Origin of the sequence: Paenibacillus arenosi (assembly GCF_014841135.1) — a bacterium.
GTDB classification, from domain to species: Bacteria; Bacillota; Bacilli; order Paenibacillales; family Paenibacillaceae; genus Paenibacillus_B; species Paenibacillus_B arenosi.
In genome coordinates, this window is sequence record NZ_JACYTN010000003.1 from 1 (window position 1) to 115343 (window position 115343).

Annotated in this window: 98 protein-coding genes, 3 pseudogenes and 1 riboswitch (1 of these 102 running past the window's edge); of the genes and pseudogenes, 67 read left to right on the forward strand and 34 right to left on the reverse strand. The window is 42.1% G+C overall.

Features of this window, described 5'->3' with window-relative positions:
- From IFO66_RS23710 to IFO66_RS06080, 15 genes and pseudogenes are all read left to right on the forward strand, one after another.
- A pseudogene (locus IFO66_RS23710) lies at positions 1-235 on the forward strand (group II intron reverse transcriptase/maturase); the annotation flags it as partial.
- Positions 236-374: 139 nt separating this feature from the next.
- Positions 375-794, forward strand: a complete 420-nt coding sequence (locus tag IFO66_RS06015; protein WP_192024288.1) for a CBS domain-containing protein — start codon at positions 375-377, stop codon at positions 792-794.
- Positions 795-851: 57 nt separating this feature from the next.
- The gene (locus IFO66_RS06020; protein WP_028594543.1) at positions 852-1154 is read left to right on the forward strand and encodes a MazG-like family protein; all 303 of its coding nucleotides are present in this window, start codon (positions 852-854) and stop codon (positions 1152-1154) included.
- Positions 1155-1159: 5 nt separating this feature from the next.
- A complete protein-coding gene (locus IFO66_RS06025) occupies positions 1160-2080 on the forward strand; it encodes a DUF2232 domain-containing protein (protein WP_192024289.1) in 921 nt (306 codons plus the stop codon).
- An 11-nt stretch (positions 2081-2091) separates the two neighbouring features.
- The gene (locus tag IFO66_RS06030; protein ID WP_192024290.1) at positions 2092-4062 is read left to right on the forward strand and encodes a DHH family phosphoesterase; all 1971 of its coding nucleotides are present in this window, start codon (positions 2092-2094) and stop codon (positions 4060-4062) included.
- On the forward strand, positions 4059-4502 hold the full coding sequence (gene rplI / locus IFO66_RS06035) for a 50S ribosomal protein L9 (protein ID WP_192024291.1): 444 nt from the start codon (positions 4059-4061) through the stop codon (positions 4500-4502). The genes IFO66_RS06030 and rplI overlap by 4 nt, the downstream gene beginning before the upstream one ends.
- Position 4503: 1 nt before the next feature.
- Positions 4504-5859, forward strand: coding sequence for a replicative DNA helicase (gene dnaB / locus IFO66_RS06040; RefSeq protein WP_192024292.1), 1356 nt, complete (start codon positions 4504-4506; stop codon positions 5857-5859).
- Between the two features lie 293 nt (positions 5860-6152).
- Positions 6153-7436 carry an adenylosuccinate synthase gene (locus IFO66_RS06045; RefSeq protein ID WP_192024293.1) on the forward strand — a complete coding sequence of 428 codons (1284 nt, stop codon included), beginning with the start codon at positions 6153-6155 and terminating at the stop codon, positions 7434-7436.
- A gap of 241 nt (positions 7437-7677) precedes the next feature.
- Positions 7678-8448, forward strand: a complete 771-nt coding sequence (locus tag IFO66_RS06050; protein WP_192024294.1) for a spore coat protein — start codon at positions 7678-7680, stop codon at positions 8446-8448.
- Between the two features lie 375 nt (positions 8449-8823).
- On the forward strand, positions 8824-10359 hold the full coding sequence (locus IFO66_RS06055; protein ID WP_225445546.1) for a peptidoglycan DD-metalloendopeptidase family protein: 1536 nt from the start codon (positions 8824-8826) through the stop codon (positions 10357-10359).
- A gap of 229 nt (positions 10360-10588) precedes the next feature.
- Positions 10589-11314: a response regulator YycF gene (gene yycF / locus IFO66_RS06060; protein ID WP_192024295.1), complete on the forward strand. Its 726-nt coding sequence runs from the start codon at positions 10589-10591 to the stop codon at positions 11312-11314.
- Positions 11314-13242, forward strand: coding sequence for a cell wall metabolism sensor histidine kinase WalK (gene walK, locus IFO66_RS06065; RefSeq protein ID WP_192024296.1), 1929 nt, complete (start codon positions 11314-11316; stop codon positions 13240-13242). Before yycF ends, walK begins: the two co-directional genes overlap by 1 nt.
- Before the next feature lies 1 nt (position 13243).
- Positions 13244-14566 (forward strand): two-component system activity regulator YycH, encoded by a 1323-nt coding sequence (locus IFO66_RS06070; RefSeq protein ID WP_192024297.1) that lies wholly within the window; start codon positions 13244-13246, stop codon positions 14564-14566.
- Positions 14567-14595: 29 nt separating this feature from the next.
- Positions 14596-15342: a two-component system regulatory protein YycI gene (gene yycI, locus IFO66_RS06075; protein WP_192024298.1), complete on the forward strand. Its 747-nt coding sequence runs from the start codon at positions 14596-14598 to the stop codon at positions 15340-15342.
- Complete coding sequence (locus tag IFO66_RS06080; protein ID WP_192024299.1) at positions 15339-16160, forward strand: MBL fold metallo-hydrolase; 822 nt, start codon at positions 15339-15341, stop codon at positions 16158-16160. Before yycI ends, IFO66_RS06080 begins: the two co-directional genes overlap by 4 nt.
- Here the strand turns inward: IFO66_RS06080 and IFO66_RS06085 are convergent.
- Positions 16147-16398, reverse strand: coding sequence for a hypothetical protein (locus tag IFO66_RS06085; RefSeq protein WP_420488651.1), 252 nt, complete (start codon positions 16396-16398; stop codon positions 16147-16149). The two genes, IFO66_RS06080 and IFO66_RS06085, sit on opposite strands and share 14 nt — an antisense overlap.
- Before the next feature lie 257 nt (positions 16399-16655).
- Between IFO66_RS06085 and IFO66_RS06090 the strand changes: the two genes are divergently transcribed.
- From IFO66_RS06090 to IFO66_RS06115, 7 genes are all read left to right on the forward strand, one after another.
- Positions 16656-17918, forward strand: a complete 1263-nt coding sequence (locus IFO66_RS06090) for a S1C family serine protease (protein WP_192024647.1) — start codon at positions 16656-16658, stop codon at positions 17916-17918.
- A gap of 157 nt (positions 17919-18075) precedes the next feature.
- Positions 18076-18246 (forward strand): CxxH/CxxC protein, encoded by a 171-nt coding sequence (locus tag IFO66_RS06095; protein ID WP_084509106.1) that lies wholly within the window; start codon positions 18076-18078, stop codon positions 18244-18246.
- A gap of 465 nt (positions 18247-18711) precedes the next feature.
- On the forward strand, positions 18712-19881 hold the full coding sequence (locus IFO66_RS06100) for a MalY/PatB family protein (RefSeq protein ID WP_192024300.1): 1170 nt from the start codon (positions 18712-18714) through the stop codon (positions 19879-19881).
- A gap of 135 nt (positions 19882-20016) precedes the next feature.
- A complete protein-coding gene (gene rlmH, locus IFO66_RS06105; RefSeq protein WP_028594558.1) occupies positions 20017-20496 on the forward strand; it encodes a 23S rRNA (pseudouridine(1915)-N(3))-methyltransferase RlmH in 480 nt (159 codons plus the stop codon).
- Between the two features lie 134 nt (positions 20497-20630).
- Positions 20631-21149 (forward strand): DNA damage-inducible protein D, encoded by a 519-nt coding sequence (dinD, locus tag IFO66_RS23715; RefSeq protein WP_337912574.1) that lies wholly within the window; start codon positions 20631-20633, stop codon positions 21147-21149.
- Positions 21115-21465 carry a hypothetical protein gene (locus tag IFO66_RS23720; protein ID WP_225445547.1) on the forward strand — a complete coding sequence of 117 codons (351 nt, stop codon included), beginning with the start codon at positions 21115-21117 and terminating at the stop codon, positions 21463-21465. The genes dinD and IFO66_RS23720 overlap by 35 nt, the downstream gene beginning before the upstream one ends.
- 460 nt (positions 21466-21925) lie before the next feature.
- Positions 21926-22131, forward strand: a riboswitch (cobalamin riboswitch).
- Positions 22132-22293: 162 nt separating this feature from the next.
- Positions 22294-23235 carry a LysR family transcriptional regulator gene (locus IFO66_RS06115; protein WP_192024301.1) on the forward strand — a complete coding sequence of 314 codons (942 nt, stop codon included), beginning with the start codon at positions 22294-22296 and terminating at the stop codon, positions 23233-23235.
- Positions 23236-23255: 20 nt separating this feature from the next.
- Here IFO66_RS06115 and metE read toward each other — a convergent pair whose 3' ends face one another.
- On the reverse strand, positions 23256-25526 hold the full coding sequence (gene metE, locus IFO66_RS06120; RefSeq protein ID WP_192024302.1) for a 5-methyltetrahydropteroyltriglutamate--homocysteine S-methyltransferase: 2271 nt from the start codon (positions 25524-25526) through the stop codon (positions 23256-23258).
- Positions 25527-25824: 298 nt separating this feature from the next.
- Here metE and IFO66_RS06125 point away from each other — a divergent pair, with 298 nt between their 5' ends.
- Complete coding sequence (locus IFO66_RS06125) at positions 25825-27564, forward strand: ABC-F family ATP-binding cassette domain-containing protein (RefSeq protein ID WP_192024303.1); 1740 nt, start codon at positions 25825-25827, stop codon at positions 27562-27564.
- Positions 27565-27737: 173 nt separating this feature from the next.
- Here IFO66_RS06125 and IFO66_RS06130 read toward each other — a convergent pair whose 3' ends face one another.
- Positions 27738-29096, reverse strand: a complete 1359-nt coding sequence (locus IFO66_RS06130) for an MFS transporter (RefSeq protein ID WP_192024304.1) — start codon at positions 29094-29096, stop codon at positions 27738-27740.
- A 258-nt stretch (positions 29097-29354) separates the two neighbouring features.
- On the opposite strand from IFO66_RS06130, the gene IFO66_RS06135 reads away from it, so the two are divergent.
- Together IFO66_RS06135 and IFO66_RS24195 are read left to right on the forward strand one after the other, a co-directional pair.
- Complete coding sequence (locus IFO66_RS06135; protein ID WP_337912575.1) at positions 29355-29825, forward strand: HAD family hydrolase; 471 nt, start codon at positions 29355-29357, stop codon at positions 29823-29825.
- 59 nt (positions 29826-29884) lie between these two features.
- Positions 29885-31099 (forward strand): annotated as a pseudogene (locus tag IFO66_RS24195) (hypothetical protein).
- Between the two features lie 11 nt (positions 31100-31110).
- On the opposite strand, the gene phnX reads toward IFO66_RS24195, so the two are convergent.
- The 8 genes from phnX to IFO66_RS06175 all read right to left on the reverse strand — a co-directional run bounded on the left by phnX (position 31111) and on the right by IFO66_RS06175 (position 38529).
- Positions 31111-31932: a phosphonoacetaldehyde hydrolase gene (gene phnX, locus IFO66_RS06145; RefSeq protein WP_192024306.1), complete on the reverse strand. Its 822-nt coding sequence runs from the start codon at positions 31930-31932 to the stop codon at positions 31111-31113.
- Positions 31932-33029, reverse strand: coding sequence for a 2-aminoethylphosphonate--pyruvate transaminase (gene phnW, locus IFO66_RS06150; protein ID WP_192024307.1), 1098 nt, complete (start codon positions 33027-33029; stop codon positions 31932-31934). Before phnW ends, phnX begins: the two co-directional genes overlap by 1 nt.
- A 12-nt stretch (positions 33030-33041) precedes the next feature.
- On the reverse strand, positions 33042-34040 hold the full coding sequence (locus IFO66_RS23735; protein ID WP_225445550.1) for an extracellular solute-binding protein: 999 nt from the start codon (positions 34038-34040) through the stop codon (positions 33042-33044).
- A 30-nt stretch (positions 34041-34070) separates the two neighbouring features.
- On the reverse strand, positions 34071-35687 hold the full coding sequence (locus IFO66_RS23740) for an ABC transporter permease (RefSeq protein ID WP_225445551.1): 1617 nt from the start codon (positions 35685-35687) through the stop codon (positions 34071-34073).
- Positions 35680-36432 carry an ATP-binding cassette domain-containing protein gene (locus tag IFO66_RS06160; RefSeq protein ID WP_192024648.1) on the reverse strand — a complete coding sequence of 251 codons (753 nt, stop codon included), beginning with the start codon at positions 36430-36432 and terminating at the stop codon, positions 35680-35682. The genes IFO66_RS23740 and IFO66_RS06160 overlap by 8 nt, the downstream gene beginning before the upstream one ends.
- A 339-nt stretch (positions 36433-36771) precedes the next feature.
- Positions 36772-37104, reverse strand: a complete 333-nt coding sequence (locus tag IFO66_RS06165; protein WP_192024308.1) for a DUF1904 family protein — start codon at positions 37102-37104, stop codon at positions 36772-36774.
- Positions 37105-37651: 547 nt separating this feature from the next.
- Positions 37652-37933 (reverse strand): helix-turn-helix domain-containing protein, encoded by a 282-nt coding sequence (locus IFO66_RS06170; RefSeq protein ID WP_192024309.1) that lies wholly within the window; start codon positions 37931-37933, stop codon positions 37652-37654.
- Between the two features lie 230 nt (positions 37934-38163).
- Positions 38164-38529: a type II toxin-antitoxin system RelE/ParE family toxin gene (locus tag IFO66_RS06175; protein ID WP_192024310.1), complete on the reverse strand. Its 366-nt coding sequence runs from the start codon at positions 38527-38529 to the stop codon at positions 38164-38166.
- Positions 38530-38864: 335 nt separating this feature from the next.
- Here IFO66_RS06175 and IFO66_RS06180 point away from each other — a divergent pair, with 335 nt between their 5' ends.
- The 4 genes from IFO66_RS06180 (at position 38865) to IFO66_RS06195 (ending at position 43789) form a co-directional block, all read left to right on the forward strand.
- On the forward strand, positions 38865-40907 hold the full coding sequence (locus tag IFO66_RS06180) for a methyl-accepting chemotaxis protein (RefSeq protein ID WP_192024311.1): 2043 nt from the start codon (positions 38865-38867) through the stop codon (positions 40905-40907).
- A 385-nt stretch (positions 40908-41292) separates the two neighbouring features.
- Complete coding sequence (locus IFO66_RS06185; RefSeq protein WP_192024312.1) at positions 41293-41781, forward strand: helix-turn-helix domain-containing protein; 489 nt, start codon at positions 41293-41295, stop codon at positions 41779-41781.
- Positions 41782-41810: 29 nt separating this feature from the next.
- Positions 41811-42686, forward strand: coding sequence for an alpha/beta fold hydrolase (locus tag IFO66_RS06190; RefSeq protein WP_337912576.1), 876 nt, complete (start codon positions 41811-41813; stop codon positions 42684-42686).
- A gap of 221 nt (positions 42687-42907) precedes the next feature.
- Positions 42908-43789 (forward strand): hypothetical protein, encoded by an 882-nt coding sequence (locus IFO66_RS06195; RefSeq protein WP_192024313.1) that lies wholly within the window; start codon positions 42908-42910, stop codon positions 43787-43789.
- Here IFO66_RS06195 and IFO66_RS06200 read toward each other — a convergent pair.
- On the reverse strand, positions 43778-44755 hold the full coding sequence (locus IFO66_RS06200; protein ID WP_192024314.1) for an oxidoreductase: 978 nt from the start codon (positions 44753-44755) through the stop codon (positions 43778-43780). The two genes, IFO66_RS06195 and IFO66_RS06200, sit on opposite strands and share 12 nt — an antisense overlap.
- Before the next feature lie 147 nt (positions 44756-44902).
- Here IFO66_RS06200 and IFO66_RS06205 point away from each other — a divergent pair, with 147 nt between their 5' ends.
- The 11 genes from IFO66_RS06205 to IFO66_RS06255 all read left to right on the forward strand — a co-directional run bounded on the left by IFO66_RS06205 (position 44903) and on the right by IFO66_RS06255 (position 55429).
- Positions 44903-45337: an Lrp/AsnC family transcriptional regulator gene (locus tag IFO66_RS06205; RefSeq protein ID WP_192024315.1), complete on the forward strand. Its 435-nt coding sequence runs from the start codon at positions 44903-44905 to the stop codon at positions 45335-45337.
- 156 nt (positions 45338-45493) lie between these two features.
- On the forward strand, positions 45494-46675 hold the full coding sequence (locus IFO66_RS06210; protein ID WP_192024316.1) for a serine hydrolase domain-containing protein: 1182 nt from the start codon (positions 45494-45496) through the stop codon (positions 46673-46675).
- A gap of 32 nt (positions 46676-46707) precedes the next feature.
- Positions 46708-47247, forward strand: a complete 540-nt coding sequence (locus IFO66_RS06215; protein WP_192024317.1) for a LytTR family DNA-binding domain-containing protein — start codon at positions 46708-46710, stop codon at positions 47245-47247.
- Between the two features lie 11 nt (positions 47248-47258).
- Positions 47259-47690 carry a hypothetical protein gene (locus tag IFO66_RS06220; protein WP_192024318.1) on the forward strand — a complete coding sequence of 144 codons (432 nt, stop codon included), beginning with the start codon at positions 47259-47261 and terminating at the stop codon, positions 47688-47690.
- Between the two features lie 242 nt (positions 47691-47932).
- Positions 47933-48589, forward strand: coding sequence for a response regulator transcription factor (locus tag IFO66_RS06225; protein ID WP_192024319.1), 657 nt, complete (start codon positions 47933-47935; stop codon positions 48587-48589).
- A gap of 4 nt (positions 48590-48593) precedes the next feature.
- Complete coding sequence (locus IFO66_RS06230) at positions 48594-50033, forward strand: sensor histidine kinase (protein ID WP_192024320.1); 1440 nt, start codon at positions 48594-48596, stop codon at positions 50031-50033.
- Positions 50030-50809, forward strand: a complete 780-nt coding sequence (locus tag IFO66_RS06235) for a hypothetical protein (RefSeq protein WP_192024321.1) — start codon at positions 50030-50032, stop codon at positions 50807-50809. Before IFO66_RS06230 ends, IFO66_RS06235 begins: the two co-directional genes overlap by 4 nt.
- Positions 50810-51047: 238 nt before the next feature.
- The gene (locus IFO66_RS06240) at positions 51048-52472 is read left to right on the forward strand and encodes an ABC transporter substrate-binding protein (RefSeq protein ID WP_192024322.1); all 1425 of its coding nucleotides are present in this window, start codon (positions 51048-51050) and stop codon (positions 52470-52472) included.
- A 14-nt stretch (positions 52473-52486) separates the two neighbouring features.
- Positions 52487-53380 carry a carbohydrate ABC transporter permease gene (locus IFO66_RS06245; protein WP_192024323.1) on the forward strand — a complete coding sequence of 298 codons (894 nt, stop codon included), beginning with the start codon at positions 52487-52489 and terminating at the stop codon, positions 53378-53380.
- A gap of 7 nt (positions 53381-53387) precedes the next feature.
- Positions 53388-54269 (forward strand): carbohydrate ABC transporter permease, encoded by an 882-nt coding sequence (locus IFO66_RS06250; RefSeq protein WP_192024324.1) that lies wholly within the window; start codon positions 53388-53390, stop codon positions 54267-54269.
- Between the two features lie 20 nt (positions 54270-54289).
- A complete protein-coding gene (locus IFO66_RS06255; protein WP_192024325.1) occupies positions 54290-55429 on the forward strand; it encodes an efflux RND transporter periplasmic adaptor subunit in 1140 nt (379 codons plus the stop codon).
- 197 nt (positions 55430-55626) lie between these two features.
- Here IFO66_RS06255 and IFO66_RS06260 read toward each other — a convergent pair whose 3' ends face one another.
- The 5 genes from IFO66_RS06260 to IFO66_RS06280 all read right to left on the reverse strand — a co-directional run bounded on the left by IFO66_RS06260 (position 55627) and on the right by IFO66_RS06280 (position 64614).
- Entirely contained in the window at positions 55627-56721 is a 1095-nt protein-coding gene (locus IFO66_RS06260) for a DUF418 domain-containing protein (protein ID WP_192024650.1), read from the reverse strand.
- Between the two features lie 324 nt (positions 56722-57045).
- Positions 57046-59397 (reverse strand): M13-type metalloendopeptidase, encoded by a 2352-nt coding sequence (locus IFO66_RS06265; protein ID WP_192024326.1) that lies wholly within the window; start codon positions 59395-59397, stop codon positions 57046-57048.
- A 578-nt stretch (positions 59398-59975) separates the two neighbouring features.
- Positions 59976-62330: a M13-type metalloendopeptidase gene (locus tag IFO66_RS06270; protein WP_192024327.1), complete on the reverse strand. Its 2355-nt coding sequence runs from the start codon at positions 62328-62330 to the stop codon at positions 59976-59978.
- 240 nt (positions 62331-62570) lie between these two features.
- Positions 62571-63587, reverse strand: a complete 1017-nt coding sequence (locus IFO66_RS06275; RefSeq protein WP_225445579.1) for an agmatine deiminase family protein — start codon at positions 63585-63587, stop codon at positions 62571-62573.
- 202 nt (positions 63588-63789) lie between these two features.
- A complete protein-coding gene (locus tag IFO66_RS06280; protein WP_192024329.1) occupies positions 63790-64614 on the reverse strand; it encodes a MerR family transcriptional regulator in 825 nt (274 codons plus the stop codon).
- Between the two features lie 630 nt (positions 64615-65244).
- Between IFO66_RS06280 and catA the strand changes: the two genes are divergently transcribed.
- Entirely contained in the window at positions 65245-65928 is a 684-nt protein-coding gene (gene catA, locus IFO66_RS06285) for a type A chloramphenicol O-acetyltransferase (RefSeq protein WP_192024330.1), read from the forward strand.
- A 73-nt stretch (positions 65929-66001) separates the two neighbouring features.
- Here the strand turns inward: catA and IFO66_RS06290 are convergent, their stop codons facing one another.
- The 4 genes from IFO66_RS06290 to IFO66_RS06305 all read right to left on the reverse strand — a co-directional run bounded on the left by IFO66_RS06290 (position 66002) and on the right by IFO66_RS06305 (position 69492).
- On the reverse strand, positions 66002-66445 hold the full coding sequence (locus IFO66_RS06290) for a hypothetical protein (RefSeq protein WP_192024331.1): 444 nt from the start codon (positions 66443-66445) through the stop codon (positions 66002-66004).
- A gap of 221 nt (positions 66446-66666) precedes the next feature.
- The gene (locus IFO66_RS06295; protein ID WP_192024332.1) at positions 66667-67218 is read right to left on the reverse strand and encodes a dihydrofolate reductase family protein; all 552 of its coding nucleotides are present in this window, start codon (positions 67216-67218) and stop codon (positions 66667-66669) included.
- A gap of 276 nt (positions 67219-67494) precedes the next feature.
- A complete protein-coding gene (locus IFO66_RS06300) occupies positions 67495-68703 on the reverse strand; it encodes a spr1629 family repressor/antitoxin (protein WP_192024333.1) in 1209 nt (402 codons plus the stop codon).
- 30 nt (positions 68704-68733) lie between these two features.
- Positions 68734-69492: a spr1630 family ClpXP-sensitive toxin gene (locus IFO66_RS06305; RefSeq protein ID WP_192024334.1), complete on the reverse strand. Its 759-nt coding sequence runs from the start codon at positions 69490-69492 to the stop codon at positions 68734-68736.
- A 270-nt stretch (positions 69493-69762) separates the two neighbouring features.
- On the opposite strand from IFO66_RS06305, the gene IFO66_RS06310 reads away from it, so the two are divergent.
- Positions 69763-70512, forward strand: a complete 750-nt coding sequence (locus IFO66_RS06310) for a hypothetical protein (protein ID WP_192024335.1) — start codon at positions 69763-69765, stop codon at positions 70510-70512.
- Positions 70513-70580: 68 nt separating this feature from the next.
- On the opposite strand, the gene IFO66_RS06315 is transcribed toward IFO66_RS06310, so the two are convergent.
- Positions 70581-71588 (reverse strand): DUF4303 domain-containing protein, encoded by a 1008-nt coding sequence (locus IFO66_RS06315; RefSeq protein WP_192024336.1) that lies wholly within the window; start codon positions 71586-71588, stop codon positions 70581-70583.
- Between the two features lie 236 nt (positions 71589-71824).
- Here IFO66_RS06315 and IFO66_RS06320 point away from each other — a divergent pair, with 236 nt between their 5' ends.
- Positions 71825-72904: an ankyrin repeat domain-containing protein gene (locus IFO66_RS06320; RefSeq protein ID WP_192024337.1), complete on the forward strand. Its 1080-nt coding sequence runs from the start codon at positions 71825-71827 to the stop codon at positions 72902-72904.
- A gap of 136 nt (positions 72905-73040) precedes the next feature.
- Here IFO66_RS06320 and IFO66_RS06325 read toward each other — a convergent pair whose 3' ends face one another.
- Positions 73041-73913, reverse strand: a complete 873-nt coding sequence (locus tag IFO66_RS06325) for an AraC family transcriptional regulator (protein WP_192024338.1) — start codon at positions 73911-73913, stop codon at positions 73041-73043.
- Between the two features lie 300 nt (positions 73914-74213).
- On the opposite strand from IFO66_RS06325, the gene IFO66_RS06330 reads away from it, so the two are divergent.
- On the forward strand, positions 74214-75476 hold the full coding sequence (locus tag IFO66_RS06330; RefSeq protein WP_192024339.1) for a glycosyltransferase family 2 protein: 1263 nt from the start codon (positions 74214-74216) through the stop codon (positions 75474-75476).
- Between the two features lie 39 nt (positions 75477-75515).
- Here IFO66_RS06330 and IFO66_RS06335 read toward each other — a convergent pair whose 3' ends face one another.
- Complete coding sequence (locus IFO66_RS06335) at positions 75516-76439, reverse strand: hypothetical protein (RefSeq protein ID WP_192024340.1); 924 nt, start codon at positions 76437-76439, stop codon at positions 75516-75518.
- 615 nt (positions 76440-77054) lie between these two features.
- Here IFO66_RS06335 and IFO66_RS06340 point away from each other — a divergent pair.
- Positions 77055-78959: an endonuclease MutS2 gene (locus IFO66_RS06340; protein ID WP_192024341.1), complete on the forward strand. Its 1905-nt coding sequence runs from the start codon at positions 77055-77057 to the stop codon at positions 78957-78959.
- A gap of 81 nt (positions 78960-79040) precedes the next feature.
- The gene (locus IFO66_RS06345; RefSeq protein ID WP_192024342.1) at positions 79041-79805 is read left to right on the forward strand and encodes an SDR family oxidoreductase; all 765 of its coding nucleotides are present in this window, start codon (positions 79041-79043) and stop codon (positions 79803-79805) included.
- A gap of 153 nt (positions 79806-79958) precedes the next feature.
- Here IFO66_RS06345 and IFO66_RS06350 read toward each other — a convergent pair whose 3' ends face one another.
- Positions 79959-80888: a DNA-3-methyladenine glycosylase family protein gene (locus IFO66_RS06350; RefSeq protein ID WP_192024343.1), complete on the reverse strand. Its 930-nt coding sequence runs from the start codon at positions 80886-80888 to the stop codon at positions 79959-79961.
- A 146-nt stretch (positions 80889-81034) separates the two neighbouring features.
- Between IFO66_RS06350 and IFO66_RS06355 the strand changes: the two genes are divergently transcribed.
- From IFO66_RS06355 to IFO66_RS06365, 3 genes are all read left to right on the forward strand, one after another.
- Positions 81035-81643 carry a bifunctional transcriptional activator/DNA repair enzyme AdaA gene (locus IFO66_RS06355; protein WP_192024344.1) on the forward strand — a complete coding sequence of 203 codons (609 nt, stop codon included), beginning with the start codon at positions 81035-81037 and terminating at the stop codon, positions 81641-81643.
- Positions 81627-82142 (forward strand): methylated-DNA--[protein]-cysteine S-methyltransferase, encoded by a 516-nt coding sequence (locus tag IFO66_RS06360; protein ID WP_192024345.1) that lies wholly within the window; start codon positions 81627-81629, stop codon positions 82140-82142. The genes IFO66_RS06355 and IFO66_RS06360 overlap by 17 nt, the downstream gene beginning before the upstream one ends.
- A gap of 146 nt (positions 82143-82288) precedes the next feature.
- Positions 82289-83839 (forward strand): SAM-dependent methyltransferase, encoded by a 1551-nt coding sequence (locus IFO66_RS06365; protein WP_192024346.1) that lies wholly within the window; start codon positions 82289-82291, stop codon positions 83837-83839.
- Between the two features lie 113 nt (positions 83840-83952).
- Here IFO66_RS06365 and IFO66_RS06370 read toward each other — a convergent pair whose 3' ends face one another.
- On the reverse strand, positions 83953-85521 hold the full coding sequence (locus IFO66_RS06370) for an L-lactate permease (RefSeq protein WP_192024347.1): 1569 nt from the start codon (positions 85519-85521) through the stop codon (positions 83953-83955).
- Between the two features lie 275 nt (positions 85522-85796).
- Between IFO66_RS06370 and IFO66_RS06375 the strand changes: the two genes are divergently transcribed.
- From IFO66_RS06375 to IFO66_RS06390, 4 genes are all read left to right on the forward strand, one after another.
- A complete protein-coding gene (locus IFO66_RS06375; protein ID WP_192024348.1) occupies positions 85797-86801 on the forward strand; it encodes a LacI family DNA-binding transcriptional regulator in 1005 nt (334 codons plus the stop codon).
- 123 nt (positions 86802-86924) lie between these two features.
- A complete protein-coding gene (locus IFO66_RS06380) occupies positions 86925-88586 on the forward strand; it encodes a glycoside hydrolase family 13 protein (RefSeq protein WP_192024349.1) in 1662 nt (553 codons plus the stop codon).
- 221 nt (positions 88587-88807) lie between these two features.
- A complete protein-coding gene (locus IFO66_RS06385; protein WP_192024350.1) occupies positions 88808-89359 on the forward strand; it encodes a GNAT family N-acetyltransferase in 552 nt (183 codons plus the stop codon).
- Positions 89360-89650: 291 nt separating this feature from the next.
- Positions 89651-92017 carry a fibronectin type III domain-containing protein gene (locus IFO66_RS06390; protein WP_337912585.1) on the forward strand — a complete coding sequence of 789 codons (2367 nt, stop codon included), beginning with the start codon at positions 89651-89653 and terminating at the stop codon, positions 92015-92017.
- Between the two features lie 496 nt (positions 92018-92513).
- On the opposite strand, the gene IFO66_RS06395 is transcribed toward IFO66_RS06390, so the two are convergent.
- The 5 genes from IFO66_RS06395 to IFO66_RS06415 form a co-directional block, all read right to left on the reverse strand.
- Entirely contained in the window at positions 92514-93641 is a 1128-nt protein-coding gene (locus tag IFO66_RS06395) for an LCP family protein (RefSeq protein WP_192024351.1), read from the reverse strand.
- 251 nt (positions 93642-93892) lie between these two features.
- Positions 93893-94459: an NADPH-dependent FMN reductase gene (locus tag IFO66_RS06400; protein ID WP_192024352.1), complete on the reverse strand. Its 567-nt coding sequence runs from the start codon at positions 94457-94459 to the stop codon at positions 93893-93895.
- Positions 94460-94471: 12 nt separating this feature from the next.
- Positions 94472-95530, reverse strand: a complete 1059-nt coding sequence (locus IFO66_RS06405; protein ID WP_192024353.1) for an LLM class flavin-dependent oxidoreductase — start codon at positions 95528-95530, stop codon at positions 94472-94474.
- 44 nt (positions 95531-95574) lie between these two features.
- Complete coding sequence (locus IFO66_RS06410) at positions 95575-96516, reverse strand: ring-cleaving dioxygenase (RefSeq protein WP_192024354.1); 942 nt, start codon at positions 96514-96516, stop codon at positions 95575-95577.
- Between the two features lie 57 nt (positions 96517-96573).
- The gene (locus IFO66_RS06415) at positions 96574-97017 is read right to left on the reverse strand and encodes a MarR family winged helix-turn-helix transcriptional regulator (RefSeq protein ID WP_192024355.1); all 444 of its coding nucleotides are present in this window, start codon (positions 97015-97017) and stop codon (positions 96574-96576) included.
- A gap of 204 nt (positions 97018-97221) precedes the next feature.
- Here IFO66_RS06415 and IFO66_RS06420 point away from each other — a divergent pair, with 204 nt between their 5' ends.
- The 6 genes from IFO66_RS06420 to IFO66_RS06445 all read left to right on the forward strand — a co-directional run bounded on the left by IFO66_RS06420 (position 97222) and on the right by IFO66_RS06445 (position 102021).
- A complete protein-coding gene (locus IFO66_RS06420) occupies positions 97222-97515 on the forward strand; it encodes an alpha/beta-type small acid-soluble spore protein (RefSeq protein ID WP_192024356.1) in 294 nt (97 codons plus the stop codon).
- Between the two features lie 437 nt (positions 97516-97952).
- Positions 97953-98696, forward strand: a complete 744-nt coding sequence (locus IFO66_RS06425) for a metal ABC transporter ATP-binding protein (protein ID WP_192024357.1) — start codon at positions 97953-97955, stop codon at positions 98694-98696.
- Positions 98696-99553 (forward strand): metal ABC transporter permease, encoded by an 858-nt coding sequence (locus IFO66_RS06430; protein ID WP_144992775.1) that lies wholly within the window; start codon positions 98696-98698, stop codon positions 99551-99553. Before IFO66_RS06425 ends, IFO66_RS06430 begins: the two co-directional genes overlap by 1 nt.
- An 18-nt stretch (positions 99554-99571) precedes the next feature.
- Positions 99572-100516: a metal ABC transporter substrate-binding protein gene (locus IFO66_RS06435; protein ID WP_192024358.1), complete on the forward strand. Its 945-nt coding sequence runs from the start codon at positions 99572-99574 to the stop codon at positions 100514-100516.
- A 281-nt stretch (positions 100517-100797) separates the two neighbouring features.
- On the forward strand, positions 100798-101244 hold the full coding sequence (locus tag IFO66_RS06440; RefSeq protein ID WP_192024359.1) for an Rrf2 family transcriptional regulator: 447 nt from the start codon (positions 100798-100800) through the stop codon (positions 101242-101244).
- A gap of 135 nt (positions 101245-101379) precedes the next feature.
- A complete protein-coding gene (locus IFO66_RS06445; protein ID WP_192024360.1) occupies positions 101380-102021 on the forward strand; it encodes an NAD(P)-dependent oxidoreductase in 642 nt (213 codons plus the stop codon).
- Between the two features lie 63 nt (positions 102022-102084).
- Here IFO66_RS06445 and IFO66_RS06450 read toward each other — a convergent pair whose 3' ends face one another.
- From IFO66_RS06450 to IFO66_RS06460, 3 genes and pseudogenes are all read right to left on the reverse strand, one after another.
- Positions 102085-102978: a GNAT family N-acetyltransferase gene (locus tag IFO66_RS06450; protein WP_192024361.1), complete on the reverse strand. Its 894-nt coding sequence runs from the start codon at positions 102976-102978 to the stop codon at positions 102085-102087.
- Between the two features lie 16 nt (positions 102979-102994).
- Positions 102995-103462: pseudogene (locus IFO66_RS06455) on the reverse strand (DUF1349 domain-containing protein); the annotation flags it as partial.
- 276 nt (positions 103463-103738) lie between these two features.
- Positions 103739-105577 (reverse strand): DNA/RNA non-specific endonuclease, encoded by a 1839-nt coding sequence (locus tag IFO66_RS06460; RefSeq protein ID WP_225445552.1) that lies wholly within the window; start codon positions 105575-105577, stop codon positions 103739-103741.
- Between the two features lie 182 nt (positions 105578-105759).
- On the opposite strand from IFO66_RS06460, the gene IFO66_RS06465 reads away from it, so the two are divergent.
- The 8 genes from IFO66_RS06465 to IFO66_RS06500 form a co-directional block, all read left to right on the forward strand.
- Complete coding sequence (locus IFO66_RS06465) at positions 105760-106728, forward strand: trypsin-like serine peptidase (protein WP_192024362.1); 969 nt, start codon at positions 105760-105762, stop codon at positions 106726-106728.
- Positions 106729-106952: 224 nt separating this feature from the next.
- Positions 106953-107546: a sigma-70 family RNA polymerase sigma factor gene (locus tag IFO66_RS06470; RefSeq protein WP_192024363.1), complete on the forward strand. Its 594-nt coding sequence runs from the start codon at positions 106953-106955 to the stop codon at positions 107544-107546.
- A complete protein-coding gene (locus tag IFO66_RS06475; RefSeq protein ID WP_192024364.1) occupies positions 107503-108468 on the forward strand; it encodes a hypothetical protein in 966 nt (321 codons plus the stop codon). The genes IFO66_RS06470 and IFO66_RS06475 overlap by 44 nt, the downstream gene beginning before the upstream one ends.
- Positions 108469-108593: 125 nt before the next feature.
- Positions 108594-110012, forward strand: coding sequence for an ABC transporter substrate-binding protein (locus IFO66_RS06480; RefSeq protein WP_192024365.1), 1419 nt, complete (start codon positions 108594-108596; stop codon positions 110010-110012).
- 218 nt (positions 110013-110230) lie between these two features.
- Positions 110231-111166, forward strand: coding sequence for a DapH/DapD/GlmU-related protein (locus IFO66_RS24055; protein ID WP_273015111.1), 936 nt, complete (start codon positions 110231-110233; stop codon positions 111164-111166).
- A gap of 135 nt (positions 111167-111301) precedes the next feature.
- Positions 111302-113830, forward strand: coding sequence for a hypothetical protein (locus IFO66_RS06490; RefSeq protein ID WP_192024366.1), 2529 nt, complete (start codon positions 111302-111304; stop codon positions 113828-113830).
- A 13-nt stretch (positions 113831-113843) separates the two neighbouring features.
- Positions 113844-114563: an IspD/TarI family cytidylyltransferase gene (locus tag IFO66_RS06495; RefSeq protein ID WP_192024367.1), complete on the forward strand. Its 720-nt coding sequence runs from the start codon at positions 113844-113846 to the stop codon at positions 114561-114563.
- 10 nt (positions 114564-114573) lie between these two features.
- Positions 114574-115343 carry the 5' portion of an NAD-dependent epimerase/dehydratase family protein gene (locus tag IFO66_RS06500; RefSeq protein ID WP_337912596.1) on the forward strand. Its footprint extends 271 nt past the window's final position, so 770 of the gene's 1041 nt are visible here — the first part of the coding sequence; it begins with the start codon at positions 114574-114576; the stop codon falls past the right edge of the window.

Genomic DNA, 115343 nt, shown 5'->3' on the forward strand with positions numbered 1-115343 from the left:
CCAATGGATTCGTCGACGATTGCGGATGTGTTTATGGAAGCAATGGAAACGTGTACGCACCCGAATACGAGAGCTTCGAGCACTTGGTGTTCCTGAATGGGTGTGCCGAATGATGGCAAACTCAAGGCGTGGAGCGTGGGAAATGTCTCGAAACACAAATAACGCCCTACCGACTTCTTACTGGGAAGCGAAAGGGCTGAGAAGTTTAGTTACTCGTTATGTAGAACTTTGTTAACCTTTTGGAACCGCCGTATGCGGACCCGCATGTACGGTGGTGTGAGAGGACGGGGGCTAGGCGCCCCCTCCTACTCGATTTTCTATCCTAGAATGTGTTAATTTAAAGATATGGAAAGTTTGAGGAGGAGACTGAACGGATGAACATCGCATTTTTCTTACTGCCCAAGCATGAGGTTGTATGCGTAAGCAACCAATCTACACTAAGGCAGACGCTGGAGCGAATGGAATATCATCGCTACACGTCAGTTCCGATTATTAATGATGAAGGGGAATATGTAGGTACGGTCACAGAGGGCGATTTGTTGTGGCATATGAAAAATTCAAATGGGGACATTACATTTGAAACGGCTTCCCTTTTTCTACTCAGTGAAGTTCCACTTAATAAGAAAATTAAAGCAGTGCGTATAGATTCGAACATGGAAGATTTGGTTAAGTTGGCAAAGGTACAGAACTTTGTTCCGGTCGTTGATGATAGGCAGAGATTCATTGGTATTGTTCGTCGTAGTCAAATTATTGAATATTGTGAGCAGTTCATGACGAAAGCTATGGATGCCTAATAATTAATGATATAATGGAATGTAATGCTCGTATTGAAGGGGTGTGAATTTGTAACGATGCCCAAGGATATGGATGTGGCCAAACGGCTCAAAGTCATTGAGTGGCTTAAGACAGAAGTGATGGATTATACGGCACGCCTATTCAAGTCGTTGTGGGAAGGAAGCACGACGAAAGTGTTGGACAGTCTGGCAAGTCTTATCGTGAGCAGTTACATCCTAGGTCGTCGAGTTGGTATTTCTTATAAGGATCTCGACAACAGCATCTTAGACAAATTGCATCAATTCAAAAAAGAAGGTCATCAGTTGGAAGACTGGTATCAGGATATTTCAAAGTTGGAAGAACATTTACGCAAGAGGTGAACATCTTGAACAACCGCTGGACGGCGATCGGATGGGTAGTTGCTGCACTGGTGCTGCTGCTATCATTCGGGACGCTGATGCAACCAATTACGATGAGCTTTGTTGCTATACCGTTTGTTGTATTATTTACGACGTTATCAACGGCAGCATTTATGGCATGTATAGCGGCAGTGCTGCTCATCGTGTTTTTACTGTTACAGCCCATTGGCTCTATTGTCGTACTTATATCACTGTATTTTATTATCCCTGCTATCGTTATGGGCTATTTATTCAAGCGCCAGCGGTCGGGGTGGTCGGTATTTGTAGGCGGCACATTAGCTTTTCTGATTCAATCTTTATTAGCATTAGGGCTAACAAGCTACTTGTTCCAAGTCGATATTACAACGTACTTACATGAGTATCTTACACAGTATCAGAAGCTGGCTGCTGATATGGGTGTTGTTATGCCGAATATGCCTTCTGTTGATGAACAGGTTGCATACATTAGTATGAGACTCCCGTCCTTGCTGATAGCAGGTGCGGTCTATATGGGCTCCATTACGTATGCAATTAGTCGCAGACTACTGACAGCACAAGGTGTTTCGGTACAGCGTATGAAGCCAGTTAAGTATTGGATGCTGCCGAAGTCATTGTTATGGTATTACTTAGTTGCCATGATTCTTGAGCTGGTTATCGTGAAAGAAGCTGGTTCATTCCTTACTTTAGTCATTGTTAACTTGTATGAAATTTTGCAAGTAGCCTTTATTGTACAAGGTGTATCTTTCTTGTTCTTCTACGCCGATTTCAAAGGTTGGAAACGAGCATTGCCTGTAACATTAACGATATTTGTTGTCCTTTTCCCGCCGTTTCAATATATTTGCCGACTTGTCGGCATTATAGATATGGCGTTTCCACTGCGCCAAGCAGTCTCTAGACCAAAGCAATAGGGTGAGCATCGATGCCGAAAATATGGTTTCAACGCTGGTTCGCAAGGCATAACAGCTGGTCCATGCTTTATGTACTTGTATTAACTCTCGTTGTCGCTTATTACAATTGGATAATTGGATTTCTAGGATTTATCGGCTTTGCCGCACTGCTTCTTATCACGTTGGCTGCTGAACGCAATTTCCGGGCGGAGATGGAGGCATATTTATCTACACTTGGATTGCGTGTGAAGCGGGCCGTTGATGATGCGGTAACTGAGCTGCCTTATGGCATTGTGCTGTATAGTGATCAGCGGGTAATTGAATGGAGCAACCGATATGTAGAAGTGTTGAAAGGTTTGAAAGGTGAAGGTAGTCTCGTCGGAGAACGTCTCGAAGAGGTATTTCCGAAGTTAAATCTTCACAAAGATAAACATTTGCCGATCGAGCTTGAAATGGGTGGGCGATTGCTTCAAGTACAGGTTGTCGCAGAAGAGCGTCTTATTTACTTCACAGACATATCTGAAATGGCGGCGCTTCGTGCTCGTTATGAAGGCGAACGGATGGCTGTTGGCATCGTTGTGCTGGATAACTTGGAAGAGTCTATGCAAGGTTTAGATGATCAACAGCGGGCAGGTTTGTTAGCCAAGGTGGTTGCGCATCTTACAGAATGGGCCGCGGAGAACGGCATTCTGATGAAGCGTTTGTCTTCTGAGCGTCAGTTCATGGTGATGGACGTACAGACGCTGAAGGCACTTGAACAGACGCGTTTCGTTGTACTAGACGAAGTGCGGGAACTGACGATGGAGAGCAAGCTGCCAGTGACGCTGAGCATGGGCTTTGCTGCGGGGCTAGAATCCATCGTAGAACTTGGACAGTTAGCGCAATCGAGCTTGGACATTGCGCTGGGCCGCGGCGGCGACCAAGTAGCTGTGCGGGTCGGCCAGCGGCTGTCCTTCTACGGCGGGAAGTCCAACGCCGTAGAGAAGCGGACGCGCGTGCGTGCGCGCGTCATTGCACATGCGCTGCGCGATTTCATTCGCCAGAGCGATGCGGTGTTTATTATGGGACACCGCAATCCCGACACCGATTCGGTCGGGTCAGCGATTGGCGTGTTGAACGCGTGCCGCATGATGGAAACGGAAGCTTACATCGTGCTGGAGGAGAGCAATCCTTCAATTGACCGCTTAGTAGCGGAATTGAAGAAGGATGAGCTGCTGTGGTCGCGTTTCATTTCTAAGCAAGAGGCGTTGGAGATGGCGACGGATGATAGCTTAGTCATCGTCGTTGATACTCATAAAGCTTCTATGGTAGAAGAGCCAAGGTTGCTGCAAGCAACGGATCGAATTGTTATTATTGATCACCATCGCAGAGGCGAGGAGTTTATCTCTGATGCCGTGCTGGTTTATTTGGAGCCGTATGCATCTTCAACAGCAGAGCTAGTAACGGAGTTGTTGCAGTATATTCATAATCGACTCCATCTTAGTGTATTGGAATCAACAGCGTTGTTAGCTGGTATTACGGTAGATACGAAGCATTTCTCACTTCGTACCGGTTCACGAACGTTCGATGCGGCTAGCTTCTTGCGCCGCCACGGCGCAGATACAGCGCTCATTCAGCGTATGCTGAAGGAAGACCTGAAAGAGTATATTGAAAAGGCAGAAGTTATTCGCCATGCGGAAATGTACTATGATCATATTGCGATCGCAGTAACGGAACCTGGCCGCAAATTTTCTCAGTTGCTGATCGCACAAGTAGCTGATACGCTGTTAAATATGACAGGTGTATTGGCATCGTTCGTTATTAGTGAGCGTCCAGATGGCTATATTGCTATAAGCGCTCGCTCGCTTGGCCAAATGAATGTGCAAGTAGTAATGGAACGACTTGGTGGGGGCGGACATCTGACGAATGCGGCCGTACAATTGCAATGTACCTTGGATGAAGCAGAGAAACAGCTCAAACAGGTACTAGCAGAAATCGAAGCAGAAGAGGGGTTGTTCGAATGAAGGTCATATTGCTGCAAGACGTCAAAGGACAAGGAAAAAAGGGACAAGTAAAGGAAGTATCTGAAGGGTACGCGTTGAACTTTCTTATTCCGCGAGGTTTAGGTCGTCCAGCGACAGATGGCAATCTGAAGACGCTCGAACAGCAGCAGAAATCGGAAGATAAGCGCAAAGAGCAAGAGAAGTTAGATGCTGAGGCGCTTGCAGCGAAGCTGGGAGAGATGACAGTAGTCGTTAAGACGAAAGCCGGTGAAGGTGGTCGTCTATTTGGAGCTATTACATCTAAACAAATTGCGGAAGCGATGCAAAAGATGAACGTGAAAATAGACAAACGCAAAATCGAATTAGCAGAACCGATTCGCTCACTGGGATACAGCAATGTTACGGTGAAGCTGCATCCTGAAGTGCGTGGAACGTTGAAGGTTCATGTAACGGAGGAGTAAGATGAACGACTTTCAAGTCGATCGAGTTCCACCGCAGCATGCTGAAGCTGAGCAGGCCGTGCTCGGTGCAATCTTGTTGCAATCAGAGGCATTAATTACATCTATGGAGCGGGTGCAGGCTGAAGACTTCTATCAGCCTGCCCATCAAATTATATATGAGGCGATGATCGAGCTGGGCGAAGAAGGTCAGCCGATCGATATCGTCACGTTGGCTGCGAAGCTTCAGTCAAAGAATCAGCTAGATGACATCGGGAATGTATCCTATTTGTCACAGCTGGCTAATGCAGTTCCAACAGCTGCGAATGTGGATTACTACGCGCAAATTATTGAAGAGAAGTCGATGCTCCGTCGTCTTATTCGCACAGCAACACAGATTGCTAGTGAAGGGTATACAGGCGAGGACAATATTGGCGCACTCTTAAGCGATGCAGAACGTCGCATTCTAGAAATATCGAATCGTCGCTCTTCCAGCGGCTTCATTGCGATTAAGGATGTACTTATGGAAGTCTTTGATCGAGTGGAAATGCTATCGGAACAGGCGGAAGGTACGACAGGGATTCCATCTGGATTTACGGATTTGGACAAAATGACGTCCGGATTCCAACGCAGTGACTTGATTATTGTAGCGGCTCGTCCATCCGTTGGTAAGACCGCGTTCGCACTGAATGTAGCGCAGAACGTCGGAGTTCGTGCCAAGGAGACTGTCGCTATTTTTAGTCTAGAGATGTCCGCCGCACAGCTTGTGCAACGTATGATCTGTGCGGAGTCTAATGTAGACGCGACTCGCTTGCGCAGCGGTAAGCTGGAAGATGATGATTGGGAGAAGCTGACGATGTCGATTGCTTCGTTATCCGAAGCACAAATCTTCATCGACGATACACCAGGGATAACGGTTGCGGATATTCGCGCTAAGTGCCGTCGTTTGAAGAAAGAACATGGCCTTGGCATGATTCTCATTGATTACTTGCAGCTTATTTCAGGTCGCGGTAAGGCAGGCGAGAATCGTCAGCAGGAAGTATCCGAGATTTCCCGTACCCTTAAAATGATTGCCCGTGAGTTGGAAGTTCCCGTTATTGCACTATCTCAGCTTAGTCGTGGGGTAGAGCAGCGGCAGGATAAGCGGCCAATGATGTCTGACCTTCGTGAATCTGGTTCCATCGAGCAGGATGCCGATATCGTTGCGTTCCTGTATCGTGACGATTACTACGATAAAGAATCCGAGAAGAAGAACATCATCGAGATCATTATCGCGAAACAGCGTAATGGGCCCGTTGGTACGGTTGAATTGGTGTTTCTCAAAAATTTCAATAAATTCGTAAGCTACGAGCGGAATCAAGCTGATCCTTATGCGGGATAATAAAGCTGATAAATGCCGCTTAAGCTTCAGTTGGTTGAAAGACCGCTGTTCGTTCCTATACAAAGGCATTTGCTTTTTGTATAGAATGGCAGCGGTCTTCTTGTCTCATTTGACAATATTGGACAATATTCCGAACAATGATCATCGTTAAATGTTTATTGTTCGCTTTTACGTTGACTTTGTTCGCTCAGACTGCTACACTTGGATTGCTGACTTTGATCGATAACAAGCTATCATCATGGATCGAAGCAGCGAATATTGGTGTGTGAAACACCCGATGGGGGTATGGTTTTATGTCCACAGTTGTTGTTGTAGGAACCCAATGGGGCGATGAAGGTAAAGGAAAAATTACAGACTTTCTCGCGGAAAGCGCAGATGTTGTTGCGCGCTACCAAGGTGGTAACAACGCGGGCCACACAATACTTATCGATAACAAGAAATACAAGTTGCACTTGATTCCGTCCGGTATTTTCTACGGCGATAAGTTGTGCGTCATCGGTAATGGTATGGTTATCAATCCGAAGGCATTAATTGAAGAGATTACTTACATTCATGATAATGGATTTACAACGGATAATCTTCGCATCAGCGATCGTGCTCATATCATCTTGCCATACCATATGGTTCAGGATGAGCTGGAAGAAGAGCGCAAAGGTCCTAACAAGATTGGTACGACACGTAAAGGTATCGGTCCTGCTTACATGGACAAGGCTGCGCGTATCGGTATTCGTATTACTGATTTGCTTGATGAGGAAGAGTTCACGAAGAAATTCCGTCATATGGCAAATGAGAAAAACGAGTTGATCAAGATGTACGGCGGTGAGCCGCTGGATATCGAAGCTACATTGAAAGAGTATTTGGAATATGCTGAATTCATTCGTCCTTACGTAACAGATACTTCTGTTGCATTGAACGATGCAATTGACACAGGCAAGAAAGTACTCTTCGAAGGCGCACAAGGCGTTATGTTGGATATCGACCAAGGTACGTATCCGTATGTTACATCCTCCAACCCAACTGCGGGCGGCGTGTGTATCGGTTCGGGCGTAGGTCCTTCCAAGATTCAAGAAGTTATTGGTGTTGCGAAAGCATACACAACTCGTGTTGGTGACGGCCCATTCCCAACGGAATTGGATGATGAAGTTGGTCACTATATCCGTGAAGCGGGTCATGAGTACGGTACGACAACAGGTCGTCCTCGTCGTGTAGGCTGGTTCGATACGGTTGTTGTTCGTCACGCGCGTCGCGTGAGCGGTATTACAGGGTTGTCCTTGAACTCTTTGGACGTTCTGTCTGGTCTTAAGACAGTTAAGATTTGTACAGCTTACAAGTACCGTGGTGAGATCATCGAGCATTACCCTGCGAACTTGAAAACACTTGGCGAATGTGAAGCGATTTATGAAGAAATGCCAGGTTGGTCTGAAGATATTACACAGTGCAAGTCTCTTGATGAATTGCCAGAGACGACTCGTAACTATGTGAAACGTGTATCTGAGCTTACAGGTATTCCGATCTCGATCTTCTCCGTTGGCCGTAACCGTGAGCAAACGAACCAAGTTCGTAACATTTATCGCTAATTGAATCTTTATCATTAATTGTTCGTTCTAGGGCGTTCTATTCTTACTGTAATTGCAGTGAGAATAGGCGCCTTTTTGATTGCGTATGGCGCATAAATGCTAGTTTGATGGGTGATACTAAGAAGTATTGCCTAATCTAGTCAGCACATCAGTATTAGTTGTTGTGACATCAAGATCTTCTTCCGAATGCAGCTGACAGTGGCATTGTGAGCGTGAAGGATACGGAAGGAGACAGGATCATATGCGATTTTTCATTCGCTGGCTAAGGATGTTGGCGGCATTTATCGTTATTAGTGTCATTACAAGTTTATTGACTATTGGGACAACCGCACTGGTTGTTGATCAGTATTTGCAGACGACAATTCAACAGTTTCAACTGCCCATTGAAAAAAAGCCATTAACGGCCATGTCACTGTGGAGCAGTTTATGGAATGGGGCCAAGCTTGAACAGCCCATTGGCGACATAGAAACACGTGAGAATGCTCAATCAAACGAGCAGCCCCCTAATCGGGCAAAGGCGCAACAAGGGATTATGCGAGAGCAGCAGCTTCCAGGCGGCCGTAGTGGGAATGAAGCAGAGGCACCTAATACATCAGGTGCAGGTGCGCAGAACGGATCAACCTCTGATGCTGATGCCGCTATGCCTGTCTGGGGTGGGAGCATGAATGAATCTGCTGAATCAGGAAATCGTGTATTAGTTACGCCTGAAGCTATCGTTGAGGGTAAGGATAAACTGACGGAGCAGACGAAGGAGAAGCTGTTCAGTACGTTAATGAAGAAGCTTCCTGCTGATGATTGGCAGCGTATATCCACGCTGATGGAAGAGGGATTAACAGCAACTGAGCTTATAGAAATGGAACAAATATTAGCAAAGCATTTGAATGATGAAGAGTATAAACAAATGCGGGAGATTTTGACCGGCAGCAGCAAGCAAACGCAGCAAGCGCAGGCTAATGAGGGTAGTACGAATAATAGTAGTACAAATAGTAGAGAAGATACTGAGCTGCAGTAGCTTCTCTAGCTGCACTAGCTTAGAGTTTAGCTGGATTTACAATTACGATAAAATAAATGAGAGAATAGTAATTGTACTTTGGTATCGTATCGAAAGTGTTGATTGCATGCATAGTATGCAAGAAAAATGGGCCTCCATCTATATATAGATGGAGGTTATTTTTGATCTTGGTGCAGGATATGGAAGAAGATAGTGGATATTTGGTGAACGTATCGTGTTACGAACTGCTGTCGGTTGCATCTCAACTTTGACCTATGTTACATTGTAAAAGGTGACAATTCGTTAACTATTTGCTAGTAGACAACATGTTATATTCGAACGCATTGTACGATAAAGATTCGGTCCATATTTTGAAGGAATAGTAAGGAGCTAAGCATGAAACCATCAAACAATCATTCTCAGCATGAGGGGACAACAGAAAACGTCGATGTTCAACAACCCCATACTGGCTGGAAGCGATGGGCGACTGCACTGAGCAACAAGATGAAAGAGCAAGCATTGCTAGCGCGACTGCAACAATCTCGCAAGCAGGTAGTAATGACGATTAGTGGTGCAGCCATCGTTGGAGCAGCTATTTGGGGAGGTACATCTTATGTACAAGCGAACCGACTACCTTACCTTCATGTATATAGCGACAATCAATATATAGGGACGGTTGCTAGTCAATCGGACTTGAATAGCTACTATGATACGTATTTGAATAATATTCAAGCCAAACATCCTGATGCGATCATGAAGCTCGATACGAGCAGCATTCGTACAGAAGAGCACATTGCATATAAGCCAGAAGTTACAACAAGTGAAACACTTGGAAAATTGGACAAGCATCTTACGACTTACGCAGCAGGTGTTCAATTGAAAGTGAACAGCAAGCCTGTTGGTATTGTGAAAGATTACGATACAGCCGAACGAATTTTGGCACAGGTAAAAGGCAAGTATGAGGTTGGGCTTAATGAAGTTAAGCCTGTAACTGCCTTAACTTCATCTTCGGAGAAGACAACGAAGGCGATGTCTCGCCTAGAGTCGGTTAGTCTCCGTGAGCGTGTCAGCATGCACGAAATTAAGACAGAGCCGGGAAAAATGCTTAATGAGAAAGCAGCATTGTCTCTGTTAACGACAGGAACTGCTCAGCCCAGAAGCTATACGGTTAAGAAAGGCGATACGCTATCTTCTATTGCTAAAGCAAACGATGTCTCAATGGAATCGATTTATCGTAACAACCCAAATGTAGGAGAAGGCTTCCTTGAGGTTGGAGAGCAAGTAAACTTGATGGAACCAGATCCGCTGCTTACTGTGAAGACGGTAGAGGCGTACAGCGAGTATATCGTTACAGAACCGCAAGTCATTACGAGAGAAAACCCGGAAATGGCTGCTGGTGAGACGAAGGTCATTCGTGAAGGTACGGAAGGCTTAAAACGTATGTCGTATCGTCTTATCAAGGACAATGGCATGATGACCAAAGAAGAATGGCAAGGTCAGGAGATTATTAAGCCATCTGTTCCTAAAATTGTAGTTAAAGGTACAAAAGTCGTATCAGGAGAAGGAACGGGCAACTTTATTAATCCGGTCAATTCACCTGTATTAACGAGTGGCTTTGGCCAACGTTGGGGCCGATTGCACAAAGGCATTGATGTCGTATCAGGTGACCATACGATTATGGCTTCTGATGAAGGCCGAGTATCATTTGCTGGTGTAAAAAACGGCTACGGCAACGTGATCATGGTTGATCACGGTAATGGTTACGTTACGATGTATGCCCACTTGGACTCCATTAGCGTTGAATCCGGCGATATCGTTGAGCAAGGTCAAGCTATCGGTGTTATGGGGAATACGGGTAATTCTACAGGAACACATTTGCACTTTGAGATCCTGAAAGATGGCGAACCGCAAAACCCACTTAAATATTTATAATCACGTATGCAGTGAATTGAATCATGAAATTTGACTGCTTTCGTATAACAAATGCAGGGGCTGTTCTATGTCATGGAGGTGACAAGGACAGCCCCTATTTGATTTAAGTAGGTCGAGAAGAAGTATATAGATTGCTCTTAAACGTCCAACGTTTGCTATCGGGGGAATAAAGGAAGTATGCTACAATAGACGAATAAGATTCGATGGAATTTAAAGTGAGGTGGAGTTCATGTACGGCAAAATATTAGTCGTGGATGATGAACAGCCGATTGCGGATATTTTGAAATTCAACTTAGAAAAAGAGGGCTACGAAGTCGTCTGCGCTTTCGATGGCAACCAAGCAGTAGAGCTGGCATTGTCGGAGAAGCCAGATCTTATTTTGCTTGATCTAATGCTACCTGGTAAAGACGGTATGGATGTTTGCCGTGAAGTGCGCCAGCATCGTCATATGCCGATCATTATGCTGACTGCGAAGGATACGGAGCTGGACAAAGTATTAGGTCTTGAATTGGGTGCTGATGATTATGTGACGAAACCATTCAGTACACGTGAACTACTCGCGCGGGTAAAGGCACATTTACGTCGCCAGAAGGCAGATCCAGCCGCTGAAGCAGCAGGTGTAGATGAGCAGGACAAGCAGGGAATTCGTTTGCATGAGCTGTTAATCGATACCGATATGTATCTTGTATATAAAAATAAGAAAGCACTTGATCTCACACATCGTGAGTATGAATTGCTGTACTATTTAGTGAAAAATAATGGCAAGGTCATGACGCGTGAGCATTTATTGCAAGCGGTATGGGGCTATGAATACTTCGGAGATGTTCGCACGGTAGATGTAACGATACGTCGACTGCGTGAGAAAATCGAAGATGACCCTAGCAAGCCTGAATATATTATTACGCGCCGTGGTCTTGGTTATATGATGCGTAATCCGAATAACGGAGGACTGTAATGGTTGCATGGGTGAGTCGTTTCTTTCGTACGATTCAGGCAAAGCTGATTATTATCTATGTGCTGCTTATTCTTATTGCGATGCAGTTGATCGGCGTCTATTTCATCAGTACGATGAAGGATTTGTTTACGACGAATTTTACAGACGATCTCAATAAGACAGCGAGTATCGTACAACTTCTCGCAGCTCCTAAGCTGGAAGAGAACGAGGGAACGCCCGATCAGAAATTGCGGGATGAACTCAATAATATTTTGCAGACGTTATTTACGATGAATGGTGTAGAGATACAGGTGCTCGATGATACAGGTCGAGTGTTGGCGACCTCTGTACAAGCTCATCGCGGCTATATCGGTCGTAAAAATACGGAAACCGTCGTCAGCCGCTCCTTACAAGGGATACCCGAGAATGAAGAGGCTATTATCGACGAGCATAATGTTCGGAAAAAGGTTATGGCGAAGCCGATAATAGCCAACTCTGTTGATGGCGGAGTGGTTGGCGCCGTGTATATCGTTGCTTCTATGGAAGATTTATATGAAACGATCGACTCGATCAATCAAATCTTTTTATCTGGAATGATCATTGCGCTTGGTCTAACGGCTGCTCTGGGCATTATACTTGCCCATACGATTACACAGCCGATTACCGAAGTGACTAGACAGGCAGCCAAAGTAGCTGAAGGGAACTTTGAAGGAACTGTTCCGGTGCTTGGAAATGATGAAATTGGCCATTTGAGCGAGGCTTTCAATCATATGACAAGGCGTCTTCAAGAAGCGCTGAGTGTAAATGAAGAGGAAAATGAGAAGCTAGCATCAATCTTGACGAATATGAGTGACGGCGTAATTGCTACGGATGAGCAAGGTAGGGTCATTCTTATGAACCGAGGAGCTAGCGAGCTTCTTGGGATGAAGGAAAGCGATGCAGAGGGCAAAGATATTGCCAAGATGCTGAACATCTCATTAGATGTGTTACAGAAGCAGATCGATGGGCAAGTGAACTGGATGCTACTGCCCTACAGCTCATATTTGGATGAAGGTACCGCAGCTAATGAACATGAATCGATACTGCGCGTAACATTTAGTCCTATTCATCGTCGTGGTGAAGGGACAACAGGTACCATCTTCGTTCTGCGAGATGTAACGGAGCAGGAGAAGTTGGATCAGTCACGTCGTGAATTTGTAGCCAATGTATCTCATGAGCTTAGAACACCACTAACGACGATTAAGAGCTACACAGAGGCACTGGATGATGGTGCATTGGATGAGCCAGAGCTAGCAGGACGATTCGTTGGCGTTATTCGCAATGAAACAGAGCGAATGATTCGTCTAGTAACCGATTTGCTGCACTTATCACGCTTGGATTCGAAGCAGGCTAGCTTGCGTATGCAGCTAACGGATGTGTCGGAACTTCTGGATGAAGCAATGGATCGATTCTCTTTCCAATTCCGTAAGAAGCGGATCGATGCTCGTCTAGAAATAGAGTCTGGCATTGAATCCCTTGTTATGGATCGTGATCAAATCGACCAGGTATTGGACAATGTATTGTCCAATGCAGTTAAATACACGCCTGAGCATGGAACAATTCGCTTGCGAGCGGCTTGGATAGAGGATAGCAGTATGGTGGCTGTAACCATAGAAGATAACGGTATGGGTATCCCGAAGAAGGATATTGCGCGCATTTTTGATCGTTTTTATCGTGTGGACAAAGCTCGTTCGCGCAGTATGGGCGGTACAGGATTAGGCTTATCGATTGCCCGGGAAATTATAAGGGTACACGGTGGAACGATTACGATTGACTCGGAATGGGAGCAAGGTACGCAAGTTACGTTTACACTCCCAGCTGTTATTCACACCAAAGAAGATGTTGCCGGCCATGTAGAGGACAAGGACAATCTGTCTCAGCCTAAAATGATTGAAGAAGGAAGTGATTAGGGTGAAGGAGCAAGCAAAGTCGATTGTGCTGGCAGTGCTTATTGTAACAAGCCTGGCGCAGAGCTTCTTCCTGACCTATAACATGCCGAACTTCAATGCAGTTATGAAGCGGGAGAATGAATATATGCCGGTACGGCCTCTTGGCCAGGAGCTAAAGGTAGAAAATTTGATTTATCCTAATCAAATTATTCTTCATTTAGGGAATGACAAGCACGCGATGTTGTATCCGGACGTACCGTTTTACAATATTGTGCTGAATCGATTAAAAGGTAGATCGTTCGAGGCTTTCCAGGTGAAATCTGCGGAAACTATTGATTGGAAGCAGATTCGTCGCGAGTATGAGGGGATTGAGTTGCAATTTGAATCCGCTATACCTGCGAAGCTGCTAGAAAAAGTTATTCCTATTAATGAAGATGATTCTGCGTTCATGAATGAAAACATTCGTGAAATATGGATATATGCATTAGAAGATATGAATCAGGTGCGGGTGCTTTTCGTGACAGACAATAATGGACGTGTCTATGAGTCTACGAGAGCAGACTTAACCGTACAGGATGTAAAGGTACAAGTTGAGTTTGGAAGAGGTGTGCCAGCCTTTAAGCGTGTAGATGACGCATTTTATATCCCTGTTGAGCCGTATGAGATGACGCAGCTCGTTATGCCTTATCAAATATTTACGCCGGAGGAGATGCAGAACAGTTTATTTTTCGATCCGACGCTAACGAAAATAATTACCGAAGCGAACGGTTCTGTCATTTACACGGACAGTAAACGAGGATTGCAAGTAAATCAAGAGCATCATTGGGTAACCTATTCCGATCCAAGTGCACCGGCAGAAGGACAAAGTGATGCGACAAGCGATGTATTAAAAGCCATTTCCTTTGTGAATCAGCATGGAGGATGGAATGGTACGTATCGATTGTCCTTAATTAAGGATGGAACAGAGAACGATCAATCGAATCCCATGCTTCAATCGCTTCATGGTAAGCACAGTCGAGTGCGATTCCAACAATATTGGGGTTCTTATCCGATTATTATGAATTCGGCACTTAAGTTCGGCTACGTACAGGTTACTTTGCAAAATGGAATGGTTACGACGTATGATCGTTCGCTTATTAAGTTAGGTGGCCATGCGACGCAAAGAGAGCTACGCAAGCTTCCTGCGGGCGACGCATTGTTAAAGAAGCTCAAGCAAATGGAGCGTTACTCAGAAATTACAGACGTACAACCAGTATATAAACCTGTCCTGATAGAAGAGGGAATGAAGCTCACCCCTGCTTGGCAAGTTACGTATCAGGATGGAACAACGGATTGGGTTATATAAATGAGCTCGAAATGAAAGGAGGAGCAGTTATGGATTGGGGTCGCGCTAAGAGCATATTAATTTATGCCTTTCTAGCCTTAAATATCGTGCTCGGTTATCAGCTCTGGCAGGATATACGCGATCGGATGCACTCTGATAAGGACTGGAGGTCTCTATCAGCGGAGACGATTCGTACGATGGAGGAGAAGCAGATTCAGATTAAGGGACCCATTCCTTCTGAGACTCCTTCATTGCGAGAAATTACGTATCGTTACAAGGTGAAGCAGGATCAACCTGTACCTTTAATAAATGAAGAGCTTGGTAAAGTGGTGTTTTCTCACTCCGAGACCATAGCTGCTCTAGAGGATGAAATTCCGCATATTGAAGAGTACTGGTATGACGATTCCTATCGTGATAATATGTTCGTGCTGCATCAGATGATGCCGACGGGATATCCTATATTCGATGTACGCTTGGATTTATTTTATGATAATCAGAAGATTACAGAATATCGTCAGCAATATATGGAGTTAGTAGAATCGGATGAAGCCCCGGCTCAGACGGTTCTGCCTGCCTCCAAGGCATTGGGTAAGTTAATCGAAGACCATTTGCCTTCAGGTTCTGTTATTAAGAGTATTAAGCTGGGCTATCACGGCCAACAGTTTGATACCGATATTCAAGTAGCTGCACCTGTATGGCGTGTGGTGCTAGAGAATGGAAATGATATTTTTTATGTGAGTGCCAATAATGCAGCTGTTGAGCATTATCAGGTGGATAAGAAGGAGAAGGAAGCATGAGCTTACGATTTACGGTGTTGTCGAGCGGCTCTACGGGCAATTGTACAGTCGTGAAGACAGACGATGCGACGCTCATGATCGATGTCGGTTTGAGCTGCAAACGAACAGACGAGCTGCTGCATGAGCAGGGCTTGTCTGGTTCAAGTATTGACGGTATTCTCGTTACACATGAGCATTCCGATCATGTTAAGGGATTGGGTGCATTCGCTCGTAAATATGATGTGCCTGTATACGCGAATGAGAAGACCTGGGAGGCATTGCAGAAGCATGTCGGCAAGTTGGCAGAGGAAAAGCGAATTGTGATGGATACGGGCGAAGCGAAAGACTTTGGCGATCTTCGTGTCGAATCGATTGGCATTTCCCATGATGCGGCCGAGCCGGTGGCTTACAATTTCTACGAAGGCGAAACCAAGCTGAGCGTAGCGACCGATCTCGGTTATATGTCGGACAAAGTTCGCGATGCGATCTCAGATGCAGATGTACTTGTGTTGGAGTCGAATCATGATATTCAGATGTTACGCATGGGACGTTATCCATGGAATATTAAGCAGCGAATTCTCGGCGATAAGGGACACTTGTCCAATGAAGCGGCTGGTGAGGCAATGAGTGAAGTGGTGACAGGCAATACGCGCAGAGTGTATCTAGCCCATTTAAGCCGTGAGCATAATCAGAAAGATATTGCCCGCATGACGGTACAGGATGTTATGGAGAGCAATGGGCATTTTTATAAAGAATCAGAGCTTCAAGTACTTGATACGCACTATGATCGGCCAACGGCATGGGATCATGTACGTGAGAAGTCTATCATTCGTCTGTAAGTTCGAGAAATTGATCGAGCTCTAATGCTTTGCGCGAGATATCGTCCTGTTCTACGATGCCCTTTTCAACGAGTAGTTCCATTAAGGTAGAGAGGGCAAGGGTGAGGCGGTAATTGTCTTGCTTCAGATCAGCGATCTGGGCGATTAGATCAATATTGGACCACATCGCTGATTGAGCATCGGCATTGGAATGAAATTGATGGTGATCACGATAATCGGAATAAGTTCGGAATGACATGTTTACAACCTCCTATTAATATAAATTTGATATAGGTGTTACATGGATGGGTAGCTACGGAATAAACCGTATTCATAGAACTTGGCTATGTTGAAATCAAGCTATTGGTGCTGTCTAGCAATTCTATTGATATAAATGTTATGTAAGAGAATTAAAATCTATGATTATTCATAGCATGATAATAGAAGCAATTGCATTAAATATAGTATTGACCATATAAGCAGTTCGTAATCATGGTTACAGGGGAGTTGGAGCGGATGGGTTTGTTCGATGATGATTTCTATTCGTCAAAGGTATCGCGCAGGAGCAGGTTCAGTGGTAATCGTAAGCAGCATGCGGAAACATGGAACTGGAAACGTGCAAGTCGGTCACATCGGCACACCAGTTTATCCACGCTGCAGGTTGCGATTGTTAGCTCAATAACGAGCGCAGCCTTTGTTATTTTGATGTATTCATGGCTCATTCATGCTCAAGCTCCAACAACTGTAGTCGCTGCAGCAGAACCATCTATAGATACGATTGCGAATGCTTATGATGATTTGCTTGTGCAGGCAGCAGATAAGGCTAGCCCGACGATCGTTAGCATCCTAAACAAGCAGAAGGCGATCGAGGAAGAGGAAAGCAAGCAAGGGCTGGATGATATTAGCTTGGGATCGGGCATTATTTTTGAGAAAAAAGATAACGACGCATATATCCTTACAAATGAGCATGTAGTAAGCGGGGCTGAACAATTGGAAATTGTATTATCTAATGGACAGCGCAAGCATGCAGAGGTTGTGGGTAAAGATAAAATATCGGACTTGGCTGTGCTCAAGATCGATGGTGCTGGCGTAAATCAAATTGCGGAATTTGGCGATTCGCGCAGTTTGCGTCGGGGTGAAACGGTTATTGCGATTGGCAATCCGTTCGGACTCGGTGGTTCGCTTACTTCGGGCATTATTAGCTATACGAATCGAATGATTCCTATTTCTTTAAATGGGGATGGTGTCTACGATTGGGAACAAACCGTCATCCAAACAGATGCAGCAATTAATGAGGGAAATAGCGGCGGTGCGCTAATTGATCTGCATGGACGTGTCATTGGTATTAATACGATGAAAATCGCTTCTACGGGAGCGGAAGGACTCGGTTTTGCGATTCCAATGCACGAGGTAGGGAAAGTTGTCGATCAGCTTATGAAAAAGGGTAAGGTGATTCGCCCTTATTTAGGTGTGTACACGGTTGATCTCGAAAATGAGTATGCTCCCATTACAGATGAACAGCGTAGTGATTTGAAGCTGCCGAAGTCAGTTACATCAGGTGTTATCGTCTTAGAGGCCTCTGGACCTGCCCAAGAGGCAGGGTTCAAGTTGAATGATGTCATTGTGAAATTCGACAAGCAGGATATTTCTACGACGTTGGAATTAAGAAGGTATTTGTATGAGCATAAGCAGGTTGGCGACACCATGGAGATTACGTATTACCGGGACGGCAAGCAAATGAAGATCACTGTTACGTTAGGAGATCGTCCTAATTCGTAATTGGTCGGGAATGTAGGTTTGTTAGCTGATCGGTGTTGAGTTATGTAAGTTTGCTTGTGTTTCTTATTGTATTTGGATTGTGGCTTGAAACGAAACAGAGCTTGGAGTACATTAGAGATAAGACAAACAGCTGGTTAGGCAAGAAAGAGGGAACTTCATGTATGTAGTATGCAAAGAGCATGTAGAACTAGCAATTGATAAGTTCGTTGATGAATTTGAAGATGCACCGGATATTGTAGACTTGGATGAGCAGCAATTCAGTGATTGGGAGCGCCCAATTCGTTGTTGTATGAATTGTGAGGAAGAGGCACAATTCCTGGTCGTATAGCGAAGGATGTTAGTTGCATAGTTGCGGGCATCGAGATTGCTTTTTAAGGTGATCGTGTCAGAAGTAAGATGAAGATGCCTACTGTATGAGATGTGTATAACTGCAACGTATGAAGAACAAGCAAGGGGAAAGCAGGCGGGAGTCTGTGAATACCCTTGTTTTTTGCTTGTTATGGGGACAGTATCATGAATAATGGGGATAACTAAGATGTTAGGTGAGATGATAAAGGTTATCCACATGTGGACAAGCGATTTTGAAGAGAAATGTAGGGCAGCTAACAATGCTTATGATGGGGATAATTCCGATGCAGGATGTGAATAGGTGATATTTGTCCTAGAGCCGCTTGGTTATTTTTTATTGAAAGTGCTGTTGATACTTTTTTAACGCGCCTACTAAATAGCATGTTATACTTTGGTAAAATAAGTTCAATTCATTTACATAGATTTAGGACGAGGTGGAGACTTCATGTACGAATTTGACCGAGTAATTGACCGCACTCATACAGATGCATCAAAAGTTATTCCGCAGTCAGCGGCACATCAAGACTGTATTCCTCTTTGGGTTGCAGATATGGACTTCGTGGCTGCTCCTGCGATTCAAGAGGCAATTGTGAAACGGCTTCAAACGCCGATATATGGATATACCGAGCGTTCGGATCGTTATTATAATGCGGTAATCGGATGGATGGACAAGCGTCATAACTGGCAGATTAAGAAGGATTGGATCGTGACGATTCCAGGGGTTGTGCCTTCTATGGCTGTTACGATGAGAACTTGGGTGAAGCCAGGCGAGAAAGCAATCATTATGCCGCCGCTATATCCTCCATTTGCGAGTATGATTGCTTCCAATGGCGGTACAGTCGTGACAAGTCCACTCGTGCTGCAAAATGGACACTATGAGATCGACTTCTATGACTTTGAGCAGAAGGCGAAGGACCCTGCGGTAAAAATATTCTTCCTCTGTAATCCGCATAACCCGGGTGGTCGTGTATGGTCGCGTGAGGAACTACAGCGGATAGCGGATATTTGTCTCGCGAACGATGTTCTCATTTTCTCTGATGATATTCATCATGACATCGTGTTCCCAGGGCATACCTATACGCCGATTGCTTCCTTGTCTCCAGAAGTTGCGGATATTACGATTACAGCTACGTCTGCGGGTAAGTCGTTTAATATTGCTGGCTTTAAGGCAGCAAATATTATGATATCGAACGCGAAGCTGCGCAACGCGTTCAGCAGAACAGTACAAGCATTGGGTATCAATGATCTGGATGTGATGCCAATTGAGGCAACGATTGCTGCCTATACAGAAGGCGAAGCGTGGTTTGATGCGATGATGGCGTATATGCAAGGTAATAATAAGCTCATTGAGGAGTTTATTACAGCACGTATTCCTGAGGTTAAGGTGTTCGAGCAAGAAGGTACGTATTTGAAATGGCTAGATTTCCGTGAGCTTGGGCTGTCTCCTGTGGAGTTGAAGGACTTCTTGCAGTTAAAGGCGAAGGTATGGTTGAACCAAGGGATTTCGTTTGGTGATAATGGAGCGGGCTTTATGCGCTTGAATATGGCTTCGCCGCGTTCTATCATTCAAGAGGCGTTGGAGCGTATGGAGAAAGCTATTCAAGCGCGTCGTTAAGTTACTTTTTAAACATTTTTGCAAGGGAAGGGAGGGCTTAGGTCCTCTCTTTTATTATGAGTATGCATCGGGTACACTAGTGGTGGCAAGCAGGACGGGATAATAGATTAGAGCAAAAGAATGGAGTACTTATAGATGTTGATTCAATTGATCAGTGTAGGGAAATTAAAAGAAAAGTACTTGGTGCAAGGGATAGCGGAGTACAGTAAACGATTAGCTCCCTATGTGAAGTTTCAAGTGACGGAGCTATCGGACGAACAGGCACCAGAGAAGATGAGCGATGCCGAGGTTGAACAGGTAAAGGATCGCGAAGGTGAGCGTATTCTAGCACAGGTGAAGCCAGATGCTCATGTTGTGGCGTTAGCAATAAATGGACAGCTGTGGTCCAGTGAGGATCTAGCAGCTCATATTGATAAGCTTGGCACATATGGAACGAGCCATGTTGTGTTTATTATTGGTGGCTCTAATGGGCTATCTGACGCTGTTCTACGTCGTGCACAGACGAAGCTGTCATTTGGTCGGATGACGTTGCCGCATCAGTTGATGCGTTTAGTGCTGGTAGAGCAGATTTATCGTGCGGTGAAGATTAATCGTGGGGAACCGTATCATAAGTGAGTGAGGTTTTCTGCTCAATGTCATTAATATTCTAAAATAGATGAATAATTTCTCCTTTAGTAAACAGCGTGGTATGTAAATCTATACTGCGCTGTTTTATAATATATTTATAGGAATATAAAGGAGGATTATTTGTGGGTGACATTGAAAAATATGGTGAGTCCACTTTTGAACAATATAAAAATATTAATGATTATGAGCAGGAGTTTTGGTACGCAAGAGATATACAACAAATTTTACAATATAAAGAATGGCGAAATTTTTTAAAGGTAATAGAAAAAGCAAAGATAGCTTGCGAATTGAGTAATCAAAATGTTTTAGACCATTTTGTTGACGTCAACAAAATGGTTCAACTCGGTTCTGGAGCAGAACGTAAAATAGAGGATATAGTACTTTCAAGATATGCTTGTTACTTAGTTGTACAAAATGCAGATTCATCTAAAGAAGTTGTAGCATTAGGTCAGACCTATTTTGCAGTTCAAACAAGAAAGCAAGAGCTTCAGGAAGAGTTTGATTCATTAAGTGAAGATAAGAAACGTTTAGCAATTCGAAATGAATTAAAAGAACATAATAAATCTTTAGCTGAAGCTGCGCAAAATGCTGGTGTTGAAACGCCTGTTGATTATAATATTTTTTCAAAATTACGGATATAAAGGTTTATATGGTGGTTTAGGGCAAAAAGAAATTCATACTAAAAGAGGCTTGAAAAAGAGTCATAAGATTTTGGATCATATGGGAAGCACTGAGCTTGCAGCTAATTTATTCAGAGCAACTCAAACAGATGAAAAGTTACGAAGAGAAAATATTTCTTCAAAATTAGAAGCTAATAAAACACATTTTGATGTAGGTGCAAAAGTTAGAAAAACAATTGAAGAATTAGGCGGAACAATGCCGGAGGATTTACCTACGCCTTCAAAAAGTATTAAGCAGATTGAGAAGCAACAACTTAAAGAACTAGATAATAAGTAGGGATTGAGCTTAGAGAAATTTTTAAAATTAAGATTTAGAAAGGGCACCTTTAATGGATATTAGAAATATTCAAGATATGAGGGAGCTTTTATTAGATTTAGAACGACGAGTAAAAATCGTTAGAAGTGCAAGAATAGAAGCTGCAAAGAGATATAGAAGCCAAGATGCCTACCCGATATTTGGGTTGTAAAACTTGCTTTTCTTTTTGAGAGAGCGATTATTTGCTGAGAAAAAAGTTCAAATATATGGTTAATCAACAGGCGTGATTACGATACAAGTTAGTAAATGGTGCTGCTATCAATGTAAATTGCCTCTATTGGGTTAGTAACTAGTCTATAAGCTTGGGTAAACTTGGAGCAATAGTTCTATTGACCAAGAGGCCAGCACCTCTTAGGTGGGTGGTAGTTCACTCTTCAATGTAATGTCGAGTAAGATGTAAATATAATAAAAATTCAACCTAATTGTATAAGCGAGAACAGGTGTCTGATCGGCGAGCATGCTTGTCGTTCTGACTTAAAAGGGAAGTTCGGTGCAATGCCGACGCGGTCCCGCCACTGTAACGGAGGAGCAGGCAGCTCAATCAGCCACTGATCTACATCGATCGGGAAGGTCGCTGCCGAGTGATGATTCCCAAGCCAGGAGACCTGCCAGTTCTTACAGCACTGCTGTACCTACGGGAGATAGGGAGGCGTTAGATGATCCATCATGATGTAAGATTATGAAGGCGTCTTTCCCTATGTATTTTTCAGAGGGAAGACGCCTTTTCTAGTTGTTAGAAGAAGGCTATCTAGAGAAACGACACTGGGGTTGTAGAAAAGGGGTATTCTAATGACCTTACAGCAATTGAAATATATTCTGACCATCGTTAGTTGCGGTTCCATAAGCGAAGCGGCAAAGAAGCTGTATATTTCTCAGCCGAGCTTGTCCAACGCGGTGAAAGAGATCGAGATGGAAGCTGGTATAGAGATTTTCCTTCGATCGTCCAAGGGAATCGTGCTATCAAGCGATGGAGCGGAGTTTTTATCTTACGCCAGGCAAGTCGTGGAGCAAGCGGAGCTGCTCGAGCAGCGGTACATGAATCGTAAACCTTCGAAGAAGCTGTTTTCGATCTCAACGCAGCATTACGCTTTCTCAGTCCAGGCTTTCGTCGGACTGCTGAAGGAGCTTAATGTGGATGAGTACGAGTGTACACTGCGCGAAACACGCACCTATGAGATTATCGAAGACGTACGGAATATGAAAAGTGAGCTCGGCATCATCTATATGAGCGAATTCAACCGAAAGGTGATTCAGAAAATATTAAAGGACAATGAGTTGCGATTTCATCCGTTATTCCAAGCGGAAGCGCACGTATTCATCAGTAAGGAGCATCCACTTGCATCCAAGTCGCTGCTGGACATCGAAGATTTGGATGACTTCCCGTGTTTGGCCTTTGAGCAAGGCGAATATAATTCCTTTTACTTTGCGGAGGAAATTCTCAGTACACGAACATACAAGAAAAAAATATTGGTCAGTGACCGCGCTACGCTATTCAACCTGCTGATCGGGCTTAACGGCTATACGATTAGCTCGGGCGTATTGAATAAGGATCTGAACGGGGAACAAATCAAATCTGTACGACTTCGTACGGATGAAAGCATTCAGGTTGGTTATATCGTGAATCAGAAGGCGAGTTTGAGTCAGTTGGCTACCGCCTATGTGATGAAGCTCAAAAACATCATTATGGATTTTGGCTACCCGATTATAAAACAAGAGGATGAACTCGACTGAGTCCATCCTCTTTTACATTATTACAACGTTGCTCTAACTTCTTTAGCTGCTTGTACAAGGTTTTTCAAGCTGGCCCACGTTTCCGTGACACCGCGTGTTTTAAGTCCGCAATCCGGGTTAACCCATAGCTTGGAGACTTCGATCTTGTCGAGCATGCGATCCAACCCTTGTTTAAGCTCATCCACGCTCGGAATTCGAGGCGAATGGATGTCATAGACGCCAGGACCGACTTCCGTACGGAAGCCGCATTCATTAAGAACGTCGATGAGGGCCAGATCCGAACGCGATGCTTCGAACGTAATGACATCGGCATCCATCGCATCGATATCGCGAATGATGTCGCTGAACTGGCTGTAGCACATATGGGTATGAATTTGCGTTTCGGCTTTAACACCACTGTGTACAAGTCTGAAGGCAGGAATTGCCCAGCTCAAGTATTCGCTTTGCCAGTCGGAATGGCGCAGTGGCAGCTTCTCTCTCAATGCAGCTTCGTCGATCTGGATAATTTCGATACCGTTCGCTTCCAGATCGAGTACTTCATCACGAATGGCAAGACCGATCTGAAGAGCGCTCTCCTTCAGGCTGATATCCTCACGAGGGAACGACCAGTTCAGAATCGTTACCGGACCTGTCAGCATACCTTTGACCAGTTTGTTGGTACGGCTCTTCGCGAACGCTGAGTATTCTACTGTCATCGGCTTGCTGCGGCTAATGTCGCCCCATACAACCGGCGGTTTTACGCAGCGTGTTCCGTAAGACTGAACCCAGGCGTTCTCTGTGAAAATAAAGCCATCCAAGCATTCGCCAAAGTATTCTACCATGTCATTGCGCTCGTATTCGCCGTGAACAATGACGTCAATTCCGATCTCTTCCTGTTGTGCGATACACTCCGCAATCCGGTCAAAGTTGAATTGCTTGTACTGTTCCTCAGTGATGTTGCCTTTCTTGAAGGCTGCGCGGTTTGCGCGGACTTCAGCCGTTTGCGGGAACGAGCCGATCGTCGTCGTAGGCAGCAGCGGTAGATTAAATTTAGCTTTCTGAATCGTTTCTCGCTCAGCAAACGCAGGCAATCTCGTGAAGTCGGCATCCGTCAGCGCAGCCACTCTCTTCTGTACCGAGTTGTCGTTCGTAAGGCGCGATGCGTTGAATAACTTCTCGTTCTCCGTATAAATAGCGGAGGCTTCTGGGCTCGCTTGCTCCAGAATCGATTTCAGATCAGCAAGTTCACGCAATTTCTCTTCCGCGAACGCGAAGTATTGCTTATTCGTCTCCGTCAGCTTCGTTTCATGCTTCAGTGAATAAGGAACGTGGAGCAGTGAGCAGGAAGTGCCTAGCACGACTTGGCTTGCATGCTTGCCAATCTCGCCAACGAGTGCAATCGTCTGTTTATATTGGTTCTTCCAGATGTTCTTACCGTTAAGTACGCCGGCGAACAGCACCTTGTCGCTTGCGAAGCCATGCTCACGCACGAGTTCCAAAGACTGCTTGCCTTCGACGAAGTCGATGCCAATTCCGTCAAACGGAAGTGCTTGGAGCGCCTGATAGCAGTCACGAACGTCTCCGAAATACGTTTGTGCAACAACTTTCACGCCGCCTTTAGCGGAGAGAATTCCGTTGTAAAGCTCCGTAAACAGCGAGATATCTTCCGCAGTCAAATCCGTTACCAATGCAGGCTCATCTAGTTGTAGCCATGCTGCACCAAGTGTGTTCAATTGGTTCAGGACAGCCGTATAAGCTTCGACAACTGCAGGCACGAAATCCTTAGCGTTTTTAGATCCAGTGAATCTTGCGAGCTTAAGCAGGGTAAATGCGCCAATTAGTACGGGTTTGGTTGTGATGCCGAGCTGTTTGGCTTCCGTAAATTCGTCGAACAACTTCGATCCAGCTACACGGATGCTTGTTGTATCGTCAATTTCGGGCACCATATAATGATAGTTTGTGTTGAACCATTTTTTCATCGCCAGTGCTTTCACGTCGCCTTTGTCGCCTTGATAGCCTCTCGCCATTGCGAAATACGTTTCCAGCGGGCTTAGGCCGAGTGCTTGGTATCTTTGCGGAACGATCCCAAGCAAGCAAGCGGTGTCGAGCAGTCCATCGTAAAAGGAAAAATCGTTGGATGGAATAAAGTCGACGCCATTTTCCTGCTGAAGCTTCCAGTTTGCCGATCTAAGCTGCGCCGCTGTTTGTTGCAGTTCTTCGACTGGAAGCACACCTTTGAAGTATTTTTCGGATGCGAATTTAAGCTCTCTAAGTCCGCCGACTCGCGGATAACCGATAATGGATGTTTTCAATTGTAGCAGCTCCTTACGTGATATGATTGGATAGATTATAAGGCGTGGAAGCGGATATCGGGAAACACAAAAAAACTATGCAAAGCTATAGTTTTTTTATATGGGCTAATTTCATGAAGGACTGCCATGAGGACAGGTAAGGAGGTAGCAAGAAATGTTGACCCCCAATGTATGGGATACAAAACGGATTGAAGTTGGTTGTAAACAGTGTTAATCTAAACAACGTTAAACGCTAATACTATACTCTACAATACAACTAAAAACAGTCACTATTTTAGTTATAAAGAAAGGTAATACGATGATAAAAGTTGAAAACTTATCCTTCTCATTTCCACAAAAAGAACTATATACAAACATTTCATTTACGCTTGAAGAGGGACAACATTGCGCCTTTATAGGAGCAAGTGGTAATGGGAAAAGTACATTAATCGATATACTGATGGATCCTGAAAAGCACATGTTCGAGGGCAAATTAGAAATAGAGCCGACGTGTACAATCGGGTACGTAAGTCAATTCCCTCAATTAGACGAAACGAAGGAAACAACCGTTTTTGAGTATATAGGGGAACCATTTATTAAGATACAAAATGAAATAACATCTATTTGTACCGAAATGGAAACATCAGCGGATATTGAGCCTTTACTCGAAAAGTATCAATTGGCTTTAGACGCATTTGATGCAATCGGCGGGGGAGATTTTGAAAGCAACATTAATAAGAAACTAAATCAAGCAAATCTTACGAAGCTTAAAGATCACAAGGTATCCGCCCTAAGTGGTGGAGAATTCAAACTTATTCAAGTGATAAAGGAAATGCTTAACAGTCCAGACGTCATCATTATGGACGAACCAGATGTATTTTTAGACTTTGAAAATTTAAATGCGCTTAAACACCTAATTAATTCCCATAAAGGAATCCTTCTAGTTGTTACGCACAACCGATATTTATTGAATCATTGTTTCAACAAAATGATTCACCTTGAAAACAAGGAAATCCAAGAGTTTGATGGGCGATATATCGAGTATAACTTCTCATTGCTTCAGACAAAAATAGAGCTACAAGAAATCGCAGTCGCTGAGCAAGAAGAAATTGAGAGATACGATGGCATTATCGATAATCTTAGAGCGATCGCAACGCATAATTCAGAAGCATCTAGAGGACGAGCGTTAAAAGCTAGAGTTAAGTTTCAAGAAAGATTGGAAGCGCGTAGAATTAAAGCGCCGTTTGTTGATATTAAGCAACCGAATATTAATTTTGATATTGAGAATGAAATGGAAGACACGGTGGTTGTAAAGGTCAATGATTATCGTGTTGCCTTTGACGAGTTGCTGTTAGACCATGTTAACTTTGAGATAAAGTCTACGGATAAAGTAGCCATTATTGGTGCAAACGGTACCGGGAAAACGACTTTACTGCGAGATATCTTTAAAAATATTCATGATTCCATTGAGATACATGCTGATGCAAAAGTGGCCTATTTATCTCAGATGCAAGGCGAAGTGCTAAATGATTCGAATACCATACTAGAAGAATTTATCGATGCCGGATTTAACACGTATGATGAGATTAGATCGTATATTTCGAACTATGGCTTTGAAGGAGAAATCGTTAATCAGAAGATAGGGTCTTTATCTGGTGGAGAAAAAAATATGCTTCAGTTGGCAAAAGTGTCTGCTAGTAAAGCCAATGTATTGCTGCTAGATGAACCGACAAGCCATTTAGACACGTATGCACAAATAGCACTAGAGAAAGCCATTGAGAGCTATAAAGGTGCGATTCTCATGATTTCTCATGATTTCTATTCGGTTGTAAATGGTATGGATTATGTGTTAATCATTGGCGATAAGACGATAAGAAAAATGAAAATGAAAAAATTCAAACAGATGATCTATGCGAGTCATTTTGATAAAGATTATTTAGAAATAGAACAAAATAAAAAGTCAGTTGAAATGAAAATAGAAATGGCTTTAAAAAATACTGATTTTGAACTTGCTAAAGTATTGGTGGATGAGCTAGAAGAGCTGATTAAGTTGCTTTAAATTTGATGATTAGGAAGAAGAAGCTTGAAGCCCGCAGTCTGCGTTCCTTGGGAACAGATGCTGGGTTTCGAGCTTCTTTTCGCTGATAAAAGGGTAGTAGATACGGAAACAGATCTCCGACCTCAATAGATTATAGCATCCCTCATTATTGTACATGTGGTAATGGTAATGGATTATTGGTTACAACTCGCCAAAGTTGGTTTCTTAGCTCCAACAAGACTTATAAGTAGTACTAGACTAGCTAGGGATACAACACCGCTTATCATAAATACGTTCTCAAAATCGTTATCGAATATAGTGAGGCATAATCCAGCAATTGTTGGCCCTAGCGTAGACCCTAGTGATCGGAACAAGCTGATATATCCAATCGCCGAACCTGTTTCCTTCACATCTACAACTTGAATAATTAGAATATTTAACGGTGCACCAATAACAATACCGATGCCAAATCCCATTAGTACAATTACAGGATAGAACAAGGCAAGTGTGTCTACTCCTGTACTTAGGCCGATTGCTGCCAGAAGTGTAATGAAAAAGCCTATAATGAGAACCTTCTTAGCTCCCAGTTTATCCACAAGTATTCCCCCGATTAGGGAGGCAATCATCGACGCGGCTGCGAGAGGAGCTACACTTATCCCTGCCCCCTCTTTATCGAGATTGAGAATGTTTTCTGCGAACAGAGGCATGAGGTTTGTTGCAGATGCCATTATAAAGCCAGAAATCATTGATGCTATAAGAAGAGTTAATGTATGCATCTTTGTAAAGTAAGTAATTTTCAAGATAGGGTCTGCATGCTTTCTTTCTACTTTTACTAGCAAGGGAACTAAAATGATGCCCAGAAAAACAATCCAAAAATTCATAATCGTAATCCCCAGCATGACTGCTAGAATAATTGTTGTTAGAACAAGGATCCCCATAATGTCGATTGGTTTCTTCACAATTTGCTGTTCCTGCTTCACCATGGAAATTAGAATCAAGATTATAAGGGAAATAGGAATGTTGATCCAGAACACCATTTGCCAGTCAAAATGAGACACAATTATACCGCCAATAACTGGTCCGAGGATGGTACCAACCCCGAAGATGACACCAATCAACCCCAAAATACGACCACGCATTTCAGTTGGGTAAGATGCAACAATTTGTGCACCTGTGATTGGGAAAATGCCTCCCGATCCTATTGCTTGAATGGCTCTACCGATCAGAAACACTGTAAAATTTGGAGCGATAGCGGCAATTAAGGAACCTATTGCAAACATTGTTATCCCGAACACAAACGTTTGTTTTCTACCGAAGCGATCTGATAATTTGCCGAGGAGAGGGATACTAACTGCGAATAATAGTGTATATACCGTAAAGCTCCAAACACCCCAAGATGTCTCCAATCCATAAGCTTCAATGATAGAGCTTAGTGCCGGACCCACAATCCCATGGTCCAGTGCACCCATAAATATACCAAGTAAAAATGTAAATGTAGTTGCTGCTCTGGGGAGTCCTTTTATAGATGTAGTAGTAGATTTTTGTAATTTCATGTTTTACACTCCTCTGTAATTAAAATCCACGCCCTTAATATACCCCCCCTCCCTATATTTAGTCAAGGGAAAATATACTAAAAAATTGTAGGAGGTTATGTGAGAAGGTTAGTTGCAACAAGACAGTGCTAAAAATTTCCGTTACGAACGGCCTGGTGAACCGTATCATAAGTAAGTGCAATTTTTTGATTGAGTAATAAGGAAACGCCATTGACTAATAGGGTAGATGTATCAACTAGAGATAAGGAGATGCTTGAAGTGGAAATTAATATACCCGGAAGAGGAATTATAAACATTAAAAATCTTGTACTAGACTATAACGGAACTATAGCCTGTGACGGTAAAGTTATTCCTTCAATAAAAGAAAAAATAGAGGCTATTCATAAAAAAGGCATACGAGTACATGTAGTAACGGCTGATACCCATGGTACTGCTAGAAATCAATGTGCTGACATGCCAATAGAAGTACAAATATTTGATCATTCAAATGCTGCACAATATAAAAAAGAAATTGTAGAAAAACTTGGAGCAGAACAATGCGCATGTATTGGAAATGGGTTTAATGATGGACAAATGTTTGAAGCTTGCAGCCTATCCATTATCGTGATCGGGGAAGAAGGTTGCTCCGCAAAATCTTTAATGAAAGCGGATATTGTATGTAAAAGCATTGAGGGAGCATTTGATCTGATATTGAAACCAAGTAGAATCATTGCAACGTTAAGGGGATAAATATTTTCAATAATAGCTAGCTTCCGAATGCACTGTCTGAACTAAAGATAGCAGAAAGGATGACAGAATTGCCAAATGATAACCAAGCTCAATCCTCGGCTTCTATTAGAGAAGCTGGTCGTTATCCCATCGACCTGACAGGCCCTCGTAGTCATATTCTAGTTACTCGGCCAGGTGTTGGTAGTTTATCCATTGGACCGTCACATTTGGGAAAGAAGGTAGACCTTCATGTTCCATCTGACGTCCGGATTAATTGGAGCGTGTTTGATGCCTTTGCCACGCCAGCGGGTTCACCCTGACCGCGATTTTTGTACTACACAGGCAGTGACACAGGTTTCTTCGAATGGGCTTATAAACGTCCCATTGAAGAGATGACGTGGGTTCCGATGCTGGTTGCAGATACGGTGGTGGATGGCAGTCAGTCCAGGCTTCATGGCTTGCATATCACGTTAGACTCATCCGTGGGTCGTCTGAGCTTGAAGCTCCCGGAGCGGCAGTGTCGCTTGAGCGTGTCTGGCGATCTATCACGCTTCTCAGCCACTGGTCATATGCCATCTTCTCTTATACTAGAACCACGTACCAGTCGACGTAGAGATGATACTCCATACATGCTACCTGAGCTGGGTGAGCTGCACCAGGTAACGTGCCTGACGTTACATAACAAACCATTGGGACAGCCCATCTCTCTGAAGTGTCTTAACCAGTTCCCCAACTTGAACTCATTGAGTTTGAAGGGGAATTTCTGTGATCTGGACTTGTTGGCTCGCCATGTCCAGTTAACGAATCTGGAGTTGCGCTTCATACCTGAATTGGGAGACTTGCCAACCTTGAACACTTGGCCAATACTTGATAGATTTATCGCTTACAATGTGGAAGAGAGCGCTGGGAAGCGCCTAAAACAGCAGATGAAAACCCGTGCTACAACCCGCCCGTGGACCGACTATGCTTCTGTGAGCCAATTGCGGAAGCCTGAGTGGTGGACGACCCAGTTCGGCCGCCCGTTCTCGTCGTGGCCTAAACGTCTAGCCAAGCTGGCTAATGAAGCTTACGACGCTGCACAGGAAACTTTGGCTCAAGCGCGCAGTTTGGCCGAAGCTGAGGCCGCCATTACTGCTTTCACCGTGCGCTTCAACACGCTTAAAGGTATTGAAACGACCGAACGAGATGACCTCGGTGAAGCGGTCTGGCAACTTAGTCAGTCTGACCACCAGCTTGGCCAGCCCATACCCGAGGAGCTGGCTCAACGTTGGTTCGATGCTGCGCGTGAATATTAATCAGATGAGAGCTATGTCAAGGAGCAGCCAGGTCTAAAGCCCTTCAATAATAAGCTGTTGATTTGCTCTATTAGTGCAGGTAGCTCACTCATCGTATGAATGGTAAAGTCTGCGCCGTGCTGAAGGAAAACTTCTTTTGTGTCTGCAATTATTTTTTCTTGTTCGGACGGCGCAAGGCTTTCGAATTGTTCTTGGTGAAGCCCCATTTCGGAGCTTCCAATTACAACACCGACAGACCATACACCTGCATTTACGCCTTCTTTAATATCGGATGTCGTATCGCCAACCTTTACGATGCCCCAAGCTGCGGACAGCTTCAACTGCTCCATGTTGCGATAGATCATGTAAGGGTACGGTCTTCCGCAGGAATGAGTATCATCTGGCGTAACATAACTATCGGGACTATATCCTTTTTGACGAGCATTCGAAACGACAACATCCATCATGGTGTTGGTATAGCCTGTTGTAGAACCAATTTTTAATCCTTGAGACCTCAGCTTGTCTACTGTTTCGATTACACCGGGAATGGGGTCTGTATATTGAGACAAACAGTCCATGAGAGCCGGTTCGAACTCGGCATAAAGCTTTTCCACATCTTGTTCTTCAAACGGACGTCCGTACTTATCTTCCCACAGTCCTGATAGCCTCGGCATGGAGAGCATTGCACGTATATGGTCGATCTTCAACATTCCCATGGGCGCTCTTGCTTCATCCATCGTAACGTCAATTCCGGCATTTTTAAAAATTGTGACAAACACATTGACGGGGGCGAAGCATCCGTAATCGACAGTCGTTCCCGCCCAATCTAAAATAACTCCTTCAACTTTGTTCATTATGCGATCACTCCCACTCCCATATATTCTTCAATAATTGTGCAAAGTTGCTCAATGTCCTCGTAATCAATTTCTCCAATATTACCGATTCGGAACGTATCCACGTCAGTTAATTTGCCAGGATAAATAACAAAGCCTCTTGCTTTTGTGTAAGCATAGAAATGCGGGAAGCTGAACGATTCATTCGGGAACAAAAAAGTAGTAATGATCGGCGATTGCTTGTCCGATGCAATATAAGCATGGATACCAAGCTGGGCAAGCCGCTCTCTAAGCAAGGCATTGTTGCCACGATAACGTATAAATCTTGCAGCAACGCCGCCTTCCTGCACTAATTCCTCCAAAGCTTTGGAGAAGGCCGCGACTACATGCGTCGGGGAAGTGAACCGCCATTTGCCGTCCTTGTCCATTCCCTGCCACTGATCATATAGGTCTAATGATAAGCTGCGTGCAATACCTTCGCAGGCTGTAAGCTTCTCTTTGTTAGCAATGACAAACCCGAAGCCCGGAACACCTTGAATACATTTGTTCGCGCTGCTAATCAAATAATCAATTCCAAGGCTGGGAACATCAATTTCGATACCGCCAAAGCTGCTCATGGCATCTATGATTAACGTTTTTCTATACGCAATGGAAAGCTTAGAAATCATATCGAGCGGGTTCAGTATCCCGGTTGTGGTCTCACAGTGAACCATAGCGATATGAGAAATACTTGGGTCGTTCTCCAAAATTGATCGTATGTCGCTTTCGTTAGGCTGCTCATCAAAGTTGACGCGGTATTCGGTGTGCTGTAGGCCGATGCAAGCGGCTATTTGCACGATGCGTTCACCATAAGCGCCGTTCGTTACGATAAGCAATTTATCCTCATCTCTAATCGTGGACGTAAGGACAGATTCTACAGTAAACGTACCGCTTCCCTGCATAAGTACTGTTGTATACTTAACGGGGTCTGCTCCTGCTAAATTCAGCAGTTGAGATCTAATCTGTTGAGTCATCGATTTGTATTCATCATCCCATGTGCATCGATCAAGCAGCATTTCCTCTTTTACAGTACGTGTTGTGGTCAAAGGTCCGGGTGTTAATAGTTTGTAGCTGTTCATCACGTAAACCCCCTAGTTACCTGATTTGGATGTATTGAAAAATTGCTGATGCTCTTGGAGCAGTTCTACTGTGAGCGGCTTCGCAAAACCTTTCGGGTATGCAGGCTTGTCGACCTGATCGATGGTTTCTCCTTTATATAAGGCAACTGGATAGTTAACGATCAAATCTTTTCTTGCACCTTTGAGGATGGCCTCTGCCATTTTCATCGCAAGATCGGTAGTTTCATTGTCCTTGTTCACCACAGCAATGGACTCTGTCAATGAAAAATTGCCTTCAATAGGATCCACAAAGTCGATGGGAATACCCGTTGCTCTAGCAGCAACTGCTTGATGGCGAAGGCCAAAACCAGCGGCAACTTCCCCAGCCTGTATTTTCTTGAGCGGACCGGATCCGGAGCTCTCCAGATGAGGGCCGGCATTGGTAATGAGATCATGCAAGATAGCCTTGCCCGATTCCTCCCCATATTCGGAAATGATGGCTTGAATCAGCAGCCATCCTGTGGAGGAGTGCATAATGTCCGGAATGGAGACGAGACCTTTGAATTCTGGTTTTGTTAAATCCGCGATGGATGTGGGACGTGGAAGCCCTTTTTGTTCTAATAGTTCCGTATTCACAAAGGTTGTACCGGTAATTGATAATATAGGCGCATAAAAAGAAGGATGCTTATCAATTGCGTCCGTTTCAAATGATAGTTGTTTAAACATATCGTGTTTATTTTGCGAGCTTTCAATAAAATAGGAGCTCATCGTAATTAAATCTGCTTCGATATTTTTACCTTCAGCGAGCAGTTTGCCACCCAGCTCTGAAGTTCCAAGCGAATGCAGTACATATTGACCTTCAAAGCCGCTATTCGTAAGTGATGTTTTCATCGCTTGAACGGCTTCTTCATCGCCGTTTGTATAGATAACTACTTTTTTGACGTCTGCCTCACTTTTGCCACAGCCTGTTGCAGCAATCGCTAGGCTTATCGTTAATAATGTGAGTAGTATACATTTCAACGTTTTTTTCATCGTAATTTGCTCCTTCGGATTAGGCATAAGTTAGTTCACAGTGCGCCGTTTTTGCAAATAATCGCATAAAAGCTTGATGATCAAATTTGTAAAAAAGATAAGCAAGGACATTACAAAAATCTCGTTAAATTTCCCAAAATGCTGGAGCTCCTTAATCTTGCTGGCTACAACGGACGTTTGAGCGGAGACCAGAAAAATAATGCCGCTGACCGTCACCATCGCGTTGATGAAAAAATAACTTGCCATTTCGATCACGGTAGAAGCCGAGTTGGGGAGAATAACCCGCCAAACGGTATTGAACCAGCTGTCACCGAGCAGTTCTCCGGTTGTTTCCCAAGATGGATTCATTCTAGACAGAGAGTTCTTGGCCATCAGGTACGGCGTTGTAAAGAAATGCATCATATTGCAAAGGACGAGAATTGCAAACGTTCCCTTTAGGCTGCTGCCGTTGAAAAGCAATAGGTACGAGATTCCGAGCACCATACCAGGCACCGTATTAGAAATCATTGAAACGATGTCTAGAGCAGACCTGCCCATTAGGGAAGTTCGTACATTTAGGATGGCTGCGCTATACGCGATCAGCGTTCCGAATAGGGCTGTCAGTAGCGCTACAAACAAGGAGTTTACATATACCCTCGTCAAGTCGCTCGATTGAAACGTGCTGATTACATGTTTTAACGTAAAAGTGAAATCATAAGGAAAGGCAGTTAGCCACGGTGCTAGGAACATCACAGCAAAGATGGACAACACCCCGAGAACGGTAACGATAGAGATGGTACCAAATGCTGCATCCCGGATACGATGACGGGGCAGCTCGGTATCCGCCAACTTGTCATAGTGAAAATTGAGCCGTTCGAGATGTTTAAGCAGCCAAATGCCAAACATCGCAGGAACTAGCATAAGGACGGCGATGACAGCACCTTGATTAAAGTCGGGAATAGAGCCAAGCATCACTTGATACAGCTGAGTCGCCACTACAGGGTAAGCTCCGCCTAACGAAGCAGGAATCCCGAAATCTGTAAAGCTGAGAATGAAGGAGAGCACGAAGGCTCCGCCTAGCGTCCCTATCAATGGACGAAGGATCGTGTTCGCAAAGCTGCGCAATGTCCCGTCGCCCATAAGTTTGGATACGATAATAAATTTTTTATCAATAGACTTAAAGGCGTTGTGAATTAGTAGAAATGCTGGCGGCAGTGTGTAGATGACATATCCGATCAGCAAACCGTTGAATCCATAAATATCGAATAGACTTCGTCCTGCAAGCTTCGTAAGCAATCCCTGATTCCCAAGCGAGTAAATAATCGCAAAGCCGTAGGTGATCGTCGGAAGCAGCATAGGAACGACAATGGCCGTTTTCAGCACGCTTTTCAGCGGTCTGTAAATATTGGTGCAGTGAATTGCATAGGCAAGCGTAAATCCCAGAATGGTAGATATGAAGGCCGCAGCAGCCGACACTTTCAAGCTGTTAAAGGACGCTTCTATCATATTCCGGTCCGACCATATCGACATGTAGTTGGCAACCGAAATCCCTTGTTCGTCCTCGAATGAACGAGCGAATAGAATCAGAAGCGGTAGAAACAGGAATGCTGTGAATAGTGAAAGAATGACTACAAAAATTACCCGCATTTCTGGTTTGACATTAGGCATACTGTTCTCCAAACAAGTTGTATATATTTTGTCTTTTGATGTGAAGCTGCTTAATAATAAATTGATCGACGAAGTCATTGCTAGGCTGATGCACAATTTCTTGGGGGGCACCAAATTGCGATATTTTCCCCTGATTAATAATAAGAATTTTGTCCGAAATCGTTAATGCTTCCTCTGGGTCATGCGTTACGATAATCGTCGTCAGCTTGAACTCCCGTGCAATGGACTGAATACGCTGCTTAATAGATTCTTTAATGACTCCATCTAGAGCGCTAAGTGGTTCGTCCAACAGCAAAATTTTCGGATTGGTGACGAGTGTTCGCGCCAATGCCACTCTTTGCTTCTGTCCGCCAGACAATTCCCCGATTTTTTTCTGTAGATGAGGTTTTAGTTCCAAAAATTCAATATATTCTTGAATCTGTTGAGGGCTCGCCGATTCTTTATTGTTGCGCTGACCATACACGATATTGTCATATGCGTTCAAATTCGGAAAAAGGGCATAATCCTGAAATACAATGTTGAAACCGCGTTTTCTCATAGGCACATGAGTCAAATCGGACTGATGAAATAGAATCTTTCCTTGATCCATTTGAGTCAACCCCAAAATGATGTTCAGCAGCGTAGTCTTTCCGCTTCCGCTTGGTCCTAGCAGCGATACAATTTCCCCTGTACCGATCTCGAAGCTAATATTATCGAGAACCGTTTTGCCATCAAAATGTTTGCTTATATTTTGTAATTTGAGAATATGACTCACCTCCTTGATCACAAGCCTAGTATAAAAGTGCTCTGTAAATTTTGTTCGAAGACTGAGTAAAACGTGCGTAAATTATGCTGTACTATTCATACCATTTGTAAATATTGCGAATGTTTCTGTGATATTATGGGTGAATTTATATAAAACCCTTATATTCAGGTGGTAATTTGGTAAGTGGTTGGTTGGGCTGGGAATATAGGCGGGTTTGCGAGAGCATTTTCAACTAATAGAATGGGGTGCCTGCTGAGAGGTTTTGTTTGTGAAAGGTAAAAACCCCTTCACCATTTTGGTAGAAGGGGCCATTTTCTATGACGGTATAAATTCCAACAGCTAGGACGTATAACGTCTTCCGTTCATATAAAAATTGTCCTCGCGTCCAACTCGGAAAGAAATCTCCAAATCCGGTATCCCGAGTGACCGGACATGTCTATCAATGGATTCGGCCATTTTATCACGAACTTCATCCCCACGTTCAAACCACCATACGTCAATGAAAGGGTACGAATCGGTATATTTTCCGTCAAATATAGCGGTCACGTGAAGGCACTCTAAGGTAAAATTATCTGTCCCACATTGGCATATTGCAGCCATCTCCTCCACCAGCGGTATGCTAATTGCACGTATACCCTCAGCTGGAATCCCTCTAAAAATTAATTGTGGCATGTAACATCCTCCTGTCGATATGACTTTAGCCTTTGTCCTTCTCTTATTGTATATGTACAAATCTGTGTGTGGCAATCGGAGACTTTGGGGGGACATGACCTTTTTGACCCATTCTGAAAATAAAAAGAAGACTCTTAGAAAAAAGGTTTTTGGTGCTAGGTCAGGATACTTTAACTTAAACTTCGTGAGAATTTTATCGGTCAGTCGCATAGCGCAGTTAAACGACGCCACCATCAATGTATTTGACGCTTCTGTTCTTAGAGAGTGTCTAAGGTTATGTGGAGCGAAGTTTAGGTAATGTTGTCTATTCTCCAGCAACAAAATATCAAGGTAACCATCATCACTCTACATAATAAACCTTTGAGACTCCTTTTCTATAAAAGGCACCCCTTATAGAGAGTAATTGGTTATTAACACCGGAATGTTTTCCCAATTTCTTCTATAAGGGGTGCTCTTCAGAGTGTAAGAAATATTTTCTTACCCGTATTTCGATACGACAACATGCTTAATATAACAATCCTAATATGATTAATCATCAAAGGTAAAATTAAGGTGTTGTGACTCTCTTTTGAAGCACAATCTCCAAATCCAGAGCATCCAAAATCTTAAGCAGAGTTTCAATATTATAATTTTCTCCGCTAGTCACCCGAATGATTTGAGGATGCTTCATTCCTACTTCATCCGCCAATTTTCTAATGGACAGGTTACGTTCTCCCAATTCATTTTTGATACAACGTGTAATCTCCATCTTAGGGATGGAAATCGAATAATATTCTCGGGGTACATCAATGAGATTTTGGAGATCGTGAACGATGATGTCTTTAGTCATAGTTGTCATCTCCTTTCAAACAAAAGTCGTGCTAATTCAGGTACCATTTTGAATAGAATAAACTCTTTTGCTAGATCTTTTTGATTTCAATTTCATACTAACCAATTCATCCTCCTTTATTTTGGGATTCTCAAAAATATTAATCTAAATAAATTTTCTGCCTTACTGTTCTTATTTTCGATACATTGGCTATTGGATTGTTTGGATCCAACCGTTGGAGAGAGAGGCTGTTACCAGCCCTCTCTCGCGGCGATCCGCGCAGCAGTATCCATGTCTTGTTTCCTGATAGCTTCGTCTTTTTTCAAGAAGAAATGAAGAATTGCGTATTCTGACCCCGCAACGTGTTTAAACAAAAACCGCCATTCCATCTTAGACTTTCCTTTAATCTTCAGTTCCCAGATCCCGTCACGCTTGGTGTTTGTGATTCTCTTGCCAAGATAGTTGTAATCCGTGCCGTAAGCATTCAAGTACGTGAAAGCCTCTACAATCTTGCGTTGGGCATTTTGGCAGATGTCTGGGTTCCGAGTCCACTTATCAAGGGCTTCCTCAGAGTAAACAAGGTTAGGAAATTGCTGGATTTGACGGTTTCCCATCATCACCAACTCCTCACCAATATTCGATTTATAAGTTCAAGTAAGCAGACTCATCTGCATACATATATGGTATCATATGTGTTACCAACATGTCAAACATAACCAATTAAATAATGTCTTCAACATAAAAACCACCATTTGGAGTTATTCAATCCACTATTAACCGACTTCTATTGTATTGGACTCAAGATATAACTACAAACTCCGTCAAATCTGAATCGGCCTAATTAACCATATTTATCCATTATAATAATTTTTACAATATACCGATTATATTAACATTACCCAATCGTATTGCACGGTTACTATTTTCAGTCAGAAAAGGTGTGAATACAGCTATGAATACAATCAAAGGTCAAATGCTCCGTCTATTATTACCCGTTATCATGGTTACGGTACTAGTTATGTCTGGGGTTTCTTATTTTAAAAGTAATTCAATGGTGACAACACAGGTTGATCAGACGATGAAAGCCAATTTAACCAGTGGAATAGAGACCATTAATCTATCTTTTCTAGCTCATGAAAAGACTCTACAAACGTTTTTAATGAGTGTTAACGATAACCCGAAGCTGACAAGAGAAGAATACTTGCGCAAAATGAAGAAAGTACTGTCAACGAATGATGAAACTTTTGGTGTAGGTGTCTTTTTTGCACCAAATAAGCTAGATCCACAGGTTGGAAGACGAGCTTATTATGTGACTCAAAAAGATGGTGTTATGTCTATCGATGATTCTTACAATCAAATTGATTACACAAAAGAATATTATTACACCGATGCAAAAGCGTTAAAAGAGGGAGAAATGACATGGACGGAGCCCTATATCGATTCCAATTCTGGTGTTTCGATGGTTACAACCATATCTCCACTCTATTATAAAAATGAATTTGTAGGTACGGTTACAGCAGATTTGAGTCTAGATGAGATTATGGATATGGTCTCTGGCATTAAAGTGGGCGACACAGGCTTACCATTGCTCTTGAGCAAACAGGGATTAATTCTCCATGATATTGTCCCAGAACATATTATGAAAATTAATATTAAAGACAGCCCACGGGAGTCGCTTAAGACACTTGGGGGAGAAATGCTGCAAAAGGAAAGCGGCCAATCCTTTATTAAGGGTGAAGGTGAATTTGGTGATGCTAAAGTATACTATGATACGGTTACAGCAGCAGGCTGGAAGCTAGCGTTCTTTATTTCCAATGATGAAATAGAAGCTCCTTCAAGAGACTTAGTAAGAACTCTCTCCGTAATAGGCGTTATCGCTATACTTATCGTTAGTTCAACTATATTTATGTACACCAAACGTCTAACAACTCGCTTACAACAACTGGAACAATTGAGTCGAGTAATGGGCGAGGGAGATTTTACTGGTGTCATTGAAGTATCAGGGAAAGATGAGTTAAGTAATATTGGGCATGCTTTCAACAAAATGTCGGAGACGTTAAGAGGAGTTGTGCGCGACATTGCTAGAGACGCAGAACAAGTTAGTGTTACGAGTCAGGAACTTAGTGCTACCTTTGAGGAAGTTACGGGTCAAATAGAACTGATTAACTCCTCTTCTGAAGAAATTGCGATGGGTTCACAAGATACAAGTGCAAGCAGTGAAGAAATAAGTGCATCGGTAGAAGAAGTAGCTGCTCATGTAGAAGTATTAGCGAAGACGGCACAAAATAGCAATGAGGAAGCAATGAAAATTAAAGAGAGAGCTGTTCACATTAGCCATACAGCAGAACAATCGATTAAGCATGCAAAAAGACTATATGAAGAGAAAGAAAAAGCGATACTTACAGCTATCGAAAATGGAAAGGTAGTTAATGAAGTGAAGATCATGGCAGACGCTATTGCTGCTATTGCTAGCCAAACCAATCTACTTTCCTTGAATGCAGCCATTGAGGCAGCAAGAGCTGGAGATAGTGGCAAAGGATTCGCTGTAGTTGCTCAGGAAGTAAGAAAACTAGCCGAGCAATCTGAGCGTACTGCCTTACAAATCCACGAAACGATTGAAAAGACACAGAAAGCTTTTCATGATCTAACTCATGACGCGAATGGAATATTGGAATTTATTAATAAGCAAGTCATGGCAGATTACGATCTTTTACAGGATACAGGTAGTCAGTACAATAAAGATGCTGATAATGTAAGGCTAATATCCGATGATATTGCAAACATGTCCGATAATGTTTCCCATACAATTAAAGAAATTACGGCTGCCATTGAAAATATGGCAAGTATTGCGCAAAGAACCTCAGAGAATACAGAAGAAATACAAGGCAGTATGTCCGATACAAGTGGCGGTATGAGACATATTGCGCAAACCGCACAGGATCAAGCTGAAGTAGCGCAATCTCTAAATGATGTAGTACAGCGATTTAAGGTGTAGAGGCTAATTCGTATGAATGAGTGCCATTCACAATTGTAGAAAAAGTAGGATAAAGCGTGTAGAGCTTGTACAGGTTAGGTACAGTTCTACACGCTTTTTCTTGTATGTCCAAGTATAGGTTGAGGAGAAAATTACGATTATTAATGCAGGAAACTAAATGTACATACGGATGCAAATGGTGATTATATCGATGCTAGAATTGAAATTTAGACTACGGAGTTAATACTAACGAAAAAACGTGTGGTTGATGGCCCAATGCAAAATAAAAGTGGAAATTAAGTTGTTTAAATAGCAATAAAGTTAAATAAAATACATTAAAGTGTATTTACAATATACATAATGTGCAATATAATGAGCGTATAAATCATATAAAGGATTGAATCAGATGGAAGAAAAATTTTATACCATTGACCAAATTGCAGAAATATTAGGAATGCACCATAAAACAATTAGAAAATTTATAACCGAAGGTAAGCTTAGAGCTACGAAAGTAGGGAAGCAGTGGCGAATATCGGGGCATGATTTGAGTATTTTCATGGAAAATAACAACGTTACTATTAGCAATAAAGTCGAAGCGGAAAACAAAAATATTGAATTCAGCACGGGTGACCTAGATACAAATAAAGGTCTGAATAAAGTAAATGTCTCTACTGTAGTAGATATCAATGAAGTAGACGCTGATCAATATAGAAAAATTTCAAACCTGTTATTAGCCGTAATGAATAGTAAGGATCCTAAGTTAAGCCATTCAACGATTCATATCAAACATTATCAACATGAGAATAATGTAAAAGTAATGCTATGGGGAGATCTTATCTTTACTAAAGAAATGCTGGATTATATATCTATCTTTACTCAAGGCAATGACATGTAAAGGGGATACAATAATAAGGAGATGTAATAGTGAATTCAGGTAGTAGTAAACGAAACAATAGTAAGGTTCAGGTTGCCTTTAAATCAGCAAAAGGAAAAAGAGAAGTTCTAAAATATTACGATTCATTAGTTAGTATGAGTTCAACGATACATGAAGAATTGTATATAGATACGGGTTATGGAAAAACATTTATTATAGCGAGTGGAAGAACTGATTTGCCACCACTTATTTTACTACATGGCAGTGGCATGAATTCAGTAATGTGGATCAATGAGATGGAGAAGTATGCTCAAAATTATAGAGTATATGCGGTAGATATGCCTGGTGAGCCAGGGAAGAGTAGTGAAATTCAACTTCCATTTACCGGTGATGACTTTACCAACTGGCTTCATGATGTTTTTGAGTGCCTATCTATTGAAAAGGCAAGTATAGTTGGAATTTCTCTAGGCGGATGGGTAGGAGCTAAATTTTCTATAACATATGCTCAAAAGGTAGACAAGCTGGTTCTTCTTTGCCCAGCAGGTATTGATCCTCTAAGAAAATCTTTTATGTTCAAATCACTCATGTACATGTTACTCGGAGAAAAAGGAATTGATAAGCTTTATTACAAAATTAATGGTGACAAGCTTATTCCAGCAGTTATGCTGCAGTATCAAAAGTTAATTGCAAGCCATTTTAATTTTAGAAAAGAAGTCATTCCCCTGTTCTCTGATGATGAAATTCTACAACTAACGATGCCTGTTGCCTTATTTGTAGGGGGAAAGGATGTTATGTTCCATTCTGAAAAGACGGCAAAACGTTTAGAAACGTTACTAAAACATGCAGAGATTAATCTTATTCCTGATGAAGGCCACTCCCTTGTTAATCATGGGGATGAAATAAGAAAGTTCCTCAATCAGCAGTAGAAGTTTACTAGTATTTTATCCATCTCAACTATTATCGAAACTTAGTCTATGATGAATGAGTTCTGGTTGTGAGGGAATTCCCTACTCCATAAGTTGGTTAACTAAGGAGCATGCCACGGCAGCTCCTTTCGTCATTTTATCGTATGACGAAGTAAGTTCATATACAGTCGACTTGTGCAGTATTGGAATTAACAATCTACTTGAGGAAGGAGTAATTTGGTATGTATAAAAGGAAAGTAGCTATGCTGAGAAAGCTCTATCATACATCAAATTCAATGTTTGACCCTCAGCATGGGGTGAGACTGTACAACGTTTGTTCACTCATAAAAGAAGAGAGAGAACTGGTGAAAAAAATGGACTGGATGGTCAATCGTCTGGAGATCATGTCCCACCATTCATGCCTTAAGCAGCTCATTCAGCTAAGGGAAGACAAGCGATTAAATCGAGAACGCATCATAGATGGATTTATTGCTGGAGTTGGTGGGAGCTACCCCCGTGGGATATCCTCGTTGACGAGCTACTACACCATGTTGAACATACCGGATCACGAATTTGTGGAGGCAGACCGTTACGCTGCATGCAAAATTTGCTCCTTTTCAAAAAGTCGAAAAGATGGTTATTGGGAAAATACTTCAGAGGTTCATTACGCCCTCTACTTAGGCAATACGTATGGTTTAAGTCTGAGGGGAGCACTCTTGGATTTAAAGGAATTAGTGGAGCAGCGTCCGGTCAAGCCGACGTCGAAAGATATTAAAGTGTTTCGAAGCTTATTGGACAGCTTGGAGCGTTCGGAGCCTGACGAGACGCCGGGTGAATTTGAGAAGCGGCTTACAGCAGAAAAAATTATGCCGAGAAATAAGTACGTGCGGCGGGGCATATTGAACTCACTAGCTGTCGTAGGAGCTATTCCCAATGCATGTATCAAAACGAATTTTGATACGTGGACGGACTATGAAGATATGGCGAGCCAAGAAGAAAAGCTTCCAAATACAAAAGGTAGATCGGATATGGAGATGCCGTGGGCGGGCTGGAACGGGCAGCTTAAAGTCAATTGGGACGTAGTCAATGAGCTGTTTGGGCAAGTAGAGTACTCACGGTATTAACATGCGTTCTGCGTAGTCCGGGTCCTCTAGGAGAGGACGGCCTATCGCGATTAGGTCGGCTAATTGATCCTCAAGTATACGGTTGGCAAGACTATGGGTATAAATTTCCCCGACCGCAATGACTGGAATTGTGAAATGTGGCTTAATTGCAGCCGCATGAGGAAGTTGATAAGCGGTGTATATGTCGCTTGGTTGAACCGGAGTTATTCCACCAGTAGAGACATGGATGGCGTTCAATTCGGCTTCAAGTGGTTGTAACATACGCACCCACTCTGTAGGAGTTAGTCCTTTTTTGCTGTAGTCGGTGGCAGAGATTCGAACGATAACCGGATAGTCTCTGCCCACTTCCTCTCTAACCTCACAAAGTACCTCTTTTAAAAACCTCGCCCTATGTTCAGCAGAACCTCCATAGGCATCTGTCCGCTTGTTGGATAGAGGCGACATAAATTGATGAATGAGAAAACCATGTGCCGCATGAATTTCAATCCCATCAAATCCTGCTTCTATACTTCGTTTTGCCGCTAATCGATATTCGTGGATAATGTGTTCAATACCCACAGGTGAAAGTGCTTTGGGTATGCCGTAATAATCATCATACGCAATCGCGCTTGGTGCGACTAACGAGTTCGTAACTTCAGGAGACGATTTCCTTCCACCATGAGATAACTGAATAAAGACCGGAGTTTGGTGTGCGTGAATCGCATCCGTAACTTTACGTAACGGTTCGATATGTTGATCTGAAAATATTCCGATATCGTTACCCCATAGCCTTCCGTTTGGAGAAATAGCGGTAGATTCTAAAATAATGAGTCCTACATGCTGTGCCCTTCTTCCGTAATGTTCAATATGATGGTTGGTGGCCAGCCCTTCGGAAGTACCCATGTACTGCTGTAATGGAGCCATAATCAGTCGGTTTTTCAAACGTAATCCGCCTAGCGCTATAGGTTCATTTAGCATAGATATCATTGTGCCATCTCCTCTTTAATCGATTTAGCGCTATTTTATTATGTATCGTACGCAAACTACATAGAATGATTAAGTAAATGAGCATAAGATTACTTAAATATCACTTTAAATAAGGTCATTATCCTTTTATATTGAGGTGTTCATTTTATGGATCACATCGATTACAAAATTCTTTCTTTATTGCATGAGAACGCCCGAGTTCCCATTTCCGAGATGAGTCGAAACATTGCCATGTCGCAGCCAGCTGTAACAGAAAGACTTCGGAAGCTGGAGGAGCAAGGGATCATTACAGGCTATCGTGCGCAGCTGTCTCCGCACAGACTTGGGAAGCATACGACCGCATTCGTTTTATTTAAAACAAGTAGCTGCAATGCTTTTGTTGCTTTCAGTGAAGAGTCTCCTGAGATCGTTGATCTTTATAGAATTAGTGGAGAGTATAACTTCTTGCTGAAAGTTTGCACTGAAACGACAGAGTCGTTGGCTCATTTTCTGGATTCCTGCCATGCATTCGGATTTTCAATGCCCTTAATTGTACTCTCAACAGCGTTTGAAAATAAAAGTTTAGTAGTAGATCATGCTTGATAAACGTTTCGTTCCATTAATTACACCTACAGCTCAATAAAAAGTCATCTTAATCCTTTATTTGGACCACTTGAATCAAAAGTGTTTCTGCCATACAGACCACCGAGTAGAGTAGTTTATGAAAATACATGAATGGAAAGGTGGTCCATCTCCCATATGAAAATAGCAATTAGAGTGCTGATCGGTTTCCTTATTATCGTTGTGGTTGGATTTGGCGTAATAATGATACTGAATAGGCCAATACCAGAAGAAGAAGTGACGAAAAAAATTGAAACCCATGTAACCGATATCGTAGAACAAAATAATTCTTTATCCAGCGTACTGCTGACCATTTACTCTAAAAAAACAGGTTATTTTGAACAATTTGCAGTGGGTACTAAAAGCCACTCTTCCGTTGAACCTGTTCACGTTGATAGTCAATATCATGCCGCCAGCATTGGTAAAACGATGTGTGCTGTTATCTTTGGCGTGTTAGTTCAAGAAGGAAAAGTTAGCTATGATGATAAAATTACTTCCTGGCTGGATGACAGTGTTCTTAAAGGCTTATTTGTAGTAGACGGGATAGACTATGCAAATCAAGTTACGATAAGGCAATTGCTCAGTCATACATCTGGAGTAGGTGATTATTTTGAAGGTCCTGTAAATAGCGGAAAGCCTATATTGGAAATGACATCAGCCAATCCGGAACTTTCCTTTACACCCAAACAATTGATTGCATTTACTAGGGAAAATCAGAATCCTGTAGGACGACCTGGACAACAATTTTATTATTCGGATACGGGGTATATTTTACTGGGTCTTATTTTGGAGCAGATTGAAAAACAATCTTATGCTGCTATTTTGGAGAAGAGGATATTTAAGCCCTTGGGTATGAACGATAGTTATTTACTATTTTATCAGGATAAACCGGCAGACATATTAGGATTTTATATCGATGGTGTTGACTATAGCGATAAACAGGCATTATCCGTTGATTGGGCAGGTGGAGGAGTTGTTACTACAATGGATGACCTGTTAACGTTCATGGTGGCATTAGAGGACGGGACTTTATTATCTGATGAAGTGTATAAACAGATGACTGATTTCACTCATGACTATGATAAAGGTATTTATTATGGAATGGGGATGATGTATTTTGACTTTAGTGAACTATCCTTTTTACTAGGCTCAATGTCCGATGTTTATGGTGGTGTTGGTGTTACAGGGTCATACGTATTATACGATAAGGAAAAGGAAACTTATTTCATTGCGAACTTTGGAACAGATGAATATAGGGAAAAAGGGATAGAAGAGCTTGTAAATATAAGGATGATTTATGATAGGATGATAGTTGAATAAATAGTTCGTACGTTGTCATTAGGAGACATACAATGGTTCAATTATTGTGTTCAAATAAAGTTTGTGAAAAGTTGAAACAGGAACTGTCCAAATATCAAATTGAAGTCGAGCAACATAGTGACTTGGTTCTTGTTGAAAAGGGATTTGAGCTACCGACTGAAAAGATTTGTATTGTATTCGATGCTATTGAATATATGGATGTCGTTAAGCTGTTGGTCTCTGGTATCCGAGAAGAGATGCATATGACGCATCGATTTACAGGGTTGAGCGACAATAAATTTGCTGTTATTGAACCACGGGATGTTCGATATGTAGAAGCGGGTCCTGATGGTATTATGGCCTATACCAAATCTAATAAGTACAGTATTAAAGAGACGCTGCAATATTATGAGAATGTGTGGGTTGTAAAAGGATTTATACGAATCAATAAGTCACAACTCGTTAATTTGCTTCACGTTAAAGAAATTATCCCTTGGTTCAACTCCAGATATGTATTAAGAATGGATAATGACAAGGAACTAGAAGTATCCAAGATGTTCTCAAAAAAGCTTAGAAACACACTCAAGTTATAGGAGCTCAATGTATGGACAATATCCATTTAGTAAATGTGGTAAAGTCATTTTTTCTTGGTTTGTTTATCGGTGTTATTTTGCAGTTTACCGGGTACTCAGATGTATCATTATCGAATACAGTATTGGTGGTGTTAGCTAGCGGAAGCATCGGCTTTATCGTTGGTTTACTAACAGAATGGCTAACTTCCATCCTACCTATAAGTATGGCGAGAGCTCGAACTTACTTTTTTATTAACAACTTGATTGCTTTAGTGGTCACTACCTTCATTATGGCATGTTCAATGATAATTGCAGATAGGAGTATGGTGCAAGCAACAGAGATTGCTTGGATACTGTGGATCGTACTTAGCATCATATGTATTGCCAATCTATTTGACTATATGATGTATCGACGAGCTCAGCATAAACTGAAAGCATTTAAGGCACTGATGAAAAATGAATGAGCATTTCCTCCTAAAAGTGTCAGGCTAGGATGTTATATAAATAACGTGAAATAGTTGATAGACAGGGAAAATCCTATACAAATAGGGTTCTTCCCTTTTTGGCGTGCCTAGCTTAGGTGATCATTTCATGTGCGCTCTATGTGGATTCACATACCTATTATTTGCCCTATCATGCTAGTATAGATGGTGTATCTGACCATCCGAATATGGTACACCCATCATTTGTGTTAGGAGATTCAGTGATGAACAAAAAAATATTGATCGTTGAAGATGATGTTCATATTTCTAAAATTATTAAAATGAATCTCAATATCGTAAACTACGATACGACAGAGGTCTATGATGGCTTGGCGGCTTTGGAACTGCTGCAGCGGGAGAAGTTTGATCTTATTTTGCTGGATGTTATGATTCCCAAACTGGACGGTTTTGCACTAATGGAGCGTATTAGACCTTATTGTATACCGGTTATTTTTTTGACGGCGAAGAACTCGGTTTATGATAAAGTGGACGGGCTAAGGCTGGGAGCAGATGATTACATGGTCAAGCCATTCGAAGCGATTGAACTGCTAGCTCGTATCGAAACGGTATTGCGTAGGTATGGCAAAGAAGAACGAATGCTTGGCTTCCAGTCGCTTCTCATTGATCTGGACAAGCGGGAGGTAACCAAGCAAGGAGAAGTCGTGGAGCTAACGCCAAAAGAATATGATTTGCTGGTCGTTCTCCTGAAAAATAAGAATATCGCCCTATCAAGAGAGCAGTTTATCGATAAAGTATGGGGTGATGACTATTATGGAGAAACAAGAACGGTTGATATGCATATTAAATCATTACGGAAAAAACTAGATTTGCAGGATCATATTAAAACTATTTATAAACTTGGCTACCGGTTGGAGGATTAAGAAGATGAAATTTTGGAAGAAAATTTACATCTTCTCGATTCTAGTCTTTGTCATTATTTTTAATGCTGCCTCTATTATGGTTATCGAGCGCAGCCACAATAGAATGCTGGAGCAGGAAATAGATAGTGCGCTAAGCCAATACATGAGTATTCATTCCAGTGTCAACGCGATTGTACCGATTGTTCGTATTTACGATTCAATCGATTATGAGAAAACAGTGTTAACGAGAATTGCTAATGAATTTGTTAGAACCAATAAGGAACAACGTGTGTATTTGGATATTAGGGATGAGACCAATCAGGCGGTCTTCAGTAATATTGATTTTCAGATGCCGGAGCAGCGTAAGGAACTGGATAAGCTAGGCGCGGATCAAATCAATTATATGTTGCGGGATATCGATGAGCGAACGATCCTGTTCACGTCGAATATGGTGGATGTTAGTCAAACGAGCTATCTATTTACCTATATGGTAGATGTCAGTTCCGTGTATCAGGACCGTGTGGATCAATATAAGTTCTTTGTAAAGGTGGATGTGGCGGCCTGTTTTCTGTATATGTTGATTATGTTTTTTGTAAGTAGAGGGCTGACGCGATCAATTGAGCGGCTGGGTCGTACAGCTCAGGTCATTGCGCAGGGAAATTTCTCTGAACGGGTCCAATTACAATCAAAGGACGAAATTGGCGTGCTAGCAGACAATTTTAACAATATGGCCGCTGTTGTGGAGGATAAGATCAATGAACTTGAGCGAATCAATCAAGAAAAACAGCGGTTTATTAATAATTTTACGCATGAATTAAAAACACCGCTCACTTCCATTATTGCCTATGCGAGTTTTATGAGGACTACCAAATACGATGAAGAAATGTTTTTAGATGGTCTCAACGTCATTTATTCAGAGGGTAAACGATTAGAGATGTTGTCATTGAAGTTGATGAACTTGATTGTGCTGCAAGAGGATGACTTCGAGTTGGAGCTGCACGATCTGGGAGCGGTTATAGCTGAAATCAAGCCTGCACTAGACATGCTGGCCAAAGAAAAGCAGATTGCAATTGTCACGGAGTGTGGACCTGGCGAGCTAAGATTGGAAAAGGATTTGATGAAAGTTCTAATCTTCAATCTGGTGGACAATGCAATTAAAGCTTCAGATAAACAGCAGACCATTACACTACAAATCGTATGGCAAGATGGGCAATGTGTGTTGGCAGTGATGGATCAGGGCATTGGGATTGCTAAGGAGCATCAGGATAAAATTTTCGAACCTTTTTACATGGTGGACAAATCGAGGACAAGAAGCGGAAAAGGGGCAGGTCTCGGTCTTGCAATATGTAAAAATGTAGCGAAGGTCCACAATGCGAACATCCGGGTAACCAGTAATGAGAATCATGGCACGAAGGTGGAAGTTGTATTCGCACCTACCTTTCCGAAAGGCGGGATGCAGGAATGAACAAGCTTAATTTGGTTGTGACATGCGTGTTGCTCATGATTCTCGGGACGGGTTGCCAAGGTGTGTTTGATACGATACCGAAAGAGACAGTTATGGTAAAACCAATTCATAGAACAAATGCGGCCAATGAGGCGAAATATGAGGGTGTCCTGTCTCAGGATACAGTGAAAACACTTAGTCTAAATGCGGTAAATAAATATTTCGATAAAAAACTAACGTTGAACGAGATTCAATTGGAGATGCAAATTATTGATCAAAACAAGTTTAAAGCTTTAATAAGTGAGGCGGAATATGGTCTCATTCCGATAGTCGAGCCAGCTCCAGCCTTGGAAGTGAAACGAGCAGAGGTTCCGAAACGAAAGCTGAACGATCAAACAGAACTGGCTTCGTATTCTGATGGTTTATTTTATACGACTCTGACCAAAATGAATGACCCTAATGAAATCTATGATATCGTGCTGAATGCAAGGGACGGCGATGTTGTTAAAGCCGCAAGGGCAGGAACGTTACGAGATTTATCCAGCACTAGTGAGGAAGACAATGAAAAGGTTATCGCTCTTGCAACAACGTTTATTCAGGAAAAAGGGAGCTATCCATTGTCCGAGCTATCGCTGAATGAGGATATGATCCGCTGGGGCAGTGTAGTGGAATTGTATTACATGAGCAAGGACGGCGATAAGTTAATGTACACGGTCTCAGTCGATTTGAGACGAAATGAAGTTGTCGGGTTCAGTAAGGACGTCATGGCACTGCTTAGTTACTATTCGAGGCTTTAAGCTAGACATAACCGCCTAACTGAACTCGTGTTGCAAGACCATGCAAGACCACATTTACAGTGTTACAGCAACACACGAAAGAACCTTCAGGGAACCATCTACTCCTGAAGGTTCTTTTTTTCAGTTTTTACAACTTCAATACAAGTCCATCTCATTCCTCATATATCTCCACCTTATACTGATGCTGTAACGCTACGGAATGTTCATGGAGAGAAGGATTATAGGAGGAAGAAAAACAATGAAAAAAGCGATGTTAATTCTGTTTATGTTTATCATGGTCATCGTTTCTGCTTGCAGCACCACTACTGACGGGAATGCAGGGGGAGCACAGACATCGAACGGAGGACAGACAACCTCCGATCAGGTAAACAACGGGACAAGTACTACATCACCTAAGGGTGAAACGTCTGGAACGAATAATAGCAAGGAGAAGAAAACCATTGTATTTTCCACCTATTTTCTTGACGATTTCTATGTAGAAGCCAAGAAAAGATATGAAGCGAAGCATCCTAATATCACCATTGATCTTCAATATATCGAACAAGCGAATGAAAACATCACAGCTGCAGATGCAGAAAAGTTTGTAAAAACAATGAATACAGCTATGTTATCTGGTAAAGGGCCTGATCTGATTCAGATGGATCAATTGCCATCCGGGGATTATATCAAAAAAGAATTGCTGGCCAACATAGGAAATATGATCGATAAGGACCCTACTTTTAAGAAAGAGCAGTACTTCAGTAATGTTTTAGATGGGATCAAGGTAAACGGCGGAATATACGGGATGCCGATGGGTTTCTTTATTTATGGTCTTATAGGCAATGAAACGGTAATTGAAAGAAGCGGAGTAAAGATCGACGATAGCAATTGGAATTGGAAACAGTTTACCGACACAGCCAAAGAAATCGTTAAGAAAACAGATGGAAATTATTTTGCATTAGGCGGAGTAACTCCTGAATACATGATAAAAAGTTTGGTTCATGATCAGTATGCGACGTTCGTAGATCTGAAGAGCAGGAAAGCTAATTTCGACTCTGCTGCCTTTATTGAATTACTTAAGGAAGTAAAGCTTATGCTTGATGAGAAGATGATAAGGGAAGATTATGATGGGGCCATTTTCTATAGCGAATTCATTAGTTCACCCGAATACTATATTCGTGATGTAAAGAAGAGTGAATTTTTTAGTGATCCTTACAAATACAAATCAAAGCTGTACTTAAAACCAAATGCAAGCGGGCAGGCGGCAGGAGGATTTTTCAGAACCTACCAAACGATCGGCATTAATGAGAGGTCTGCTGTAAAAGATGAAGCATGGGATTTCCTGAAATTTCTGTTATCTGATGAGATGCAAGATCAAGCAAGCGGTTTTTCATTAAACAAAGCTTCCTACAAGAAAATTGCTCAAGATGTATTGAAAAAGGGAAAAGTAATGTCTGATCAAGAAGTTGGGCCTTTGAAAGGCAAAGAGTACGAAGTTACTCAAAAGGATATCGATGAGATGGAGAGGTTAATTAGCAGCTTAAAATATTCAGTTGAGTTCAAGCCCTCAAAAATCGAAGAGATTCTATTGGGAGAATCCAAAGCCTATTTCACCGGACAGAAATCACCCGAAGCAGTGGCAGAGCTGATTCAGAATAGAGTGATGACTGTGTTGAATGAATAGGGAGTGGATTGAACATGACAGACAAGCGTTACTGGGATAAGCTGATCAGACTGCTGCGGAAGGAATGGGCTGTGGCAGCCCTCTTTCTAGCACCAAGCCTGATTGGCTTTGCCTTGTTTTATCTGATTCCGTTTGCTATGGGAGTTATTTATTCGTTTCAAGATCATACGGTTGACGGCTCATTTGTCGGCCTAGACAATTACAGGGCACTACAGAATAGTGATTCTTTTCACAAATCAGCATCGAATACGTTATTGTTTACCATTGTGAGTGTACCTCTCCTTATAGCTTTATCTTTGCTGTTTGCGCAGATCCTGAATCAAAAATTGTTTATTCGGAATTGGCTGCAGACCGCATTTGTATTGCCGCTTGTGGTACCCGTCGCATCTATTGTGATGGTGTGGCAAATCTTGTTCGATTGGAATGGCACATTCAATGCATGGCTGGAGTACTTGAATGTGGAGCGGGTCGATTGGATGAAATCGGAGTGGTCAATCGGTGTGCTAACCATACTCTACATATGGAAAAACATGGGGTACAACATTATTTTATTTTTGGCTGGTTTACAAAGTATTCCGAGGGACTACTATGAGACGGCGGATATCGAAGGGGCGGGTAGGTTTCATAAATGGTTACATATTACGCTTGTTTATTTAACTCCGACGATGTTTTTTGTCATTCTTATCTCCATTATTAATTCGTTCAAAGTGTTCCGTGAAACGTATTTGATCGCTGGCGAATATCCGCATGATCGGATTTATATGCTGCAGCACTACATGAACAACATGTTTATGGCGCTCGATGTTCAGAAGCTGACGGCTGCTGCCGTGGTAATGGTAGGATGTATTCTAATTTTTGTGACAGCCATGCTCACTATTGAACGTCGTTTTCGAAATTTTATGGAATAAGGTAGGGATGGTGAGTAAATTGGCTGTATTTCACAAGCTTGTACTGACGGTAATTATGGGCGGGCTAGCCTTGGTAATGCTTTTCCCTATAGTCGTCACATTTACGAACTCCTTTATGACGGAAGCCGAGATTAACTATAACTATCATCTCATTGGTGAAATGGTCGATATCGCCGCAGGGGAGGAAGAGCCATTTATTAATTTGAAACTGATCCCTGACTGGGTGTCCTTTAGTAGATATATGGAGGTGCTGTTGGATAAGCCAGTATTTCTCCACATGTTCTGGAACTCTGTGTTTATGGTTGTGCCGATTATTGTAGGGCAAGTGCTGGTCGCGTCATTGGCTGCGTATGCGTTTGCCAAGCTTCACTTTTGGGGGAGAGACAAACTGTTTTTCCTATATGTAATGACCATGCTAATGCCATTTCAAGTTACACTGGTACCCAATTATATTATTGCAGATAAGCTGGCGCTTATGAACACAACTTCCGCCATTATATTACCGGGGATATTCAGTGCCTTTGGTGTCTTTATGCTTAGACAATTTATGCTGCATATTCCGAATTCCTATATCGAAGCGGCCAAAATAGACGGTGCAGGACAACTGAGAATTTTTTATCAGATTGTGCTTCCGCTTGTTCAGCCTGGTGTCGCAGCGCTTGTCGTGCTGTTGTTTGTTGACAATTGGAATATGGTCGAGCAGCCGCTCATCTTTTTGGAGGACACATTCAAGCAGCCTTTATCTTTATATTTGTCGAGCATTATTGAAGGGGCAAGGGGTGCGGCTTTTGCTGCCTCTGCGTTGTATATGACTCCGATGGTATTGTTATTTTTATATGCGGAATCTTATTTTGTTGAAGGTATTCAATTATCGGGAATTAAAGGATAGTCCATTACGGGGGGATTGTAATGATAACTCAACCTGCCGATCAAACGTTAATGGGACGCAAACGGTACATTCGCATCCTGTTCGGCTTGTTTATCGGACTGTTGATCGGATTTACCCTGTTCAGTAATACGCTGAAGTCATTAACTTTGCCGAAAGTGGCATTAGCAACTGTGGAACGAGGTGAGCTTGTTCATACCTTTCAAGGCGGAGGTACGGTGAAATGGCGTAAGGAATCAGCCTTATCGGGTGCTGGAGGAGGAAAAGTGAAGCAGGTCAACGTCAAGGTGGGACAGCTCGTTAAGAAAGGGCAAGTGCTGGTAGTCTACGATACGAAGGCTATTGAAAATCAGATTCTGGATGAAAAGGCCACTCTTGATAAGTTAACTATTTCGACGAAAGAACAGGAGAATCGTTATATTGAGGCTTATCGCAGCGGAGATGAAATAAATATCCAAAAAGCTAGAGACCATTTAAAGGTTAGCTCTATCGATAAGGATGTTCTACAGCGTAAAATTGAAAAGCTGCAAGAGGATTTATCAGTAAATGGTGCACTGACAGCGGTATTCGACGGAGTTGTGACGAAAGTGGGAGCGGTGGAAGGGCTTGCTTCTACTGGAGAAGGACCTGATATTGTCCTTGCTAACCAGAGTCTTGGCTTTGCTGTTGAGTTTCTTGCTCCTGTGGATGCCATTGGTGTTCTAGAAAAAGGAGCTAAGCTGAATGTTCAATTGAAGGGCAGCCATGCTAGGCAAGTGGAGGGCCGTATTGAAGAAATTCAAGATGCAGAGCCTCTCACTTCATCAGGTGAAGATGCAGGTCAAACGATGTACACGGCGATGAAGCGTCTGACCGTTGCCATTCAGGATAATGCTTTGCAGGGAGGGGAGCAAGCTGTAGTCGAGCTAACCAAAACGATAGATGATGTAATTTTGGTAGACAATAAAGCAATTCATCATGAGGGAGATAAAAGGTATATATTTAGCTTCGAGGAGAGAAATGGACCTCTTGGCAATGCTTTTTACGCTCGGAAGCAATACATTACAATCGTAGATTCAAATGAAACGCAATCAGCTGTAACTGAGGGTTTGTTCAATCAGGAACAAATTATAGTTGAGAGCAGTGCTCCATTGCAGGAGGGAGATAAGATTCGAATCCATTAGTGTTGTCATAAAAAGCGCTGTCAGAAGAATCCGCAAAATATAGTCCATATGTTTCATTTTACCTAGTGTTTTCTGGTTGGGAAGTAGGTGAGCAAGAGTTTACTATAAGTTAAACTTGCTCACCTTAGTTTTTGTGAATCGACGATTTATTTTTAGTACAGCAGGAAAATATATTCCGTATTCCGTTATAGGATGGCTTATTTATTTCTGTACACCAATTTCCTCATTAGAGCTTCCAACGGTCCTACTTTATTCTTTTTCTCCAATACTGTGGCTAGTACAACGGAGAGAACCCAAATCCCCACTGCGATTAAGGCAGCAAGACCGTTTCCTATCTGTCCTCCTAGATTAAGCGCCACAGGGGATAAGAGGACGACAAGTAATGCCTCATTAAACACATAAAAAGTTAAGGAACGCTTGCCTACAGCCATTAAGGAAGAAGTGAGACGACCGGGCTCTTTTATTTTGGCTCCAATGATGCCAAACAGCATAGCATAAGCTAATCCTCCAGCAATTCCGGTAATGATGTGTAATCCGTTTACAAGTCCAGCAGTGAAATAACTTGGGTTCCACACATTTCCGATTAAGGATAAAGGAATTGCACCTAACAAAGAGACAATCAATCCCGCGATCGTTATGCGGCGCATCCTTCCTAAGTGTTGTTCAGGTTTCGTTAACAGTTCATATCTGGCGATCCAAATACCGAGTAGTACGGAAGGGAGAACTGGGAACATCATATGAATAAAAATAGGGATGAAAGGAGTGGTAATTAATTTGAGTACAGCAGTACTAAAATAGGTGTCTGTTGCCGAAACCTCTGGAGCGAAGCCATAACTCCCACTTTCCAGTATAGTAAAGCCCCAAAATAGTGGGGTAATAAGGACATAGAAGACGGTGATCCATATAAAGGTTCGAATCAGGGTTTTGTTTGTACGTGTTAAGACCCAACTAACTAACAGCCCAGCGACACCGTATGCCATAAGAATATCTTGGCCTCCGATGACTACGGCTAACAACATTCCGAATAGTATTAAATACCACGAACGACGTCGTATCGTCTTTACAGCTTTTTTCTCGCTTATTCCTTTAGCGAGTTGGCTTTTAAATGCTAGCACTAAACCATACCCGAACAAGACGGCAAACATGGCCCGTGCTCGATTATCAATTACGAACTGGCCAAAAAAGTTTACGGCCTGATCGAAGAATGTGATCCCTTCTACCCTGTGCATAATGCCAGGATCAGAAGCGTACAAATAAAGCGGTGCATGCGCGAGTGCGATTAACAGCAGCATGGCACCTCGTGCTAGATCCAATGAAACAGCACGTTTTTTGCCTGTGGTTGAGTTATTGTTTATTGGAACGGACAAGCTTATCTCCTCCCTTGTGATCAGCCAATACATTGCAGTTGTACCTATCATTTTTTGATCTTTTGTTTAAAAAATTGATCGAATGTTCAGTTTTATTTTATTGATCGTTAAGCGATTTGTCAATGAGGTAATGGTGACGGGATATATGGAGTCAAAAAATAAAAAGCCACTCCATGAGATTGGAGTGGCTTGCCTTTGTATACGGATACAGCTGCGATATCGATAGGAACGCTCTATCCTCTGTTTATTTTACCAGATCGAAACTCGATCTTCTGGAGTTACGTACATACCATCACCGGGCTTAATTCCATACGTATCGTAGAACTCTTGGAAGTTGACAACGGTGCGATTTACCCTAACTTTGTTAGCTGAATGTGTATCATTTTTGCTTAGAAGCGCTGCGAACTCCTTTGTGGTTGTGGATTTCCACAGCTTCGCGTTGCTTTCGAAGAACGCTTTATAATCTGGATTGCTCTTTTCAGATACCACTTGCAGGGCAGCTGCCATTCCACCTAGATCAGCGACATTTTCGCTTAGTGTAAGCAGACCGTCGTTCAATACACCTGGAACAATCTCGATTCCATTATAGAACTTGATTAGTTCTTCGTTTTTCTGTTTGAATTTCTTAAAGTCCTCGTCTGTCCACCAATTGTTCGCATTTCCACTTTCGTCGTATGCGGAACCTTTGTTATCGAATGCATGACTGATCTCGTGACCAATAACCATACCGATAGCGCCAAGATTGGCTTCAGGTTTCGCCTTTGTGTCATAGAATGGCGCTTGGAGGATTCCAGCTGGGAACGTAATTTCGTTGTTCAACGGATTGTAGAATGCATTTACGGTATACACGCTCGTTAACCATTGCGTTCTATCAACCGGTTTGTGCAGCGTTGCCTTCTTATTATCGCCGTATGCTTTGGTTACTGCGAAGGAATTAGAGAATAATGAACCGCCTTCACCGTATGATTTAATCGTTACTTTGTCTAAGGTTGTATCCCACTTATCTGGATAACCGATCTTAACCATCATCGTATCGAGTTTCTTAATTGCTTTCGCTTTTGTTGTTTCAGACATCCAATCAAGCGCTTTGATTCGTTTCTCATACGTAGCGATCAATTGATCAACCATTTGTTCAACATCTTTTTTAGCTTCTGGTGAAAAATGTTTCTCGATAAACATTTGCTCCAAATATCCGCTCATCGTGGATGTTGTAATAGCAGCTGCAATTTCCTTATCCGTTTTTTCTCCTGTAACGCCATAAATAGCTGCGAATTCATTTGCTGCGTCTCTGAAACCATCGGACAATAAGCCGCCTGTTGCTGTGAGCAAATGTACCTTGGAGTAAGCTTTTAGCGTTTCAAGATTAGCTCCAGTTAATAGCTCTGCACCTTTTTGCGCAAGTTTTACGTCAAATACGATTACTTTATCGGCAGTATCGACCTTCATTGATTTTAATGCTTGTTTGATATCGACTTCTTTATGCATGTCGTCGAATTTCTCGATGGTGTAAGGATTATAGTATTTATTCACGTCGCCTTGCTCATGGGGATCAAGTGAGACGGAAGCCAAGCTTTTCTCCATCTCATACACTTTCTCCGCACGAGCTTTGGCAGCAGCCTCTTTCTCGCCTGTCAGCATGAGCATTTTGGTCATATACTGGATATGAGCCTTTTTCACTTTTGCATCTTCGTTTACTAAGCTGTTTTTATCTAGTCCAGTGCTTAGTCCAGTAAAGTACAAAGCGTTCGCACTGCTGTTCTTAGCATCGCTCATAATGCCAAACTGGAATAGCGTGCTCATACCTAGTTCTTTCTCCAAGGTAAGATCGGCTTGAACAAGTTCGTCGAGCGTCTTAGCTTCATCAATAGCTTTTATATATTTTTGAATGGGTTCAATCCCTTGTTTATTTCTAGCTTCCGTATCCAGCGCTGTCGCATAGAAGTCTGCAAGCTTCTGTTCCTTTGTCCCTTTTGCGAATGATTTGCCGGAAAGATCATCTATTATTTTTGTGATTTTATCATCGTTTTGTTTTTGCAGCTCGGAGAATCCGCCACCCATAATTTCTCCTGCTGGGATGGTTGATTTATTTAGCCACTGCTTATTGATTGCTTCATAAAAGTCATCATTTACATGAGAGCCTTCAAGCGCCCACACTCTCGCGATAATCGTTTGGAACTCCGCAAGTGTAATCGTATCGTTTACGCCTAATGTACCATCAGCTTTGCCAGTTAGTACGCCTGCTTTAGTTAGCTTATCGATATCTTTTTTAGCCCAAGCTGGTACATCGGTAAACTGTACGCCAAATGTTCCTGTGCGCAAATCATTTCCTACAGGCTCCGGCAATTCACCGAATGCTCTGCTCAGCATGACTAGAGCTTCAACCTTCTTGACGGGCTGCTCTTCTTTTAGAGATCCATTTCCGTTGCCTTTAATAATAGCGTCTTTTTTAAGTCCCGTTTGGTAAGCATCAGCCGTCGTCAACAAGGTGTTAACGATCTCTCCTCTGGTTGCTGGCTTCGGCTGTTCAGCAGCATACACGGATACGCTGAATGAGAGGGCCATTGTCATGGCCATAAGTAAGGAAACGAACTTCTTTTTCATCGTCAGGCTCCTCCAAGGTGTAATTTATGTATAAATAAAGGAGAACAAACAGGAAAATTTCCCATTTATCTCTTTTCATTATAGCTGTTATCGACCAATTTGAAAATGTTGTAAGCCGTATGCCTAGGAAGACATTTAAGTGGATGATTACTGGTGTTATTCATTGAGCCGAGGTTAGCTAACGCGTTGGGATCTCTAGTCTGTTTATTCTTAGTATGTCATGTCGTAGGGAAAATTACGTGCCGTTACTTGTTATAGAGTGGAGCGTGGACCTTGGAGTTTGTCCTAACAGCCGTCAGAGAGGTTATTTGAGCAAAAACGTACATATTTGTATGTAACGGTCACCAAAGCGCTTAGTTTTGCGTTTTTGGCGAATAACATCGCTCTATATGGCAAATAAGCTCTCTGACAACCGTTACATTTTAAAATAAGCAAATATAAGCGAAATAGCCTCTGTGGCATTCGTTAAGCAATAATGATGTTATTCAAGCTAGCGAAACCGTTGCTTCTGTGCTTGTTGATTTACTCAACACTATTGTTCAAGAAAATTTTTGAACGAACTCTATCCGCTTGTGGTTCTACCAGATTGAGACTCGATTCTCTGGAGCTACATACATGCCATCTCCAGGCTTAATGCCATACGTATCATAAAACTCCTGGAAGTTCACAACCGTGCGGTTTACTCGAATTTTATCGAGTGAATGGGAGGCAGCTGAGCTAAGGTATGCTGCAACCTCTTTCGTTATCGTGCTCCTCGCGGTTGTCGCATTGCTTTCAAAAAATGCCTTGTAATCAGGCTTGCTCATCTCGGATACCACTTGCAGTGCAACAGCCATTCCACCTAAATCCGCCACATTTTCACCTAATGTCAGCTGACCGTTGCTTATGACCCCAGGGATCGCTTCGATTCCATTATAAAATGCAATGACTTCCTTGCATTTTTCTTGGAACTTTTTCAAATCTTCTTCTGTCCACCAGTTTTTCTCATTTCCTTGCTCATCGAATGCTGCCCCTTCGTCATCGAATGCATGGCTAATCTCATGACCGATTAGCGTACCAATCGCTCCAAGATTTTGTTCAGGTTTGGCATTAACATCATAAAACGGGGCTTGGAGAATACCAGCTGGGAACGTCATCTCATTACTAAATACATTGTAGAACGCATTTGCCGTATGGACACTGGTCGTCCATTTTTGTTTATCGACTGGTTGTCCAACACTAGCTTTTTTTTCATCCATGATTACCTTGGTAGCCGCATAGTAGTTGGAGAACAGGGAGCCGCCTTCGTCGTATGTCTTGAACGTCACTTTATCTAAAGTTGTCTCCCACTTATCTGGATATCCAACCTTAACGTTTATCGCTTTCAACTTCTTAGTGGCCTGCATCTTTGTTGTTTCGGACATCCAATCCAGCGCGTTAATTCTTTTTTCATATACAGCAACCATTTTTTCTACCATTTGTTCAACATCTTTTTTTGCTTTGGGGGAGAAATGTTTCTCGGCGAACATCTGCTCCAAATATGGTCCCATCGCCGCTGATGTTATGTTTTGTGCAGCTTCCTTATCGGTATTCTGCTTAGAGACACCGTACATCGCTGCATAGAAATCGCTCGATACATTTCTAATTTCATCGGATAGCAGTTGGCCTGCTTCTTCTAGCAGCTGTACTTTGACATACGCTTTCAGTACATCAAGATTAGCTTCTGTCATGAACGCGGCGCCTTTTTGCGCCAGCTTCTCATCCATAACAATGATTTTATCAGCATGGCCCAATTTCATTGACGTGAGTACTTGTTTCATATCGACTATTTTGTACAAATCATCAAATTTTTCGATGGTATACGGGTTGTAAATTTTACTAACATCGCCTTGCTCATAGCGTTCAAGCGAGACGGCAGCCAAGCTCTTCTCCATTTCATACACTTTTTCTGCACGGGCTTTGGCTGTAGATGAGTTCTCACCCGTTAGCACGAGATATTTCGTTATCTGCTCGATATATGCTTTCTTCGCATTTGCATCTTCTGTTGCGAAGCTACTTTTATCTAGACCTGTTTTTAACCCGCGGTAGTACAGGTCATTTTTATTGCTGTTTTTGACATCTCCGATGACGTCAAATTTGAACAGGGTACTAAAACCTAAGTCCTTATCGATGTTCAGGTCGGCTTGAACTAGCTCGTTAATCGTCTTAGCCTCATCAATTGACGTCACATATTTTTTTATAGGCTCAATCCCTAGCTTATTCCTCTTTTCCTTATCCAACGCCATATTATGAAAATCCGCTAATTTGCGCTCTTTTGTACCTGAAGCGAGCTGCTTGCTAATGAGCTCTTCCATAATGGCAGCTATTTTTTTGTTGTTTACATGATGCAGTTCTGAGATGACACCACCCATCATTTCCCCTGCAGGAATGGTAGATTGATTGAGCCATTTTTTATTGACCGCTTCGTAAAAATCATCCTTTAGATGATTACCTTTAAGCGCCCATACTCTGTTAATAATCGTTTGGAACTCAGCACTCGTAATAGGATCGTTTGCGCCAAGTGTGCCTTCAGGTTTGGCTGTCAGTACGCCTGCCTTCACGAGTTTATCGATATCTTTTTTAGCCCAAGCCGGTACGTCAGTGAATGTTAGACCAAATGTTCCGATGCGTAAATCATTCCCGACAGGCTCCGGCAATTGTCCAAACGCCCTGCTTAACATGACTAGAGCTTCTATCTTTTTAACGGGTTCATTTTCATTCAGTTTTTTGTTCTTATAACCTTGAATAATAGCTTCTTTAGTAAGGCCGGGTTTGTAAGTGTCAGCTGCTGTTAATAAAGAGTTAACGATATCCCCTCTTGTTACTGGTTGTGGCGTCGTATCCGCATATACGGATACATGGAATGATAATGCCATTGATAAAGCTAAGAGTAAGGAAACGATTTTCTTTTTCATCGTGATGCTCCTTCATGGTAGATTTGTATGTATACATAAAAATATAAAAGGAATTTTATCCCAATGATATTTTCATTATTATAGCGGAACTTATTTGGTTTGAAAATGATGGAATTAATTAAAATGTTAACTAACTGGTCGTTGAATATAAAAACAAAGAGAGGAGTCGTCATGACTCCTCTCTTCTGTGTAGCTGTATATTATATTTTTCGCATATTGCCTAGAAGTGCGGTAACACGATTACTTTAAATCGATTGGCTGCTGCTGCGTTACACAATGAATCATGCCGCCATCTTTATAAAGCTCACGTACATCAATACCAACTACTTCACGATCGGGGTACAATTTTTGAATCCTATCATTTGCTACTTTATCATTAGGATCGTTATAGTTCGGAACGAGTACAACGGTATTTCCGATATAATAGTTGATGTAAGACCCTTTGTAGCCCAAGTTCTTTCCACTATCTAGTCTGACATTTTTCTTAGTAAGCGGAAGCTTCACATACTGATACGGTTTGTTGGATACGTTCTTAGCATTCATTAGCGTTTTAATATCCTTTTTAGTGACGCCCCAGTCTTCCAAATCGTATTCGTTCATCGTTACAATGGTGGATTTGTCATGGAATTTCGCGAATCCATCAATGTGGAAGTCAGTAATGTCCAGACCTGGCACTCCATCTAACCAAACAAAATTAGTAGCGCCAAGATACTCTGTCATATACTCCTCGATCTCTTTCTCTGTGAATCCCGCATTTCGATTCTTATTGGTAACGGCACTGCGTGTGGATAAGAAAGTACCATTACCATCTAGCTCAAAAGCGCCACCTTCGAGTACGACTTCATTGAGGTCAATGTTCTCCATGCCTAGCTGTTTGCTCAGTTTTTTTGAAATGGCCGCATCTTTTTTATAGGGGGTCTTCTTGCCCCAACCATTAAAGCCCCAGTCCATCATTTTCAGATTATTATCTTTATCGTATACAAAAATAGGTGCCGTATCTCTTGCCCATACATCGTCCGTAGGCACAATATAGAAGTCGATCTTGTCCATATCTACACCTTCTTCATATAGAAGATCGTAAATATATTCTTTTTCGTATTTGTCATAAGCAATAATATGAACATTTTCACCTTCGCTTAAAGCGCTGGTCATTTCGATCCAAATATCCTCAAGATTTTCTTTATGCCCTTTACCATACGTATAGTTATGAGGCCATTGCAGCCACGTGCCTTCATGTTTGCTTCTCTCATCAGGCATCGTGTATTTGCCGACACTTTGTGCTTGGGCGCTATAACTTGCGGCTGGTGAGCTGTGCAAGCCCCCTACTAAGATTCCTGCGGTTACTAATACCCCTGAACACAATACCATCATCTTATTCATCTCATTTTCTCCTTTACAGGTGGATGTTCTCTCTTGGTTGTAGAATAAGCTTTGACATAGTGTTAAGGTCAAGTGGGTATTATTCTGCTGTTTTGATGACCGGGAAAAAGACTTGTGTTACATACTCACGGACATCGCATTCACATTCAGGACCCTTCAAGTATGTTTCATAGGGAGGGCTAGCCAATTGATATCCGTTGCTTTCCATCCATTCTTCAAGCGCAATATGTGCGTATCCGATATCGTCATAGCTTCCGATATGTAAGGTTGTAGCCACATACGTTTCAGGCCATATTTTCATTTTCCATCCATTTGATGCGAATGCATTATTGCTTTGTGTGATGGGAAATATCAGTTCAATATCGCTATGTTCAGGGATGAATTCCTCATCAAAAAATACCGTGGACGGAGTACCAATGCGTTCAAATTGACTTTCTTCAACTTGTTCGTATAAAGCATCTATGTGCTTGTCCATGTCCTTTATGTTTATCTGCAATCTTTGACTTAACACACTTGCCTCATGTCTCGTACCGATCCATATGTCATAAGGTCTTCTGTCACCTTGAATCCTATCCAAGTTGGTTTCCATCATCTCTTGCATTTCTGCAATGATTTGTCGATAGCGATTCACTTCGTTGGATAATTCACTAATTTTTGTTTGTACCAACTGAGGAAATAATGCTCGATCAGACGATTGCACGATTGTTCTAATCTCTGGCAGAGAGAACTTATACTCCTTTAGCTTTTTGATTAAGAGTGCCGTTTCTAATTGCTCTTTCTCGTAATATCGATACCCATTCGCCATATCTACATGAACGGGCTTTAAGAGCTCTTCTTTATCATAGTGCCGCAGCATACGTGCACTCATTTTGCAAAGTTGTGAAAATCTGCTGATCGTGTACATGTCTCTCATCCTTAATGTGTGAAAGTGAAAAACGTAAATAATTTCATGGAGCGTTCTGCCCGACATAGGTTCAGTATAAGCTTAATGCTGACTGTAGTTGTTTCACTTTCTTATGGTTTGCGACCTTACCTTGATTTATTTTGTACAATGAAGCAAAGAGATAAGTTGCGTCAAACGTGAATAAGTTCCCTCGTCAGCTCTGAGTTGCGATATACGGTGGGCAATTTGCGTGAAGTCGCTGTAGCAGCGTATGGTTACACTAAAGGTAGGTCCTCTAACGGTTGCCACTGACGTTATTTCCACAAAATATTACTTCATAATAAGCTAACGGTTCTACGAGAGCTTATTTTAGCAAAAACCACAAATTTCAACGCTTTTCTGACAAATAGGCTCTCTGACATCCGTTACATTTCAAAATGAGCAATTTTAAGCAGCATAGCCTCTGTGGCGACCGTTAATGGAACTGAATCTGCCGATAGCGTTGGTTAAGTACTGATTAGATGGATTAAGATAGAATATAATTAATAGGTGCTAAAAATATTATCAGGATTGTGATGGTGAGGATATGGTTAAGTCAGAGGATCAAGCCTCCTAGATCAGAGTGCATAATGATTTTAGGAGGGTATAACGATGATATTTAAACCATTGAATGTTGATGATTGGAGCCGACAACCTTATTTTGAGCACTATTTTCATAGTGTCAGATGTACGTTCAGTATGACGGCTAATCTGGATATTAGCGCTCTTTACACGGAAGTGAAAAACAAAGGTATTAAGCTGTATCCAGCATTAATTTATATGATAACGACCGTAGTAAACCGTCATCGCGAATTTCGCACCTGTTTGAATGCCGAAGGTCAGATAGGGTATTGGGATAGCTTGTCGCCCAGCTTTACTATTTTCCATGATGATGACAAGACATTTTCAACGATTTGGACTGCCTACAGTGAAGATTTCAATCAATTTTATCGAGGTTATTTGGATGATGTAGAGAAGTTTGGCAGTAGTAAAGGATTAGTCGCTAAGCCTAACGAGCCATCAAATACATTCCCGATTTCCAGCATTCCTTGGGTTCATTTTACGGGCTTTAACTTGAACATTTATACGGATGGAAGTTACCTTCTGCCTATCTTGACGATGGGTAAATACGATAAGCAAAATGCAAAAGTGCTATTGCCTCTGTCGGTGCAGCTTCATCATGCAGTGTGCGATGGCTATCATGCGGGTATTTTGTTCAATGAGCTGCAGCAGATGGCAGATGACTGTGACGGTTGGCTAGCTACTATAGATCCGTCAAGGTGCAGGTATGTTTGAGTAAGGACATTTATCGTAAATGATTGAATTAGAGAACCCTCCTCAAATCAATTGAGGAGGGCAATTATTAATCTCATATATGTTGTTGTCTTGTTGTGCTATATAAGCGATTATGTTTGTAGTAAACTGCCTCGAATATCCCGAACACCCCTACTACTACAGCAATAAAAATGACGGCAATGGTACCAATAGTAGTTAGGAAGGAACTGCTTGCCACCAGTAACACGACGCTCTTGACGAACCAAAGGAAATCAATAACCGATAAAGTAAGTACGGCCTTAGGCGAAACGACCTTTTTAGTCACCGTTATGAATACGAAGGCTACAACAAGAAGCAGGTAAACCCCAACCCCCATCAAAGCCGCCTTATTGTCCAGACCGGATAATTCGCCAATGTACCCGGGAAATAAAAGGAGCAATAAACCAGTCCCGGTAGAAGAAATGGCGTTTAACAATAGAACTTTTCGAATCCAAGATTCTCCGATTAACTGCCTTACTACGTTTTGTGATTGTGTCATCCTAAGCACTCTCCTCATTAAAATTGAACTTCATGAGCTCAATTTAGCCGAAAGAAGACTGCCATCACCACACAAAGTACTGCTTAAAGGTGCCAATTTCACTGAAATAGGTAAAAATCACCCGAATTACACCCGATAACCATATTTATTGTTAGCGAGCATTCAAAAAAAGGCTACCTATGACAGGTAGTCTCTTTATAGATTTACGTCCACATTGCAAATTATGAATAAATGATGTTGTACGTCGGCTTGATAACTCCGTTCTCATAACGTTTCATATCGACAAGCTCTAATCTTAACTGAGGTTTGGCGTTGCCGAACAGCGGGACACCTGATCCAACCAAGATCGGATTTACTTTCAACACCAATTGGTCAATCAATTTCCGTTCAAGAAGTGTCCCTGCCAATTGCCCACCCCCGCAAAGCCACAGCTTCCCGGTCGATTCATTTTTTAACTTCTCTACATAATCACCTGCATCTCCTCTGACCAATTCCACTTCCGAGTTGGATTCAAGCTGCATGGTATTGGAGAAGACATAATGCTTAAGTCCGTCATAGCCAGGTTCACCAGGCTTTTTTCCGAATTGGAATCCGAACTCATATGTTTTCCCACCCATTAGCACAGCGTCATACTGTTGAATGTCGGATAAAAAGTCTGGGACATGATCGCCATCGAATAAGAAAAGTGTACGATCAAGCTGACTGTTTTCCATCGGTTGATCTGCAATAAAGTGATCAATGGAAACGGACACGTGATAAGTCAATAAGGCCATATAAATCCCCCTGTTCCTATTGTGGTTGTAGGTGATTCTAAGCAGGGTAGCAAGGTGACTTTCATGTTTGTTATGAATTTCCATTATAGTATTTAATCCATAGAACGTCACTTCATATTGATCACTCATAACGCTTATCCAAATATAATAGGATTTCTCAAAAAAAAGTGGTTGATTGTATAACAAAGAAAGGCCATCCTATACGGATGACCTTTAATCTTGGGCGAGCAAGATTATGGCTGTTGGCAACTGTGTGTGTAGCACCTAGTACTGTACTTATATACTGTCGCCAGGAATACGTTCTGGTATCTTCGTCACATTATCGATGCCGAAGTCCAAAGTTCTCGTCATATACTTTTGAAAAAAGTCAGAATCAATCCCTGTCATATGATGAAAGAAGGGTACTTCCGCTTTCCAATCGTTTTCGATCATGTGCGTTATATCCACAAGTCCTTTTTTTGAAACGAAATCAATAATGGACTTCATTTTCATTGGCTTTTGAATGGGGATTACATCATCGAGCGGCTCCATTTTTAAATAATCTTTTCGATGCAATGCCGCATAAAAATTCCGATGATCTTTTGCGCTCATAATTCCAAGATGAGCTGCCCTATACCCCATTACTTGCAGGGAAGTTTTCCATTTCTTCTTCAAATCCAAGTAATCATCGGGATTGGTTATATAGGAAATATCCTGCATATCCAATGAGAATTCATCTTCTGGCAACAATAATGCTCCGGCAAATAAATGGGCTTCATTTTCGATCTGTTTGTGCTCTTTTCGGTCAAGATTCGTGAATTCGAGACGATAGTGGAGCAGCAGATGTCCTAATTCATGTGCGATATCAAAGTTTCTCCGAACCGCAGAACGTTTCATATTGCCTAAAATAATATACGCTCGATCATTACGTGTCCAAAGACTATAGGCATCTATTTCTTCACCAATTGCCTTTTCAAAAATGAACACACCACTCTTTTCGATTAGGAACATGAGATCATCGTTATTGGATTGTCCCAAATCGAGTCGCTGACGCGCTAAATGAGCAACATGATAGATCTGAGCAGTCCTATCGTCCTCTGTGTGATTTAAATATTCAATAACCTCATCCCGTAATTTAATAATCTTAAGGGTCGGGAGACTGACCTTGGCCGTTATATAGTTTACAAACGTATCTACAAACTCAACATGCTTTGCTTCTGTCTGTGTCTTGGATATCACATTCAATACTTTTGAACGATAGGCAATATTCATGACGTCGACATTAGCGGGTGTTGCAAGCCGTGCTAGAATGTCCTCTGAGTAAAAGTATTTACTTTTCACACTAAAAATCTGTTTTAACTCGTTCACGATCTGCATTTTCGGAGATGTATAAGCGTTCTCGTACTGCCAGACGGCTTGTTCTGTAACACCTAACTTTTCAGAGAGCTGCTTTCGTGAATATCCGTGCATGATTCGCAAATTGGTGATGTTTTCACCAATGAACATGCTTGCTCCCTCCTTACTTCTTAAAACCATCTATTTATGAATATGTTGTTCATCTTCAAATATCCCGATATCGAAGGCTGCTGGGTCCATAATATCTTCATTCATTTCTGGTGCAATCACTTCGCGTTCCTCATCGGTCAATTCAGCTCCTAGAATAAAGCCTGACAAATCATCGACGAGATAAGCGATATTATCATGGGGATTAGGCAAGTAATGCATAATTTCAGATACCTGGTAGGCATCATCAAGTGCATAGGTGAGTATATGGAATTGAGTATAGGACGATTTGAATGTCTCTAGATCCATTCTTACCTGATCATGGGAAACCCATAAGGCCAACTGTTCCACTCTCTCACTCTCTTTCCTTATTCTCGATGAGCGCTGTAATGGAGAAAAGGTTAAAACTTCATTAATTTTAGAAAGTTCATGAAGATAGGTCCGACGTGGACCGTGCTTCTCACTATGGTTAGGCAGCTTGGCTTGAGAGAAGCAATCTTCGTTAAAATAAGCGGCATTTTTAATGAGAAACACAAGCTTGGAGTCTTCATGGATGAATTGGAGATAATCCCACGTCAATCCAGCCTTAGCTTTCTTATATGTAAAGCCATGAGCCATACATTCTTCAGCAATTTTGCTTTCGATAAAATTACCTTTCGTCCAGGAAAAAGCTGAACTGATCTTCATTTTTACTTTTCGATCCTTGCGATGTTCAATATAGTCACGATAACCATCTACAATTGCATTAACAATCATCTTATTGCGTTCAGCATTAAATTTGTATTGGTCCATATTAAACACTCCATTTCGATAGGATGAAGTCAGCTTTAATTTTAATCGAAATAGGTATGGGTGAAAATGATTTTTTTTGTTTTTATTAAAGTTTTATTATAAATCTCCATTGATTCTTATAGTTGAAAGGAGCACTTAGGCTATTAAGTTTGATTAAACCTCATTTTCCCAAAGTGGTATTCTTCATACAAAAGGCCGATGCTTGTCCCTTCTGCTATTTAGTAATATAGGGTTATAGGAAATGGTGATTCAGGAAAAGGGGGAGTATTCATGTATTTGGTATCTCGGCCAAGGCCTTTAACAGATGAAAAAATGCAAGCAATCCCGTATAAAGAGGGCGTTTCTTTTCCGTCGGGATATTTACATCTTTTGCGACAGCTTGGAGAAGGCACTTACAGAGGATGGATGAACGTTCATTTCCCTGATGCGGAAGTACTTAAGCCTTTTACTGAGTACGGTATTTGGGAGCATGATGAAGACAGCCCAATTACGCAGCAGCAGATCGCAGAATGCATCGCTATTGGTACAACGGTGGATGGCGATTTTCTCGCAATCCATCCGCAGACAGAACAGTTACTGTGGCTGCCCCGGCATGATGAGCAAGTAAAGGCACTTACTTTGCAGGAGCGAGAATTAGAAGACGAAGAAAGCTACGCAATGGTACTGGATGAAATTTATCGTCTAGTGTATGAAAATGATCAAGAAGGAGCTATTTATTACCAGCCGTGGTCCAACGCCCAGAGCCATCTCTTTTTACGATTGCCGCCGGAAAAGGGTCATCTTTCATTAGAGCAACTATCTGCCATATGTCGAGTGAATTTTCCAGCTGACTTAATCGTAGAGAACGAATATACATGTCTCTTGTTCTATCAAGAGATGGGTGGCTATATAAGGTTCAACTACGCTTATGGGCAAGAGGTAGCCCTTTTTTATGATCAAGAGTCACAACAGATACGAACCGTTATGGAGCAGTGGCTGTTATCAAAAGGGTGTGAAAGGTATGCGGAACATACCAGTTGATGGCTCTATACACATTTCAAGGCTACCTTAACTTCCATTCAATCGTCATATATCTTAGTAAAGACATCTTACCCCTTACGCTGATCTTGTAATACGGTCTCAAGTATCCATGCTGTTTCCTGCTTGAGTTTATTATCTAAATGCTCTTGAATGCATGGGACAGCCTCTTCACCGAGTTCCATTAACTGCTCATATACTTCATAGTCAGTTTTCGAAAAGTTATAGGGGCTGTTCTTTCCGAACTCCCCTTTTTCAATGACGGCAACCCAATGCTTAACCTGTTCAGGGAGAGGCTTCTGCTGTACTGCATATACAGCTTGCTCGAACGCATTATCCATTTCCTTAATGTCAGGCATTGCTTTATACAGTTGCTCCTTACTGACACATTTTCGAATCAATTGGCTCGTAGTTAGGTAATCACCACCGCCCCCATCTGCTGCGGATACGTAGGCGATGAAATCATCTGTGCGATTCAACTTCTGAAACGCTTGCTGCAAACGTTGAATAACATCAATAGCGATCAAAAACAGCTGGGAGTCGAAGAGTGTTTTCTCGAACAAATAGTTTTGGTCAATCTCAAGATGCCGGGGTTCTTCTACGCTGATACACCAAAATACACTCAGCCAATTTTCAAGCCGCTCCGGCATGTCTTCATACATAAAAGAGTAGTCGCCTTCTGCGTATTTATATTCATAATAGAGTTGTTCACGAGTTGGATTATTCCGTCGATTTTTCTGTTGAAGGGATCGACTAAGAGTCTGCTCTACGCTTTGGTTCAAACTTTCTAGATTGTTGATGTATATTATGTAACTGCCATGATACGTATCCGTATGAATGGAAAAAGTGTAAACGTCGCTGTTGTTTCCCTCTGCGATGTAATCTTCTAACGCAGCTGTACAGTACTCATATAAAGCGTCTTCTACATCTTTAGCGCTAACCACAATACCATCAATGGCAGTGCCTGAGTCGATTTCAACAATCGTTTGATCGGGGGTGCAGCGCATATATTTCCCTGTGCCCTCCAACGCTCGTCTCCCATTGATTAGCTTGCTGATATGTACATCATAACCACTCATGCTGTAACCCTTCCCTTCGAATTGAACTTGTACGCAATATTCGACACCTATGAAAGCATTCCTTCTGGAACGACTCTTACCCTTTTAAAAATAGAATGAAAGATGAAGCAAACTAGGTTACGGCTATAAGGGTGTTTGTCTAGGTTGCTTGGCCTTGTAGGCCCTAAGCCTCGTGTATTTTGCAGCACAGTTTTCTATACTTTTCCTAAACCTTCATGGGTAGGAGTGGTTGTGAGATGATTAAGCTGAAAGATATAGGGACGTTCGAGGAACTGCCGGAAATAGCGGAGCACATCTACAACGGAAATATTCCGGCCTTGCAGGCTGCTATTGCGGCAGGTTGGGATATCGAAGAAGGTATTGTCCTTAGCGAACATACTACATTAAGCCCATTGGATTTGGCGTTAATATCGGAGAGGCTCGACGTTGTACAATTGTTGATTGAGCACGGTGTGAACTTGAATGTCGATTTGAATCCATCCTTTTTGCGAGCCGTTCGTTATTGCAATGAAAATATCATTCGCTATGTTGCCGCACAAGGTGCCAAGCTGGATCTGCTCAATCAGGTTGGGTCAGGTGCTTACTCACAGGCCTATTATGGTAAAAAGAAAAATATTCCGCTCATTCAGGAGCTTGGCTTGGATATAAAGCAGTATGGTGGGGCTGTATTACGCCAGGCCGTGTCCAATCATGACTTGAAGACCGTATCGTATTTGCTCGATCATGGGGTGGACATTAATTATAATGAAGCTGATATGGTTTACCCGTATCAAGCGACTCCATTAACGATTGCCGTGCGCATGGGCAATGTATCAATGGTAAAATATTTAATTGAACGCGGCGCAGATGTTACTTTAGCGGAAAAGGATGGCGAGCGCCCCTATACGATCGCGATTAGTAATAAAAATACAGCTCTTGCTGAATATTTAAAATCGTTGGAGCCAGCAGAGCTGCATCAACTAGAGAATAAAAAGTATGCTTTGAGAGCTTATAAACTGCCCAACGAAGTAGTTCATTTCCTTACAGGGGACAAGCTGCGCCTAGAGCTAGCCCCAAATGAATATGCAATCGGGTATATCGACTTTTTCACGTTGACCGATACGATTGAGTTGAAGCTTGGCAGACAGAAGCTGTTGCGTCTATCAGCTGCGATTGATAATTACTCTGGTCTGCAGCTGGTGTGGAACCCGAAGAAAAAGGGCCAACTAGGCTGTTATGACGTGGAACATGAGGAATATGCGGATTTGTGCAGCTTCGCTGCATTTTTCGAACAGCCCGAAAGGTACCTCATTAAGTTTCTTGAGGGGGACTTATAACCAAGTACCGTACACTAGTTATCAACGCACAAACACCTCCAAGGTCGCCTCCTATCTTAGGATACAGGAGCATTTCCTTGAAGGTGTTTTAATTTGTTCCTCGCAATCGAAGTACTGAGTTGCTTAATCAATCAGATCATTGGTCAGCTTTTTTCGTAACGGGTATCCAAACTTCCATCTCATACATGTTGTTGCCTCTACTATAGGTCATTTCTAACTCGGGGCCATTTAAAGGCTCGTAATTACAGGTCGGAAACCATTCTGCCCAAATACGCTTCCATAGTTCTTGAATGTTGCTATGTCCATCCGGATATAGACCCGTTGGAAAGATTGCGTAGGTTTGCTGAGGGATTGTTAGCTGTTCAAATTCTCCTGTAAGACCGCTTTGGGGCATAAAGTATCCAATCATATACGAAAATACATTACCTTGATGGTTGTACAACACCGCATGAATTTGACCATTATCACCTAAACCAGCAGCACTGCGAATTCGATCAACCGTGCCGTCAGAAATACATCTGCTCCAAAAAGCAGGGATTTCAATAAATGGATGATCACCCTCAGCATGGATTGTCGTTGACATACCGAACATGTCAAAAGATTGTTTATCCTCGATTCTGTAGTCCATCTCCACATCTCCTTTAATTGAAATATGAAAAGAGAGCCGAGGATAGGCTTTCAGTGACACACCCTTATCACGTGCTGATACAGGCATAATGCCATGCATTTTTTTGAATGCTCGGGAAAAAGCCTCGGGTGATTCGTAACCATACTTCAAAGCCACATCGATGACCTTAACGCTTCCCTTTTGAAGCTCAAAGGCGGCAAGAGTAAGTCGCCTGCGGCGTATATATTCAGAAAGCGGCACATCCGTTATGAATGAGAACATTCGTTGAAAATGATAAGTTGAACAACAAGCGATCTTAGCCACCTGATCGTAATCAATGGTCTCGGTTAGATTTGTTTCTATATATTCCATTGCACGGTGCATACGATTCAGCCAATCCATACAGGACCTCCTTTCAATGTGAATTATAGGAGACATTATTACATGGAGCCTTGCAGTTCATGCACGTAAATATCATGGTGGTAGCTTTTCTCAAGGTCGTAGTTCCAAGAATTAATGTTGTACTCTGATGTAATGTAACATGTAATTGTTTTCGAATGTAAGGGATAGCTTGTTTAACGAGTTACTTTTTATATGCAAGCAAGGATTTTATGGATATTTTTAACTGCTCCATGCTAAAATGATTGTTGCTTCAGGGCTACCGAATTACATTTAAAAATAAAATGAAAAGGCGGAGCAGGTATGAGTGTTGAGTATGTATTTGGAATTGGATTAACCCTTATTCAATATGTACTGCTCTTTTTCTGGGTTTATTGGTTGTTTATCAGCTTCTTTGGCTTTGGAAAGCCAAAGAGACAGCAAGCTCATGCACCATATAAAAAATTTGTTATTATGATTCCCGCACATAACGAAGAAGCAGTGATCGGAAATCTTATAGAAAATCTTAATAAAATGGATTATCCGAAGGAGCTTTATGAAGTGTGCGTGATTGCGGATGGATGTAGTGATCGAACAAGCGATATTGCTAGAAAGCTCGGAGCTACTGTTATTGAACATACCTATCTGCCAGGAGAACGAAAAGGGAAACCATATGGGATTAAATACGCGATTGAGCAGTATGGTGATAGACTGGACAATGATTTTGACGGGATCGCCTTTTTCGACGCAGATAACTTAGTTTCTTTGAACTACTTAAAAGAAATGAACAACCATTTATTAAATGGAGATAAATTGATTCAGTGTTACCTTGATTCTAAAAATCCGAATGACAACTGGGTGACCATGGGCTATTCGGTAAGTTATATTTTCATGAATCGGTCTTGGCAGCTTGCAAAGTCCAGATTAGGCTTGGGAAATGCAATTGGTGGAACAGGATTTTGCGTAGACACAGCTCTATTTCGAAAAATTGGCTGGACCGCTCGTTCCTTGACTGAGGATCTTGAATTTACAATACAGTGTTTGCTTGAAGGGGTACCCGCTAAATGGTGTCATTTTGCTCGTGTGTATGATGAGAAGCCAGAAAGTTTCAAATCTTCTTGCATCCAGCGTCTTCGATGGGCAAGGGGTCATTGGGATGTTTGCTTCAAATATTCTCATAGATTGATTTGGCGGTTTATTAGTAAGCTAGATGTGAAAGCATTCGATGGATTTATGTATCTCATCAATCCCGGAAAAATTGTTTTGAGTGCGATGACAGGTATTCTTGTGTTTGTATCTATTGCTACGAACTTATCGGATATGCATCCTTTAATTCCTTGGCAAGTTTGGATGTCATGTTTGTTGTTCCAATTCGTCTATGTAGGCTACGCACAGCTCCTCGATTCAAATCATAAAGTAAGCATTTTCAAAAGCTATGTGTACCTGTATTTTTTCAATTTTACTTATGTACCCTTATTTATTTGGTCCTTAATCACGATGAAGAATGTGAATTGGAATCCAACAAAGCATACGAGAGCTATTCAATTGAATGATATCGAGTTAGAAGAAAAGAATAATGTAAGTTAAAAACCCGTTAGTAGAGGCTAACGGGTTTTATTTTGGTACCTACACACCGACAATATGTGTCCAGCTTCCGAATCCGGTTAGCGGGGCGGTGTAAGCGTAGTTACCCCCAGCATCAAGCCGACCCGTAGCGCCATTGCCCGTTAAGCCATTGTAGAAAAGGATGCCTCCATTAGGAGTTCCAACGATATGCGTCCAACTGCTAAATCCAGAGAGCGAGCTGACGAATGTGTATTTTCCGTTGCCATCCAGCAAGGCGGTAGCGCCGGCACCAGTGATCGTATTAACGAAGAGAAGGCCGTTCTTATTGGCGGAGGTGATATGCGTCCAATTGCCGAATCCGGTTAGAGGACCAACATACGTGTAGTTGCCAGCGGCATCGAGCTTGGCTGTAGCGCCATTGCCTGTGGTAGCATCATAGAAAAGGATGCCGCCACTAGGAGTTCCAACGATATGAGTCCACTTGGAGAAGCCGGAGAGTGAGCTAACGAATGTGTATTTGCCGTTGGCATCAAGCAGAGCGGTAGCGCCAGCACCAGTTATGGCGTTATAGAAGAGAAGGCCATTCTCATTGGCAGAGGTGATGTGTGTCCAATTGCCGAACCCAGATAGAGAACCAACAAACGTATAGTTTCCAGCAGCATCGAGCTTCGCTGTAGCGCCATTGCCGGTATTGGCATCATAGAAGAGTATGCCACCACTAGGTGCTCCAACGACATGCGTCCATCTTGAAAATCCAGAAAGTGATCCAACGTATGTGTAGTTACCAGCGGGGTCTAATCGAGCAGTAGCGCCAGCGCCAGTAAATGAATTGATGAAGAGTAAAGAGCCGGGAACGGTTCGGGTGAATCCTTTCACAGATTTATGCTTTTGTGAGGTGGGGGGAAAGGCATACGCTACATTTTTCGTTTTGGCGCGGGGCGCTTTATGAGATCGTAATTGACCTTGTTTGGCTTTCTTTTTCAAAGTGACTCCTCCTGTTGACCATGGGATTGAGGTTGTTGAAGACTTACCATAGTCTATGGGCAATTGTGTAATAGGCAACAATGGAATTGAAAAATCCACACTTGCCCACAAATCATAAGGGCTTGCTCAAGACAGGAATAGACCTAACGAATCTGATCGTGACGCCATCTCCCTGCTGCGCCTTTACTTTTGCTGGACTGCATAGTAAGATGATGTCAGCAATTTAGATTTCAATGAATGATCTTGATAAATATAAAGAGGTGCATTTTGTGAGTGCAGTAGGTTCTAAATAGGATAAATTGAATGAAGTAAATTCGATGGCATTAGGGGATTCGTCTATTTTCAGCACCCCTAGCTTTGTCATGAATTTATTTCGACCTATGAAGATACCTACGACACTTTATAATGCGTGCATAATACAGGGGATAACTATACGTAAGCGATAGTTTTATCTACCTGCCCTTTTTTGCACATGCCTTATAAATACAAGCAGAGCTGCGGGTATCCCCGCAGCTTTTTTGTGTTCAGGCACATCTATTACCTACGTTCATTGAAATCTAATCGTAGGTATCTTCCTTGTATGATCACAACCCATCATAGTGAGGAGAATCAACATTGAATAAACAAACACTAGAAAAATTACAATATAACGAATTGAAAGAGCACGTAAAAACGTACTGTGTAAGCGGACTAGGGAAGCAATTATTAGATACATTGCAGCCCAACTCCAACTTAACGGTCGTCAAAAAGCGTCTAAATGAAACGACAGAGGCGCGAGCGCTGCTTGATGCAGGTGCTCATATTCCATTTCTAGGAGTCACGAACATCGAACTTAGTATCGAAAAGCTTGAAAAAGGCTTACTGTTAGCACCAACTGAGCTAGTGAGTATATCGGATTTCTTACGAGGCTGCCGGAAGATTAAACAATTTATGCTGGCTAAGGAGTTCTATGCACCTGTGCTGTCCTCTTATGCGAACTCAATGTCCGAGTTCCTAAGCATCGAAGAAGAGATTAATGATTCGATTAAAGGTAGCAAGGTCGATTCTGCTGCTAGCAAAGAACTGAAGCGAATTCGCAGCAACATCGAAGCAACAGAGAAAAAGATTAAAGATCGACTGCAAAAGTTTCTTAAAAACAGTGAGTACAAAAAGTATATTCAAGAGTTTTTTATTAGCCAGAAAAACGATCGGTACACGATCCCGATTATTGCATCTTATAAAAATCATGTGCCAGGAACTATTGTTGAAGTCTCTTCCACAGGGTCCACGGTGTTTATTGAACCGCATAACGTAGCCAAGCTAAGTGGCGAGCTATCAGGACTAAGAGCAGAAGAAGCGGTAGAGGAATATCAGATTTTAGCCGCTTTATCAGGTTTGATTACGGAAAATATGCATGAAATTAAGATTAATATGGATCTCATTAGCCAATACGATATGGTGTTTGCCAAGGCGAAGTTCAGCAAGCATATTGACGGAGTCGAGCCTAAGCTGAACGATATCGGTTATGTGAAGCTTGTAAACTGCAAGCACCCTCTTTTAACGGGGAAAGTTGTGCCGCTTAACTTTGAAATCGGGGAGCAGTATCGCAGTCTTATTATTACAGGCCCTAATGCTGGCGGGAAAACGATCGTGCTAAAAACGATCGGTTTAGCAACGTTAGCAACCATGTCAGGCTTCCATATCCAAGCGGATAAGGAGACGGAGATTGCTGTATTCGATAACATCTTCATCGATATTGGCGATAATCAAAGTATTGAAAATGCACTAAGCACGTTCTCTTCTCATATGAAAAACCTTTCGGAAATTATGAGGTTGGCGAACAACAATACGCTCTTGCTCTTTGACGAAATTGGCAGCGGCACAGAACCTAACGAAGGAGCGGCGCTTGCGATTTCAATTTTGGAAGAATTCTACCATGCAGGTTGTATTACCGTTGCGACTACCCACTATGGTGAAATTAAGCGCTATTCGGAAATGCACGACGACTTTATGAATGCAGCTATGCAATTCAATCATGAGACGTTGGAGCCGATGTATAAGCTGCTTATAGGCAAGTCCGGCGAGAGCAATGCCCTGTGGATTTCACGAAAGATGGATATTCGGGAAAAGGTATTGCAACGAGCTCAAGCGTATATGGATAACAAGGAATATCATTTGGAGCGAGTGCATGAAAGTAAAATACGTAAGGCCAAGGTTGCTGCCGAGGAGAAAGAAGGCAAGCAGATCGAGTATACAAAAGGCGACCGTGTAAAATTACTCGATTATGATGATTTTGGGCTTATTTATGAGGAAAGAGATTCGTTCTCCAATGTAGTCGTTTTCTATAACAACGAGTTCATAAAAGTAAATGTTAGACGAATAACGCTAGAGATACCTGCACAAGAACTGTATCCAGAAGGATATGATTTGAACACACTGTTTGTAGACTTTAAGACGAGGAAGATGCAGCATGATATCGAGCGTGGCTCCAAGAAGGCTTTGCGTGCGATTCAAAAGGAAATAAGAAAAAATAGAGAATAGACGTGCTGAATGAGAGCGCAACATTTCAAATATGGCCCTGTGATACAACTAATCATGAGTTCGATATGGGGAGATGAGAACATGGGCAAATTAAAAGGAAAAGTTGCTCTCGTCACGGGCGCAAGTCGTGGAATCGGTCGCAATATCGCGCTGCGTTTAGCACAAGAAGGTGCATGGGTGGGCGTGCATTATGGAAGAAGACGAGAGGATGCGGAGGTAGTCGTTCATCAGATCGAGCAAGCTGGAGGAAGTGCATGCGCGATTGGAGCGGATTTAAGCACTCTTGATGGAATTCAGGATCTATTTTCAGCATGGGATGAAATCCTACAAGAACGTATCGGTACCGATGGCTTCGATATTTTAGTAAACAACGCTGGAATTGGGCAAATATTGACGCTGGAAGAGGTGACAGAGCAATCGTTCGACGAGGTAATGCGTATAAATGTAAAAGCACCGCTGTTTGTTACACAACAAGCTCTATCACGGCTCAAAGACGGAGGGCGTATTATCAACCTTTCATCCTTTGTTACGCGAGTGGCCTCACCGGGTGTGTTTACGTACAGTATGTCCAAAGGTGCAATAGACACGTTTACGCTTGCTTTGGCTAAGCAGTTGGGAAGCCGCCATATCACGGTAAATGCCATTCAACCAGGCATTATTAATACAGAGATGAATGCAGGGACCCTACAAGATGTAAATGGTCAGAAATATGCAGCAGGGCTTTCCACCTTCAACCGCTGGGGGGAGCCTGATGATATCGCAGATATTGCGGCTTTCCTTGCTTCATCGGATAGCCGTTGGATAACTGGCCAGTTGATTGATGCCAGCGGTGGCTCTCGCTTGTAGATGAAATGGTAGATTAGCAGATTAGAGCAAAGAGGCTGCGCAAATTGTTTTAGAAAGGTGAGCTAGAAAATAGAAACACGGACTCCCTTGTGAAATAAGGGGGTCCGGTTCTTTACAAGGGGACAACCAAGGAGTAGGTAGTAGAAAGATCTATTAGTAAAGCAATCTCCATAAATAAAAGGTGGCATAGGACTCCCAATTTTTCCACCCTTCCGCTAGCTGTAAGATTTCTACTTTCGTCGGCTTAGCCTCAGCGCCAGTCACATACTTGATGGCATTGTGGAGCCCTACATCATCGATTGGAAAGGCGGTAGGAATGCGTAAGCAGCGCATTAGCACATAATTAGCTGTCCACGGCCCAATGCCGCGAATTTGGACAAGCAGCTTTTCTATTTTTTTATGATCACCAATGCCCAATAGCTGTTCTTTGGACAACTTTCCTTCTACCATGAGCTGAGCAACGCCAATTAAATATTCACTCTTCTTCGTACTCATTTTAAGCTTCGTAATATCTTCTACTTGTAACGACGCAATATCAACAGGAGTAGGAAAGAGCCAATAACGTTCGCCATCATGCTCTACATACTGTCCAAATGCTTCAACAAAACGTCTTTTCAACGTATAGGCAAAGGCCAAGTTTATTTGCTGACCGATAATCCCCCAGCAAAGCGCTTCGAATAAATCAGGAATGCCCATATTGCGAAGTCCATAGAAGGAATCTACCGAGCCACTCAGCAGTTTATCCGTCTTAGCTAGTTGATAAAATGGCTGCAAGTCAGTGTCTAAGTCAAACCAATCACGTACATAACGCACAGCGGCATCTCGCACTGATTCACACAACGCTGCCTGATTATTTCCTAGAAGTCGTACAGCTAGGCCATTCTCCTGTTCACATCCTACACTTACCTCAACAATAATAGGTACTTGTTCAAGCGATATTGCCTTGTAAACCCGCCCATCGTCGATCCGAATCAAGCATTCATTCGGGGCATTGGATAGGTACTTCGTATTTTCTAAAAAGCTGAATTCTGTCGGTAAGGGCAGTGTAATCATTTGTTTGTTATTATCCCAACGACTTGTCATACAGAACCTCCATTGGATTCAAGATCACTGCTTCTGTAGTTGTATCACATAATTACACGCAACAGTTTCGATATCTTGCGATCCTATTTTGAAATGCGTACAGAACACCATTATCGGAGATATACTAGTGGTGGAGATGATCGAAAATGATGAATAGCGATGAGCAGGAACTAATAGTAGATGAGCAATGGCAGGCGATTATAAGCAACGATGCCTCTTATGACGGTATGTTTTTCTATGCGGTCAAGACGACCGGAATTTTTTGCAGGCCATCTTGTAAATCTAGAATTCCTAAGAAGGATAATGTACGTGTATTTCAACGTGCAGAGCAAGCTCTTTCTGAGTATTTTCGGCCTTGTAAACGATGCAAGCCGACAGGTCAGCGGATGCCTGATCAGGAATGGGTCGATCAAATCGTACATTGTATCGAGCTCAACTACAGTGAAACATTGACGCTAGAGAAATTAGCGGATATGTGCCATGGCAGTCCTTATCATCTACAGCGTGTATTTAAACGAGTGAAAGGGATGGCTCCAGCGGAATATATCCAGCACACGCGGATCGCTACAGCTATGCAGCTGTTGAACCGCTCAGATAAAGCGATTTCGGAAATCGCTATAAAAGTAGGGATTCCCAATACTTCGTATTTTATAACCTTATTCAAAGCTAAAATAGGCTATACGCCAGCAGATTACCGCGCAATAAATAGAATCAAGCAAATGGAGGAGGTGGCGGAACGTGAAGGTGCAAACTAAGCAGACTGTGTATTGGACGTGGTTGAACGAAGAAGGATGGCCTATTTATGTAGCAGCAACAACTAAAGGGTTGTGTTATGTAGGATCACCAGACAAACCGTATGAAGAGCTATCTACTTGGGTGCAAGCGCGATATCCTGATAGTACGTTAATTCGTGATGATGAAAAGATGCAAGTATATGTAGTTGAGTTAGTAGAGTATCTCCAAGGGGATAGGCATAGCTTCAGCCTCCCATTTGACTTGCAAGGTACACCATTTCAGCTCGCGGTATGGGATGCCCTATGCCAAGTTCCGTATGGACAAACCCAGACGTACACTCATATTGCGGATTATATCAAAAAGCCAAGTGCAGTGCGCGCAGTTGGAGCTGCGATTGGTGCCAATCCTTTGTTGATCACAGTACCGTGCCATCGTGTTATTGGGAAAAATGGTTCTCTTACAGGCTATCGAGGTGGATTAGAGATGAAAACGAAGCTCTTACAACTGGAACAAGAATAAGTGTCGAGCGAATGGAGTTAGCTGTTTTCTTGCGTTTTGGATGTCTAAGGATTAGGGATTACACGTAAAATAGGTTATGATTGCAGGTAGGAAGACTAATGTAATCTACATGTAGTCAATAACTAGAAGAAACGAGATAAGAGTGAATGACAGAAAATAAACAACAACGTTACCGATTTAGCGAAGCACCTATTTGGGATTTGCAACGCATGTATTACGAAGAATTGGGCACAAAAGCTTGGAATAATGATCAAGTTCCGCAATATATAACGAGTAATCCGATGATTGGCACTTCCTATGCGGAGATGATATTTGGATTTCTTCAAGATCGGGCTAGTAAGGGGCATCTCTCTGAGCCTGTGATAATTGTGGAGCTTGGAGCAGGAGCGGGGCGTCTAGCTTATCATGTGTTACATGAGTTATGTAAGTTAAGAGATTATGCTGGGATATCCTTGCCTCCTTTCCGTTATATTATGACAGACTTGGCGATGAACAACGTGTTAGCTTGGAGGGAGCATCCTGCGCTGCAGTCCTTTATTGCCGAGGGATTACTTGATGTTGCACAATTTGATGCGGTTCATGGTACCGAGTTGAACCTCGTAGTAGCGGGTACAACGATTCGTACGGGCGATTTGCAACAACCTTTACTTATCGTTGCCAATTACTTTTTCGATGGTATTCCACAAGAGTTACTTTATATAAGTGAAGGTCAAATTTATGAAGCGGATGTCATTGTCGAGAGCCCTGCCAATATCGATTCTCTTACACCATCCGAAGCACTGCAGCAATTGTCTTTGCATTATGAGCATCGACGGGCACCGGAGTATGAGCAACCATCTTTTCCTTATCGTGATGTTATCGCCGTTTATCAGGAACAATTAGAAGACTCGCATATTTTATTTCCCGTTGCCGGATTGACTTGTTTAGAGCGCTTGAATAAGTTGTCCCAGGCAGGATTCCTATTAATAACGGCAGACAAAGGTGACCACTTACTCGATAATTGGGAATTTTCAGATCCGCCCGAATTGGTTCTACATGGCTGTTTTTCTTTGACGGCGAACTACCATGCGCTGCAATACTTTTTTGAACAGCAAGGAGCGTTATCGCTATTTCCCCCGCATCATTATGAAAATATAAATGTGGGCTGTATTTTCAATTTGGATACGCCGATGGAGTATACGAATACAAGATTAGCGTACCGTCGATTTGTCGAGCGCTTTGGTGCGGACGACTTCTTTAGCCTGAAGGTATGGGTAGATCGTAATATAGAGAGCATGAAGTTGCAGCCTATATTAAGCTTCTGGCGCTTGGGCGGATATGATGCGGAATTTTTCATTCAGAGTGCAAGGCAGATTTCTAGTCTGCTGCCAGAGGCCAACGATGAAGAGCTGCAGGATATTTTGAGAGGCATCGAGATTATGTGGTCATCGTACTATGTCATGGAGCAGCGTTATGACTTAGCACTCGATGCTGGACTGATCTTGTTTGAGATGGGAATGTATGAACATTCCAAGCGCTTCTTAGAATTATCCGTAGATGCTGACGATGATGAGATCGTATCAACCGTCTACTACTGTCTTGCCATTTGCTGCTTTGAGTTGGAGTTAGAAGAAGCTGCGGTGGATTACTTACGACTGCTAGTAGAGCTTGAGCCTGATCATGAAGAAGCCATTGCTCTGTTGAGTAAATTTGAATAGGTTCATCTCTCGAGGTATGGAACAAGGTAGTGTCTAACTTAGAAGCGTTAAAAGCGTTAAAGGACAGCAGATGTCTTTTAACGCTTCTTTTGTGTTCTGTGTACATTTTACAACTATAGTGACAATAGAAAGGTCCAGCAGCAAACAAAGACAAGCAGCCCAATGCTGTATCGGATCGTCATTTTTGTCAATGCAGATTCTGCCCCTGTAGCAGATACAGCTGCCGTCGCAATGGCAATGGATTGTGGAGAAATAAGCTTGGCCATAACCCCGCCAGTCGTGTTGGCAGTTACGAGCAAAGTTGGATTCGTACCAACAATGGATGCCGCTGTAGACTGAATAGCTGCAAATAAGGTGTTGCTATTGACGACTGACCCTGTCATAAATACGCCAATCCATCCTAGGATAGGTGACAATAGTGGAAACGCAGCCCCCGTTTTTGCCACAGACTCACCGAGCGCACTTGTTAACCCCGCATACGTCATCAATTTTGCAATACTAAGAACAGCACAGATCATGACAATGGAGATCCAGAATTCAGACACCGTCTTGGCGAGAAGCTTCAACCCTGTTTGCATACTGATGGATTTGGTCGTTAGTATCGTGATCAAGCATGCCAATAGGATGGCAGTTCCTGTCGCACTAATGAGATCAATACTAGATGTTAACGAGGACCCTGGGATGTGAAAGGTCAGCTTTGTAAATGCAAGCGGCCCATTTGCAGCAAATAATTGTTTAAAGGATGGCAAGCTCCAAGCCAAGACGAACAGGCTCAATAAGTAAAAAGGCGACCATGCTTTAACAATATCCATCGCTGTATGTGCTGTACGTTCAACATTAGAGTCGCCGAGTTTGAAAATATGCTTGGGCGTCCACTTTTTTGAGAACAAAGCGAGTGTCCCCATTGTAAATAGAGACGGGATAATGTCGGCCAACTCGGGCCCCAAAAATAGAGTAACAACGAGCTGGGACGCGGTGTAGGCAGTAGACACGACCAAGATAGCTGGCAGCACTTCTTTCACTCCTTTGAGCCCATCAAGGATTAGGATCAATAGAAAAGGAATGGTGAAATTGATAAAGGGCAGTGTCAATGCCGTCATCTCGGAGACATTCATAGAAGTAATCGATCCCTCTAAGCTGAGCGTATCCAAAATGGTAATCGGAATACCTACGGCACCAAATGCCCCTGAAGCAGCGTTGGCGATAAGGCACAGCATGGCAGCTTGCAGAGGTTGGAACCCTAATGCAACTAATAACACGGAGCATATAGCGATAGGCACACCGAAGCCAGCAGCACCTTCAAGAAAAGCGTTAAAGCAAAATCCGATTAATAAAAGTTGAATGCGCTGGTCCTCGGATATCCCTGCAATACTTGCACGCAATACGTCAAATTTCCCTGATGCGACTGAAATTTTGTACAGCCAGACAGCCATAATAATGATGTAGCCGATGGGCCAAATACCTTGAATGCTTCCTTGAATAACGCTTGCAATTGACTCGCTAACAGGCAAATGAAATAGGAGTACGGCAATCAAAAAGGTAATGACCAAATTGAGCAAAGCCGCATGGAAACCTTTCATTTTTAAAATGGTTAAACATAAAAGAAACAGCACGATCGGAATAGCTGCAACAAGAGAGGAAATGAGTAGATTTTGAAATGGATCATAGGTATGTACTAGCATGCTCGATAGCTCCTTTGTCGATATCCATTACACTCAACTTTTATTGAAACAAAGCATTCATAAACTAATTATCAATTCACGGAGTATTATGTACGTCATGATTAGAAATATACGGGGAAATGTAGAATTCTAAGCACACGCTGTGTCATTGACAGAATACGTATAGGGTACTAAAATAAATTACGTAAACGTTTAACTTATATATATAATCATCTTATTTAAATAAGATATTATTAAAAAGTAAACGTTTACTTAAAGAGAGGTGGATTCATGGCATGGCAGCTACAATTAAAGATATAGCAAGAGTTGCTGGTGTCTCCACCGCGACTGTTTCGAGAGTCATTAACAATCTTGGCGGGTACAACGAAGAAACCGAGAAGAAAGTGATGGCTGTCTCGAAGGAATTAGGATATCGCAAAAATGAAAATGCCCGCAGTCTGGTGCAGAAATCAACAAATACAATCGGTGTCATTATGCCGGATGTGACGACCGCTTTTTATGGCGACATTATAAAAGGGATTGAGGATACTTCCTATGAGTATGGGTATAGTGTCATTTTGACGCATGCCGGTAGTCATGGTTCCCGTATTCATGAAAGTATGAATCTGATGGGTGAACGTCGGGTAGACGGACTTATTATCGTTTCCGTTGAACTGCACGAATCAGCGATACAGTCGCTAACTTCACTTGGCATCCCATATATTTTGATTTCAACCAAGACGAATCGTGAAGATACGCCTTATATGAAGGTCGATGATTACAGTGCTGCATATACTGCTGTTAAGTACCTCATTGAGCATAACCATCGCACTATTGGCATGGCAGGAGCTAATCCGAATGATCCGATAGCGGGTGTGCCAAGAATTAATGGGTATAAGCAAGCATTGCAGGATTACGGGATAAAGGTCGATTTGAATTTGATTAAACCCGGTGGCTTTAACTTTGAATCGGGACAAAGTGCTATGCAGTCATTTATAGAAGACGATGCAGCGGTTACGGCTGTCTTTTGTGCGAGTGATGAAGTTGCGTTAGGGATCATTTCGACTTGTTTTGAAAATGAGATCCATGTACCAAATGATATTTCCGTAGTTGGCTATGATAATTCGAAGGTTTCTCATATGTCGGTTCCGCCCCTAACTACAGTGGCACAGCCCTTATACGATATGGGAAGAGAAGGCTGCTTTGAAGTGATAGCCGCTATTCAAAATAAAAGTAAGATCGAATCCAAAGTGATTCCACATGAGCTAGTTGTACGTAAATCGGTAAAATCGTTAGAATAATCGAAGTTGTTCCTAGAGTCCGCTATTCATCCTATATGTGAGCGGAATCCTTTTTGAGTATTACGTAAACGTTTACGTTACGCATATAACCTACAAATTTTAAGCCGAAAGGATTTGAACGCAATGACAGAAACAGTAGCAAACACAATTAAGAATGAAAAAGAAGTAAAGTGGTGGCAGACGGCTGTTATTTATCAAATTTACCCGCGCAGCTTCCAAGATAGCGATGGAGACGGAATTGGCGATCTAAGAGGGATCATTAATCGAATCGACTATTTGAAGTTGCTAGGAATTACGGCAATCTGGTTGTCACCTGTTTATAAGTCCCCTAATGATGACAATGGATATGACATTAGTGATTACCAAGACATTATGGATGAGTTCGGTACGATGGCAGATATGGACGAATTGCTTGCGAAGGCGAATGCAGCAGGTATTCGCATCATTATGGACCTCGTCGTGAATCATACATCTGATGAGCATAAATGGTTTGTTGAAGCGAAGAAGGGTACAGACAACGAGTACCGCGATTACTACATTTGGCGTGATCCGGTGAATGGGGATGTGCCGAATGGTCTAGGCTCTATCTTTAGCGGTTCTGCTTGGGAGATGGATGAAGCGAGCGGCCAATATTTCTTGCATCTATTCAGCAAGCGTCAACCGGACTTGAACTGGGAGAATCCGAAAGTGCGCCAAGAAGTGTACGACATGATGAACTTCTGGCTCGATAAAGGTGTAGGCGGTTTCCGTATGGATGTTATCGATCTCATAGGAAAGATTCCGGATCAGGGGATTACAGGCAACGGCCCAAAGCTTCATGAGTATTTGCAGGAAATGAACCAGCAAACATTCGGCAAGCATGATGTAATGACAGTAGGCGAAACATGGGGAGCGACTCCAGAAATCGCAAAGCTGTACTCCGATCCAGCACGTAACGAGATGTCTATGGTGTTCCAATTTGAACATATTGGTCTTGACCAGCAAGAGGGTAAAGACAAATGGGATCTTAAGCCTTTGAGCATTGCTGAATTGAAAAATGTACTTGTGAAGTGGCAAGTTTCCTTGGGCAACGAAGGATGGAACAGCTTGTTCTGGAACAACCATGACCTTCCGCGCATCGTGTCCAGATGGGGTAACGATAAACAATACCATGAGCAAAGCGCAAAAATGTTCGCTATTCTTCTGCACATGATGAAAGGTACGCCTTACATTTATCAAGGGGAAGAGATCGGAATGACGAACTGCCCGGTATCCAGCATTGATGAAGTAGAAGATATTGAAGCGGTAAATATGTATCATGATCGTTTGGCAAAAGGGTACGCGGTTGAGGATATTATCCATTCCATTAATGCAAAAGGACGCGACAATGCTCGTACGCCAATGCAATGGGATGATAGCGCCAATGGTGGCTTTACGACAGGTACGCCGTGGCTGCATGTGAATAAGAATCACAAGACGATCAATGTACAGCAGAATCTCGATAATCCAGATTCTATTTTCTACACGTATCAGCGCTTGATTCAGATTCGTCAAGAAAACCCAATCGTTGTATGGGGCGAAATCGAATTGATCGAGAACACGCATGAAGATGTGTTTGCGTACTATCGCTTGTACGAAGGTGGGAAATGGCTCGTTGCGGCAAATATGTCGGAGCAGGAACATGGCTTCTCTGTAAATGAGGATGTTTCAGAGATCATTATGAGCAACTACAACCGTACGGAGTTAGATGCGAAGCAACTGACGCTGAAGCCATATGAGGCATTTGCGGTTAAGGTGAAGGCTTAGATGTAAGGCAGTACATTTTTAAAGACAATAGAATTTAGGCTCACACAACTTTTGTGTGGGCTTTTTTATATGACTGATCATTTATATGTTGTGGTATAATATGGTGGAATGAAAGGTGTGAGAAGGATGTAGTCGCCAATAGAAATATAGATTCTCGCGCAAGATCTCCACCGGTATTTTTGCCGAGGGATAACCATTTATTAAACATGTGGAGGGTCTATATGATAAACAACATTTGGTCAGGTAAAAAAGTTAGACTACGCGCCATTCTGCCTACAGATTGGGCGAAGTTCCATCATAATGATTTTGATTCGGAGAGTGCTAGACTTAGCGATGTCATCTATTTCCCAAGGTCGGAAGAAGGAACAAAGACTTGGGCGGAGCATCAAGCTGCTCAAGGTCCGAACGGGGATAATATAATGCTTGCCATTGAAACGAACGATGGTGAACTTGTGGGTAGTATCAGTACGCGTAGCTGCGATCCACGTCACGGAACGTTTAAGTATGGGGTAGCTGTGTTTCGGGAGCATTGGCGTAAAGGCTATGCTTCGGAAGCCGTCATGATTGTACTGCGCTATTATTTCGACGAGCTCCGTTATCAGAAAGTGAATGCACATGTATATGCTTTCAACGACGGTTCCACTGCCTTGCAGGAGCGACTTGGGTTCGTTCAAGAGGGAAGACTGCGGAATATGATATTTACTAAGGGACAGCACTTTGATGAGTTTGTATATGGCTTAACGAAGAGTGAGTATGAACAGTTGAAAAAATAGAATGTTAAAAAGAAGTAGAATGGCTGCTAGTAATAACCTTGATGGAAAAATAAGCGTCTACTACTGCATCTATAATCTCTTGGACTTAGCAAGAAGGATTTGAAGACACATGAAATTTATGTGTCTTTTTCTTATGCGTAGGAACGCTCTATCAATTGCTATGAAAATAGTGCACTTTTAGTACAGGTATATAACTTTATATATTGTTTCATAGATACAGTTGTGCTATAGTATCATATTGTCACAATTAAATGAACATATGAATATATTATCAATAGTGGGGGAATTGTCGTGAAGAAGTCAGTTGTATCATTCTTGACACTTGTTATGTTAATGACATTATTAAGCGTTGCTCCTGTATCTGCGCAAAGCAAGTATACAGGTGGGTTGCTAGATGGAGTTCAATTAAATGTAGGTCCTGCAGTAGGAACTCTTGGTAAAACTTCTACAAAAATGACAGATAATAATGAATCTACAGAAGAGAATAAAGGAAATGTTGTAGTGTGGCATAGTTTCGCAACACCTCAAGAAATTTCTGCAGTTATTGTAAATGGAAGCGAAAATCAAACGGTAGAATTCTATGATGCTGGTCAAAATCTATTATCTTCGTACACGAAGATAAACAGTCAAACGGGGGTTCAGTCTTTAGAAACGCCCGTAAAAAATGTATCGATGGTTGTATTGCGTGGAAGCGGAATATGGGTAAAGGAATTTAATGTATTTAGCAAACCATCAACACCGCCATCTGCGACAAGAATTGATTGGATTCAAGCAGGTGATAAAGTCGTAAGCTTGGATTGGGCTAATGTCGGGGCAAAATCGTATGATGTAAAACGCAGCACATCCTCTGGAGGACCGTACTCAACAATCGTAGCATCCGATGTAACAGGCACAACATATACAGATAACACAGTTAATAATGGTACTACATACTATTATATTGTAGTAGCGAAAAATGAAGCAGGTGGAATAGATTCTCCACAAAGGTTTATTAAGCCTACTGCAACGAAGTATACAGGTGGTTTACTGGATGGAATAACGTTAAGTGTAGGTTCGAAAATAGGAGAGTCACAACTAAAGAGTAAAAAAATGACAGATAACGATGAAACTTCTGAAGAGAATAAAGGGCATGGTGCAGTTTGGCATACTTTTGCAACACCTCAAGAGATTTCCGCAGTAATTTTTAACGGAAGTGATAATCAAACGGTAGAATTCTATGATGTAAATCAAAATCTATTATCTACATACACGAAGATAAACAATCAAACTGGAATTCAGTCATTAGAAACGCCCGTAAAAAATGTATCGATGGTTGTATTGCGCGGAAGCGGAATATGGGTAAAGGAATTTAATGTATTTGGCCAACCATCAACACCGCCATCTGCGACAAGAATTGATTGGATTCAAGCAGGTGATAAGGCTGTAAGTTTGGATTGGGTTCATGTTGGTGCAAAATCGTATGATGTAAGACGTGGTACATCCTCTGGAGGCCCTTACTCAACACTCGTTGCCTCGGATGTAAAAGGTTTAACATTTATAGATACTACGGTTAACAATGATACAATGTACTATTATGTTGTAGTAGCGAAAAATGAAGCAGGCAGAACAGAATCTCCAGAAGCGCCAATAAAACCGACTGCGACTAAATATACAGGTGGATTGTTGGATATGCTTCCGATAAAAATAGGAACGAAATACGGCGAGGTAAAGTCCACTAGTAAGAAAATGACAGATAATAATATAAAGACTGAAGACAACGTTGGAGGAGGTATGGGTTGGTATACCTTTAACTCTCCTAAAGAAATCTCTTCCGTAATTGCTAATGGAAGTACTGGTTTAGTTGTTGAGTTCTATGATAAAGATGATAACTTGTTGTACACACATAAGGTAAGCTTAAATGATAAAGTTGAAACACTTCCATCTCCAGTAAAGAATGTTCAGACTGTCATGATCAGAGGAATGTGGGTTAAAGAGTGGAACGTCTTTGGTAAGAGTGAGCTACCACCGACAGAAGCACCTATGAACCTGATTGCAACAGCAGGTGATGCACAAGTAACATTGAACTGGGACAGTGTAAAAGGCGCAACGAAGTATAACGTGAAGCGTGCAACAACTGCAGGTGGTGCTTACACGACGGTAGCGTCAGTAGATGGAACAAAGACTAGCTATATTGACAAAGGTTTGACGAATGGTACAACATACTATTATGTTGTTACTGCGGTAGGTCAAGCAGGAGAAAGTACGAACTCTAATGAAGCGTCAGCTACTCCTAAGGCTGGTGTTGTAGAACCAGAACCGAAGCCAGAGCCAACACCAGATCCGGATCCGAACCAAGGTAAAGATATGGGGGATCGAGCTATCCTAACTTTGACATTGGATAACGGTACCGAGAAAGAGTACGACTTGTCGATGACAGAGGTAAATGCATTTTTGACATGGTATGATGCGCGTGCAGAAGGCAAAGGCAAATTGACATTTGCATTTGACAAGCACGACAATAATCGCGGTCCATTTAAAAAGCGTAAAGAGTATATTAAGTTCGATAGCATTTATAACTTTGAAGTAAACGGTTATGAAACTGGAGCGGGTAATGAGGGTACAGAAAAGCCACAGCCGCAGCCAGAACCGACACCGATTCCTGAGGAAGAATTACATTAGGATAACGTATTACTATACCAAACAGAAAAGTCCATGGAGCAGTCATTTGACTGCACTATGGACTTCTTCTATGGCTAGCGTGTAGTTTATAGTGAACACCTTCAATTGCAAACTTGTACATGAGCAACTAATGTTGATTCGGTTTCGCTTCTACGAAACTCTAAACAGATGGGCAGTAAAAATAAAAACCACGGCCAGTATCATTTGAAACATAGGAATCAAGGGGAAAATGATGCTCCTGCGCTTGTTCCTCCTTATCATATACACAACCAAACAGATGATATAAGTTAACGGATATATACTGGTCAAAAAGATAAAGGTGTAAGTCAGTACAAGCGTGAAGCCTTTCTCCACATAAGGATAGGCTGCCAACTGCATAATATTATCCATCATGATAAATGGATATAGGAATAGAGGAAGTCCCCCTGCAATCAATAAAGTGATGCTCGTTATTTTTTTGTTCAATTACGCACCTCGATTATGAACGACATGCCAACTACTCTTCTTGTTTCACCTTAGGATCAATTAATTGCTCTACAGCAGTATTCGGGTCCATCCAGTTGGTGATCAATTGCTTCGTATACTCAACATCCTCAGGAATCAGTTCATAGTACCAGTAGTCGGTACGCACGCCTTTTCCTTGCATCATATAGTTGCTAATCGGCGGCAGCGAATCCTTCATAAAAAATTCCTTCGCCAGTGATACGATAAAGTCAGAGCTCATATTGGTCGTAAAGTTTGCCCCTGCAATATCGATGAATTCTGGTATTTTCGTAATGTTTTTAAGCGTCAACATTTCATCCATGACGGCATTTAGGAAAATACGCTGTCTCATCGTTCGGTTCATATCCGAATCTTCACGGTATCGAACATAGTTAAGGGCATCTTCACCGTTGTAAATCGGCTTATTTGGCTCGATTCGGAGCTTCATATGGACTGGATTCTTGTTTTCGATAACCTCGGTAATGGGTAATTTAACGCCACCTAAGGCATCTACAAAATCTTTCAACCCATTAAATCGAACCGATGCATAATAGTTAATTTTGGTCTGCAGCAAGTTCTCAACGGTAGCTACGCTCATTTTAGGGCCGCCGTAAGAATGAGCTGCGTTAATTTTCGTTTTCAGAGCATTCATGCCAATTTCGTCCATGCCGATAAGATCGACATAAGAGTCTCTTGGGATCGAAATGAGCAAGATCTTATTGTCTTTTGGTCGGACAACGGAATAAATGATCGAATCAGAGAGACCGCGTTCATCGCCACGTGCATCCACCCCAAGCAGTAGCACAGAAAACGGATCGGTGTTCGTTCCTTGCTCGGTCTCGACTGGCTCAGTGCCGATAGTTTTATACGATCTATCTAGTGTTTCTTTAATATCTCCGGCTGCGATCGTATCGAATAGAAAGAGGCCAATTTGTTTTTTGAAAATAAAACCTAAGCCGCCCACGAGAATAAGTGCGATGAGTATATATATGGATATACGGTAATAGTTCCGTTTTTTCTTGTCTGTTCTTTTGGGCAAATCAACGGGTTTCTGTTCCGTTGTAGCTTCACTTGCTTGGACCTGTTCTTGATCCTGCTCTGCTTCTTTTTTTTCTATATCCTGCTTTGGCTCCTGCTCCATTTCTTCCTCCAGTCCCTTCATAATTTGATGGAATTATTTTCATGTTCCATATTACTAACATACACTGAAAGATCTATGAAAATCAAATGCACAGGCCATGTAAGTAGATGCGAAAAGGATTCAACCCCTCTGGCCAGCTTGCAAATGCTAGCGCAAAAGAGTTGAACCCTTCTCAAAATAAGTGATATGAATATCGATAACTCCCATTATTCCTTGAACTGAATAGCTGCGCCCCTCGATGCCTATCCCATTTAAAAATCGTACTCCGCATCCTTCTCCGCGCGAATTTTTGCATAAGCATCCGTAAGCTGTACCGTATCTTCCACTAACCGATCGATCCGGAACAAAATATCGTCATTAATGATTTCTTTACGATGAAAGTCTTTGTCTTCTAAAAATACATACGTGGGTACAATGTGTGCCTTCATATACGCTAAAATGGGTTTTACCTGCATGTCCACCATAAGATAATGCCTCGCTGTTCCAGCCGTAACAAGTATACTGACCACCTTATCGCGGAATCCATTGACAGGCAGCAAATCAAATATATTTTTTAACGTCGCTGGAATGGAAGCTTGAAACGTTGGTGTGCCGATAATAATCGCATCCGCAGCCATAATCGTCTCCGTCACGAATCTCGTATCACCTTCATAGCCCGTATAATTACGCCCATCACTAAAGACCATATCGTATTCGGCTAGGTCGAGCAGCGTAATTTCTGTGTCTGGATACTTATCACGAGCTTTCTGGAGTGTAACATCCATCGCTGTTCTCGTTTTCGTTCCTACGTTGGAACCTGCAATCCCTACGATTTTCATGATCGTCACTCCTTATTTTTTGGCTGTATGCTTCTTCACGGCAGGAATGATCTCCGTTGCGAGCAATTCAATATTTTTCGCGATCTTATCGAATGGCACGCCGCCAAAATCGATCTCTGCCAAGAAGCGTTGGTTGCCATAAAGCTCATATTGGTAGAGCATTTTTTCAATAATTTGCTGCGGACTGCCGATCATTAACGCATCACGATGGTCTACCGCTTGCGCGAACTGCTGCTTCGGATAGCCGCCGCCTTTCAACGCTTGCATACCCGCGTTAATATGTGGGTAGTATTCGCGAAGCGCATCTTGGGAATCTTTCGCTGTATATAGCAATCCTGTTGTCGCGATTGGCAGTGTAGCTGGGTTAAAGCCAGCCTTCTTCGCTGCCTCGCGATACGCGTCAACGGAATGCTTGAAGTTAATAGCAGGACCGCCAAGTGTCGTCAGCATCATAGGCACACCAGCATGTCCAGCTTTGATCGCGCTGGCAGGAGGGCCGCCTACTGCGCGCCAAATTGGCAAGACGCCATTCATAGGCTGTGGCAAAATAGATGCGTTTTTCAATGGTGCTCGGAACTGTCCTTCCCATGTCACCGTATCTTCATTGTTCAGCTTCATCAAAAGCTCCATTTTTTCCTCGAACAATTCTTCGTAATCTCTTACATCATAACCAAGCAAGCTGTAAGCACCGACGCGTGAACCGCGACCTGCGACGATTTCAGCTCGACCATTCGAGATAAGATCAAGTGTAGCGAAGTCCTCGTACACACGAACCGGATCGGAGGTGCTCAATACGGTTGCTGAGCTGGCCACTTTAATATTTTTCGTAGCTTGCGCGATAGCCCCAAGAATGACGGTATGCGCTTGGGTTGTAAAATGAGTTTGGTGGCTCTCACCGACTGCAAATACATCTAGCCCAGCTTCATCTGCAAGCTTACTCGCTTCAATCAATTCATGAATCCGCTGCTGGGAGCTAATCATTTCTCCTGTATGCGGGTTAGGTAAATGTTCCCCGATCGAATATAGTCCGATTTCTACACCTTTATCTGGCTCAATACGATATTGTTTCATGGATAATCTCTCCCTTGTTGTTGGTTTATTTACTTATCAGTCAATCAATCTATGGGTGCTAACGCAGCTTCAATCTCTGCACGTCGGTCTTCTAAAAATGGCGGTAAATCTAATAGAATTCCGAGTTCTTCAACCGTTGAATCCACTGTAAATCCAGGGCCATCGGTTGCAATTTCAAATAAAATACCGTTCGATTCACGGAAATATAAGCTTTTGAAGTAGTAGCGATCGACAACTCCAGTGGACTGGAATCCGCGCTGCTTCACTGCCTCATCCCAATAGCGAAGTTCCTCTTCGTTGTTCACGCGAATCGCCAGGTGATGGACACTTCCTTTGCCATTTTTCTCAACAGGCCCATCTAATCGCTTAATAACAATTTCACCGAAAGCTTGCCCAGCTACTGATTGGTAAATAGCTTCCTCATCCGTGCGAGATACTTCTGCGTATCCAAACGTGTCTTTCAACAAGTTTGCCAATCGGTCCAAGTAGCGTACCGTAATTTCAACGGTGCCAAGTCCTAGAATCCGATGCTGCTCTTCAACAGGGGAGTCTCCCCAAGCGGACCAGAACCCAGGAATGTCTCCACCATTATGATTCAGCAACATTAGTCTCAAGCCATCTGGGTCTTCAAAGTGAATCGCATCTCGTCCGGCATATGTGGTAATGCCGCTGTGCTCAATATTGAATTGCTCCAAGCGCTCCAGCCAATATTTCAAGCTGTCATAGGATGGAACGAGCAGCCCAATTTGCGTGATAGCATTTGTGCCACGTACCGTCCTTCCTGCCATCGGCATTTCAAAGAATGATAGTTCCGTTCCCGCACTGCCTGTTAAGTCTCCGTAAAAGAGGTGATACATTTTCGGATTATCTTGGTTGACCGTCTTTTTCACGCGGCGTAAGCCAAGTATGTTTTTATAAAAATGATTATTTACGGATGCTGTTTTCGTTAGCATCGAAACGTGATGGTGTCCAGGAATCGTATACATGACAGTTCCTCCTTATTTTTAACTTGACTAGTCAAGTGATAGTGTAAAAAATCCGTACTACTCTGGCGGGATTTCTTTTTTCTCGCTATGTTTATGAACGCGTGACATTAACGCATATAGGGTTTTCTGTTCTTCTTCGCTTAATACATCGTCAAAGAAGGAGGTTTGGAACGCAAGCTGCTCAGGCATCACTTGCTCCATAAGCGCTTCGGCTTTATCAGTTAGGCTAATCGTTTTCGTCTTCCAGTCTTGTTTGCGGACAATGTAGCCTTCCTTTTCAAGACGGGCGAGCATGCGTGAAATGCCACCTTGTGTAACAGTAACTTTCTCGGCTAACTCCATTTGCGTCAACGGTTGGTAGGTGCGAACTTGTATCAATACATCAAATTGAGCAGTCGTTAAATCAAATCGTTTTAAAAATTCATTCGACATCTGGTTGCTCTGGTTCGTAAAACGCATTAAACGTAACCAGATTAGTGATCCTATCGTATTATTACGCATTTCGTTTTCATCCCCCTTCGCTAACCTTGATATCACTTTACTACTCAATTGATAAAATGTCAACTCATCTCGACAGTCTCTGTCATCGTGTCAGGTTAAATGGAGTTTAACGTTTATTGCAGAATCTGTTTTCCACTCCTAAAGGATGATTTGTCTCCATTTGGGCAAGTTATTGCAAAGAACCTCAATTAAGGGGAGTGTGTCATGGCGAGAAGAAGAAATCGACAATACGCAGTACCAGGAGTGGGACAAGCGCTGCAAACCTTCAAAGCAGAAGTAATGAGAAACGAAGGTTATGCCGTTGATCCAAATCGACCTGATGATGTGAAATTTGAAGTAGCGAAAGAGCTGGGCATACCTCTGCAACAAGGTAGCAATGGGCAAATAACAACGGAGTCAGCAGGATTGATCGGTGGCAAAATTGGCGGCTCCATGGTACGTGAATTGATTCGTCTCGCGGAGCAGCAGTTGGCGAAAGAGCGGCAGTCGGAATCTTAGAGATATTGGATGCTCTTGATAGTACGATCAATGTAGGTGTATGTAAACTAGGCTCAGGACAGGACAAATTAAACCACTCTTGAACAGGAACGGTACCAGTCAATATTACACAATAGTGGACACGAGGGGCGGAGTGGCTCAAGTGTCTTTTTTTGCATGCGAAAAGTCTATAAAGCGAGAAGCGTAATGCATTTTAGGAGAGGATGGTGAGCTTTGAGAAAGCAAGAAGTGGAAAAATAAGATTGACAGAAGAAGGTTCTTCGTTTAATTTGTTGTACAAGGGAAACATTTTTAAATCCGTGCATATTATTTAACTAGAACAAACTATTTTGTTGTTAACCACATTAATATAGAACGTTGATAGACAAGGTATGATGGTACTCGACTTATGGTGTAGAGCGGATGCTAGTGAGAAATTTTCGAGAGGAGAAAATGGTATGGAACAGGCTATCACAGTAAAAGAACTTCATGTCTCTTACCACGGTAATGAAGCTGTACGAGATGTATCGTTCTCTATCGAGCAGGGCAGCATGGTGGGGATTATCGGCCCGAATGGTGCGGGGAAATCTACGTTAGTTAAAGCTTTACTTGGACTGCTTCCGAAGGATAAGGGATCGGTTCGCTTTTTTGGCAAAGATCCAGAGGAAATGAGAAAGAAAATTGCTTATGTGCCACAGCGCAGCAATATCGATTGGACGTTTCCGATTACGGTGATGGATACCGTCTTGATCGGGACTTATCCTAGCCTAGGTTTATTCAAATTTCCTAGGAAGAAGGAGAAAGCTCTAGCGCTAGAATGCTTGAGGAAGGTTGGACTCGAAGACTATCGAGATCGCCAGATCGGGGAGCTGTCTGGTGGACAGCAGCAACGTGTGTTTCTTGCACGTGCATTGGTTCAACAGCCAGAATTGCTGCTGCTAGACGAGCCTTTTGTCGGGATTGATGTATCGAGTGAAGAAACGATTGTAAACATCCTGAAGGAACTGCAGCAGGAAGGGAAGACAATCGTCGTTGTCCATCATGACTTGAGCAAAGCGAAAGACTACTTTGATCAGCTGCTCCTGTTGAACAAGGAGTTAGTCAAATACGGCGATGTTGAGGCGGTCCTTAATCAAGAGGTCATGTCCAAAGCCTATGCCAATCAACTAAGATTCCTACAGGAAGCGGAGGTGGCACTATGATGGATTTTTTACAAGCTGTTCAACAGTATGAGTTTTTACAAAAGGCATTGTTTACATCGGTGGTTGTGGGTATCATTTGCGGCGTAATCGGAAGTTTTATTATTTTGCGAGGAATGTCCCTCATGGGAGATGCCATTTCTCACGCGGTACTGCCTGGAGTCGCACTCTCTTACGCGTTCGGCATTAATTTCTTTATCGGTGCGGTGGCTACGGGCGTCCTAACGGCTGTGGGCATCGGGTTTGTTAGTCAAAATAGTCGAATTAAAAACGATACGGCAATCGGCATATTGTTCACGTCTGCTTTTGCGCTGGGGATCATCCTCGTCACGATGTTAAAGAGCAGCACGGATTTGTATCACATTTTGTTCGGTAATGTGCTGGCTGTACGTCCCTCTGATATGTGGACAACGGTAGGCATCGGAGTTGTCGTTCTTATCACGGTATATGCCTTTTACAAAGAACTGCTACTCACCTCATTCGATCCAACGATTGCAGCTGCGTACGGATTGCCGAATAAGCTGATTCATTACTTGCTTATGACGCTGCTGACGCTCGTTACAGTCGCTTCCTTGCAAACAGTAGGCATCATTCTCGTTGTGGCGATGCTCATCACGCCTGCGGCAACGGCTTATCTGCTAACAGATCGACTGTGGGTCATGCTGTGCTTGGCTGGATTGTTCGGAATGATGTCCTCCATTGTTGGCTTGTACTTCAGCTTTACTTACAATTTAGCGTCTGGCGCTACGATTGTCATGGTTGCAACGGCATTCTTTATGCTAGCTTTTCTGTTCTCTCGCAAACACGGAATTGTGTGGAAATCAGTACGAGCACGCCAAAAGCGGGCTCAACTTTCATAGTAGAGGAGTTTATAGATTATGAAAAAGTGGAATCTAGTACTTGTCCTTATTTTCACCATGGTTATGCTGGCAGCCTGCGGTAATACAAAAGATAAGACAGCAGCGGAAACATCGGATAATGGTAAGCTGCAAGTGATTACAACGTATTCGATTTTGTATGACATTGTTAAAAATGTCGGGGGCGATCGTGTAGAGATACATAGTCTTGCACCTATCGGTTCCAATCCTCATGAATATGATCCATTGCCTGCCGATGTACAGAAGACTACTGATGCTGACGCTGTGTTCTATAACGGCCTCAATCTGGAAGCGGGTAACTCTTGGTTTGAGAACTTGCTGCAAACGGCTGGCAAGTCAGGTGAAAATGCGCCCGTGTTCCGTCTCAGCGAAGGGGTAGCAGCTAAGCATTTGACGACAAAAGGCAAAGAGAGCGAAGAAGATCCGCATGCATGGCTCGATGTTCGCAACGGTATCAAATATGCGGAGAATGCTCGTGATGCCTTGATCAAGGTTGATCCTGAGCACAAGGCAACATATGAGAAGAACGCTAAAGACTATATTGAAAAGCTCAACAAGCTTCATGAGGATGCGGTAAAGCAGTATAACCAGATTCCAAAGGAGCAGCGCGTGCTCGTTACAAGTGAAGGAGCGTTTAAGTACTTTAGTGAGGCATACGATTTCCAAGCGGGCTACATTTGGGAAATTAACTCCGAGAATCAAGGAACACCAGATCAGGTAAGTGCCATTGTTGACTTGATTAGAGAGAGAAAAATACCGGCTCTATTCGTAGAGACGAGCATCGATCCTCGCAGTATGGAAATGGTGTCGCGTGAAACGGATGTGCCGATCGTCGGTAAGGTGTTTACGGATTCACTTGGCAAGCCAGGTGAAGATGGCGATACGTACATCAAAATGATGGAATGGAACATTAAGACGATCTATGAGGGCTTAACGAAGAAATAAGCTGAGACATAAGCGAAGCAGCTGCCTATGGAGTGGTTAAGCTACTATATGGGTATACGAAAAGAAAGGGAATGAACAAAGTAGCGACTTTGTTCGTTCCTTTTTTATTGTTCATAGACTGGTTAGGTTAATTGCGACAGCTGTATTGCCAGCTCGCGTAGAATGCTAATGGACTACAATGCAGAATGATGATGCAGGGATGGATTATGGTAAACTACATATAAGGTTGACAAATGAATCTTGTTGTAACTATAATAGTTACAACGAAAGGGTGTTATGTAATGCAAATTAGCAGCAGGTTCTCAGTCGGGGTACATATCCTGTCCTTGCTGGCTATTAATCCTAATGAACATCATACTTCGGAGTGGATCGCTGGCAGCGTTGGTACGAATCCTGTTATTATTCGCAGAGTTCTAGGTTATTTGAAGAAGGCGGGACTTGTACATGTTCGAGCTGGCAGCGGTGGAGCTACACTCGCACGAGAGCTGGATGAGATTACGCTGTTGGATGTATATCGGTCAGTTGAGGTCGTGGAAGAAGGAAAGCTATTTCACGTGCATGATCAGCCGAATCCATCCTGTCCAGTCGGTGCTAACATTGAAACTGTGCTTCAGCTTTTACTGGTAAAAGCGCAGCATGCGATGGAAGGTGTGCTGGAGGCAGTAACGATGAAAGAGCTCGTTGAAGTGTTGAGCAATCAAATTAAGACAAAGAGCGCAGGAGAGTAATCGCGCTTTTTTTAAACACTAGTTGTAACTAATTTGGTTACAACTGAATCGAAACAATAGCATCCCTTTCGTATAGGTTTCGTTTGATGGTGATTCTAGAACACTTAGTAAATACTATTTAGGAGGCAAAAACATATGAAAATCGCAATTATCGGAGCAAGCGGCAAAGCAGGTACATTTATCGCACAGGAGGCAGTATCCAGAGGGCATCAAGTAACGGCTATCGTTCGCTATGCGACTAAAATTACAAATCCAGATCTAGCTGTGTTGGAGCGAGATATGTTCCAATTGACTGCGCAAGATCTGAGCGCATTCGATGTGGTCGTAAATGCATTTGGGGCGGCACCTGGGCAAGAGCACCTCCATGTTGAAGCAGGGCGTGTACTCATCTCTGCATTGAAGGGCGCGCCTAACACTCGCCTTATCGTCGTAGGTGGAGCGGGCAGTCTTTACGTAGATGAGGCAAAAACATTGCGTTTGATAGACGCACCAAACTTCCCAGAAGAGTATAAGGCAACAGCGTTGAACCAAGGGAAGAACCTAGAGGACTTGATGAGTGCTTCAGACCTTCGTTGGACATTTGTAAGTCCATCTGCCTTCTTCAATCCAAACGGGAAGCGTACAGGTGAGTATCAACTAGGTAAGGATCATTTGCTTGTGAACGCGAAGGGCGATAGCTACGTTAGTTATGCTGATTATGCAATTGCTATCTTGGATGAAGTCGAGCAACCACAGCATGAAAATGCACGTTTCACGGTAGTATCTGAAGCAGAATAAACAATAGGCAAGGCCGGTCAAGGCAGCAGAGTGCTTCTTGACCGGTCTTTTTGTATGGCTCTGTTATGCACGAGCTAGCGTGGGAATCATAAGCTTGTTGCTTGAAAATACATTTTCTTTGATCTTTAGTACAAAGAGCGTTGTGTCTTCTTCATGCAAAGGTTCAATCGTGCAACCTTCCGTCTGCTTAGGTGTAAAGCCAAGAACCGCCGACCTTGTATTTTCCGCAGCAACTGCACTCAGAATATTTGTAACACTCACATCATTTCCACTTGAATAAATATCATAGCAAATCAACTGCTCACCCTCATGTTCGGCGATGACGATGGCGTCATATTCTTCAACATAGTAGATGAACTCATGAAACAATTCTGTACAACAGAACATGAGTAGCTCTGTATTACTCTCCATAGGTAGAGCGGAAAAAGGATTGGAGAACTTGTACGTACTGAGCAGTAATTGAATGTCTTGTGCGGACGTCATATCCAGCTTTCTTGAGATAATATTTGATTGCTGAATGTTCATCGTGCATTGGTATTCATCGGCCCGTTCAAATCCGAACTTGGGATAAAAATTAACAACGCTATCGTTAGCCATGAGGAAAATGGCGTCGCATTTTTCCGTCCATTCGCGCAGCACTTCGTTCATTAACCAACCGCTTAACCCTTTTTGACGATATTCATTGGCAGTCATCACGGTTCCAATCCCAATATAAAGGCGCTTCTGACCTTGCCATGTCGTATCGATCACGTTAACAGAAACGTTGGCGACAACTTTTTGCTCAGTTGACAGTGCATACGTGATGTATCGGTCACCCCAATATCCCTTCTGATACCACGGTTCAAAATCAATCTCGAAAGTTTCGTTAGCAAGCTGGAAGAAGCTTGAACGAAGCTGTTCATCTGCTTTGACGTTTGTTACGTATGTATATTCAGTACCGCTAATGATAACGTTCATAACATACCTCGCTCGCTTATTTGTGTTCTAACCATTTGCAATCTGTAAGCTCCATTTCCGTAAAGATGGCCGTAAAGGACGAGCTCTCTGGGCTGCATGCATAGAGTCCGAAGTTAATTTCTTGAGCGACTTCAAATAAATGAAAAATGCGCATTTGCTTAAAAGTAATTCCATCATAGGAGATTTCGATGCAAAAATCGCTGTTTCGGCGGCTTAATCAATAATACATCGTTTTTACATCTGCAGAGATGTCTGTAGTTGCCCAGTCGGAGTAGCCATGGTTCGTCACAACGCTCCCCAATCGCTGGTACTCCACATTTTCATATTCAATCGATGCTTTGAACCAGTTATCGCTGTCCTGATAAATAATAACCCCGCATTGGTCGAAGCGCTGCTTGCTATCAAAACTGGTATTTGTGGTAAAGGAAAAGTACTTTTCGCTCGTCTTCATTAATAGAGCAGGAGCATTATCATTTTGAAATCCGTAATACGTGCGCTACCAAAAATCTGTATGGGGCTCCGTTATTATTTCAATTCTATTATCTTCAATTGTAAATTGATTAGGCTTATGTATCCAATAGAGTTCATTCGTATCGAAATTCATCGTTTCAACCTCCATCCTTAATATATAAATAGTACCAATTTACAAACTATATTGAAATCTAAGATGTCATACTTGCTGCTAGAAAAAAAGCATGCCCCCAACAATGGGATGCATGACTTTTGCAGTGAGCTTAACAAATTCAATTGAGCAGCACCTTTAAATGCGGATATCCTCCACACGTTCAAGGAGTTGACCAAGTGTAGTCGATTCTGATTGTTCTAACGGGTCATGGTTATGGAGTTCACCAAAATTCAAACCTGTTAGTGCCTCGATCATGGATACTTTCACTTGGAATGTAAGGAATGCACCAAATGCTGCTGCCTCTAAATTGCTAATTAGCTGCTTCTGTGAGACCAAATAGGCAGTAGCTGATAGTTCTCCATCATCCTTGACCATTACGGCAACTTTCCAGAACTCTTCCGGAATTTTTACTCCACGATACAGGATATCATTTTCACGAAAGACAGGTCCGGTAAATATGGTTGCCTTTAACGAGTTATTTTTCGTGTGATTCAGAATATAGTCTTCAAGCCCGAGCCACATACTTTTACCTTGATTCAGTAGCTCATGTTGCGGTGAACAGTTTGTGAAATGGAAAGTATCTTCGTTGGCAGTTGCTGCGTCTGTTCCCCATATTGGATCTCTTCTTCTTACTAAGTGCCCTCTATCCAATGGATTTCTTTTATAAAGCTCGTTACCTATTTGGTAATCTCGATCAATTCTCGGATCGTATCTCCAATTGTCGTCTCGACCTATATTTTTTAATTGTTTTCCATCAATATTCACTACAGTATAGAAGGCTAATCTTCTCGACTTGCTCATAACAATTGAAAAATGAGTATAGTTCAGTATATTTCCGCCACCACCATTAAGCTCTGCTGCATCTGACTTTATATCGGTACGGAGCGTTGGGTGAGGGACGGTATGGTTGTCTCCAAGAAATTGTGGATTGTACCCTGCCAAGCTTTCGAAACGTTCGAGCGCAAAGTCCTCAGCGACGATATCCTCATTATCAGTATTTTCTTTTTGAGGTTGGGAAGTAGGAGTGGACTCGATGTCTTCTCCTAACTCTTTAATAAGCTCCTGCTGCTTTTCGCTTAATGAAGGCTTCTGCTGCTCAATATAGTGCAAAATGCTACTTATGCGCACTCCTTCATTTGCAATGAATTGACCTTCATGGTTCGGATCAGGGACGCCAGAATGATGGAGCGCGACTACTTTCCATTCATCATTAAATACAGTGGAGCCAGATGAGCCTGGTTCTGTATCGGCAGAATAATGAATAAAGTCATCTAACATGTCAGTGATTTTATTTTCCCTTAGTACGACTGCTTTATAATCTCCTCTCGGGTGCTGAATTATAGAAACATACTCACCAAGAAGTACTTTCCCCTTCTGTTTGATTAGAGGAAGATAACCGAATTCCTGAATGTTCACGCCTGAAGCAGATGTATCTTGTACAGCGATAAGTGTAAAATCCAGTTCTTTGCTGGTTATAAACAATTTATCAGGTTGAAAACGGTACTCCTGTACTACTCGCGCATTGAAATGAATATCTAGTTCATAGTTGAATTGCGCACTACTCTTGGAAGCCGTCTCTGTATTAGGAAATACGTGATTGTTGGTCAGAAGTAATTTTGGCGTTACAAGAAATCCCGTTCCAAATCCTAGGGTGCGTCCGCCTTCGTCTTTAATCACAATGCGACATACTGATTTTCCTGCTAGAAGGCCTCTCTCTAAATAGTGCATCGGAAACATGTCATTTTGGCCAATAAGGCGTTCAAGCGCTAGATTGTCTTTCTCGTCGATCATCGCTTTTCGTGCAGCTACCCTCTCTGGGGTGTCGACCTCTGCAGGTGCCTTAGATTGAAGCTTGATTAGCGTTTCCTCTCGCGAGACCATTCTATCTTTATATCTTTGTAAGGCGAGTTTTTCTTGCTCAATAACGTTTTCTTGATGATTGGTTTCTGATTCTCCGGAATTAATAATGGTCAATTCGCACAACCTCCGCAAATAATGTTAATTCTGGCAGGATTGATCGACTGTCAGTCTGAAATACTATTCGCGATCCCTTCTAATTCTATGTGCCACATAAATTAACAACAAAATTTTGAAATAATTTTAAAATGTATGTACATGCTACTTTGGATTGCTGTATTTCAAGGAGGTTAATGCATATGTCTGACACAAAAAAATTCAAGCTTACGTTTTCCAATGAAGAGATGGTAAAGGAGCTTCGAAGAAGAGCAAATTTGACGGAGGAGGAAGGAGTCGCGGCACCAGCTGCGGAAGAATCCACATCTTTAAACGTTGTTCCTACCGACGAAATTGTTCGTGCGCTACAAGATAATCGGGAGGCTATATACGGGCTAGACAACCGAAAAGATCTATATGAAATAACGAATCAACAACTTGTGCAGCAAGCGAATGCTGTGGTTGCATTGTTCGAGGCTGGGAATGTTATGGATAATGGTGATGGAACTTCTTCCTTACAAACCATTTCTTACGGAGAAAGTAACGAATTATGCGAGAACGAACGCTTCTTTAATCAGCCCGTAGGAGCTTTTTGCAGTGGCTTTTTGGTAACTCCTCAAATGATAGCAACAGCTGGGCATTGTATAACAGATACTGCTTTAAGTAATATTCGAGTCGTATTTGGATTTCGTATGAAAAATGAAACAGAGGCCATTACGCGTATTTCTAATGATGACATTTATCGTGTCGATTCTGTTATTGGGCAAGAGCTTACGGGTGGAGCTGCTGACTGGGCATTACTCAAGCTAGAGCGTCCGGTAGACAATCACCGGCCGATGGCTATACGCAGAGAAGGGAAAATCGCATCCAATACTGCTTTGCATCTTATTGGACATCCAAGTGGATTACCGTTAAAAGTAGCGGCTGACGCCAAAGTAATCCGTAATGATAAACCGACACACTTTACTGCTACCTTAGATGCATTTCAAGGCAACTCTGGTTCTCCAGTGTTTAATAGCGTGACAAATGAAGTAGAAGGGATTCTCGTGCGAGGAGAAGTAGATTTCGTTCCAACTGGCAGTTGTAATATCGCCAATATTTGCACTTCATCTTGCGACGGGGAGGATTGCACACGTACTACAGAATTTGCGGAACATGTTCCCCTTCCGTAATTTCGTTAGGTGGATGGAAACGGATAAGAAAATAGAATAAGAAGAAATATTTATTTATTATGGAATATTAGACATACAATTTCTGCTATTATAAAAGGCGCCTATTAGGCGCCTTTTATAATAGTATCACTAGGGAAGTCGTATAGATTTAATCATTTTTTTCTTGATTAGTGTCACATTGTGGTATAGATCATTCGTTGTACAGAGTGAAAGGGGATGAGAGCGTGGATGATGCTGAGCTGCGTCAGGTAATTGCTAATGTGCGGAATGGTGATATCGAAAGCTTCGAGAAGATCGTACACCGTTATCAAAAATCGATTTTTTACTATTGTTATCACATGCTGGGCAACTATTCGGAAGCCGAAGATATGGTACAAGAGGTATTTTTGAAGGCGTTCCGCAATTTGGAGCAATGCAATGAGGAAATCCCATTTGGCGCTTGGATCTACAAGATTGCTTACCATCAATGCATAGATATGATACGCAAGCGGAAGTTAGTGAAATATTTGCCTTTTTTCTATCGCGACGACAAAGAAAATAAATCGGTGGATCAACAAATTGAAGCCCACTATTTTGATGAACATGTACATAAGGCCATGATGAAGCTATCAGTGGAAGAGCGGAACTTGTTAATATTGCGCTGTGTTCAGGATAAGAGCTATCAGGAGATTGGCTTTATTTTGAATCAGAATAGTACGAATCTTCGAAAAAAATACGAGCGCACGGCAGAGAAATTCCGCAAGTACTATGCTCAAGTGAAGGGAGTGGAAGAAGTTGACGTTGAACAACCATCCAGATTTGAAAAAACTTTTTCATGATCCACATATTCCTGATATCGACTTAACGGAGAAAGTAATGAAGCGAATTTATGCGGAGCAGGAGGAGTATCAGCCCAAAGCACGATTTATGGCGAGACGAAAACTAAGTTTGTTAATTGCAGTAGGGTTGCTGGTGACAGCATCCACGGCTGTTGCGATGGTTGAATACAATTCTCTTAAAAATAAGAAGGGTGAAGTCGTCTACAAGACCGGACCGTTGAAGGATTCCGATTTTCGAGTTCCTAGTAAAGAAGAGAGTATGCGTACGGGGACAAGTGAGAGGTTAAAGCAAGAGCTGTTGCCCAAAGGTTCAGCGGCTTACTTCTATATCGTCCCTCATAATCCGAATAAAGAGCTGGACCTGAAGTTTACGCCGTTTGTTTATACCGATGCAGCGGATCTTCGAGCAAATATGAAGGATAAATCGGTTCAGATTGTTGAGAGCCTGAATGAGAAGTTAACGTTTCGAATTGCGGAGGTGTTCTATCAGCCAGAAGTATTATCAGATCCTCCAACTCCGCAAGAAGAGGCAGCTATTGCAGATAAGTTGCATAAGCAAGCTAAGGAAGCAAAGAAAGACTATGCCATGATGCCCTTAAAGTTCTCTGATCAACTCATGCATATGAGTGCAACATACTCGCACAGAGACAAGGTTATTGAGGTTTCGGTTAGGAGAGATGTTAAACAGGATGATTTTACCCCGTCAACGTATTGGGACGAAGACATTAAAATGAAACAGGAAGTATTGACGGTAGACGGAGTAGAACTTCTTTATATTAAGTTTGAGCAGAACGGGTCATCTCTTACATGGGTTGATGAGACCTCTGATCCTGTATATCAATATGTGTATGAGATTGATACTGTTTCAGGTAAGACAACAAAAGAAGAATTATTGAAAATGGCGAAGTTGTATATGAAATAGATGAAGCTAAAAGGATAATATTTATGCTCTAACAAGTGCACGAGTAGATAGGGTCGATAGCACGATAGACATAGACATAGACATAGACATAGACATAGACATAGACATCGAGGGGAGTTTACAACTTGGGCAGAAGAAAATGGTGGGGTTGGGTTATTGCTTGCATGGTTATGGTTATGTTAAGCGGTTGTATGAAGGAAAAGCCGCTATTGGACGAGCTGGCTGAGGACGGCAGCGGCACGCTGCGAGTGATGTACTATGACGAGGAGAGTTTCCAGCGGCAGTATGGAAATTATTTTTCTATTAAATATCCGAATATGAATATCGAAGTGGTAAGTACGAAATCTTTCGTCGATGGTGATGGTGGCGATGGGGGCAGAGCATTAACTCCTAGTGAAATTGATCAGAAGCTGATGTCATTTATTGAGAAGGAACGTCCGGATATTATTCATACTAATATGGACGATCTGTCTAAATTGGTTGAGCAGGGGAAGCTGTACCATATGGACCCTATCATTCAACAAGAAGGTTATAGCTTGGATGATATGCTCCCAGGTCTTATCACCAAACTGCGAGAAAAGGGTGATGGTGGTCTGTATGGATTGGCGCCGAGCTTCTACACCAATGTGATGTTCTACAATGTCGATCTTTTTAAGCAGCATAATATCCAGCTGCCTACGAACAAGATGAGTTGGAAGCAAGTGTTGGAGCTTGGGGAGAAATTTAACCAGGTCGGCTCAGGGAACGAGAAGCTGTACGGATTATCAGGAGGACAACGCGATAGTTATGAGATCCTATCTATCATCATGCAAACGTCCAATCTGCAATGGTTCGATGCACGCGGGGAGAAGATTGTCATTGATACGCCAGCATGGCGGGAGCTGTTCACAACTGTGGCGAGAGCGATTGAACGTGAGTTGATCTGGATACCGGGCACGAAAGAGAACGGGGGACTTGATTATTCAACTCCAGAAGATCCATTTTATAATGGCAAGGCAGCAATGACGATGGATATTACCTATATGATTGACCAGATGGATAATATATGGACTTGGCCAGATAAGAAGTTAAAGCCGTTCGCATGGAATATCGTTACGATGCCGATCGATCCCAATTATCCGAACGAGTCTCCTTATGTATCCACTTATGATGTGTTTGCTATTAATCAAGATTCACCATATAAACGTGAGGCGTGGGAGCTTATCAAGTTCATTCATAGTCCAGAAATAGCAAAGGTTACATCTAAAATGTTAGCAGGAGATATACCTACTCGTGTGACGTACTTGAAAGATAAAGACGGAGTACATATTGAAGCATTGGCGCAGCTAGGCCCTACGGCAAATAACGCACAGGATCGATTCGAGGAGATTGTAAGTGAACAGCGTGTGTCGGAAGACTTTAAGGCAAATGTAGAGGACAATATGAAGACGGCCTTGGATGCGATTGTTGCTGGCGAGTCTGTCGATGATGTACTGCCAGCCTTGCAGCAAGAGCTGCAAGCGCTGTGGGATCAGGCTAGAAAAAATAAAAAGAAAATAAGCTAAAGCCGTCAGAGGTGAAGAAGTTTGTTGTGCAATGGATGGCAATGGTAATGAATTGTAACACGGGGACAGAATTTTATGTCCCCGTGTTATTTTCATTTCTAACTAGTAATCTTGAAAAAGCTAAAGTATGCCAAGCTACTAAATTCATCATAAATTTAATTATAGAGCCGATAATATATATATGCTTTAACGATAGCTGATGAACTGAAAGGGAAAATATGCTGGATAAAATGGTGGAATTGCTAATTAAAATTGAACCTCAATTAGCAAATAAAAAAATTGTGGTATTTGGAGCGGGAATTGGAGGAAAGTATGTTGTATCCGCGCTACGAATACTTGCTCTACAAATCGAATATTGTCTGGACAATGACCCTGCTAAACATAACGAACAACTACTTGGTGTTGAAATCAAACATCCGAATATTCTTAATAGTGAAGCACATGAAGATGTCGCTGTTATTATAGCTAGTATTTATTATGAAGAAATATCAAAACAATTAGAACAGGTTGGACTTAAAGAAAATGTCCACTACTATAATATCTCATTGCATAGTAAGCGATCAGCAAATCAAGATGCTAGAGTAGAGAGAGTTCTGAATGGTGTAACAATTGGGAAGTATAGTTACGGCGTAGATCGGCACTGTTATCCTGGTACATTACTAAAAAGTGTAGGAGCTTTTTGTTCTATAAATGAACATGCGCTGATCGGTATGAAAAATCATCCTACTTCACATATTAGTACACACCCATTCCTCTATAGAGAGAAAGGTATGCTGGAAGGAATAGAAGCCATACCGTGCGGTATTTTAGATGAGTATGGAAGTGAAATCTTAGATATTGATATGGTTGCCAATAATGAACCTATTATTATAGGAAATGATGTTTGGATAGGAGCAGGTGTAATCGTATTGCCATCAGTGAAAATAGGTAATGGAGCTATCATTGGGGCTGGGGCAGTTGTAAATAGAGACGTGCCTGATTATGCAATAGTAGCAGGAGTTCCAGCAAGGGTAATCAAATATCGCTTCCAACCAGAAGAAATTGAAATGTTAAATAAAGTTAAATGGTGGGATTGGACGGATCAAGAGATTGCTCGAAATAGTGAGTATCTTAAAGATCCTGTGAGTTTCTTTAAGAACTTTTCTAGTAGGTGAGAAGTATAGTATTTGTGGCTCTCAACAACTATAATAGATTACTTTTTAGGTTTTATATTATTAGATGTACGACGTATCATTTAAATTTTTGGCAACATGACTATTCGACTTTTTGTAAATGAGGTTCCTTAACATATGAGAAAACATATCCGTCAACAAATAGTAGAGATAATTTCGGCAATTCAAGAAGGAATTGAAATTGCCTTGAGATCCGAAATAGAGAATGCTGCTGTATTACTTTCTGATTGCTACCATACATTAAATATGATCTCTGAGATTTTACAATCTCAATTATCCTATGGAGCCTTTATTGCTTATAAAGAATTACTTGTACAGTTACAACAGCTGCTTGAGTGTTTGCAAGATAATAAAGTAGCAGGTCATTCATACGCTGCTATTGTCACGCAGCTTAACGATAATTTGCTTCTCTTAAAAAATAAATTAATGAATGAACCAGAGGTTAAACATACTATTGTGTTTTTACCATATAGTGCTTCCATGTGGGATTGCATGGAGAGTATTTGGAAGGCTGCACAAAAAGATCCCAAATGTGAGTGTATCGTAGTTCCAATCCCTTACTATGATATAGAAGCTGATAGAACACACGGACAAATTCATTATGAAGGCCATCTATTTCCTAAGGATGTACCCGTTATTAATTATGAGACGTTTGATTTAAGTGGTATTAAACCAGATGTGATATATATACATAATCCTTACGATGATGGTAATAGGGTAACTTCTGTAGATCCTAGTTATTATTCTTATGAGTTAAAGAAACATACAGACATGTTAGTGTATGTTCCCTACTATGTAACTCAAGGTGATTATCCTGAAAATCATTGTCGGTCTTCTGCATTAAAATTCGTAGATAAAGTGATCGTGCAGTCAGAACAAGTAAAAGAACAGCATGCGAAATATATTCCTTCTCATAAACTTCAAGTGCTTGGTTCTCCTAAAATAGATAAATTGCTCTATTATGAAAAAAATAAGCCTGAAATTCCAGAAACGTGGGAAAAAATAATCGGGAATAAAAAGGTAGTTCTATATAATACAAGCCTTACTGCTTTACTTGCATACGGTTCTACTGTTCTTAACAAACTTAAGTACGTATTCTCTTGTTTTGAGGGGAGAAATGATGTAGTACTTTTGTGGCGTCCGCATCCTCTCAGCACATATACACTCTTTTCTATGCGTCCACAGCTTTTAAGGGAATACTTTGAGCTCGTTACAGAGTACAAAGAAAAACAGTTTGGCATTTTTGATGACACTCCTGATGTCGGAAGAGCTATTGCAATATCAGACGCCTATTTTGGAGATGGTACTTCTTCTCTCGTTCATATGTATGGGATATCGGGCAAGCCAATTATGGTGCAGAATGTAAACTTTGATAGAAAACCTAATGAAGAAGAGCAGCGATCGGCATGGTTCAGTAGCATTGATTTTAATAGTAATGATGCATGGTGTTCTATGGGGGATTCTAATAGACTTTCTAAGATAAATCTTGAAACAAATCAGATTGAGGATAATTTTATAATTCCAACAGAACGTAGAGATGGATACTTACTATACAGTAATATTATACAGTATGAAAATAAAATAATACTGACGCCCCATTTAGCAAATGAAATTGCAGTATTTGATCTACATTCATTATCTTTCAAAAAAGAAACTATAAAAAAATATAATGGTAATGACCCTGTTAAGTTCACTAAAGCAATATTATATAAAAACTATGTATTTATGACACCATACATGTATCCGGCAATTATAAGATATGATATTGAAACGGGTGAATTGAAATACTATACAGACTGGTATGACAGTTTGCATCCTTATATATCAGATAGAAATAAACCTTTGTTTGTAAATGGTGTTTATTCCAGAAACAATCTAATGATGCTGGCATTTGCACAAGATAATATAATAATGGAATTTAATATGGATTCAGGTAGTACGAAGATTCATAGAGTCGGCAATCCAGGCAATAATTATTGGGGTATGACATTTGACGGAAAAGAGTATTGGCTTATTCAAAATGAGAGCGATAAAGCTGAAGCCATTGTCAAATGGAACTATGAAACTGGGGAAACAGTAGAATATTCTGATTTTCCAAATGAATTCATAGGGAACAAAAAGAACTTCAATGAAATCATATGCTGTGGAGAGTATCTACTGGTATTCCCTAGATTTTCTAATATGATCGTAAAAATTGACGTGGCCACGGGGAAAATGAGCGAATTTAAAACGGGTCTAGATTATAAAGAAGGAGAACGAAAATCGAGCTATTATCATTTGAAATGTAACTACTACTTTGCAAAGAAACATGATGGACATGTTGTCGCCATGTCCATGTATGACAATAGCTTAATTAATATTGATATTAAAACAGAGAAGGTTACTAAAATGAAAGTTGAACTAAACGAAAATGATATAAGTTCTTATATTTCATTTCAAAATGGTTTTGATTATGATTTATCAATTGAGGACTATCATCATACAGAAGGTAAATACTTAACGGTGAATAAATTGCTAGATTATATAACTTCAAGTCAATACCGTATAAACCCTCTTCAGGTGGAGGCATATACAAAAATTATTGCTAATGCTGACGGGACATGTGGTCAAAAAACGCATGATTATATTATTAAAAATATAAAGTAGTAAGGTGAACCTCATGATAACAGCTTTGATCTTTGCCGGTGGCACTGGAGAAAGAATGAACAGTAAGACTAAGCCTAAGCAGTTCCTTGAGCTACACGGGAAGCCGATACTTATCCATACAATTGAGTATTTTGAAGAGCACCCTATGGTGGATCATATTGCGGTAGTCTGCCTCGATAGCTGGATTGAGGAGTGTTACAAGCACATAGAGCGTAACTTTATTCATAAGGTGAAATGGGTTGTGCCGGGAGGCGATTCAGGTCAGGAATCTATTTTTAATGGACTTCAAGCTATAAAAGAGGGTTGTAATGAGGATACCATCGTGCTTATTCATGATGGTGTTCGCCCACTTATTTCCAAGCAATTAATTACCGATAACATAAATGCCGTAAAGCAGCACAGATCTGCTATAACCGTTTCTTATGCAACAGAGACGATTGTAACAATAGATAATAATATCAATATTGAAACAATACCTAATAGGGAGCAGACACGTATTGCGAAAGCTCCACAATCTTTTTATTTTAACGACATTTGGAGAGCGCATCTGAAGGCGCAAGAAGATGGTCTTCATAGCATGATAGACTCAGCTACACTTATGAAGCAGTATGGACATACACTTCATACAGTAATCAGCTCTCCATACAATATTAAAATTACAACTCCTTCTGATTACTACCTATTTAGAGCAATTTATGAAGCGAAGGAGAATTCACAGATTTTTGGATTGTAGGTGAATAATTGTGTCTCATATTTTAAAGCAAGACCTTGATTTTATTGCAAACTATGACCTTCCATGGCGTGATATGCATAATGGCACCGTTCTAATTACGGGAGCATCTGGACTTATCGGCTCTTTACTAGTACGAGCTTTGCATAGAGCCAATGAAAAGCATGGTTTACTTTTGAAAATAGTAGCTGTTGTCCGAAATGTACAAGCAGCAGCAGAGCTATTGCATGACTGCGATGTTAGCTTTATAAGTCAGGATATTCGTGAGCCAATTGTATTCGATGGAAAACTTGATTATATCATTCATTGTGCGGCTGTAACGAAATCAAAAGAGATGGTTTCCTTTCCTGTTGAAAACATTCAAATTGCCGTTCATGGAACTGAAAATATTTTGAAGTTGGCAAAGGAAAAACAGGTGAAAAGCGTTGTCTATCTCTCTTCTATGGAAGTGTACGGAAAGACCAATCCTAGCTTAGAAAAAGTTACCGAAAACGAGCTTGGGTATATCGATTTGACTAATCCTAGAAGCTGTTATGCTGAAGGGAAGCGGATGAGCGAATGTATGTGCAACTGCTACTTTTCTGAGTATCAAGTCCCTGTAAAAATTGCAAGGCTTGCGCAAACTTTCGGTGCAGGTGTGAGCGTTAACGATAATCGAGTATTTGCACAATTTGCAAAAAGTGCCGTACTAGGGCAAGACATTATTTTGCATACAGATGGTAGCTCTACAGGAAATTACTGTTATACAGCTGATGCGATTATAGGAATCCTATTACTTTTGCT

Excerpts from the sequence above, each read along its gene's own strand:
- IFO66_RS06015 (WP_192024288.1), top strand. The coding sequence starts at position 375 with ATGAACATCGCATTTTTCTTACTGCCCAAGCATGAGGTTGTATGCGTA.
- IFO66_RS06020 (WP_028594543.1), top strand. The coding sequence starts at position 852 with ATGCCCAAGGATATGGATGTGGCCAAACGGCTCAAAGTCATTGAGTGG.
- IFO66_RS06030 (WP_192024290.1), top strand. The coding sequence starts at position 2,092 with ATGCCGAAAATATGGTTTCAACGCTGGTTCGCAAGGCATAACAGCTGG.
- rplI (WP_192024291.1), top strand. The coding sequence starts at position 4,059 with ATGAAGGTCATATTGCTGCAAGACGTCAAAGGACAAGGAAAAAAGGGA.
- dnaB (WP_192024292.1), top strand. The coding sequence starts at position 4,504 with ATGAACGACTTTCAAGTCGATCGAGTTCCACCGCAGCATGCTGAAGCT.
- IFO66_RS06045 (WP_192024293.1), top strand. The coding sequence starts at position 6,153 with ATGTCCACAGTTGTTGTTGTAGGAACCCAATGGGGCGATGAAGGTAAA.
- IFO66_RS06050 (WP_192024294.1), top strand. The coding sequence starts at position 7,678 with ATGCGATTTTTCATTCGCTGGCTAAGGATGTTGGCGGCATTTATCGTT.
- IFO66_RS06055 (WP_225445546.1), top strand. The coding sequence starts at position 8,824 with ATGAAACCATCAAACAATCATTCTCAGCATGAGGGGACAACAGAAAAC.
- yycF (WP_192024295.1), top strand. The coding sequence starts at position 10,589 with ATGTACGGCAAAATATTAGTCGTGGATGATGAACAGCCGATTGCGGAT.
- walK (WP_192024296.1), top strand. The coding sequence starts at position 11,314 with ATGGTTGCATGGGTGAGTCGTTTCTTTCGTACGATTCAGGCAAAGCTG.
- yycI (WP_192024298.1), top strand. The coding sequence starts at position 14,596 with ATGGATTGGGGTCGCGCTAAGAGCATATTAATTTATGCCTTTCTAGCC.
- IFO66_RS06080 (WP_192024299.1), top strand. The coding sequence starts at position 15,339 with ATGAGCTTACGATTTACGGTGTTGTCGAGCGGCTCTACGGGCAATTGT.
- IFO66_RS06085 (WP_420488651.1), bottom strand. The coding sequence starts at position 16,398 with ATGTCATTCCGAACTTATTCCGATTATCGTGATCACCATCAATTTCAT.
- IFO66_RS06090 (WP_192024647.1), top strand. The coding sequence starts at position 16,656 with ATGGGTTTGTTCGATGATGATTTCTATTCGTCAAAGGTATCGCGCAGG.
- IFO66_RS06095 (WP_084509106.1), top strand. The coding sequence starts at position 18,076 with ATGTATGTAGTATGCAAAGAGCATGTAGAACTAGCAATTGATAAGTTC.
- IFO66_RS06100 (WP_192024300.1), top strand. The coding sequence starts at position 18,712 with ATGTACGAATTTGACCGAGTAATTGACCGCACTCATACAGATGCATCA.
- rlmH (WP_028594558.1), top strand. The coding sequence starts at position 20,017 with ATGTTGATTCAATTGATCAGTGTAGGGAAATTAAAAGAAAAGTACTTG.
- IFO66_RS06115 (WP_192024301.1), top strand. The coding sequence starts at position 22,294 with ATGACCTTACAGCAATTGAAATATATTCTGACCATCGTTAGTTGCGGT.
- IFO66_RS06125 (WP_192024303.1), top strand. The coding sequence starts at position 25,825 with ATGATAAAAGTTGAAAACTTATCCTTCTCATTTCCACAAAAAGAACTA.
- IFO66_RS06130 (WP_192024304.1), bottom strand. The coding sequence starts at position 29,096 with ATGAAATTACAAAAATCTACTACTACATCTATAAAAGGACTCCCCAGA.
- phnX (WP_192024306.1), bottom strand. The coding sequence starts at position 31,932 with ATGAACAAAGTTGAAGGAGTTATTTTAGATTGGGCGGGAACGACTGTC.
- phnW (WP_192024307.1), bottom strand. The coding sequence starts at position 33,029 with ATGAACAGCTACAAACTATTAACACCCGGACCTTTGACCACAACACGT.
- IFO66_RS23735 (WP_225445550.1), bottom strand. The coding sequence starts at position 34,040 with ATGAAAAAAACGTTGAAATGTATACTACTCACATTATTAACGATAAGC.
- IFO66_RS23740 (WP_225445551.1), bottom strand. The coding sequence starts at position 35,687 with ATGCCTAATGTCAAACCAGAAATGCGGGTAATTTTTGTAGTCATTCTT.
- IFO66_RS06165 (WP_192024308.1), bottom strand. The coding sequence starts at position 37,104 with ATGCCACAATTAATTTTTAGAGGGATTCCAGCTGAGGGTATACGTGCA.
- IFO66_RS06170 (WP_192024309.1), bottom strand. The coding sequence starts at position 37,933 with ATGACTAAAGACATCATCGTTCACGATCTCCAAAATCTCATTGATGTA.
- IFO66_RS06175 (WP_192024310.1), bottom strand. The coding sequence starts at position 38,529 with ATGATGGGAAACCGTCAAATCCAGCAATTTCCTAACCTTGTTTACTCT.
- IFO66_RS06180 (WP_192024311.1), top strand. The coding sequence starts at position 38,865 with ATGAATACAATCAAAGGTCAAATGCTCCGTCTATTATTACCCGTTATC.
- IFO66_RS06185 (WP_192024312.1), top strand. The coding sequence starts at position 41,293 with ATGGAAGAAAAATTTTATACCATTGACCAAATTGCAGAAATATTAGGA.
- IFO66_RS06195 (WP_192024313.1), top strand. The coding sequence starts at position 42,908 with ATGTATAAAAGGAAAGTAGCTATGCTGAGAAAGCTCTATCATACATCA.
- IFO66_RS06200 (WP_192024314.1), bottom strand. The coding sequence starts at position 44,755 with ATGATATCTATGCTAAATGAACCTATAGCGCTAGGCGGATTACGTTTG.
- IFO66_RS06205 (WP_192024315.1), top strand. The coding sequence starts at position 44,903 with ATGGATCACATCGATTACAAAATTCTTTCTTTATTGCATGAGAACGCC.
- IFO66_RS06210 (WP_192024316.1), top strand. The coding sequence starts at position 45,494 with ATGAAAATAGCAATTAGAGTGCTGATCGGTTTCCTTATTATCGTTGTG.
- IFO66_RS06215 (WP_192024317.1), top strand. The coding sequence starts at position 46,708 with ATGGTTCAATTATTGTGTTCAAATAAAGTTTGTGAAAAGTTGAAACAG.
- IFO66_RS06220 (WP_192024318.1), top strand. The coding sequence starts at position 47,259 with ATGGACAATATCCATTTAGTAAATGTGGTAAAGTCATTTTTTCTTGGT.
- IFO66_RS06225 (WP_192024319.1), top strand. The coding sequence starts at position 47,933 with ATGAACAAAAAAATATTGATCGTTGAAGATGATGTTCATATTTCTAAA.
- IFO66_RS06230 (WP_192024320.1), top strand. The coding sequence starts at position 48,594 with ATGAAATTTTGGAAGAAAATTTACATCTTCTCGATTCTAGTCTTTGTC.
- IFO66_RS06235 (WP_192024321.1), top strand. The coding sequence starts at position 50,030 with ATGAACAAGCTTAATTTGGTTGTGACATGCGTGTTGCTCATGATTCTC.
- IFO66_RS06240 (WP_192024322.1), top strand. The coding sequence starts at position 51,048 with ATGAAAAAAGCGATGTTAATTCTGTTTATGTTTATCATGGTCATCGTT.
- IFO66_RS06245 (WP_192024323.1), top strand. The coding sequence starts at position 52,487 with ATGACAGACAAGCGTTACTGGGATAAGCTGATCAGACTGCTGCGGAAG.
- IFO66_RS06250 (WP_192024324.1), top strand. The coding sequence starts at position 53,388 with ATGGTGAGTAAATTGGCTGTATTTCACAAGCTTGTACTGACGGTAATT.
- IFO66_RS06255 (WP_192024325.1), top strand. The coding sequence starts at position 54,290 with ATGATAACTCAACCTGCCGATCAAACGTTAATGGGACGCAAACGGTAC.
- IFO66_RS06260 (WP_192024650.1), bottom strand. The coding sequence starts at position 56,721 with ATGCTGCTGTTAATCGCACTCGCGCATGCACCGCTTTATTTGTACGCT.
- IFO66_RS06265 (WP_192024326.1), bottom strand. The coding sequence starts at position 59,397 with ATGAAAAAGAAGTTCGTTTCCTTACTTATGGCCATGACAATGGCCCTC.
- IFO66_RS06270 (WP_192024327.1), bottom strand. The coding sequence starts at position 62,330 with ATGAAAAAGAAAATCGTTTCCTTACTCTTAGCTTTATCAATGGCATTA.
- IFO66_RS06275 (WP_225445579.1), bottom strand. The coding sequence starts at position 63,587 with ATGCCTGATGAGAGAAGCAAACATGAAGGCACGTGGCTGCAATGGCCT.
- IFO66_RS06280 (WP_192024329.1), bottom strand. The coding sequence starts at position 64,614 with ATGTACACGATCAGCAGATTTTCACAACTTTGCAAAATGAGTGCACGT.
- catA (WP_192024330.1), top strand. The coding sequence starts at position 65,245 with ATGATATTTAAACCATTGAATGTTGATGATTGGAGCCGACAACCTTAT.
- IFO66_RS06290 (WP_192024331.1), bottom strand. The coding sequence starts at position 66,445 with ATGACACAATCACAAAACGTAGTAAGGCAGTTAATCGGAGAATCTTGG.
- IFO66_RS06295 (WP_192024332.1), bottom strand. The coding sequence starts at position 67,218 with ATGGCCTTATTGACTTATCACGTGTCCGTTTCCATTGATCACTTTATT.
- IFO66_RS06300 (WP_192024333.1), bottom strand. The coding sequence starts at position 68,703 with ATGTTCATTGGTGAAAACATCACCAATTTGCGAATCATGCACGGATAT.
- IFO66_RS06305 (WP_192024334.1), bottom strand. The coding sequence starts at position 69,492 with ATGGACCAATACAAATTTAATGCTGAACGCAATAAGATGATTGTTAAT.
- IFO66_RS06310 (WP_192024335.1), top strand. The coding sequence starts at position 69,763 with ATGTATTTGGTATCTCGGCCAAGGCCTTTAACAGATGAAAAAATGCAA.
- IFO66_RS06315 (WP_192024336.1), bottom strand. The coding sequence starts at position 71,588 with ATGAGTGGTTATGATGTACATATCAGCAAGCTAATCAATGGGAGACGA.
- IFO66_RS06320 (WP_192024337.1), top strand. The coding sequence starts at position 71,825 with ATGATTAAGCTGAAAGATATAGGGACGTTCGAGGAACTGCCGGAAATA.
- IFO66_RS06325 (WP_192024338.1), bottom strand. The coding sequence starts at position 73,913 with ATGGATTGGCTGAATCGTATGCACCGTGCAATGGAATATATAGAAACA.
- IFO66_RS06330 (WP_192024339.1), top strand. The coding sequence starts at position 74,214 with ATGAGTGTTGAGTATGTATTTGGAATTGGATTAACCCTTATTCAATAT.
- IFO66_RS06345 (WP_192024342.1), top strand. The coding sequence starts at position 79,041 with ATGGGCAAATTAAAAGGAAAAGTTGCTCTCGTCACGGGCGCAAGTCGT.
- IFO66_RS06350 (WP_192024343.1), bottom strand. The coding sequence starts at position 80,888 with ATGACAAGTCGTTGGGATAATAACAAACAAATGATTACACTGCCCTTA.
- IFO66_RS06355 (WP_192024344.1), top strand. The coding sequence starts at position 81,035 with ATGATGAATAGCGATGAGCAGGAACTAATAGTAGATGAGCAATGGCAG.
- IFO66_RS06365 (WP_192024346.1), top strand. The coding sequence starts at position 82,289 with ATGACAGAAAATAAACAACAACGTTACCGATTTAGCGAAGCACCTATT.
- IFO66_RS06370 (WP_192024347.1), bottom strand. The coding sequence starts at position 85,521 with ATGCTAGTACATACCTATGATCCATTTCAAAATCTACTCATTTCCTCT.
- IFO66_RS06375 (WP_192024348.1), top strand. The coding sequence starts at position 85,797 with ATGGCAGCTACAATTAAAGATATAGCAAGAGTTGCTGGTGTCTCCACC.
- IFO66_RS06380 (WP_192024349.1), top strand. The coding sequence starts at position 86,925 with ATGACAGAAACAGTAGCAAACACAATTAAGAATGAAAAAGAAGTAAAG.
- IFO66_RS06385 (WP_192024350.1), top strand. The coding sequence starts at position 88,808 with ATGATAAACAACATTTGGTCAGGTAAAAAAGTTAGACTACGCGCCATT.
- IFO66_RS06395 (WP_192024351.1), bottom strand. The coding sequence starts at position 93,641 with ATGGAGCAGGAGCCAAAGCAGGATATAGAAAAAAAAGAAGCAGAGCAG.
- IFO66_RS06400 (WP_192024352.1), bottom strand. The coding sequence starts at position 94,459 with ATGAAAATCGTAGGGATTGCAGGTTCCAACGTAGGAACGAAAACGAGA.
- IFO66_RS06405 (WP_192024353.1), bottom strand. The coding sequence starts at position 95,530 with ATGAAACAATATCGTATTGAGCCAGATAAAGGTGTAGAAATCGGACTA.
- IFO66_RS06410 (WP_192024354.1), bottom strand. The coding sequence starts at position 96,516 with ATGTATACGATTCCTGGACACCATCACGTTTCGATGCTAACGAAAACA.
- IFO66_RS06415 (WP_192024355.1), bottom strand. The coding sequence starts at position 97,017 with ATGCGTAATAATACGATAGGATCACTAATCTGGTTACGTTTAATGCGT.
- IFO66_RS06420 (WP_192024356.1), top strand. The coding sequence starts at position 97,222 with ATGGCGAGAAGAAGAAATCGACAATACGCAGTACCAGGAGTGGGACAA.
- IFO66_RS06425 (WP_192024357.1), top strand. The coding sequence starts at position 97,953 with ATGGAACAGGCTATCACAGTAAAAGAACTTCATGTCTCTTACCACGGT.
- IFO66_RS06430 (WP_144992775.1), top strand. The coding sequence starts at position 98,696 with ATGGATTTTTTACAAGCTGTTCAACAGTATGAGTTTTTACAAAAGGCA.
- IFO66_RS06435 (WP_192024358.1), top strand. The coding sequence starts at position 99,572 with ATGAAAAAGTGGAATCTAGTACTTGTCCTTATTTTCACCATGGTTATG.
- IFO66_RS06440 (WP_192024359.1), top strand. The coding sequence starts at position 100,798 with ATGCAAATTAGCAGCAGGTTCTCAGTCGGGGTACATATCCTGTCCTTG.
- IFO66_RS06445 (WP_192024360.1), top strand. The coding sequence starts at position 101,380 with ATGAAAATCGCAATTATCGGAGCAAGCGGCAAAGCAGGTACATTTATC.
- IFO66_RS06450 (WP_192024361.1), bottom strand. The coding sequence starts at position 102,978 with ATGAACGTTATCATTAGCGGTACTGAATATACATACGTAACAAACGTC.
- IFO66_RS06465 (WP_192024362.1), top strand. The coding sequence starts at position 105,760 with ATGTCTGACACAAAAAAATTCAAGCTTACGTTTTCCAATGAAGAGATG.
- IFO66_RS24055 (WP_273015111.1), top strand. The coding sequence starts at position 110,231 with ATGCTGGATAAAATGGTGGAATTGCTAATTAAAATTGAACCTCAATTA.
- IFO66_RS06490 (WP_192024366.1), top strand. The coding sequence starts at position 111,302 with ATGAGAAAACATATCCGTCAACAAATAGTAGAGATAATTTCGGCAATT.
- IFO66_RS06495 (WP_192024367.1), top strand. The coding sequence starts at position 113,844 with ATGATAACAGCTTTGATCTTTGCCGGTGGCACTGGAGAAAGAATGAAC.